Raw genomic sequence first — 92190 nt, 5'->3', positions numbered from 1 at the left:
AATGAACACTATAGATTGTAGTCCTAAAGGGCGCGAGAGGGCTTTATCACTCATTTTGCGAGATGAGCAAAATGGAGCTGAGGAAGGCCTTTGGCCAGGCTTTGAAACACATCCGAACCAGCCGCGGCCGGACGCAGGAGGATTTCTCCGAGGTGAGCAGCAGAACCTACCTGAGCACCTTGGAGAGAGGACTAAAAAGTCCAACGCTGGACAAGCTCGACGAGATCGCGAGAGAACTGGATATCCATCCAGTATCCTTACTGCTTCATACCTATGCTCTCCATCGCCCTGATCAGAGCATTGATCAGATTCTTTGCCGCGTTCGCAAGGAGCTTTCAGAGCTTTCGTGAGCCCAGCGCTGGATGCAGTCAACAGCTGTTGTAGAACCGCAGCTGTCCGCGTCGACCAGGAGCAGAGCACACGGTAACCGAGACCCAGTAATGCGGGACGCCGATTGTAGACGCTATCCGTGATACCGCCCCCGACGTTTACATAGTCACACCCGTTGGCCAGAAATGATTCATGGTTACCGGCGTTTCAGAACTGATCGAGCCCTCGAACCAGACCCACCGCGCTCGGCCCTTCACACACGATGACTTGCTTCGTCAGAAAGGCCTCAGGGCCAGCTCGCAGGGTGCTCTGGACGTCGTCACTGGTGCCAGCAACCAATATCAGGTGTCGGCCGGCAACTTTGCGCACGACATACAGCTGGTCTCCCGAGAGTTCGCGCAGGGCGACTGGGGAATGCGTGGTGATGAAAACCTGCAGAGGTTGCTTTGTATCCTTGGCGCCCATGGAGTCTAGGAATCGCAACAGGCGGTGAGGCTCAAGGCCGTACTCAATCTCACCCAGCAAGGCTATGGTCGCAGCGCCGGCGGCCATGCGCTGAAGACCCGCAACCAGCAAGCGTGACGAACCCGTGCCAAGAGATCGAAGCGTGATGCCTACACTGTCATGCAGCGCAATGGCGCCATCACCGATTGAAACCGCATGGGCATCCAGCAGAGTCTTCATGGCCTCTACGCCATGATCATGACGGGGTCGTCGGGTATGATCATGGCGTCAAGTTTTCGCTTTAAAGCAGTTAGTTGTCAGATGGCCTTATAGATGCCCTGAAAGCCTAGGCGCGATTAGAAAAATCAGTGAGGTTCTACAAGGGTGAAACGTTACACCACCATTACGGCGAGTTAATCGTTGCAGGCCGACTCCAGGGACAGGGTGTAAAGGCCAGCAAACACCGTAAAGAACTCGCGAATACGGGCCCGACGAACTGACCGCGCCATGGCTAGTCGGAAAGCCCACCATGTAGTAGCTTTAAGCTATCACGGTAGGTATACATTGTGCCATGTGTATCGCCCTCGCTTGCGCTCTCAACCTGCTGAGCCCCTTGGGATGCGTGTGCCGAAGCTGGGCAGGTAAGCCATCAATTTCATCCGATATGGATATCAAATGCCAAATTTGATTTTCGCTGTAGACGTTAACCGCTCTTTGATTGATCAGTTCTCCTCCGATGGTCTCGGGTTCCCTGACCAAACGATGTTGGATCCCGAGACCGGTGAGCCTGATTCGTCTGTGCTTGAGCATATGATTGGTATGACCCGTGCAGTCCGCCGGCGGGAACAGGCGAATGTGAAGCCTGGCTATCGAGTGATGGACTTCCAGAAGACGTCTATCGGGCGCTTGAAGCTGCTGCTCAAGGACATGTACAACGCTCAGCAGCGCTTGCTAAAGAAATCGAAGAGCATTGAGGGTTTCCGAAGCTGGGAAAGGCTGATCTTCAACAAAATCGATGAGACATGGCCCGATCCGAAGGGGCCAGTTGTTGATCGGTTCAACAGCCTGTCCCAAGAAGATCGGGAAGCCCTGGAAGGCATGCTTGAATCGCGCCTCACGTGGGTTGATAGCGCCAAAAAGTGGGACGCAGCTCTGCGTGAGTTTGTTCAAGGCCGCTCGTATATCAAGCAGTTCGGTGGTCTGGTCGGGCTGCTGCTTGACCAACTGGCGAACTGGAATGCCTTCAGCGAAGAGGAGCGAAGCGCACTTGCCGACGGTGCCTACGCGGTTGCGACGCCGTTCGGAAACGACTTGCTGGGCATCTTCATCACTCTTCAGCCCGAGTTGATGGAGCACTACTCAACGCTGCTCAAAGATGAAGCGAGAGCAAGGCAGATCGGCAAACAACATTTGCTGGATGAAGCGGAGGACGATCAGGCTATCGGCCCCCCCGAGGTTGACGCCCCGTTGAGTCTGTTTGGACTGTACAGCGAATTGTTCCAGCTGGCTCAGCAGGCGAAGACGGACTCAGGAAATCTCCACTACGCAGAGCAAATCGAGGCGCTCATCACCGCCAATCTTCCCCGCCTCAAGCACGAGTATGCGCTGAGCGAAGACGCGGTTCGTAGGATTCTCGCGGAATGCATTGATGTTTTGATCAGTATCGGCAGTGATCTCTCACTGCAGTATTTCCAAGACGAATCGTTCCTGAACGCCTTCAGAATGGCTTGGCTGGAATACTTCAACGAGCGGCTTCAGGGAGAGGTCGCTGATAGCTTCCTGGTCGACTTGACCGAGGAGCGAGAAACAGAATCGACCGGCATCAAGACCCGTCTGCAAGAGGCAGAAGCGGTTACTGCCCAAATCGAGAGCGACCTTTCAAATTTCAATGAAAAGCTCAAGGTGGCTAACTTTCGCGAAAAAAGTGAGCTGCGCAGCAATATTGCCGAAGCAGAAGAGTCTCGGGTCAAGATCAACAGGCAACTTCAGGAGGTTGAACAGGAAGGCTGCGACCTGCTGCTGCCACCAGGTTATCGTCTTGAAACACTGGATGTAGACGCCCGTGATGTCTTGCTCACACCGGGGATTTATCACCCGTCGGCCAAGGCAGCGATTGAGTCCTGGTCGAGTCAACAGCCCATCGCAGCGGCTATTGCTGAGCAATCTCGTCTAATCGGGATTGAGCCTGAGCAGCAACCTTACGAAGCCTTGACTTCGCCTACTTCTACGGAATGCACGCCAGATGTTGAGGCGATGCTCGACTTGCGACTCGGCGAGGCTGCACCGGAGGTAGAGGCGAAGTCGGTAATCGAGCCAGAACCAGAACCGATCTGTGACGGCGGTGATGAAGGCACTCAGCAGCCCGTCCCAATTCAACCAGCTCAAGTTGAAGCTGATGATGACCACACCTCTGAACCGGAAGTTGATACTGAATCACTTGCTGAGCCTGACGAACCTGTCTCGCCTGATCTGGCGGAAGATGAGGTAAATGTCTCGCGGTTTTTCAATAAGCCAACGGAAGCCATAGACCGACTAGAACATTGTCAGCAAACGATGGATGTTCTACCCGCGATCGCCGTTGAGAACATCGCGTTACTCTGGCTCAAGCGTGGTCACCTGCCGCTGGCTAGCAAGACATTGGAAATCGCAGGGCGAATGGGGCTTGCTGGTGACCTGCTGTCGCTGCCGCTCGTGCAAGCGGCTTATCATGGAATGCACGTCTGGCGAGGAGACTCGGCAACCGTCACTCGGGTTCAGCAGCAGCTGCACCAGCTGTCTTCAGAAATCATTGAGAGCTGGAGCTATCGGCGCCCTGGAGGCCGCGTAGTTCCCTACTTGGTCCTCGCCGCTACCCTGCAGCCCACGCTGTTCTGCGGGATGATGACTAATGCCTCGCGCTTGCTCGCCTCCGTTTCCGGTAGCTTTGATGGGCCTGTCGCCAAGCTGATTGATGAGGTCGTTAGCTTCTCCAGTCACAATATCCGCTTGGACGTCGACACCCTGCGGGAGCAGCCTGCCAGCAACGACAAGGACGTGCGTGAGAGGCTCGCTGCGCGCCTGGTTGAGTGGCAAGACCGCATCCAAAACAAACAGACAGGCTGGGCACCTGCTCGTAAAGCGATGAAAGAATGCCTGGCGCGTGACGATTTTGAGTCGACCTATCAAAGTATCGTCAGAGACGATGCATCGCGGCTGGATGAGGTGCGAGCTTTTGCTGACATATACCGCGACAAGGATGAGCAGTCGCGCCTAATGACGGCTGAAATCCATAGGATGATGAACGAAAGCACTGCCGCACCTCAGATCGAAGGCAATGCTCGAAACTGGTTCCTGCGTTCAATCGATGAGATCGTCAACGTCGCTGACCTGTGGGTCGAAAACCACAGCTTACTTGGACAACGCACCAGCGAAGTCACCAAATTCGCACCTCGCTTGCTCACTATGCTCACGGCAGCTTCAGCTCATTTGGAACAACGATTCCAGAGCACCGAAGACCCAGAGCACCAGGCCGGTTTGCTGCTCGCCATTACAGTGCTCCAACGCATCAGCAGAGTTGGAGAACGCCATGAGGAGATCATCTGGGAGGTCTCGCGAATCAATGGCTGGCTACAGTGGCCTACAGAGTGGCTGTCCACCAGCACTGACGACGACGCCCGTGTCCAACTAACGACGCTCATGGAGTTACTCGACCAGGGCTTGAATGAACTGGCGCTCGCCGACGAGGCGCTGAAACGCAAGAACTTCCGGCACGCCCTTCTTCTGACGCTCAACCACCAAGATGGTAATAAGGGTTCGAAGGCGGACAGCATTGAGGCGATCAAGCGCTTGTTCCTCGAAGAGGTTCATCGTTGCAACATACGAAGCGATCAGATGCGGGGGCTGCTGGACAACGCCAACATTGCATCCTTGATTGATGACGAACGCCACTACCAATTGTGCGGCGAATTGGAGCATCTGCAGGATCAGCTCAAAAGCCTGCGAGCGTTAGACGACCTCAGCGAAATTCACAGTAGCCTGGACGACCTCGAATCCGGCGTAGTGAATAAATTCACGGCCAAAAAAGAGCAGCTTGAAGCTGCATTGGAGGCCTTGGTTAACCAGGCTCTGGTTGACCGCGGCGTGGACTGGGTTCCCGCTACATGGCTGGAGCAGATCCGAGCGGCGCTCAATACTCACGATACGACCGTAGCGGAGGAGATGCTTGAGCATCTCAAGCACTCCTTGGACAAAGGAGAGCCGCTGCAGAGTGATACCGAGTCTGGAACAGAACTCCTCAAGCGCTTCCTCACGCTTGAGCCCCAGCTCCATAAGCTGTTGAGTGGGAATCACAATCCCCGAGAGGTTGTCCGTCAGCTTTCCGGAGCTACCGTAGAGGGTTTGTCTCTGGACAGCTTACCCAACCACTTCAAGCTAGCCCTTGAAGGTTTGATCGACTTGCGTCGCCGGGTCAAGACACTGGATAAAGCGGCCTACGACGAATTGGTGCACGTCCTAACCGCGCTGGGTTTAGAGGCTGTCAATCCAGTTTTCAGCAATGCTGTTGCTCAACGGGCAGGCTTTTCTGCACGCAGCCGCATCGCGCAACTTACCCTGAACGTGAAGCGCCACGACACGGGCCGCGGCATTGTGTTCTTCAGCGAACGATCCGATGAACAGCCCATCAACGTATTGCTTGGGAATGGCGAGTGGACGATGTCGGAACTTAAAGCACTGCTCACCGAGCAGACCCAGTTCCTTCACGACCGCACAGTGTTTATCTCAGCCAAAGAGCTGTCGAACGACGAGCGTAATGAGCTGGCCAAGTTCACCAAGCAGACGAAGCATGTGCTGCTGCATGTCGATCCTGTCTTGTTGACCATACTCGCAGGACTTGGCGTATCGGATCACCAGCGACTCAAGACGTTCCTGCAACTGAGCTTGCCCTGGACGTTCAGCAATCCGTACACCGGCAACCAGATGCAGCCAGCACCGCCCGAAATGCGGTACGGACGCCAGAATGACATCAAATCATTGACCACTATGCGCAACGGCGCAGCCATGATCTTTGGTGGTCGTCAGCTGGGTAAAACGACGTTGCTCAATGAGACGCAACGCCGCTTCAACAACCCTGATCAGCGTCATCATGCGTACCTCTATCAAATCGACGGCGATCTGGATCGGGCAAACCTGTCTGGCAATGAGCTGGACAAGCATCGTTATCGTGTTTGGCAGCTGATCTACCAATCTGCAGTTAGCAGCGGACTAGTGAAGAACTCCCACCCTTCCGATGCTGACGGCATGGTGGATGAACTGAGAGCGTACTTCTCCAGGGACAACGCCGACGCGCTCATGGTATGCCTCGATGAGATAGACCTGACTCTAGGGCTTGATGCGGCGAATGGCTTCCGCATTTTCCGGGAGCTCAGTGGCTTGGTAAACAATAGCAATGGCCGGTTCAAGATTGTCATTGCGGGGCTTGAAAACGTTCGTCGTTTCGCTGATGCGCCAAACTACCCCCTGCACCAACTGGGCAGTGCAATCCAGGTCTCGATCATGAGCCCGGCTGAGGCCCTGCAGCTCATTCGCGAACCGTTGGGCCATCTGGGTTATGAATTCGAGTCGCCTTTGCTGGTAAACCGAATTTTGGTGGAAACGAACCGCCACCCTGGCCTGATCCACATCTACTGCCATGAGCTGATCAAGACATTGAACGCTCGACATAACCGCCGGGTGGGCTCAGTCTCCATCAGCGCTGATGACGTTGAGCAGATCCGCAAGGATCCGGGCATTCGACAACTGATCTGCGACCGCTTCGACATTACGCTGAACCTGGATCTTCGCTACAAGCTGATCGCTTACAGCCTGATTTCTCAGAGCACCAACAGCTACTCAGCCAGCCGGGCGAAAGTGGTGGTACAGGAATGGGCACCGCATATCTTCGGGCCGATGACGGACGCACAGTTCGAAGCGTTCCTGGATGAGCTGTGTGGCCTTGGCGTACTCCAGTACATGCGACGCACCGAAGGTGGTAAGGAATACGCGCTGCGCAATGCCAATATTCTAAATCTCGTGGGTGGCCAGAAGGACATCGAGGATAAGTTGCTCGCCGCGGTGGACGCGATCAACGAGAACGACCCGTTGTCAGCACACGCATTCCCACTCAGCGCGACACGCCCTTCACCACTCACGCTGCGTGATGAGAAGCTGCTCATCAGTGAGGAGATTGGAGAGAAGCCTGCGCTGGGTGCCATTGAAGCGCGCTCCTCCAATTATTCTGTTGGCATCATCACGGGGTCTGAAGCACTGGGGCTCGACCCTCAGTGGATGGTCGAATCACTCCTGGCCATAGGCGAGGAGGAACCTCCGCTGAGCAGCAACCAGAAACCTGGACGCTACTCTCCGCTTCATCGACGTGATACCGAGCTCGGCTCGGCCAGTGAGTTCAAGAAACTCCTCGTAGACGTGATCCTAGAAGTTCAATCGCTGCGCAAAAACATCATGCTCTTCGTGGAGATCACAGGTACGCAACCCGTCAGTACGATGCTGGATCTGCTCGACATTGCTCACGAAGCGCGACTTAACACCAACGTCAAACGCCATCGCGTTCGCGTCATCTTCCTCATGTCGCCCCGCGCGCTGTGGCAGTGGGAGTCGAACCCACAGCTCACACAAGCTCGCGAAACGATGCAGCCCTTTATCGCCCTGGATATCTGGAAACGGACGGCGCTGGTTCACCTTCTGAACAAGCTCAACCTTGAGAATACGTCGACGTCCACCGACATCTTGGAAAATCACAGTCAAGGCTGGTACTTCTCCTTGGATAGGCTGCTCGCGGCGAAGACTAAGAAAAACGACGTGATGAAGGTAGATGGCTTCGGCCCAGCCTACACCCCCTTGCTTCAAGCCAAAGCCAAGAGCATGGAAGAGTTTCTCGGCAAGACAGGCCTGACCGCAGTTAACTGGGCACGCCCGGTGTTGAGCGCACTCTGTGGGCAAGAGCGTTTCGATGAAGAAGACTTTGCGATTAGCCTCTTGTGCCACCATGCGGACATTGACCCGCAGCAAGCCCTGCAGTGGCTGACCCGCTTGCGGCTCGTCATTCCTTGCCCAGGTGGGATGAAGCAAAACATCTATCGGCTACCTGAAAGCATCAAGGCGGCCCTGCTGATCAAGGCCCCCCAAGAAGCCAAGGCCTAATCATGACCCAGCATACAACTACTACATCTGGGTGGGTGCGGGCCATGCAGGGCGCTTGGGGCGCGGTACCAGCCAGCGAGCTGCTCCAGCCCGGCGCCGATGCCTGGTCACCACTCAAGTTATCGCCACCCGACGCAGCAGAATCGGCAAGTTTTGCGCTGGCGGGCCGCGCCCTGAAATACGGGAAGTCCGTGGCGATTGCACTGCCTTTGATGGGCGGTGAAGGACTCACGCGACTGATGGTGTACCTGCATCGCATCCGCTGGGATGCCTTGCAGGGTGGCATCCGCTCGCCCTGGCTCAATCCTGGCAACATGGAGACCTGCCCCGACATCGTGTTCATCTCCAGGCCTCGCGCCGGGTTCAATGATTTGTCGCGCGTCCCCGCTCTACGTGCCCGGGTGCTCCGGGCTTCCGACCAGAAGCGCAACATGAAATCCGCTTCAGAAACCTTGGTGGTTGATGGCTCGCTGGATGTGATGGAGCTGGTTGAGATGATCGGCAGAGCAAGCAAACCTTTCGTTCTTGTCGTCGACGGGACACGGGGGGGTAATGACAACGCTGCTGCCTTGGACAGCGCTCTGTCCGAGAGCTTCCCTGAGGTTCCTCGGATCACTCTGCTTTCACTGGGTGATAGTGAATCCTTGGACAAGATCCGATCCAATGGAACACTCAGCCATCTGTGGCTGATGCGGCTGGGTGACAAATCCTCACTCGCCCGAGATGCCAAGGCTGATACCCAGTTTCAGCTATTGGTCACTGAGGATCGTAGAGCCAATCATGAACTGGCACAGTTGGCAGATCGGTTTTTTGCCTTGCGACGAGATCTTGATCGTAAGGACGTCGTGTTCAAGGAGCGCCTGGCCATCATCGGAAAGGTGTTTCGAAGTCTGAATGAGCTTCCGGTGCCCTTGCCGTTTCTGGAAAGCTCGCTTCAGTCAGCGACCCGTCCAGGCCTCTATCCCGTTCGGTGCTTGGAGCGATGGCTTCAAATCGCCGGCAACGGCAGTTGCTTGTACGGTGAGTCGGATGTTGCTTCGCGCAATTTGATCAAGCAGCTCACCAATGTCCATGAGCTTTTCTCACAATCGGTCACGGGCAAAGCTGGATGGCTTCTGAAACATCTGAGGGCTTCCTTTAGCACGAAGCAGAACACCTTAGTTCTGTGTGGCAACCCGCATGAGGTTGCTGCGCTGGAAAGTTGGTTCGACAACGAGCTGGACGAAGGATGGAACGCGACCGTTCACATCACGGCGATGGACGGGGTGAAGGCTTATCGACAGTTTCGAGGTGCGGTAGACGAAGTCATCATCACCGGCATGCTGTGGCCGAGCCGCCAGCACTGGTTAGCGACGCCCTGCCGCCGAGTGGTCGTTCCTGCATACGATTACGAGAAGCCCTTTGTAGAACGAATGCTTCATCAATGGTGGTCAAAGCATGGAGTGCAGAGCTGTCCTGACGGTGACAAGCTTGCGCAATGGCAGCTCGCCTGGACTGATCGCAGGTACGAGGATTCTGTAACACAGACGCAAACGCTGGTTTTGGAAGCGGTCAACGTCGCTGACTGCTGCACCTATCCGGCCAAGGAGCGTCAGGTTTCCATTCCGCTTGCGATGGAATTCGATCATTGGCTGGAATTGCTGATGGAAGAGCCAGTGGAGCCTTCCACACCGTTGCACTGCGGCGACCCGCTACTGCCTGACTTGATTTGGGTGACCCTTGAAGGTACGCAGTCCGAGATTCCTTGGAGTAAAAACCGCCCCGTGCTTGTGCTGCGCGATGACGAAATTCACCCAACAGTTGCTGAGGAATTGACCGAAGGCGACCAGATCATCCTGCTGCGACATAACGATGAGCGTATAGCCACACAGGAGAAACTCTTCGATATGGTGGCGCTTTCCGAAGGCATGCAGCAGTTCCTGCGCGCAGCTGGGCGCTGGAAAACCATGGTCGACAGCGTCGCAACACGGCTGACGGTAAAGCAAGTGCAAGCGCAGCTTCGCAAGGAAAAAGTAGAGGTGTGTGACGCGACAGTTGGTAACTGGTACCGGCACAAGGTTTATGGGCCACGTGACCGAGCGGCAGTTGCAGTTTTCGCACGTCTTTCCGGTGCCAAAAACCCGGAGAGATCCGCTCTACTCATTGCCAATGCCATCGAACAAGTTCGAATCGCACATCAGCAGATTGGCAAGCAGCTTCGTAAAGCGATCCTGGAGCGCGGCAAGGGCGCAACCACCATTGAAATTGGGGAGTTGACTCTCGATGCCAAAACTTTCGACGACATGATCGAGATTGGCGTGGTGACGTCAATCAGGGTTACGGCCACTCATGTGATGGTTGAGAAAGAGGACGGACTCGTTGACATCGCGAATGAGGTTATTGGCGCTCACCCAGGGCGTATCTGCCTGACCAATCCTGCCATCAAGTCGTTGCGCGATTCGGTTTATCGTGATCATAGGAAATTCCGCTCTTGCCTCAAGCTCATGGCCACGAGGCTCTACGAGCACTACAACGACAAAGCTGAACGCTTGCATGACGTACTTAAGCATTTCAAGCAGGAGAGCATTGAGTTTGGGCCGAAGATGTCTCCCGTCACCATGGGGATGTATGCGGATAAACGCCAGTACAAAGGAAAACCTGCGGACATGAACAGACATTTCTGTCTTGGTCGGGCCCGAGATCCGTCACGCACATTGCGTATTCATTTCGATTGGGATGCCGAGGAAAAGCTGCTCGTCATCCACCACGCTGGCAAACACCTGGAAACTACACAATCCTAAGGACGAACCATGGCTCTCAACTACCGAGAAGAAATGGGCCTGACAGCTGCATTTCTAGAAGAGATGCGCCTGCGACTGAGTGACAAGGAAGTCGATGTACTCCCACCAGACGGCAAGCTATATGACGGAATAGAACCTGGCCGTGTCAGCTTGGTTGGTTGTCTCGGCCCAGCTCCTGATCCTAACTATACGGGCCCGCAACCGCCGAATTCGATCGGCATCGTCCTCTTGGTTTCGCCCGATGAAGAGGGTTGGATCGAATGCGAGCTTAGCGGCCAGTTCGACTTGGTACACCGTTACATTCCTGATCTTTGCAGCGTCGAAGCCAATCTGGTGCTCGATGGGGGCTCACCTAAGAGGGCACAAAACCTGCCGATCGCGTTCAAACGGTACACAGTGAGCTTCTCATCCATCAAGCTCGAACTTGATCCCAGCAAGCCCAATGAATGGGTATCTGGAAAGGCAGCGCTTACCGCGATACTGAATGCTGAGCAACAGCGTTGGATTGCTGATCCGCGCGTCATGCGCCGCTGCCATACCAATGCGAATGGGAACGCACGGTTCGGCTTCGACTGGAGCGAGACCGCACTTGCCGACCAGGCAAGCCTGAATCGTACCGTCCTTGAGCAGATCGCCAGCGACCGCAATGCGATCCTGAATTACGTCATCAACCTCAGAGCACGTCTACGCCCTACCCCGTCCGCCTTCGGCGCCAGCGCCGCTGGAAGTTTCCTCCTCGAAGTGTTCCTGGAAAACCAGACAACTACCGACGATGCTCGGACCTTCGGCGTCGACGCCCCATACCTGTTGGATGCCCGTCTGATCACCCGGCTCGTTGCGGGTGAAAGCTACAAGGTGCCTCATCGTCTCCAGCCGGAAGAGTATCGATACCGTGATGATGACGGCCTTCCCGGCTATGGCATTAGCTGCGCAGTAGTACAGGTCGAGAAGAAACTGTTCAAGACAGACGGTATGCCAACCTTCGCTCAGCCGCGGGTTGATGCGCCTACGCCGGCCGAAGTCGACATGGCCTTCGCGCCTAGCTACGAAATGCTTGCCCGCGACCCGCTCCTGGTGTGTGACAGCTTCCTGAAAACACAGGAGCGCTACCTTGATGAATGGGCAGTACGCATCAGCGCCCTGGAGTCCGCAGGGCTCATGGCGGATAGGGATGTTGCTATTGCAGACCGTAATGCCTTCCAGGAGGAAACCAGCCGCATACGAGACGGCGTGGAGCTCCTAAGAACACATCACGACCTTCGCCGCTGTTTCCAATGGATGAACGAAGCCATGGGCGAAGCCATCAAGATTCAAGGCAAAAGATTCACCGCATGGCATCTGTTCCAGCTCGGCTTCATTCTTACCCAGATTCGTTCGGTCTACGAGCGGCACGCGACCTCGGCAGAGCTAAGAGGCAGCATGGAGACGGCGGACGTACTCTGGTTTGCCACCGGCGGCGGTAAGACCGAGGCTTATCTGGGTATCATCAGCATGGCGCTGCTCTATGGCCGGATGAAGGGACGTGATTACGGCACGACTGCTTGGCTCCGGTTTCCCTTGCGGATGCTGTCTGTTCAGCAGTTCCAGCGGCTCTCCTACGTGCTGGCCCAGACCAACATGCTGCGCCAGCGCGAACGTCTTGGTGGGTGGCCCTTTACGATTGGCTACTACACTGGCGAAGGCACACCCAACCGCGTCAGCAGCACGTACGGCGAGGACGTGCAGAAAGGCTTCCTGCCTTCATTCAGCGACGAGCGCCTGAAGTCCTACCAGTTTATCTCAGACTGCCCTTACTGCGGCGTCGGCGGCTCTATCCGCATCGCAACCGACATGACACGTGCCCGCATCAAGCATGTCTGTGACAACCCAGAGTGCTGGTCGAACTGCGAGGCCGAACCAGGCGAGCACGGGCAAGGTATCCGGGGTGAGATCGGCATTTATGTTTCGGATGAAGAGTGCTACCGATACCTGCCCTCGGTACTGGTCGGAACAGTGGACAAGCTGGCCGTCATCGGTCACAACCAGCGTTTCGTGAACTTCTTCGGTGGGGCTCGATTCTTCTGTCCTGAGCACGGTTTCACCCAAAAATCCAAGTGCCAGCACCGCCGCATTGAGCAGCGTGGCGAAAAATGGGAAGCCATCGACTGCGGCAATAATACTCGTACCAGCGTGGTCAGGGTGGTGCCCACATCCCCGATGAAAGACCCTGGTTTTTCACTGTTGGTACAGGATGAGCTGCACCTGCTTCGCGAATCCTTGGGCAATTTCGATGCTCATTACGAAACCTTGCTCAGCACCTTGCAGATAAGCCACGGAGGTCGCGCACCCAAGGTGCTTTCTGCCACGGCCACCATCAAGGATTTCGACGACCATATCCATCACCTCTACCTGCGCAATGCTGTTCGATTCCCAGCGCCAGGGGTCAACCAAGGCGAGTCATTCTATGCCCGTAAGGCGAAAGATGATGAAACCGGCTCGCAACTGGTCCGCCGCTGGTTTGCCGGCATTCTCCCCATCGGTCGCGGACGCGTCGCCATGAAATCCGTGGCTGAAGCCAGCTCCCGCTTCCTTGATCAGGTCGATGATTGGCGAAGTAAACTGGCCGCCGGCGATGCTCGGTTGCTCAAGGCAATGGGGTTGGCCAGCGGGCAGGCTCAGGAAGCCCTGCGCTACATCGAGAAGAACCTGAACACCGATCTCGTTTACGCGAACAGCAAGCGCAGCATCACGGAAATCATGCGGTACATGGAAGAGGTCAACAGCAAGACTGGAGCTGAGCGCAAAGCTCGTTTGCTAGACGGCGAAACCCGGCTCGACATGATCCTCGATGCCATCCGCCACGTCGAAACCAAGGACGCAGATGACACCTGCCGGCACATCATCGCGACCAGCGTTGTGTCACACGGTGTGGACATCGCGGAGCTGAATTTTATGATCGTTGCCGGCTGGCCGAAGTCGACCGCCGAATACATCCAAGCTTCCGCTCGTAGTGGACGTGTGCACCCTGGCATCGTGCTTTGTGTTCTCTCCTCCCACCAGCTGTTCGAGTCGGGCGTTTTCATGAACTTTGGTGACTACCATATCTTCCTGGATCGCCTGGTCGACTCGGTGCCCATCAACCGATTTGCTCCCAACATCATTGACCGAACGCTGCCTGGCGTGATGTCCGCGGTGTTACTCAATTGGGCGCCGCAGCAGAGCTGGGGCGGCGATCTGAGCCATAGGGTCAACGACCTGGTCACGCTGCTTCGAAGCGACCCCGGTAAAGCCGCCGCCGCAGAGATCAAAAAAATCGTGGTCAATGCGCTGCGGATCCCCTCTGCGCTGAACAACACGTTCGACTCCCGCGTCATCGCCGGCTTTGACGCCGCCCTGATCTCGCGTGTCGACAACGCGCTCTTCGAATTGGAACGCTGGCCGGGCAGCAAGAACGACCAGACATTGAGCGAGGCTTTGGGTGACATTTTCGGATATGCCCCTTTCCGCTCGTTCCGCGATATTGAAAACCAGATCTTGATCAAGCCCGTCAACAGCTCGGCTGATGAAGTGCTCATGGCATTGGCTAGGTGAGGTAGGAAGAATGGACAAGGAATATGTGAGCCGTAGTCGTCTTTTCAGGGAAGCCTTTCTCCCCGGAGCCTTTACAAGGCTCCGGAACCAGGCCTACGGGCGTGTCATGGGTATCCTGAATAACAGCGGATCGGCGCTCGAGGGCGTTGACAAGGAACAGCTGCGTGAAGCCGTCCTGACGTTTGTGCATGACTGGGAAAGCGCAGGAGGTCAAGTCGATCCGACCTTTTTGACGGCTGCGGAAAAAAAGCGACTGGAGATTCAATCGCCTTCCGAGATATTCGTCTCGCCCGCGCCGCTGATCCTCTCGTGCAAGCGATGCCGTGTTCTGGATTTTTATGATTCGAAAGAGCCCGACGACCGGACACTGTCCAAGATGCAAGCTCGAATCCGGACGCACCATGGCCGCAGCTTCATCCCATGCAAACGCCCAAGTTGCTCAGGCGAGATGATCCAGCTGCCTTACGTTTCAGTGCACCGGTGCGGGTTCGTGAACCCGGTTCACATTCCACACGCTGCACGTCGCTCAACCAGTATCGGCTACCGCGATGCCGGCTCGTTCTTCCATTCATCCTTCATCGACGTTGAGTCGGGCGACAAGCTTTCCGGCACTCACCAGGATGATTGCCCCGCGTGCAGCGCCGCGTTCGGAGCCGAGATTCAAAAACGAGGGACGCCTCTGACCAGCGGTGAGTCCTTCTATGCCCAGAGCACGCAGTACATCGCCCTGAGTGAGGACAGGGGCAAGCTCACTGCTAGCCTGCTGCAGTGTCTGCAAGGTGCTGCAGAAGGCGCTGAGGGCATGGCTCAGGATATCGCCGAGGGCGTAGCACTGACATTGCTCAAAAGAATGTCGGGGCGTGAGCTGGAGCAAAAGCTTTCCCTGATGCTCGCAGCGAACATTGGTGACGCGGATGAGCAGGCAGCGCTGCGCACACTGTTGGAGAGGAAGAAACTCAGCATTGCGAAGCTCGAAGCGATGGCTGAAGACAACGAAGACCTGGCCGTCGTGCTCGATTCCGCCCGCAAGGAGGTCGCCCATATCGAGGGTCAGCTGGCAGCGGCTTCTGGCTGCTTCCGTGCAGTTCGCGACTTGGTTCCAGAGCTCACCACGCTGATTGAAATAGTCGGTAATCGGCGCACGCTGGAAGCCGTTTTTCTGCCTCACGATGTGCAAGGTAGGACGATCGAGCAGGAAATCCAGGAAACGATCGACATCGCTCAGAAAGATCTGCTCGCAGATCAATGGCAAAGCGTTCAGGAGCGTTACGGCATTGACTCAATCACGCACATACCTGACCTGCGGGTGGTATTGGCCACGCTTGGCTATTCCCGAGAAAGGAGCACCCCGTCGATCAATCCTGAAGCTCCTCCGGTAATGCTAAACGCCTTCGCCGACCGTGTCGACGAAGCGATGAAGGGTAAGACCTCCATCTATGCGATGTCCGCGAAGACCGAAGCGCTGTGGGTACGTCTGGATCCGCGCAAGGTGCTCCGCTGGTGTATCGACTCGGCGTTCCTTGAATCCCCCAGTGAAGCGGTGCTACAAGACAAAGCACGTAGCCATGCCTACCTGCTGAGCCACTACAACGTCCTGGCAATGCATCCTGGGAAGGCAGCACGGGAAATATCAGCGCGCACGCCCGAAGACGGTGCCCCCTTCAATCTTCTGCATTCGATCAGCCACTCGCTCATGTTGACCGCACGCCGCCACACCGGGTACGACTCCAAGAGCATTCAGGAATACCTGATCCCCATGGATCTATCGGTCGTCCTGTACGTGTCTTCTGTCCAGAACTACACCGCAGGCGGCTTGTTGACGCTGTTCCAGCACTACCTGCAGCCGTGGTTCGATGACGCGAGCATGTTCGCCTTCAACTGCGCGTTTGACCCAGTGTGCACCGACGTCGGTAATGCCTGCAGCGGCTGCGTTCAGATCGAGATTGGTTGCGAAACTTTCAACCAAGGGCTGTCCAGGGCCTATATTCATGGAGGGCCAGCTAACCGCGAAGGCTCGCTGATGATTCGCAAAGGTTACTGGGACAAGGTCTAAGCGATAATTATGATGGGCGCAGCAGCATGCGCCCCTTCCCACATCCCGAGGGCCTAGGCAAGGCTCTGATGGCCAATGTCATGGCTCGAATCCGGCCATCAACAGTTGCCGGATCAACTAAGCTGTCCGGGCGTAACCTAATCGCCATTAAACTTTCTCTGAAGCAATCTACGAGATGCGCTGCAATATGAAGCTTTACCTCATCGAGCCGGGTTCGGAGCAAGAATACTCTGTCCGTGAGATCCTGAACTTCCTCTTCAAAGTATTGGCGTATCCTGATCGTCCTTTCATGTTGGATAGCAGGTAGGTACTAACGCCCCGCAGACATTCCATGGCAGATTACACTGCCAGCGCACGCGTCCTTTCATTCATCGATACGAAAGGGATCACGGGATTGAGTTACTGGGGAGCTTTTTGAGCATTAACTATCTTGAAAAGTCGATTGCCTACGATCGTACCGATAAGTTCTTTGTAGCGTTCGTTAGCACCCGCAGCTTTGGCCTTCCTCAACCTTAGTCCGGCCACGCCGACAATATCGATCCGTTGCTTAGGCGTCAGAGACTCCTTATATTTCTCAATATTTGGATTTGCACGACAAGTGAACGTATCAACACGTCCAAAATGATCGGAATCGAAGGCTAGCCTCCGTACATTATCAACCGTCTCACCACTGTTTGTATTGTCATCAAAGACCAATAGCCAATTCTCCGACCTCAACTTCTTTCTCGCAAAATGTCCCAGCGTCGTATCATTGGCTATCGAAGCATATGGATAGTCTGACAGATCAAAGAATGAGCCTGTCGTTTTCAGGTCATAAATTGAATAAATGAGCGCACCAGTATTTACTGACAGTTGCCCTCCAGGTACCATTCGCGAAAATGTGTGCTTCGCATACATTCCGACCAACGCCCCCCCGTAGTTAATGCTCATTGCATGCAATACGTCTCGAGCTGGATCAAAGCCCTTTTGCACAATGACATTCATGGCCTGCTGGGCTGTGAGCACCATTGCTAGAGGATCATTTTCCTCACGATAAAGACGTATAAGTTTCGCCCTCGCATTCTTTTGCGCAACGTCATGAATATTGGACTTTCTAAATGGCTTTCCGCTGGCTTGACTCTTAGCTTGCTTCCCCTGCTGCTCAAGCTCAAAAGTTTTGTGATACAAACTGAGGAAGTTAAAAAACTTCCCCATTAAGGAGATTGAGTCATATAGAATCTTGGGGCACGCCCCATAAGGGCTGCTCTTTAAACTCCAGACCTCCGGCGAAAGCAAGCCTGCCAGCCTGACGTAGCTAGCATCATTATCGTTTACCAATACATCCATATATAGAGCGACTGTGTTTTCCAGCTCGGCCAAAAGACTTAAGTTCCCCTCCTTATTTCGAGCGCTTTCCTGTGCATCGCTGAATTCGCGGAATTCTCTAAAGCGCACACTTTTCATGTTCCTAACTGTATCTCTATTGAGAACGAGGCTTCCTTGTGATTCGGGATTTAAGAAGTCACGATTATAGAGGATTTGCGAAGCATTTTGATGGAAGGCAAGGATATTGATTTTTGAGTCCAGCAGCCCGAGAAGAAGTTTGCGAAAAGGCTTGCCCGGATCTAATTTTAGATGCCTATTCAAAACAGAGTCTACGTCCACCCCCAGCATTAACTTGGCATGTCGCAGCGTAGAATCCCCATGCGCAATAAATATTATTATCTGCTCTAAGCCTTCACCTGTCTTGCGATAACTGGCCACCATCTCGCGAAACTCTTCAAGATCATTAAGAATCTCCTCCAGCTGGAGCCCGTAAAATTGATCGGTTTCTTGATGCCCGAGAAGTCGATTGCTGTGGTTAGTTTTTTTTCGTATGGCTCTGAGTTTTTTTTGCGATAGCTTGCTCAACAACTCTCTGCATAGCACATCTCTAACTGACGATACCTTTGTAAGTATTTCATATTGTAAATTTCGGGTCGCAAAGTACAGAGATTGACTGACTTCGTTATAGTGCGCCAAGAGATTTCGAGCGAATTGATCGTAGTTTAGGCCGCGGACTTCGTAGTCATTTACTGATGTGAGCGGCCCCTTCATATCTACATCTACACCTTCAAACATGAAGTAGTAGTTCGGCCCCCTGAATACATAGTGACGACCTAGGCGGTAAGCACATAGTGACAAAATGCGCTCAATTCTCTCTCGCCCCTGCTGTTTGGTTAAATCTATCCCATAGGGCAGCGAAACTAAATGTGCCACTTCTTCTTCGCTGAGTTTTATAGCTCCATCTACATGAAATGTTTTTTTTAGAAGGTCAGAAACATCCGGATCTCTCAACAGCTCCTTAAAGTCATCCTTCCCTCTTAATAAATATTCAATTCGCTCCTGCACGCTAAGGCTTGAATCTTCTTGCAGAGTATTCAGCCACAACACCATTCCTTCTGTACGTATTGCTGACATACGAAAAAATGATTTTTCATCCAACCATCCGGGGCTGGGAGCCACACCGGGAGGCAGTATTTTTACACGCCTCTTTTTGGCAAGACGCATTAGTTCCTTCGCTATGACTTTAGCCAGATCTACGTCCAAGTTAACCTCATCGCTATAATCAAAATCGGTAGGCTTGTTAACTGAATTGAGACACAACCCCACTCCATACTAATAGCCTACCTTCTGGCCCGAGTAGGCCAGACGGAAAAGCTCATGTCAATGTGACATCGCTCATTTAGTATATAATCACTCCTTCGCCAAGGATCAAACATTCTTCTTCATTACAGCTCATTTCCCAAGGATACTCCTACCGCCATTCCCCGTTTCAGGCGCCCCGCTCCATCTCTAGTCTCCCCTGGTCGCTACCAACCAGCGACTCGGGCTTTGACAAGTCGCAACGGTTTTGGTCACGGCCCCAAGCTATCGGAACGTTTCAGCCGGAAGCGATTGGATACACATCGTCCAGACTCCAACTCATTCTTGGGACTGTTTACCCGTTTACCGCAGCGCCATCAGCATCTGAGTTGCCTCCAAGGGTCGGACTGTCTTGACAAGCGCGCGGCTTCGACCATGAACATTAATCGATGAACAAATGCATTCATCTTTAGCGTCCAGAGTCCATGAAACGGTGGGTGACGAACAGCTTATGAACATCTGACATCGCCCACTTGTTAAATTATGGTCTTTGATGAATCCGCCTTGTTTATTTGTCTTCGGGAATGTCCCCTGTGACTGGAGTACGCTGAAGTGAATCTTTGTACAAAAAGGTCTCTCCCTAGCGTTTACGCCCTAAATACGCGATGTCTAGCGATCACTTCAGCTGTCCGCTGCTCCCGCCTTTTCAGAAGGCTAAGACTCATCTTAAGTTCCAAAACGCTCATTAGCCCCCCTCATTGCTTGTGATAAAGCTTATGATCATCTTCAAACGGCCCGATGTAGATCTCGGCAGCTCAAATTATAGCCTCACCAGCTTGGGGTCGCATCAATCTATGCGCTGAACGATCTTTACTTCCCGGTCTCATACCAAGCCTAACCTTTACTTCACCTACGAACTCTTAGTGCTAATGATTACTTCAATTGATCGTTTCATAGCGTCAGGCTGGCTGCCCCGTCTTTGAGGTAAGGCGCCTCAGACCCTCTAATAGCGCAGTAAAATCCACGATCTGAATTTGACTTACAGTTCCCTTGTATCTCTCAAGGGCCGTCAGTGGAGCTTTGTTTTTTGGCAGAGTTCCCGCGATCACCACATATCTGGTCTTGCCTCCGCTAAACGCCCGTGAAAACTCCAGGGTTTCATTCACAGCGGACTGGAGCTGCTCGGGCTGGAAACCCCTAGCCAAGGGCTGGTGACCTTCGCCGGACAGCCCGTCAATCAGCTGCGCGGCGAACAGGCACGGGCCTTCCAGCGTACCGTGCAGTTGGTGTTCCAGGACGCGCCGGGCGCATTCAACCCGCAGCGCAGCATCGGCTGAAGTATCGCCAAGCCCCTGCGTCACCTGAGCGCCTTTAATGAGACAGCCCGCCACGCACGGGTAGTGGAGCTGCTGAAGCAGATGGGGCTGGGCGCCGAGCATGCCGCAACAGCTCAGCGGTGGTCAGTTGCAACGTGCCAACATCGCCCGAGCACTGGCGATCTCGCCAAAGCTGGTGGTACTCGACGAAGCGCTTTCGAATCTGGATCGTGTGCTGCAACTGCAACTGCAACTGCAACTGTTACAACGGCTCCAAGCGCTGCGTCGCGACAAGGGGACCGCCTTCGTGCTGATCAACCACGATCTGAGCCTGGTGCACTACTTCTGCCAGCGGGTTGTGGTGCTGGACGCAGGAAGCATTGTCGAGGACTGCACCGTGCGCGGCGATTTGTCGTTCGAGCATCCGGCCGGGAAGCAATTGCAAGCCGCTGTGCTGCCTGAACGCCCGACAAAGATCTGCGCTCGGGTCAGTACATCTCTCGCATGAACAATTGAGCGCACTAGCACTCATCACCAATGGGGCCAGGCTGTGTGCCCCCCGCTGCTTTTCGATGATCGCGCTGTATGTGAAATCTGGAAAGAGATGGCGGCTCAGCCAGACCCAGATTTTGCGTAGACGCGCGATTTCTAGGATGTTTTTGAACAGCCACATCGGTCCGGAGGTTTTCACACAGCCTGGGTCGATAGCTGCCATCGCTGCCCTTCACGATTGAATATCGTCATGCCGACCTCTTCGCTATATTAGGTCTGATAAGCACAGGTTATCCGAACCTAGTGCAGCGTTGAGCGAGATGAAATTGACAGAGCCGGTACAAATGCCCTCCTCCCAGCCGTTGGTGCTGGCGGATCTAGCCGACAGCACCCGCGCCGCGGCCGAGGCATTCATTGCGGCCGCCACCGCAGCCAACACCGTGCCCAGTTTCCAGACTGCCCTCACCTACTGGCCCGCGTGGCTGCAGTTGCGTTATCGTCGACTCCTCGGCGACGGCGCGCTACCGCCGAGGTTGCCGTGCAGTTTATTGTCGATCCCGTGCCAATTGCTGAGATGACTTCTTGATACTAGCCCCTGCCCTACCCGCCTTGCTCACGAGAGTAGATCGCCGACCTAGCTGAACACCAGCATGTGAGGTCATGGGGAACCTGATTTTCGATAGTGACAAGTTTAATAAGTCAAAAAAATAGGCTGTCACCCAGCTCGGCTGGTGCCCAGCCCGTGGCTTTTCACTTACCCTGAGATTTTTTTCACTTTGCCTAGACTCTCGCACCAAACTGCACCGCTCCCCGCTTCCAGCAGAATTCGAGAGAGAGGATGACGTGTCATCGGGAAACCACGTGTGCCCTGTTCCCCCAGTCTGGTATGGCATCCATTAGGCAGCCCCGTTCTAATGCCACAGGTCCGGTTCGTCTGGGCTTCTTCTTCGCTCTGGCGGGTCAGCAGAGCAATATGCCACTATAGTCCCTTGTTAAGCAGTTCATTTATCTCGCCTCGATAAGGATTCGAAAGTGATGCCTATGCCGGTATAGAGGCGTGATCCGAAGGTAGATCCGTGAAGTTCCGATTGACCATGCCCCGGGCAGGTCGCCCAGAAATCACACTGGTAACCTGGGTGTGATAGGCGCGATGGCTTTTCATTGCTTCCCGGTAGGCAGCGTTTGCGGATGTCTCAGGGCAGAGGATAAAGGCTGTGCCAAGCTGCGCACCGCAGGCGCCGAGCGCCATTGCAGCTTTGATCCCTGCCCCAGTGATCTACTGCGCCGCTGGCACCCATACCAGTCTGCACGCTCGAGCCAGGTAAGCAGGCCGACCTGCTGGTGCTCGACGGCCCCCCCCATGGCGGCATATGTCGTTCATGGTGAGATCCACCATTTGCAGGGCCGGGGCTAATCAGCACGCACCTGACTGGAACACGCGCTGTCAATTGGGCAAACCATTGAAAATGGGTGCTAACGAAGCTTCCGCCGCAGACACGCAGGTCATGCTACACGGCATGTACGTGAACAGCAGTGGTGCCATCCTTTCGACTCACGAAACGGGGGAAGGCCTGGGCAAGTATCCGCCTCTTGCAGATTCCAAGCTTTCTCCTGCTGACAGCAAAGTTGTGGATAGCCACTTGTCACTCTTGGAGGGCTTGCGCCTGGAGGGCATTTAATGCGTCTGTTCGAGGGCATATGATTGAGAGCGAGCCTACATGCCAGCCACATCGCCGCCACAGCGCCACCACGCCGAGTACGGCCAGCAGAACGGGAGGTATTACTTGAAATGCACAATTGATATGCCCGATAGCGTTCTCACGAAACTCACCTACCTGGTCAGGCAAAATGCAAAGCCCTATATACATACCGAGGCTTTGACCGGTGACAGTGAGGCTCACTACTTTGCCGAGCAGGAGGAGCGCGAAGTCAAGATACAAAACGGACGTCCGTTAGCCGACAGCCTTTCACTGGACAAGCAGGGGTTTGAACTCCACCGGCGAGAGACGGTGGTAGACGATCTCTACGACGATACCTCGGTAGTAAAGGTCTACTATGACGAGATAAAGGCCTTGATCAAGCAATTGACGGGCGCGAGCCGGGTCGTGATCTTCGACCACACCAGGCGCAGTGACGCCGAACGGCGGGATTTTCGCGGCCCAGCCAGCCGTGTGCACAATGACTACACCGAACACTCGGGGCCTGAGCGTATCCGGGAAGTACTGGGCGCGGAACAAGCCGCCGCAATGGCAGCGATGTCAGTCGCTCAGATCAACGTCTGGCGCCCGATAAGCGGCCCTGTCAAGCGCTCGCCGTTGGCGGTGCTGGACGCCTCGACGCTCGACCCCAATGATCTGCTGGCTACCGACTTGGTCTATCCGGATCGCATCGGGGAAATTTATCACCTCGCCTACAATACTCACCAGCGCTGGTACTATTTTCCGGAGATGCGCCGTGACGAAGTCTTGCTGATCAAGGGTTATGACTCGCGTCACGACGGCCGTGCCCGCTTCACCCCCCATGCCGCCTTCCAGCTCCCCCATACGCCGCCGGGAGCCCCGCCACGCGAAAGTATCGAAGTTCGTACCCTGGCCTTCTTTCACTAGGTATTGGTCACCGGGTGTGGCGGCGGCCATATCGCCGTCTCGCGCCCGGCGCGGTGACCGGATAGAAAGCTCGGGGCGTAGCATTCGTGCCCCGTGCCGCCTCACGTAGACAGGATGAAGTCAGGCAGAACGAACTGACCGAGCTCCTCGAGTACCTCGCCAGCGGGGCGTTGCCCGTACTTCAAGTTGATGATCACATGGTTGACGCCGATCTCCTGTAAGTGTTGCAGCAGTGAGATCAGATGATATCGCCCTAATTGATAGCCGAGGTGGATCGGTCGAGGGGGTATCTGCGAGTTGTCCGTCAGGTCGATGTATAGCGACTGGGTGAAGGGTTTGAACAGCTCACCACATTCGGTACGCACTGCAGTGCGCCAGTTCTCGACAATCAGTTGCTGAGTCTTCGGCGCACGCGGATAACTGATCCAGCCATGACTGCAGCGGGCAATCCAATCCAGCGTCTGGCGGCTATGACCGGTGACGAAGAATGGAATTTCCGCTGTGGTCGGCTTGGGAATCAGATCGCAGCCCTCAAGCGTGCCGCCGGACCAGGTCAAAGGCACGAAACTGCTGCGCTGAACCTGGCGAAATACCTCTAGGTATTCGCGGAACATTCTGTCACGCTGCTCCGGATCTACACCGAATGCGGGAAACTCTACAGGTCGGTCCCCGGAAGCCACGCCTAATAACAGGCGGCCACCACTGAGTTGATCTACACTGGTGGCCGCCTTCGCGGTGTGAAGAGGGTTGCGGATTGGCAGGATGACCGAGGCGGTACCCAGCGCAATCGAATGCGTGTGTGCCGCCATGAAACCCAGGTAGACCCAAGGATCGAAGACCTGACCGGTATCACCGAAACTAGGGTCACGTAACGGTACATCGCGAAACCAAAGGGCAGCGAAACCTAGCTTTTCGGCTCTTTGGGCCAGGCTCACCTGGCCAGCCATACTCGGCATATCACCGCTAAAGGCTTCGAGGGGGAGGAAAAGGCCCAGGCTCAACCGACCTTGACGGTAAGTGCGCTGAAAGCCCGGTTGTCGCTGATAGGGAATGGAACTCGGAGTGAACATGCGCCCTCCTACTTACATCAGAACCTGGATGAGGGTGCTGAAAGAAACCTGGGTTTGTCCTATGACAACGGACACCTTCGCCACTTCGTTAGGTATCGCGTATGCGCACCGCGTCGGTTTCGACCCCCAACGCGCCCAGCGTCAGCACGGCTTGACGGTCGAGCTACAGTGCGGATTAAAGGTTTCCCGCCCTAGGTAGTCGGCATCGTGTATGAACCGCTCAATGTGTCAGAGCGGTCACCATCACCGTGATGGACCTTGAGACCAGAGGGCTCCACGGTGCGAATCAGTTGCGGATTTACATCGATATTCTAAAGTTTAGCTCCCTGTGCGAGCGGCGCCTGACAAGCAATCCGACCTGTACGGCCAACAGCTATGATGAGTTCAGGGCCTTGAAGACCGAGCTTCGGTAAAGAGCACAAAAGCACTTTCGCCACTCCAGGCCCTGCCTCGCGCCTTCCCTCGCTTGATCAGTCGAATTGCGTGCCTTTTTGTATCAGCTCGACCTTGTACCCGTTGGGATCTTCAATGAACGCGATTATTGTGCGTCCATGTTTCATGACACCTGCTGGTCGAGGAACACGATATCCCATGATAGCAGCACGGCTGCACACAGCTTCTGCATCCTCAACCTCGATAGCTACATGCCCGTAAGCATCGCCAATCTCATAGCTATCTTGTCCCCAATTTCGCGTCAGCTCCAGAACAGCAGTTTCTGCCTCCAGGCCATATCCGAGGAAAGCAAGGGTGAATTTGCCCTCCGGATAGTCTTTGCGTCTCAAGAGGCTCATGCCGAGCACTTTAGTGTAGAAGTGAATGGTTTTATCCAGATCCACCACACGTAGCATGGTATGTAGTATGCGCATCGATTCTCCGCTGCAGCTTCAGCCCTTCGCAAGGCCAACATTTCCTAGAAGGCTTTCCCCGACGACGACGAAAGTTCGTGCATCCAGGCCCTACCACCGCAAGCCCATGAGGCCAGGCTGTCGAGGTGATTGGATGCGTTTGCCCAGGCAATGTTAAGCTGACACACACATCACTAAAAGTGATCAGATGTGAGCTATGCCATCACAAAAGGAGAGCATCTTGAAGCTTTCACAGCTTGGTTTTTTTTGCGCTGTCGTAGAGCACGGTACGATAGCCGCAGCAGCTGCACAGCTGCATTGCGTGCCCTCGAACATCACAGCAAGACTGCGAGAACTAGAAACTCAGCTCGGCGTCGTCTTGTTCAACCGCGAAAATAACCGGTTACTTGTCACCCCCGAAGGTAGGCTGGTCTACCGCAAAGCCAAACAGCTCCTCGACCTGGCAGCTGAAACACGCTCGCTGTTTTCAACCGATTCCATGCATGGCGTGCTTCGCGTTGGGGCGCTTGACGTAGCGCTTGCCAATCATCTCCCTCCGCTTCTGGTACGGTACCGCCTTGAGGCGCCTGGGGTAGAACTGCACATCCGTCCGGAGCACTCGCTACTCCTGGAGCGGCTGTTGATGGATGGCGAGCTTGATTTGATCCTCACTGATGGCCCCATCGAGCATCCTTTGCTTGAAAGCCGCTTAGCGTTCCGTGAGCGCTTGTTGAGAGTTGTACCGAAGGCCTTTTCCTCGCCCACCCCGGAAGACCTGGCTGGGCTCGAACTGTATGTATTCGGTCGCACGTGTCACTACAGGCAACAGGTCGATAACTGGCTAGAACGCAGCGGCATCCAGCCTCGGGCGATACTGGAAATCGAATCGTATCCCAGTATTTTTGCCTGCATCGCACAGGAAATTGGCTTTGCTTGCGTGCCAGAGAGTTATATCGACCGTTTCGCGAGCCAGGCAGATACCTTTCAGGCCGATCATGTGCCGCGCCTGGATTCAAGCGATATCTATTTCGTCTGGCGAAAAAATCAGCAGTCGCCGTTGATCAAGAATTTCATCGAGGCCATTGATAATCACCAGGGCAAGGGCAATGTTTAATGTGCAATCCCCGCATCCCATGAAGATTTAATCTGTCTCGCCATCCAGGAAACTACACATCGCCCACGAAGCGGCAGAAAATAACCGCCCGCAGTTGTGTGCGTGCCTGCGATAGCGTGAGTGTGCGTATTGCCGTCAGGTTTTCATGCTCAATGAGCATCCCGTGCTTCAGGCTTCGGCGGATCAATGCGCTCGATATTTCCCAGGACCAACGCTCGCCCGGCAAATAGACCCCCGGATGTTTCCAGGGCAAAACGTTCAGCATCGCGGGTGCGCACCTCGTCGGTCACCGCGTCGGCTTCGTGCGCTGAGGCCCCCAGGGTCAGCACGGCCTGGTGGCCAAGCAGCAAGGCGGATTCAAAGGTTTCCCGCACGATGTAGTCGGCGTCGTGCTTGACCAGCTCCAACGCATGCTCGCGGTCAAAGGCGCGCACCAGCACCTTTACCTGCGGGCAATAGTGCCGCGTGCTTTCGACGATGCGTGTCGCGGCCTTCTTGTCATTCACGCACACAATGATGGTACGGGCGTGATGGGCCCCGGCAGCATGCAACAGGTCGTGCCGGGCACCATCACCGTAATAGACCTTGAAACCATAAGGCTCGACGGCGCGGATCACCTCCGGGTCCATATCGATGATCGAAAGCTTGGCGCCATGAGCGAGTGGTGCCTGGCAAGCGATCTGGCCGACACGACCAAACCCTATGATCAGGATATGGCCTTGGAGATTCTGTGCCGGCTCCACACCGTCCATGGAAACCGCCCGGTGCCGCGCGAAGCGCTTGTACAACAGAAGGTTGACCGGCGTAACGGCCATGGACAACACCACGATAGCCGTCATGTTGGCGTTGATTTCGGGACTGACGACCTTGAGTTTCAGCGCTTCGGCAAACAGCACGAACGCAAATTCACCACCCTGCGCCATCAGCACGGCGCGGTCCAGCGCATCACCATGCTGGCTTTTCGCGAGGCGCGCGACCCCATAGATACACAGCGCCTTGACCATCATCAGCGCCAGCACGCCAGAGGTGATCAGCAGCCAGTTCGCGGCCACCACGTGCAGATCCAGCGCCATGCCGACGCCGAGGAAAAACAGTCCCAGCAACAACCCGCGAAACGGTTCTATGTCAGCCTCAAGCTGGTGGCGGAAGGTGGACTCCGACAGCAGCACACCGGCAACGAACGCGCCCATCGCCATTGACAGGCCGCCGATTTCCATCAGCAGCGCTGCTCCCAGCACCACCAGCAGCGCGGCAGCAGTCATCACCTCGCGCGCCCTGGCTTGGGCCAATACCCGAAACAGAGGGTTGAGCAACCACAACCCGATGACCACCAGTGCGCTCAGGGACAGCGCTGCGGTCGCCATGCGCTGCCACAGGGGGGAGCTGGGTTCGGGCACCGATGCAGTAGGTGCCAGAAATGCCACCGCCGCCAGCAACGGCACTATCAACAGGTCTTCAAACAGCAGAATGGAGACGATGCGTTGGCCCCTCGGCTCGGTCAAGTCACCCCGCTCTGAGAGAATCTGCATGACAATCGCCGTGGATGTGAGCACAAAACCGGCCGCGCAGACGAATGACACCTGCCAAGGGAAACCAAAGGCCTTGCCGACGACGGTGAGCAGAACGGCACAGATCACCACCTGCAGGCTGCCCAGCCCAAAGATCTGCCCGCGCAGGTCCCATAGATGCGAGGGTTTGAGCTCCAGGCCAATCACGAAAAGAAACATCACCACACCCAACTCGCCCACATCAATGATGGTGTGGGGGTCATTGATCAGTTGCAGCCCGAAGGGTCCGATCAGCATCCCTGCCAACAGGTAGCCCATCACTGAGCCGAACCCAATGCGCTTGAGCAGCGGCACGGCCACCACGGCGGCGGTGAGCAAAGTGATAACACCCAACAAAAGTCCTGCGTTGCCTTCAGCGGACATAGTCTCGACCTTCAGTCCTTGGCAGGACCGGTTTTGGGAAAAAATCCGGATGAGTTATCGCTGGGCGTCTCAGCTCGACAGAGAAGTGCAATGTCCATTGCAGGGGGGCGGCTACCGTTCTTCCCGTTGATCAACCGAAGAACTGGCCGCCCGCGAGGCTTTCGCGGGCAGGTAGTTCAGGTGACGAGGGTTGTACCTTGTCTGCGCAAAGAACATGCAGTGGTAGTATCAACCCGAGCGAACCTCGATGCGCCGGCCACGCGCACGCTCTTCCTTGGGCAGTTCGACACGCAGCACACCGTTACTGCATATGGCTCTGGCCTTCTCGGCAATGACCGGAGCGGGAAGCTGGAAGGCGCGGCGGAAACTGCCGAAGGTGCACTGCCGGACGCGATAACGCCCATTGCCCTGCTCCTGCTCGATGCGTTTTTCACCGCGAATGATCAAGGCATCGCCCCGCACTTCCAGATTCAGGTCCTCCTTCACCATTCCGGGCACCTCGAGGCGAATGACGACCTGGTCGCCATCCTCGTAAAGATCGCCGGCCAGCAATCCCCAGTTCGAGGCAAGTGCCGGTGCTGAAGTAGCATCCTCCGAGACGTTCCTGCTCCGGTTGACTGGCGTGAAGCGCGTCAGGGCCTCGCTGGTGCGATCGCGAAGTTGACGCCAGCCCTCGCCCAGCGAATGCCAGGTTTCCTCCAGGCCATGTTTGAGTTCAGCTAGTTTGTCCATGGGTCGTCCTCCACACGCTCAAGGCCCTACTCGCTTTTCACGACGATCTTGCGCGGCTGGGCATGTGCATGTTTGGGAACGCGCACGTTCAGCACGCCGTCCCGTAGCTCAGCGTCGATCCTGGTCGTGTCCAGCTCGGAGCTCAAGGTGAAGGCTCGCCTGAATCGCGACAGCTGGACCTCAGCGTAGACGGCCTCCAACTGTTCGCTCAACTGCGGCATGATCTCCCCTTCCAGCACAAGCGTGTCACCGTCCACATTGACCACGAGATGGTCCTTGGGCACGCCCGGTAGGTCCGCAAACAGTTGGATTCCGTTTTCGTCTTCAAATACATCGACACGCGGCAGCAGTGTTTGGGTTTCAGTTTCGCCGCGCACGACCGCTTGCTTGTCGTTCATGGTGATTCCTCCTTCAAACCGTTGCTGTTACTGAATGGCTATGCGCTTGGGCTGCAGCGCTTCGCGCCGCGGTAGCGAAATGCGCAGAACACCGTCGCAACAGTGAGCTTCGACCTTGTCGGTATCGACCTGATCATTGAGGCTCACGGTACGCTTGAACCGCCCGGAAAAACGCTCGTTGGCGTACACCGAGCAATTGCCCTCCTGTGCGCTGCGCGCCGGCCGGCGCTCACCGGAAATCGACAGTAACCCTCGGTGAATCTGCAGATCGAGGTCGCTCGGGTCGACGCCGGGAACGAAAGCATAGACCTCCAGGCTGGACGGCGTGCTCGCGACATTGATGGCAGGAAAAGCACCACTGGCCAAGGCACGAATACTGCCTGGGCGCCCCAGACCCGTTCCCAGCACATGTTGCAGTTCGCGCTGCAGCCTCTCGAACTCGGCAATGGGATCGCTCGACAGATTAAGAAGGGACTCGTACATGACAATCCTCCTTCAAGCTGACTGAAATGATCTCGAACAGGAGGCACGAAGCACTGGGCTCCGGCCCCTGACGACGAAATTATGTGAGCGATTTCGAGGTTTTCAAGCCCCGGTTTGAACGGATATGGAATTACACATCCGCGCTCTTTTTCTCGTTCTATCTTTGCCTTAGCGCCATTCACACAGAGCCTAGGCAGCTCGATCATCGCGCTCACGCAACAGCCAATAGGTCAGCCCCAGGGCCAGGGTGGCGCCAGCGAGCGCCGCGACTTTGGCCGGGCTGACATCGGGATCAAGGATCACGATCTTGCGGGACAGCGCGATCAACCCGATCAACAGGACCGTCTTGACCTGAATGATGCTGTCACGGCGCAAGACAACGCGCACGATGGAATGCTTGAATTCCATCGCGATCAGCAGCGTCATGACCATACCGAACACATGCTGGAAGATCCGGTGATCCAGCGGATTGAACGCTTCGATGATGAGCAGGCTGAAGACTATCTGGATCAGCTGCACCAGCGACACCACGATAACCACCGCGATCACCAGCGAAAGAATGTGGGCGACGATCTGCTCGAAACGCTCGTAAAACGTCAACACCGCCCACTCGCGACGCAGTCGCATGCGTGTGGTCTCGGGCTCATTGCTGTCCTTCATGCCTCACCTCTTCAGCGGCAAGATCATTGCAACGAGAAACCGCAGCCTTCGGCCAGCGCTTCACGCATTTTCATTGTCGGACTCTTTGGCCGGCGCGAGTTGCCGCCGGTCGAACCCGACCCGCTCCGCCTTGTCGTCCCAGTGCGCATGGGCGTGATCACCCTTGCCAATGCCGCCGCCGAGCATTTCACGTGCCAGTGCTGTCTCCAGCTCGCTGCGGATCAGTCTCTTGAGCTCGCGGGCACCGAATTCTGGTTTGTAGCCCTCTTGCGCAAAGTGATCGACCAGCGTCTCGTCGAACGTCAGCGTCACGCCCTGGCTCGCGGCATTGCGGGCCACGCGCTGGAGTTGCAGGCCGACGATGTGGCGGATCTCCTGCTTGCCCAGGGCATGGAAGACGATGATCTCGTCGATACGGTTGAGGAACTCGGGGCGGAAGTGTCCGCGCAGCACGTCCATCACCTCGGCCTTGGTCTTCTCGTACTCCTCACCCGCCGCTCCGGGCGCCTTCAGCTGCCGCTGAATGATGTCGGAGCCCAGGTTGGACGTGGCGATGATGATGGTGTTGGTGAAGTCCACCACACGCCCCTTGCCGTCGGTAAGTCGCCCGTCGTCGAACACCTGCAGCAGGATGTTGTAGACGTCGGGGTGGGCCTTCTCGATCTCGTCGAGCAGCAGTACGCTATAGGGCTTGCGACGGACCTTTTCGGTAAGCTGGCCACCCTCGTCATAACCGACGTAGCCGGGGGGCGCGCCCACCAGCCGAGCCACGGAATGGCGCTCGCCATACTCCGACATGTCGATGCGCAACAGGGCCCCCTCGTCGCCGTAGATGGATTCCGCCAGCGCCTTGGCGAGCTCAGTCTTGCCGACGCCAGTGGAACCCAGGAACAGAAACGTGGCCACGGGCTTACTGCCTTCGCGCAGACCCGCGCGCGACAGCCGCACCGCATCCGCCACAGCGCGTACCGCCTCGTCCTGCCCCACCAGGCGCTCATGCAGCCGCTGCTCCAGGTGCAGCAGTTTCTCGCGCTCCTCCACCGTCAGCTCATTCACCGGGATACCGGTCAGCCGCGAGACGATCTGCGCAACGTGCTCCGCCTTGACTTCGGCGCTGCCCGAACCGCGCTCGCGCTCCCAGTCCGCGACGCGCTCCTTGAGTTCGGCCTCCTTGGCTTCGATGCGCTTGCTGATCTGCGCCGCATTGTCATATTGCTTGCGGGAAGCCGCGTAGTTCTGCTCCCGGCGCAACTGGTGCAGTTCGGATTCCATTTCCTGCACCGCAACCGGGCGGGCCGTCGCCGATAGCTTCACGCGGGCGGCAGCCTGATCGAGCAAGTCGATGGCCTTGTCCGGCAGGAAGCGCGCGGTGACGTAGCGGTCGGACAGTTCGGCGGCAGCAATGATCGCGTCTTCGGTGATGCTGACCTTGTGGTGCGCTTCAAAGGTATCGCGCAGGCCGCGCAGGATCATGATGGTCTGCGCCACCGTTGGCTCGGGCACCATGACCGGCTGGAAGCGCCGCTCCAGCGCAGCGTCCTGCTCGATGTACTTCTGGTACTCGTTGAGCGTGGTCGCGCCGATCAGGTTCAGCTCGCCGCGCGCCATCATCGGTTTGAAGACGTTGGCGACGTCCAGACCGCCTTCTCCACCGCCTTGGCCTGCACCCACAATGGTGTGCACCTCGTCGATGAAGAGAATCAGCTCGCCTTGGTGCTCGGAGATTTCCTTGAGCACCTTGTGCACCCGTTCCTCAAACTCGCCCCGGTACTTCGCCCCGGCCACCATGGAATTGATGTTCAGCTCTACCAGGCGCTTGTCACGCAGCGTCTCGGGCACCTCGCCGGCCACCATACGCTGTGCCAATCCCTCGACGATGGCCGTCTTGCCCACGCCAGGCTCGCCGATCAATACGGGGTTGTTCTTCTTGCGCCGTGCCAGCACCTCGATGGTGGTTTCGATTTCCTGCGCGCGTCCGATTACCGGGTCCAGCTTGCCCTCGCGCGCCATCTTGGTGAGATCGCGCGAATACTTGTCGAGCTCCGGCGTATTCGTCGGCGCCTCGGCGCGGCCATCCTCCGCGCCTTTGCCAACCACCTTGTTTACCCGCTGGCGCAGGGCCTGCGGCGTGAGGCCATAGCGGCGCAGCAAGTTGGCGGCCAGCCCTTCGCCCTCTTCTGCTAGCCCGATCAGGAGGTGCTCGGGCCCGACGTAAGCGTGGCCTAATTCATTCGAGGCGACGAAGGCGCGACTGAGCGCATCCTTCACACGAGGCGACACGCCGATTTCTCCTTCAAACGGTTTGTCGCCGCGCTTGGCTTCGGCCTCGATCTGGCGTTTGAGGTCCTCGACGTTGATCTTGAACTGGCTGAGGATGGTCTTCACCACGTCGCTGTCGGCGAGGGCCAGCAGCAGGTGTTCGGTATCGACTTCGGACCGACCGAACTCCGTGGCACGCTTGGCCGCTTCCTGCAACAGGGCCTCAGAGTGTTCGCTGATGCGGCTGGCCAGTCCGCTGCCGCGACGCCGCGGCGTGCCACCCCCTGCGGGGGCAGGTTCGCCAGACGACGCTTCGGCCACATCATCGGCACCCGCGGCAACGGATACTGAGTCTTCTCCGTTGCGGAAGAAATCGCTGCCCATGAAATCTTCAAACAAACCGCTGCGCGAGCCGAAAAGGGCCTCCAGTGGGGAAAGGGTGCGCTTTTGCTGGCGCACCAATTGGCGATAGTGATCATCACACAACAGCATTGTGCTGTGGCGACCATTGACCTTGGCTTCCACCCGTGTCGTGGCGGGTTGGCCACAGACTTGGCACTGTTTGCTGGCCATGCGGGCGCTCCTTGAATCATTGAGGCGACGAAGTGGAGCCTGCCGCAGCTCCTCGTCTGCTGGTGGCCTTCGTGACGACGGCTATGGAATCTCCGAGTCAGCTTCAATTCGGAATCGAACGGCTGTGATTCAATGCACGCGTTTCGCGCTCGTCGAGGATGATCGTCAGCAGCCCATTGTCGAATGGGCGCTTGACCAAAATCTGATCGGCATCGTCAGGCCGGTTCAAGCGTCACGGGCAAAAGCCGTTGTAGCGTTTGGCACGAGGGAAGGCGCACTTCTGCTGCTCTCGTAGCAGTCGGGCGTGATCGGGATGTTCTTTCCTTGAGACCGGGCAATTCGAAGGAAAGCCAGCATTGCATCCGTGATGTCCAGCGCCGGCTTCAGCATGCCTGGCAAGTAAGCGCGGGAGGGCGAGCGCCGCAAACAAATGCGGCCAGCCCAGGGGAACTTTTGCAATACTCGCTAGAGTCTGCGCCTGGTAGCCCGGAAGTCAAGAAGTATCTGCGGTTTGCTCAGAGAATCAGCGGGCCGCGGTCAGGCCGCTGCAAGCCGAATTAAGCCGCATGCGCCCCATCTGATACGTTCTTTTATCGGTCACCTGAGTCTTTTTCGTGGCAGGCCCACTGCTTTATAAGATGTCGCTATAGGGGTGCGATCGGACTGCGCCCAGGCACTCACTTCTGCAGACGCTCAGGGAACCGGAAGGCCTCGCAAGTACTCAGGAATCCCCATGAATACCTTCTGCACGAGCTATCCCAGCATTGCGCTTCCCGAGTCTCAGCGCGACATACTCGGTATGATCGCGACCAATCATCAACTGCACGACATCCTCACCGCCATCTGCTTGATGATCGACGCCCAGGATCCCGGGACGTTGTGTTCGATACTGCTCACCGATGCGCAAGGCAAGCATTTGCTCAAAGGTGCCGCGCCTGGCCTGCCGCCGGCATACAGCGAGGCGGTCCATGGCATGCCCATCGGCCCTCAGGAAGGCACGTGTGGCACAGCGGCATACCGGCGCGAGCTGGTGGTGACGGCAGACATAGCCAGGGATCCGAGCTGGGAGCGTTTTCGCAGTCTGGCGCTAGGCTACAATCTGCGCTCTTGCTGGTCGTTGCCATTACTCTCCCATCAGGGCTCCGTTCTCGGGACATTTGCGCTGTACCAAGACCAGGCGATTGCGCCAAGCGAGATGCAGATCCAAAGGTTGACCTGCGCGGCGCAACTGGCTGCCATTGCGATCCGGAATGAGCGTGACGGCCAACGCCTGGAGGAAAGTGAACAACGGTTTCGCTCATTGTTTACCTATAACCCCAACCCGGTTTTTGCCCTCGACATGGCGGGCAACATCCAGAGTGTGAACCCGGCTGGCCTGAAGCTTAAAGCTGGCGCGGCAACTGATCTTGTCGGTCATCATTTCTCTCACCTCGTGTTCGAAGAAGACCTGCCGCGAGTGAATCAGCATTTTTCCGCAGCCCGCGCCGGTGAACCGCAGCGATTCGAGGCGAGGGTGCGCGACGAGAGCGACGACAAGCAGTTGATCATGGATATCGCCAACCTGCCAATCATGGTAAATGGCGAGATCGTCGGGGTATTTGGCATCGCCCGGGATATCAGCGAGCAGAAGCATTACGAGCGCCAGCTGAGTATCAGTGCCAGCCATGACGGGCTGACCGGTTTGCTTAACCGCCTGTCTCTGGAAGACCGGCTTGTCCTGGAGTGTCGCAGCAGCCGTCAACGTAAGCGTCAACTGGCGGTCATGTACATCGACCTGGATGGATTCAAATCCATCAACGACTCCATCGGGCACTGCTTCGGCGATCAGGTGCTGATCGAGGTGGCACAGCGCATGACCCAGCAGGTCCGTCCGGCTGATGCCGTCGTGCGCATGGGCGGCGATGAGTTTGTCGTTCTGCTGACGGACCTGCTTCGTGACGAAGACGTTGTGCCGGTGGCCGAGCGACTGCTGGCAAGCATTGGCAAACCCTACTGTATCCAGGGCATTGACCTGCACGTGAGTGCAAGTATCGGTATTACGCCAAGCGATGGTCACATCGAACAGCCGATGCAGCTGATCCAGCAGGCTGACATGGCCATGTACAAAGCCAAGCAACAAGGCAGAAACAACTTTCAGTGGTACACCAGCGATCTTAACCATCGAGTCTGCGAGCACAGAAGCCTACGCAATGACCTACAGAAGGCTATCGAAACTCAATCGTTCAGTCTGCATTATCAACCGCAAATAGAAGCCTGCACGAGTCGGGTTGTCGGGATCGAAGCGTTGTTGCGTTGGACACATCCGATCAAAGGATTCATTTCTCCAGCGGTGTTTGTACCGGTGGCAGAGGACAGTGGACAAATTATCCCTCTGAGCCTTTGGGTGCTTGATACGGCGTGCGCGCAGTTGCGCAACCTATGTGATCAGGGCTTCGACGGACTCTCGATGGCCGTAAATATTTCGCCGATGCATTTCCAGCGCGGTCAGTTCGTTGAATGTATCCAGGCAGTGCTGAGCAAGCACGAGCTTGGCGCAGGGCAATTGGAGTTGGAGATAACTGAGTCGCTCCTGCTGCATAACGTTGAACTCGCGATTGAAACCTTGCACCGCCTTAAAGACTTGGGTGTACGCATTGCGCTGGATGATTTCGGCACGGGTTTTTCCAGCCTCAGTTATCTCAAGTGCTTGCCCATCGAAAAAATCAAGATTGATCGCTCCTTCATCCAGGATATCTCGACGAACCCAAACGATGCAGCAATCACTCAAGGCATTATTTCCATGGCCCATCACCTCAGCCTGTCAGTGGTCGCGGAAGGCGTGGAAACTGCGGCTCAGGTGGACTTCCTGAAACGTGGTCGATGCGATATTTTCCAGGGATATCACTTTGCTAGACCCATGTCGCATGAGGCGCTCAGGGTTTTCTTGGCCGATCAGAGAACCTATAGTTAACAGATTTACTTAAAAACCAAAAGACCGACTCCACTCATACACCGTTTTCAGCCTTCGGCGACGAACGTCGAGCAGATCTGGTCTACCGGGCGACCAACAGCAAAAACCTGCTGAATCTGCGGTCAAGGACGTACCAGCACCAAGCGGCCGTCCATTCCATGCTGTCATTAGTCCACGGCCACGTCTGTTATAACGGTCAATACAGAATCCAGCGTGCCATCGAGCCGATAGCAAAATTGCACATGAACGGATCTTAACGGGCAACTGGGCTGCTGTTCCGCCAACCATTCATTCAGCGCCTCGACCAGAATACGGGCTTCGACGACGGAGTCTTCCGAACCGTCAAAAACCAACATTGCCATGGTTATTTCCTCAGCCCGCCGGGTTGATATCTTCGTGCTGCTTTGTGAGCGATGCCCATCATTGGCAGCACCATGGGGCCTCGGCTTCCTGTATCGAACACCACCGATTGCACGATGATTCACACCGGGCTTATTGCCACTACACCGCCGCCCTCCGTAGCAACCAGTCTGCAACTTTAGGTGGCTTCATTCGCAACAGGGTCCGATATGATCAGTTGGGTACATTAGGCGGGCAGAGCCGTCTGCCGAACCCCAGAATCAGGAACGACTCGCCTTTGGAAGCTCAATCAATCAGCTCGGACATGGTGGTGTTGGCGCGCTGGATATTGACGTTCGGTATGCCGAGAGTTTCAGCCTGGATAGGCTGAGTTAACCATTTCTTAGCGCCAGAGCCTGATCGCTTGGGTCCATGCCTGTGGATCAGGCGCAGACGGCACAGGACAAATGTCAGAAGTCTTGCGCAGTCGGACGCAGAACAATCTCGTTGATGTCGACATCTGCAGGTTGCTCGATCGCATAAGCGATGGCCCGTGCAACCGAGTCAGCCGGGATGGCCTTCTTGTAAAATTCGCCAACGACCTCGGCGCTCGGCTGGTGCCCGCTGCCGAACTTCAGTTCGGAATCCACTGCGCCCGGTTCGATAGTCGTCGTGCGAATATTCGCGCCGACTTCATGACGCAGGCCATCGGAAATGGCGCGCACCGCGTACTTGGTGCCGCTGTAAACCGATCCACCGGGGCTGAATACTTTGATGCCGGCGACCGAAGAAATGTTGATGAAGTGACCGCTTGCCTGTTGTTCGAAAAACGGCAATGCGGCCGCGATGCCATACAATACGCCCTTGATGTTGATATCGATCATACGATCCCACTCGTCGGTGCGCAGTTGCGAAATCGGAGAGATCGCCATCAACCCTGCGTTGTTGATCATTACATCGATGCGACCGAATACCTCGACTGCCTTGGCAACCAGCGCAGACAAGTCCTCCTTGCGTGTCACATCGGTCGGATGGGCAATCGCCTTGCCGCCTGCAGTGGCGATCTCCGCGACAATCGCGTCCAGACGGTCCTGGCGCCTGGCGCCAAGCACCACAAGGGCGCCGAGCGCCGCCAGATGACGCGCCGTTGCTTCGCCTAGACCGCTACTCGCACCCGTGATGACGACCACCTTATCCTGGATGTTCTTACTCATATTCAGCGCTCCTGTTGAGACCTGTCGGGATGGAGACTGCAGTCTGCGCTGGTTTTATTCGTCAGAGAATGGAAGTGTTAGGATTTGAGAATTCCATTTTCTGGAACGGGAGTTGAGGGCTATGCCTAATCGCATGGAACTGATTCGGATATTCACAGTGGCCGCACAATCGACCACGTTCCGCGATGCAGCCACCCGCCTCGGCACCTCACCGCAGACGGTGACACGTGCCATCAAGGAACTGGAGAGTACGCTGGGTGAGCTGTTGTTCCACCGCAGCACACGGCAGGTTCATGTCACCGCTTTTGGTGCCAAACTCGCCTTGCAGGCCCAGGAAACCTTGGACCGGGTGGATCAGTTGTTTATCACCCACAGCAAACAGGAGGCTAAAGGCGTTGTCGGCATCACGGCCCCACACGCCATTGGCAAGCTGTATCTGGTCGAATTTCTGAAACCGCTGATACGGGAAAACCCGGGCCTGAGCATCGACCTGAGCCTGGATGACCAACTCACCGACGCGGTGGCCAACAAGATCGACATCGGTATTCGTGTCGGCGCGGTGCGTGATAGGCGCTATATCGCTAGAACAGTGGCCCATGTCAGCCTGAAAATCGTTGCGGCCCCGTCACTCCTCGCCACCGTGCACCGCCCTGGCAGCATCGAAGAACTGAAACGCTTGCCGCTGTCCATGCTGATTGATCGAAAAAACGGTCGCCCCTGGCCGTGGGTGCTTGCCGAGGGGCGAACGTTTCTGCCTACCTCCCCTGCCTTCAGCTGCGATGACCCGGAAACCGAGCGAGAGATCGTTATGGCCGGAATCGCCTTTGGGCAAATGCCCGATTACTTGGCAGAACCCTACCTGTCTGAAGGGCGCCTGGTCGAGGTCATGCAACAGGAAGCGCCGCCGCCTTCCGAACTGATCATGTACCGTCCTCAATCAGGGCCAGTGGCACCGCGAGTGAGGCTGATATACGACCACCTGGTTAACTGTTTCTCTGATCCGCGTGCTTTTGCGCGGACCAATCGCTGAGTTCGAAGGGACGCTCGAGTTTGCACTACGCTTATATTTCGAAAATTATCGAATTTTCGAATTATAAGCCCTCGGAGAAAATTGACTGTCGACCGGACACGTCGTTTCAAGGATGGTGGATTGGACTTGCTCAGCGTCAGTTTCGGGCTCAACATCGTTGTATAGAAAGCCCTCAAGGCCTAGGTTTCACGACGCGAAGCTACCGATGGTATGGGTTGAATAGCCTCGGCTAGGGACCTACGCACGCTGAGCGTCAGCGAAGACGCGCTTAAGGACTGCAACCGGACCTGGAGATTATTGGCCGGGCATATCTCGGCAATCCTGATTGGTCCAATTTCGCCGCTCATGAGTTGGGGGCAGGGAGCGTGTGACCTGGACTTGCCCGATCTACTGGTTTTAACGCTACAAGTGCTCTCGCCGGGTGAGGACGCTCGCACGGCCTTCGAGATCAATATTGATTGTCAGGCCGTCACCTGGAGAGCAGTTTCGGGCCGCACGGCCTCTATTCAGACGTGTCGGTTAGCGAGGTCCCATTTTTTTTATGCATATCGGCCGGAGGTTTGATGAACACCCCTTTAACACTGATTGCCACTTTGGTCGCAAAGGCAGGCTTCGAAGCCGAGCTCGAGCAGACGCTGCGGGCCCTGCAGGGTTCAAGCCGGGGCGAAGTGGACTGTATCCAGTATGACTTGCACCGTGATGCCGAGCAGGCGCGCACTTTCCACATGATCGAGCAGTGGCGGGACGAGGCGGCGCTAACGGCTCACGAAGCGACAACACATTTTCGAGCAGCGCTCCCGCTCATCGAACGTGCTGCTGAAAAATTTTCGATCACGAAAATGCATCGCATGTCCTGAGGAGCTTCGAATGAAAGCCATTGCACACTTTAAATGTCTGCCTATTGAACATCCCGACGCCTTGGTGGAGATCGATATACCCGAGCCAGTGCCAGGGCCGCGCGACTTGCTAGTAGAGGTAAAGGCCGTGTCGGTCAATCCTGTCGATACCAAGGTACGGCAGGGCTATGTGCCGCATGCGGACGAAAGCCAGCCGCGGATCCTCGGCTGGGACGCTGCCGGGGTGGTCAAGTCGGTCGGCAGCGACGTGACGTTTTTTAAACCCGGTGACAGAGTCTGGTACGCGGGATCACTGATCCGCCCGGGGAGCAACAGTGAGCTGCAACTGGTGGATGAGCGTATCGTCGGTTCAATGCCACAGTCGCTGGAATTCGGCCAAGCTGCGGCATTGCCACTCACTTCCCTGACCGCTTGGGAATTACTCTTTGATCGCCTAGGTATTGCACGGGATCCCACCGACCGAGGAGAAACACTGCTGATCATTGGCGCTGCAGGCGGGGTAGGTTCAATTCTAATTCAACTGGCGCGTCAGCTAACAGGGTTGACGATCATTAGTACGGCTTCGCGCCCTGAAACCCAGGCCTGGGTTACCGAGCTTGGTGCGCATCATGTCATCGACCATACCAAGCCACTTAGTGAAGAACTAAAGCGCATCGGTATAGCGCAGGTCAGCCATGTCGCAAGCCTGACCCAGACCGATAGGCACTACGAACAAATCATCGAGTCACTGAAACCTCAAGGCAAGCTGGGCCTGATAGATGATCCGGCCACCCTTGACGCCGTGCCGCTGAAGCGCAAGAGCCTGTCGTTGCACTGGGAGCTTATGTACACCCGCTCGCTCTACGAAACAGAGGACATGCAGGAGCAGCGCAACATCCTTAACGAAGTTGCGCGGCGGATTGATGCGGGTAACTTGCGCACCACAGTTGGCGAAAACTATGGGCCCATCAGCGCAGAAAATCTTCGTCGTGCCCATGCTCTGCTGGAAAGCGGAAAGGCGAAGGGGAAAGTCGTGCTGGAAGGCTTTTGAGGGAGTTGATTAAAACAGCTTATACCCCTGTCCAGTTACCTTGAACTCGTCCCTCGAACCTCAGGCATCTGTACGATACCTACGCCTTGGACTGCGGCTCGGTTTAGGGCGTCTAGGTCAGCAGTGACAAAACGTGGAGAGTGAGGAACCTCCACTCGATCCCCAGAGGGACCGATAAAGGCCCAGCGGTGGTCGCGGTTGGCTGGAGCCAGGTCCATGCTCGGCAATCCGATTAGATCAACTGGGACTTCCAAATCAATGCCTTCGACCAATGAAGGCTTCGCCACAAGCTTCTGGTAGCTCTCGCCAAAAACTTTGAGGAACATAAGCGTCCGCCCAACTCACCTTGCGTGAGCTGGGCCGGAGTCCACTGACGGGGTATCAGCCCCTCCTTAGTGGCCTCTTTGTCAGCACCGGTACCCTAGCGAGACTGCGCTGCTTGTTGACCGGAATACGTTGCAGCACACTAAGCGTCCATCGTAAGGAGACGCCCCCACATGAAGGACACGCCTAGCATCCCCCTGATTATCCTCGATGTTCAGGATGCTATCGATCAGCCTGTTTGGAATGGTAAAAGCCACCCTGGCTATTTGTCCGTAATCCAGCGCCTTCTGCGGCACTGGCGATCAAATGGCTGGCCTGTCCTTCATGTGAAGCATGATGAATAGAATCCCACCTCCAGCTATCACGTTCAGCTGACTTTTGTTCGCCGTGTGCAGTTCGAAAAACTTGCGACGGGCATGAGCCATGCAGCCGATTTCAGTGATGCCTTGTTCAAAACCAGCTTTGTAGCCAGCGAAATCATCGCAAACCAGCTTGCCGTTCCAGTCGCCCAGGAAGTTACTTGCATGTTCGCCGGCACGGCTTGGGCTGAAGTCGTAAACCACCGCATTAAGCGCCGAAAACGGCGTCGTGCTGTAGGCCCAGACATAGGCCCGGTGGGTTTTCTTCTCGCCCGGCGCAAGCATTTGCACCGGTGTTTCATCGGCGTGGATTACGCCCTTGCTCAGCACCGCTTCACGCAGTGCATCGACCAGTGGCTGGAGTCGCACGCCAGTTTGCCCAACCCACTGGGCCAAGGTCGAGCGAGCGATGGCCAGTCCGGCGCGACCAAAGATTTTCTCCTGCCGGTACGCCCTCGCCTACCCGCGCTCCGTGCACGACATTAGGCCATCTCTCACCGTCCAGACTTCCTTCTGCAGGCATACTTTGTATCGTCGGCATAATAGCCCAGCGCGTGCAGTAACGAGGACCTCGAAAGCAGCCGACGTTTCTGCTGATCAAGGTGAGTAAACAAAACATCACCAGCGGTACCGACGTCCATCGTTTGGACTTAATGCATCATACAGTGAGTGAAGAACAGCAGTTGCTGTGGATGATCAATGCACTTGATTACCTTGACCAAAGACCTTCTCCGCGGAAGCAGCGAGGCATACAACCAACTTTCACCAACAGGAAGTGAGACAAGGCAACGTCAGCCAAACGGCGGCCATCTGATACCGTTTTTCATGTTGAAACTGAGCCTTTTTTTGATTCAGTGCTCTACAGAGTGCGCGTCCGCAGCACGGTTGGACAGTGATCGGCCGCCCACTATTGCTGACTCTCTGAAGAACGAACGATCTCGAGAGTCTTCAGGAATCACCTTGAATACCGGGCTGGGCAAAGTCAGGCCAGCAGCTTGCAGGCGCGATTCAGGTGTGTCGAGCATGATCATGGTGAGGTCCTTGTGCTGTTGTTATTGTCAAGCACGCGCAGGGCGCGCCTGGACGCTATACCGAGGAAAACTCAAGCAGGAGGCAGGTAGGCCGCAGATCCTTGTCGCACCAACGGTGGTCAATCCGGGCTGACGGTGTGAGGCGTTTCTATCTCAAGGTGCGACATGCTCTGGCCAACGATTCGACGACCCGGCACGTAGTCGAAGATCATCTCGATGGTTATGCCGTTAGGGTCCTCGAGAAACAGTTGGTGTTCGCCTATTTGTGGAATGACGCGTTCACGAAACGCAATACCCATGGATTGCAATCGTGACTGGACTTGCTCCAATCCATCGCAACGCAGCGACACATGATCGAGCGAACCCGATCCATATCCGCCTGGCTTGTCGCCGAGGTACATCTGCAGTTCCTTTGGGTCGCCCTGGACACTGGCGATGTGCAACAGCGGCTGGTCGCCGGCATACATCCAATACCCAGGGAAAAGAAACCCCGGTCGTGGACCCGGCGTCAGGCCGATGACGTGCTCGAAGAACGCTGCGGTTTCGACCCAGAGCGGGGTGCGGATGGTGAAATGGTCAAGTTTGTGGACGCCCATGAAGTCCTCCAGATAGGGGGTAATGCCAATAAGCGAGCCGTCGGAAAACGCGGCTCATCGCGCCAGAACATCGAGTTGTAAACCGACAAGGCGCTTATCGAGTCTGGCGTGCCCGGCGCCCGAGATTGATCGACCCTGGTCATGAATACTTCCATGGCCAGGGTGAAAATGAGCCGCCTCGTCGCCCCGGGCACCTTGGTTCAGCCGTTCACGTTATTGATATTCCGGATAGTCGCTGTAACCCACCTCGTCACCGCCGAACAGTCGGCTGCCCTCGAACTCGGCCAGGGGCCAGTCATGCTGGAGCCGCGCGGGAAAGTCCGGGTTGGCGACGAAGGGACGGCCGAAGGCAACCAGGTCCACCAGGCCGGCGTCGAGCAGCGCCTGGCCGCGCGCCAAGGTATAGCGCCCGGCCACGATGATCGCGCCGCTGAACTCACGGCGCAGTTGATACCGGAAGGGTTCGGGAATCTGCGGTGCATCGTCCCAATCCGCCTCGGCCAGGTGCAGATAGGCAACACCCAGGGCGTCGAGCGACTGGGCGGCCTGGAGGATGGTCGGGATCACGTCCGGGCAGTTCATGCCACGGGCGGTGATATAGGGGGCCAGGCGTACACCAGTGCGTTGCGCGCCGATCTCCCCCGCGACCGCGCGCGTGACGTCGATCAGGAATCGGATACGGTTTTCGCGGCTGCCGCCGTACTCGTCATCGCGCAGGTTCGAGGTGGTGCGCAGGAACTGGTCGATCAGGTAGCCGTTGCCTGCGTGGATCTCGACCCCATCGAACCCCGCTTCGCGCGCATACCGGGCGGCCAGGCGGTAATCCTCAATCACCGCCAGGATATCCTCCTTGCTCAGGACGCGTGGCTCGCTGACATCGACCATCCGCCCTACCCCATCTTCACCGACCACCCATACCTGCGCGTCGGCACGCAGCGCCGAAGGCGCCACCGGCTGGCGATCGGCGTGGAAGCTGGCGTGGGACATCCGGCCTACATGCCACAACTGCAGGAACATACGCCCACCCTTGGCATGCACGGCGTCGGTAACCTGCCGCCAGCCTGCCACTTGCTCGGCGCTGTAGATGCCCGGTGTGAAGCTATAGCCCTTGCCCTGAGGGCTGATCTGCGTCGCCTCGCTGATTATGAGCCCGGCGCTGGCGCGTTGGGCGTAATAATGCGCCATCATCGCATTGGCCACGTCTCCGGGCTGTGTGCTGCGTGAGCGGGTCATTGGTGCCATGACGATGCGGTTGGGCAGCGTGAGGGGGCCGAGTTCGTATGGAGTGAAGAGTTTCAGCGGGCTGGACATGGGTGGCTCCTGGTTAGACGGGGGCTTGACTGTTGTGCTGGTAGTCATGGGTAAAATCGATCGGGTCTTCACCGAGAGGGCAATCGAGTTCGAGGATGAACTCATCGGTCAGGCTGATGAATATCTGGCAGGTCCGCTGCTCGGGCATGATGGCGACCTGGTGAGGCAGCTCGCTGGCCTTGACCTGCTTCATCACCACCGCTGCCGGTTGACACGTGCTCAAGGCCAGGTGACTGAAGCGGGTCGCCTCGAGCCCGTCGCATTGCAGCAGGTGCGCCAGGGCATGGTCGTCCTGATACAGCCATTGGCCTGGAAACGGGAACGGTGGCCGCGGGCCGGATTGCACCCCAAGCAAGGTCTGCAGCGACGCGGGCAAGTGGTCATCGGCGCCGATGTTGAAGGCTATGTGGTCGAATTTGAAATCGAGAGACATGGGCGATACCTAGTCGTGCTCTATCAGTGCCTACATGATCATTTATTGGAAATGTGCGATAAATACCGCCGCTGGCACATGACTTATAAGGAAAACTTACAAATGCAGGGTCTGGCTGAGTTGAAAGTGCTGGTTAAAGCCGCCGAAGTTGGCAGCCTCTCGGCCGCAGCGCGTGAACTGGATATCAGCCCCGCGGCAGCCAGCCTCGCGCTCAAGCGCCTGGAGTCGCGCCTTGGGGTTCGCCTGTTCGCCCGCTCGACGCGACAGCAACGCCTGACGCCGGAGGGTGAGCGCTATCTGGAGGCGGCGAGGAATGCCCTGGCCGTATTGGACGAGGGTGAACGGGCGGTTCGCGGGGCCGGGCATGGACTGGCCGGCGTATTGCAGCTGGCGGCACCTTCGGACTTTGGCCGTAGTGTGCTGCTGGGTTGGCTGGATGAATTGCGTGCCTCGCACCCACACCTGCAATTGCATCTGTTGCTCAACGACCGCCCCAACAACCTGTTCGGCGAGCCGGTGGATGTCGCACTGCGCTTCGGCGTACCGGTCGATTCCACCCTGGTGGCTCTGCCGGTGCTGGAGGCGCATTATCGGGTCGCCTGCGCCAGCCCCGCCTACCTTGCCCGCCAGGGTGAACCAACCTCGCCCCAGGCACTGGCCGAGCACTCTGCAATTGTCTACCAGCGCCAGGGGCGTCCCTACGATAACTGGCGTTTCAGGCGTGGTGACGAGGTCTGCGAGGTCAAGGTCCGCGGTGACTATCGCAGCGACGACGGCGAAGTTGCCAGGCGCTGGGCGCTCGCCGGGCACGGGGTCGTGTACAAGGCATGGCTCGATGTCGCTACGGATGTGCGCGCCGGCCGGTTACGTGCCTTGTTCGCCGACTGGCAGGGAGAGCCTGCGCCGGTCTACCTGATGTGCCCGCACAGGGTTCAGGTCAGTGAGCGGGTCAGGGTCCTCCAGGTCTTTCTACGCGAACGCTGCGCGTCGTTGGCCGGTACGCAGGACATCCGCGTCATCTGAATGGTTGGCTGCATGTCGATCAAGTCTGAACAGGTGTCGTCACGATGCCCCACTAAGCCATACACCCTGCTGGCATTCGATGACGATCCGCAATCGCTGGTAATTCTGCCGAAGATCCTCACGGCCGAGTACGAGGTCCTTCTGGCCAAGAGCGTGGCCGATGTAACAGAGGTCGCTCAGCTGTTGCATGATGCGCAACGAATGCCGCGCGACTCATGAGATGGAAAATCTACGCTTTGCTTCTTCGCACGGGCTGCGCCACACCTAGCCACCTTTGATGCCATGCTTGCGGTGCTTGTCCTTGATCTGCCGTTCAGCTGTCCGAATTATTCAATGAGCGTTAGCCGACGCTCGGGTTTTCCAAAGCGAAAGCAACACGCCACCAATCAGCAGGCCGATTGTAACGCTCAACGATATTTCGGCTGGCACTTTACCCACAACGTCATGAAGGAAGATTTTTGCGCCAATAAAGACAAGCACCAGAGCCAGCGCATACTTAAGGTAAACAAAGCGACTGATCATGGCAGCCAGTGCAAAATAGAGCGCTCGCAAGCCGAGAATAGCAAAGATGTTCGACGTATAAACGATGAACGGATCCTGTGTAATGGCAAAAATCGCAGGCACGCTATCAACAGCAAACACCAAATCTGCACACTCAATCAAAATAAGTGCAAGGAAGAGCGGTGTCACCCATAGAATTCTTTTCCCTGACGCGTCAGGTACGCGAACCATAAAACGTTGACCGTGCAATTCTTTGGTGATGCGTAGGTGGGTGCGCAGGTAGTTGACGAAACGGTTGTTTTCCAAGTCAGGCGCATGATCGACACGAGCGAAGAGCATTTTTACCCCGGTGAACACCAGGAAAGCGCCGAAACAGTAAAGTATCCAACTAAACTGGGCGATGAGCGCAGCCCCAAGGCCGATCATGATAGCCCTCAAGACGATGACCCCCATGATCCCCCAAAACAACACTCGGTGCTGGAACTCCCGAGGAATGGCCAGGAAACTGAATATCAGGGCAATCACGAAAACGTTATCCATTGACAGGGATTTTTCAATCAAGAAACCCGTCACATAGTCCATGCTGGCATCGCTGCCTTTCTGGAAGTACACCCAGACCGCGAACAGAAGGCCCATACTGATGTAGCCCGCAGACAGCAACAAGCTCTCTTTGACTCCAATCTCCCGACTCCCACGATGCAGCACACCTAAGTCAAGCGCCAATAGTGTTAGCACAACAGCGAAAAAGGAAAGCCAAAGCCAGAGGTCAGTACCAAGAACGTCTTGGTAGAGATACGCACTAAGGGCAGACATGAGCCCCTCCTTTATAGTCGTAGTTGAACAACTATGACTCCGACATGGCGGTATAACCGTCAGAGGGGCCCGGCGTCACGAAGAAAGAATTTATCGGGCGCGAGTAGGCTGCAAGTAGAAAACATTTACAAATTTTGTCCATGACAAGCTAAAACGCTTGCATTGGAAAACTGACTTCGCACACCTGATTGCACCAGCCTCATGGGTGCCCCGCACGTTATCAACGCCTTCATTGGAGCAATGCGCCGCTCGCTCGCGTCGACCTGATGCAGCGCCTTCCGTCGGTCAGAAGGCACCCTCCCACGCACGCCAGGCCGAACATAAGGTGAACAATCCATGGGTACGGGTGATGGCGGTACTGACGACAATGGGACGGACAATACCGGAGGTGACGGTACCGACAGCGGCTCGGGAACCGGCAGTCATGGCTCTGGTAGTAGCGGCACAGACGCGGGTGGTGGCAGTGGCTCAGCCGGAAACGGATCACCCTTCCATCACCGGGTGCGTCAGTTCTGCCCTGGTCTTCAACCGTTCATGCCACCCACGCAGGAGGAAATACCATGCCACGCGGGGACAAAGACAAGTACACGGACAAGCAGAAACGCAAGGCCGAACACATCGAGCAATCTTACGAGGACAAGGGCGTGGGCAAGGATGAAGCCGAAGCACGCGCCTGGGCCACCGTCAACAAACAATCCGGTGGTGGTGAAAAACACGCAGGCTCGGGAAGCAGGACACCGTCGCACGTGAAGAAGACCGCACGCTCGGATTCGGCCAAGCGCGCCGCTGAAACTCGCCAGGGGCATTCGCGGACATCTCACGCGTCGCTGGAATCGCAGAGCAAAGAGAGCCTCATGAAAGAGGCACGCAGCAAAGACATCAAGGGCCGCTCGACCATGACCAAGGCCCAGTTGATTGAAGCCCTGCAAAAACACGGGTGACCGGCGGTATCGGCGTCGTCGGGGTGGCAGCCGCGGTGGCCAACGCGGTCTACCATGCCACGGGCAAGCGTGTGAGGGAGTTTCCGGTCACGCTCGACAAGGTGCTGTGACTGGGCGGGGGCAAGCCCCCACCCACATGCCAGGGACGCTGGAGTCGCGAGCGGCAGCACATCTCGGCGTGGCTGATAACAGCTGGGCTAGCGATTGGCCCCCTCAATCGTCGCGCATATGCCGCTCATTGCGTTCCTGGCGTTCTTTCGCCTCCACGCACAGGGTGGCGGTTGGCCTGAGCAGCAACCGCTTGAGACCAATCGGTTCGCCAGTTTCCTTGCACCAGCCATACTCGCCACGGGCAACGCGTTCCAGGGCCTCGTCGATCTTGTCCAGCAGTTTTTTCTCCCGCTCCAGCAGCCTCAATTGCCATTGACGATGCTCCTCCGCCGTGCCGATATCGGAGGGATCACTGGTGGGCTCGAAGTCGCGGATCGCTTCGAATTCTTCAGCGATGCGTTGCTGAAGCTCATTGCGCTGGGCAAGCAGCAGCTCACGGAAGAACCTTTGCTGGGCAGCGTCCATGTAGGCGTCTTCCGGTTGGGATAGTAGCTCTTGTTCGGTCATTGCAGGTGCGCTCAGGTCAATGAGAAGAAATGGCGGTCAACCGCGTCGTGCGTTGAACGCCAGCGGCAAGCCTTGGCAGCCCTCGACCAGCCGGCCTTCATGCCAGGCCAGTTGCCCGGAGACCAGTGTCGTGGCCACTCGGTGATGAAAACGATGGTGCACGAACGGCGTCCACTGACAGTGCGCCAGAACCGGATCGAGGCTGACAGCGCGGGGCTCGGGCAGACGCTCGATCAGCGTCATGTCCGCCCAGTAGCCCTCACGCAGGTAACCGCGTTCCAAAATGGCGAACAGATCCGCGACGGCGTGGCTGGTCTTGCGCACCAGCTGGGCAACTGTCAGCACGCCCTCCTCCACCAGTTCGAAGAGCGCCGGAAGTGCGTGCTGTACCAACGGCAAACCTGATGGCGCCGAGGCATAAGGGCGTTGTTTTTCCGCCAAGGTGTGGGGTGCGTGATCGGTACCGATGACGTCGATGCGGTCGCACAGCAGGGCCTGATGCAGCGCGTCCCGGTCTTCCCGGGTTTTGATGGCAGGGTTGCATTTGATCAGGTGGCCCAAGCTGGCATAGTCACGGTCATCGAACAGCAGATGGTGCGCGCACACTTCAGCGGTGATCTGCTTGCCCTGCACCGGCCCAGGCTGGAACAACTTCAGCTCTTGGGCGGTGGTCAGGTGCAGCACATGCAACCGTGTGCCGAACTGCTTGGCAAGCTTCACCGCCAGGCTCGAAGAGCGCAGGCAGGCATCGGCATCCCGAATGATCGGGTGCATGGCCGGCGGAATGAAATCGCCGTAGCGCTCACGTATGCGCGCTTCGTTGGCCAGGATCGACGGGGAATGCTCGCAGTGTGCCAGGAGGATGGTCGGCACGCTGGCGAACAGCCGTTCCAGCACCCTGGGGTCGTCCACCAGCATGTCGCCGGTGGAGGCACCCATGAACACTTTCACTCCCGCCACCTCACGTGGGTCGAGGGCCGCCACGGTATCGAGGTTGTCCTTGCTCACGCCAAAATGAAAACCGTAGTTGGCAACCGAGGTGGCGGCGGCGCGGGCTTTCTTGTCGTGCAGAGCGGCAAGATCCAGCGTGGCCGGGTTGGTGTTGGGCATGTCCATGAAGCTGGTGATACCGCCCGCCACTGCTGCGCGCGACTCACTGGCCATGGTGCCCTTGTGCGCAGCGCCAGGCTCACGAAAATGCACCTGGTCGTCGATCATGCCGGGGAGCAACCATTGGCCACGGGCGTCGATTTCGATCGGCGCATTGACGCCCGTGATGCTGCGGGCGATTTTTTCGATACGGCCATGGGCGATCAGGACATCGGCCTCCTGTAGGGTACCTTCGTTGACCAGGCGGGCATTGCGAATGATGATCCGGCTCATACGCCCACCTCGGCCGGATTACCCGTCACCACTACCTGATCACCCTGGATCGCGTTGTAGAAACAGCTGCGACGCCCCGTGTGACAGGCGGCCCCCTGCTGATCTACCAACACCAACAACGCGTCACCATCGCAGTCCAGCCGCACGTCATGGACATGCTGAACATGCCCTGAGGCTTCGCCTTTGCGCCACAAGCGCGCACGGCTACGCGACCAGTAGCAGGCCCGCCGGGTCTCGAGGGTTTCCAGCAACGCCTCTTCATTCATCCAGGCCAGCATCAGCACCTCGCCGCTGTCATGCTGCTGAGTGATGGCGGGGATCAGCCCCTGGGGGCTCCAGGGTATGTGGCGAAGCACATCGGTCAAGGCAAAGCGGCTATCCACTGCTGCCTGCTCAAGGGTAAGGAACATGATTTGCGATCTGCCATAATTGTTATGTTATAACACTGTTAACTTAGCAGATTACGCCCCTACTGTTCATCTTTTCGACTCGCGCAGGTACAACGCCATGACTGAAACACGCCCCGCCCCTTCCATCGAAACCTACGCCGACACCGAACTGGCATGCCTGGCAGGTGCCAAAGCAGCGCTCTACCATTGGGCCGCTACCGTGGCTACCCGTGATGTGGATCAGGTACTGGCGCTGTATGCGCCGGATGCGATCCTGGTACCGACCCTGTCCAACCAAGTGCGTGACTGCGATGACAGCCGTCGCAACTATTTCGAAAATTTCCTCGCCAACGACGGGCTGGTCTGTGACATCCAGTTGTTCAAAAAACGCGTCAGCCGCAAGCTGGGCACCGTGGTGGTCGGCGGCCAGTACACCTTTGTCTACCGCGAAGACGGCGAGCAACGGGTAGTGCCAGCGCGCTTTTTGTTCACCATCGAACGAATCGAGCAGCAGTGGCTGATCACCGGCCACCATTCCTCCATCGAAGCATGAAAGCCGTGGCCCACTTCCCGAACTCAACGGGCTCTTTCCCGGCCACGCGCCTGCGCCGTAACCGCGCTGACGAATGGACGCGGCGTCTGGTCGCTGAAAACAGCCTGTCTTGCGATGACCTGATCTGGCCGGTCTTTCTCAAGGAAGGCTCAGGTACACACGAGGCGATCACTGCCATGCCGGGCCAGGTACGGGTGAGCCTGAGCGAATTGCCGGATCACGTAGGTCGGGCGGTCGAGCTGGGCATTCCGGCCATTGCCCTGTTTCCCGCTACCCCGGCGCAGCGCAAGGACAGTGAGGGCAGCCATGCCCTCGACGCGGAAAACCTGATCTGCCGCGCCGCCAGGTTGCTCAAGGCCACATTCCCCAACCTTGGCTTGATCGGCGACGTCGCCCTGGACCCCTACACCGACCATGGTCACGACGGCGTGCTGCGCCAAGGCCGCGTGGCCAACGACGAAACCTTGCAAGTGCTGGCGGCCCAAGCCGTGGTCCAGGCCCAGGCCGGCATCGACACCTTGGCACCCTCGGACATGATGGACGGGCGCATCGGCGCGCTCAGGTCCGCACTGGACCTGGCCGGTTTCAACGAGGTGCGGCTGATGTCCTACGCCGCCAAGTACGCGTCCGGCTTCTACGGCCCGTTCCGCGACGCGCTGGGCTCGGCGGCCACGCTCAAAGGCGACAAGCGCACGTACCAGATGGACCCGGCCAACAGCGACGAAGCCCTGCGCGAAGTAGCGCTGGACCTGCAAGAAGGCGCCGACATGGTGATGGTCAAGCCCGGCATGCCCTACCTGGACATCATTCAAAGGGTCAAGGCAACCTTTGCCGTACCGACATTCGCCTACCAGGTCAGCGGTGAATACTCGATGCTCAAGGCAGCGATCAATCAGGGCTGGCTGGATCCGGACACGGTCATCCTGGAGGCATTGATGGCGTTCAAACGTGCGGGGTGCAACGGCATCCTGACTTACTTCGCTCTGGAGGCCGCCACGCGGCTGAAACGGGGTTGAGTGGCCTTGGCGGACGCATTCACGCCGATGGTGTGAATGCGTCCGCCCGTTCAGATTTTCATGTCAAAGGGGTGGGAGCCGGGCGCTCGGGTGCTGGTTTTGCAATCACGCGCCCGTCGCGGTCAAGGATCACCCCAGGCAAATCGTGGCTTAGGGTCTCGCGCTCCCGATAATGAATGACCGAGCGAATCGCTTCGCCGCGCTTGAGTAGATCGAACGCATGATTCAACGATTCGTGATCCATGTTATGAGTGATGTAGGGGTCGACATTGATTTCCCCACGCAACCACTCGTCCACCATCCCCGGCAACTCGGAACGCCCCAGCACCCCGCCGAACGCGCTGCCTTTCCAGACGCGACCGGTAACCAGCTGGAAAGGCCGCGTGGCGATCTCCTCCCCGCCCCCTGCCACGCCGATGATGATGCTTTCGCCCCACCCTTTGTGGCAGCACTCAAGGGCTGCACGCATCAATTCCACATTACCGACGCATTCGAACGAGAAATCCACACCGCCGTTGGTCATATCGATGATCACGTTCTGCAGCGGCTCGCGAAAATCCCTTGGGTTGACGCACTCGGTCGCCCCCAGGGAAAGGGCCAACGGAAACTTATTCGGGTTGACGTCGATCCCGATGATCCGCCCCGCCCCCTGTAACACCGCGCCCTGAATGACCGCCATGCCGACGGCGCCCAGGCCGAATACCGCGACCGTGTCACCGGGCCGCACCTTGGCGGTATTGCGCACCGCACCGATCCCGGTAGGAATCGCACAGCCCATGATCGAGGCCTTGGCCAGTGGTGCCGCAGGGTCGATCTTGGCCACGGCGATTTCCGGCAGGACCGTGTATTCGCTGAATGTGGAAGTGCCCATGTAATGAAAGATCGTGCGGCCCTTGTAGGAGAAACGGCTGGTGCCATCGGGCATCAGCCCTTCCCCCTGGGTTTTGCGGATGGTCTGGCAAAGGTTGGTCTTGCCGGACTTGATGAACGGGCAGTTCGGATCCTCCGGCGTATACAGCGGGATCACGTGATCGCCCGGCTTGACAGTGGTGACACCCCGCCCCACGTCCTCGACGATTCCGACGCCTTCATGCCCCAGAATGCACGGGAACTTCCCTTCCGGGTCCCGACCGGACAGGGTGAATACATCGGTGTGGCAAAGGCTCGTGGTGACGATGCGAACCAGCACCTCGCCCTCTTTCGGCCCCTGCAAGTCGATCTCTTCGAACTCAAGAGGTTGATTGGGCCCCCAGGCGATAGCTGCGCGTGTTTTCATGTGTCTCTCCATGCAATGTTATAACACTCAAGAACATTAACCTGCGCGATTCCGTGCGCCAGACCACGCGGCCGAAAGTGGCCTGATCCGTACGAAATCTGTCCGCAAGCGCCCAAGGAGTTCGATTGCGAATGTTTGACGAAGCCACTTCTGAACGCAGGGTGCACATAGTCATCTACCCCGGTTTCAAATCAATCGAGGCGGTAGGTGCACTCACCGTTTTCGACTACGCCAACAAACGTCAGGCGGCCGAAGGGTTGCCTCCGACCTACAGCCTGCATCTGGTGGCACCACAACCCGGCTTGGTAGGTTCGGACACCTTGATCTCCCTGGAAGCCGAAGATCTTCGTACGAGTCCACGCCCTCATACCGCGTTGATTGTCGGCGCGCGTGACATTGGCACGGCGATTGCCGAGCAGCGGCTGATCGTCGACTGGTGCAGGCAGGCCGCATCTCGCATCAATCGGCTGGTAGGTGTTTGCTCGGGGGCATTTTTTCTTGCCCAAGCAGGGGTCGTAGACGGCCTGGATGTCACCACCCACTGGAGCGTCGCCAGTAAGCTGGCCAATGATTACCCCGCGGTCAATGTCAATTCCGATGCCATCTTCATCGAGCAAGGGCGCATATGGACGTGTGCTGGCGTCTCAGCTGCCATCGACCTGAGCCTGGCCTTGGTCGAACAAGACCTCGGCCAGGAAGTGGCCCTGCAAATTGCCCGCGAGCTGGTGGTATTCCTGAAGCGCCCGGGTGGCCAGTCGCAGTTCAGCCAGCACCTGGACAGCCAGATGACCCCGCACTCCGCGATCAGGCGCCTACGCTTATGGATCCTGCAAAATCTTGATCGCCCGCTGAGCCTGGAGGTGCTCGCCGAACGCGCGAACATGAGCAGTCGGAACTTGCGCCGATTGTTCCACAAGGAATCGGGCTGCTCTCCCTTGGCATTCATCGAGCGCGCGCGGATGGAGAAGGCAAGGCGGTTACTGGTGGATGAGGACACTGCACTCAAGCGCATTGCCGACCAATGCGGTTTCGGCTCGGAAGAGCAGATGCGCCGGGTGTTCCAGCGCAACCTCAAGCTCACCCCACGGCGCTACCGGGAGCGATCCCGCGCACAATGATGCCTGTGCCATTGCAGGACACGCAGCGTGGATCACGCCTGCCCCCTGGCCGCGATCAGGCTGCCAGCCGGTGGTTTCTGGCGGAAGTAGCTGTCCAGCCCGGCGAATATCGCCTCCGCGACCTTGCGCTGATGACGGGCATCATGCAACCGCCGGCAATCTCCGGCATTGGAAATGAAACCGGTCTCGACCAGGATCGAGGGTACTGCCGCCGACTTAAGCACGGCGAAACCTGCCTGTTCCACCCGCGCTTGATGCAGGCCCGACACCTGCCCAAGCTGCGAGAGCACCTGATGCCCGAGATCCAGGCTTGTGGCGATCGTCGAGTTCATCGACATGTCCAGCAGCACGCCGGCGACCATGGGGTCGCGCTCGCGCAGCTTGATCGGCAATCCCCCGGCGACCCTGTCGGCATCGTTTTCCCGCTGCGCCATCCAGCGCGCCATCGACGACGTCGCGCCCCCTTGCGACAAGGCGAACACCGATGCCCCAGACGCCGTGAGTCGCGGTGCAGCATCGGCATGCACCGAAACGAACAAGTCCGCGTTCAGCCGCTGAGCGAGTTCGGCGCGCTTGCGCAGCGGAATGAAGACATCGTCACTGCGTACCAAGCGTGCCTTGTAGCCTTTCTGTGCATCGATGCGCTTGGCCAGCAACTTGGCGATCTGTAACGCAACGCGCTTTTCCTGCTCGCCCTTGGCCCCTACTGCACCGGGATCTTTGCCACCATGCCCGGCATCTACCACGATCAACAGGTCGCGCTGTCGCGCCAAGGGCTTGGCAGCTACCGGCGCAACGCCCACCGGTGGCCCAGTGAGTACCCACTCCAGGCCATGCCTCCCGGTGCTGAGCGAGCGGACTTCGCCGCGCACTGCCGAGTCGGCCAGGTCCAGCACGATACGCAAGTCACCGGACGCGGTGATGCCACTGCGCACGGCTGTGACGGCAGTGCCGTCCAGGGCGAGATCGTTCAGTGACGCCTGCAGGCTGGCCTGAGGAAGATCAAGAACCAACCGCGGTGGCGCCGCGAGGCTGAAATGCTTCGCCGCCACCGGCCCGGTCAGCTCCAGCGACACCTTGGTGACGCTGCCCGACCGGCTCACCCAAACCCGTTTAACCGCCTGCCCGGCTTGCGCCGCAAGAGGCAGCGGCAATGCCAGGCATGCAAGCAGTAATTTCAGCACTCGGCGACGATCCATATGCACTCCCATTGACCTGCGAACCAGCGAAGCTTCGGGCAATTTCGCTAGCCATTTTATTATTGTTACTTTATAACATCCCGCATCCAGAACAAAATGAAGACTGCCCGCCAACGGAAGGAGACCTGCATGCAACTGACCAGCAATCAGCAACGTGTCCTGACGGCGCTTCAGCAAGCCGACAAGCCGCTCAGTGCCTACGCCATTCTGGACAGCCTGCGCAATGAAGGTGTCAGGGCGCCGACGCAAATCTACCGCGCGCTGGGCCACCTGGCCGAGCAAGGGTTGATTCATCGGCTGGAGTCTTTGAACGCTTATGTCAGCTGCACCTGCCTAAGCCAGTGCGAAGCAGGTTTCAGAGCGTTCGCCATCTGCGACAGCTGCGGCCATGTCGATGAGTTCAACGTACCGCACCTGAACCAGGCCCTGGGGCACTGGATGAAACAGAACGTGTTTTCGCTGTGCAGCTCGGTCATCGAGCTGCACGGTAAATGCGCCGCCTGTACTCGCCGTGATGCAGGCGAGGACTGAGCAGAGCCGCACGCATGCGCACCACCCTTTATCATGAGGCCTCCCGATGAGCACCCCTGTCCCCCCTACCAACGAAGCCGCGCGGCTGCCCGTCACTGTACTTTCCGGCTTCCTCGGAGCGGGCAAGACTACCCTGCTCAACCATATTCTGAACAACCGCGAAGGCCGGCGAGTCGCGGTGCTCGTCAACGACATGAGCGACGTGAACATCGATGCCGCGCTGATACGCGAGGGTGGCGCCGAGCTGTGACGCACCGACGAACAGCTGGTGGAGATGAGTAATGGCTGCATTTGCTGCACCTTGCGCGAAGACCTCCTGCTCGGCTACAGGAAATGCGCGGCACCCACACACCCGAAACGGAAGATACGGCATCGCCAGCTTCGTCTACCGCGCACGCCGACCTTTCCAGCCTGACCGCTTCTATGCGCTAGTCGAAAGCGAATGGCCTGGGGTGGTGCGCTCCAAAGGTTACTACTGATTCATACGCCTTGCTGCCACGTGCAAGGCTCCCACCACTGGATATACATGATGAGCTCAGCATTACCCGATGTTTCCGTCACCGACCTGGCCCCCAGCCTCAGCCCACTGCAATGGGTCGGCATGCAGGGTATCGACCTGCCGGTAAGGATCCAGGAACCGACCTACCAGCGTGAACTGCACGCGCGGGCGGATGTCCAGGTCGACCTGCCGGCACCGCATGTCAAAGGCATTCACATGTCCAGGCTGTATCGCCTGCTGGACGCCTGGGGGCAGGCTGCGGCGGTGTCGCCGGCAAGCCTCTTTGCGCTGTTGCAGGAGATGATCGACAGCCATCAGGATTGCGAAAGCCGCAATGCCAGGTTGCGCCTGGATTTCGACTTGCTGGTTCGCCGCCCTGCACTGGTGACCGAGGGCCTCTCTGGATGGAAGTCGTACCCGGTTCACGTGTTCGCGACGAAGGTCGGCGGGGCGCTGAACCTGAGTATCGAGGTCAGGATAGGCTACTCCTCGACCTGCCCGTGCTCGGCCGCTCTCTCCCGGCAGTTGATTGAGGACGGCTTCCTGCGAACCTTCAAGGACCAGCCACTGCTGGAAGCCAGCGCCGTCGCGCAGTGGCTGCGCAGCAACGCGTCGCTGGCGACGCCGCATAGCCAGCGCAGCGAAGCTCGAGTGCGCGTCACGGTGCCTGCCGATGCTCCGGATCTCGGGTTGCTGGCCTTGATCGACCAAGTCGAAGGCGCTTTGCGCACGCCGGTTCAGACCGCCGTGAAACGGGCTGACGAACAGGCTTTCGCAGCGCTCAACGGGCAGAACCTGATGTTCGTCGAGGACGCTGCGCGGCGCATACAGGTATGCCTTAGCGCTTATCGCGACACCCAGGTGCACGTCCGCCACCTGGAAAGCCTGCATCCGCACGACGCCTCGGCCTGGTCTACCCCGCAGGCCCCTGGCTAAGCCGGTTTGTCGACGGTTTCGACGAAAACGCCCGCAGCAACCGTCGTCGCCTGCGAACGCTCCTCGGCAGCTACCATCGGGGCAGCAGGCATACGGTATTGGTTCTCCCACTTCGCCACAACCAGAGGCGCCAGTGCGTTGCCCAAGACATTCAGCGCCGTGATAGGCATGTCCATCAAGCGATAGACTCCGGCGATGAACGCAATACCTTCCACAGGCAGGCCGGCACTGGTCAGCGTAGCGGTCAAGATCACGAACATGGCCCCCGGAACGCCGGCTGCGCCCTTGGAGGTCAGCACCATGATGATGATCAGCATCGCCTGGTCAGCCAGGCTCAGGGGAATTTCATAGAGCTGCGCGATGAACAGCGTGCCGATGCCCACGAAAAGCGATGCGCCATCCAGATTGAAGGAATAACCCGTAGGGATAACCAACGTAGCAATCGAACGCGGCGCACCGTAGGCCTCGACCTTTTCAATCAGCTGGGGCATGACAGTCGCCGAGGCGGCAGTACTGAACGCCAGAATCAACTCATCCTTGATCGCCTTGATCAGGTCGAAGATGTTGATCCCTGCAACCTTCGCGATGCCGCCCAGCACGACCACGCCGAACAGAATGACCGCGATGTAGGTGACGGCAATCAGTTTTGCCAGAGGCAGCAATGCGGAAAGCCCGAAGTTGGCGACCGTCACGCCGATCAGGCCAAAAATCCCGATGGGTGAGTAATGCATCACGATATGCGTCACTTTGAACATCGTCGCGGAAATGGCATTGACTACCGCGATCAGCGGCATTTTTTTCTCTTTGTCCAGAGCACTTAGCCCAAAGCCGAACATGACCGAGAAGAACAGGACAGGCAGCAGCTTCCCTTGCGCCATTGCACCGACGATATTGTCCGGGATGATATTGAGGATGACTTGACCAAATCCTGTGTTCTCCGAGGTAGACGGAAGCAAGAGCGTTTGGGTGTTTGCAAGGGTCGTCAAGTTGGCCCCTACGCCCGGCTGTGCAAGGTTGCCAACCAACAGGCCACAAACAATTGCGATGCTGGTCACGACAAAGAAGTAGAACAGGGCTTTCACCCCTACCCGCCCTATCGCCTTGTTATCACCATTGCCTGCGATCGCGCCGACCATGCACGCGAATACGAGGGGTACGACAATCATCTTCATCATCTTGATGAAAATATCGCCGACGGGTTGCAAAAGGTTGCTGGTTATCCAGGCTTTGTACTCTGGAAAGAAATTGAGAAATGCCCCCACTACAACTCCGAGCACAAGACCTGCAATAATTCTAGTCACCAGACTAGTCTTCGCCATACGTCCTCCAGTTATTATAATTTGGACTGTACATTGGCCGGCAAAAATGCCAAACACATCGTTGGAACCTTTTATTTTTATTGAGTGGCCACTCACCGATACACGCCTCTTACCTCACGCAGACAAAGCGGGAGGCGCGTCCCGGACGTTTATGCCAATCAGGTGGCAAAAACACCTTCAAAGTCCTTGAACCCTTTGATCTCGATCGGGTTGCCACTGGGGTCCAGGAAAAACATCGTTCGCTGCTCCCCAGGTTGGCCAGGGAATCGTACAACCGGCGGTATGTCGAACTGCACACCATGAAACGCCAGGCGATCTGCCATCGCGAACCAGTCATCCAGATGCAGCACCAAGCCGATATGCGGCATCAGCACTTCATGGTCGCCGACTTTGCCGGTACGGGTAGTGGGAAAAGGCACACCTTTGTGAAGCGAAATCTGGTGACCGAAGAAATCGTAATCCACATAAGTTTCACTCGCGCGGCCTTCTTTGCAGCCGAGAATGTTACCGTAGAAGTTACGAGATGCTTCGAGATCTGTAACATGGTATGAAACATGAAATAACGATTTCATAACTAACCTCTTGGGTTTCTGATAGAACTTTTGGGGAGGTTAGCGTAGCCTCGCGCACGTGCTAAAGCGCATTTTTCCATCTCTCAGCGAAAGGAAATGTTTTGGACACTCGATTTCTCGAAAGCCTGATGGCAGTAATAGAAACTGGCTCGATTGCAGCGGCGGCTCGACGGGAAAACCTGACAGCACCTGCAGTCAGCCAACGTATACAAGCACTCGAGAAATCGCTGGCGTGCGAACTCCTGAACCGCAGCGCACATGCTGTCGAACCGACCGAGAAATGCCTGTCGTTGTTGCCGAAGATTCGAGATCTGATCCAGGGGGCAGCAGAGCTGAAAGAAGATCTGGACACCAGTTGCCTATCCGGTTATCTCAAGATCGGCGCGATTTCTACGGCGTTGACAGGCATATTGCCGGAGGCCATGAATCAGCTATCAAGCATTGCCCCGCAATTAAGGCTGCGCATCACGCCAGGGGACTCGCGCAGTCTTTACGAACACGTGGCTTCCGGAGCGCTTGATGCGGGAATCATGGTATGTCCGCCCTTCACTGTCCCTAAAACCTTGCGTATGCAGGTGCTTCGAGAAGAACCCCTGATGCTTTTGACCAAAGACCCCATTGACAAAAGCGACGTCCGCTCGACGATTCTTGGGCGAAACCTGATTCGATATGACTCAAATGCCTGGGGTGGGCAGATTGCACAGCAATACCTGGATGACAATAACCTGCAGCCCGACGTGCTGTGTAATCTGGATGCGCTAGATGCAATCCACATCATGGTCGCAAAAGGCATGGGGGCTTCTGTTGTCCCGTACTGGGCGGGATTGAAGACTGACGACGTACATGCAACACCCGTGTCGGAGGCTGACAGCTACATGCGCCAGGTCGTCCTGCTTTACAAGTCCACCCCCAGAAGGCCTAAAGCTGTGGAGGTATTGAAGGAACAGCTTATGAATAACTGCAACTTCCCATAAGGGCCTACACTCTCGGCAACAGGAGGTCTTCATGATAGCTCGCTGGCGTTGGTTGGCTACGAGAATTGCCAAGCGTCTCTGGTTCAGAGCAACGCTTTTCTCCCTGTTGGGGGTGGTTACAGCGTTGGTGGCCGTGGTGCTCAAGGATGCGGTCCCTGTCACCTTGCCTGCCCGTATCGGTGCAGATGCGGTTGACAAGATATTGGGCATCATCGCCTCGAGCATGCTTGCCGTCACGACGTTTTCGCTGAGTACAATGGTCTCGGCCTACAGTGCCGCCAGCAGTGGCGTAACCCCGCGCGCCACTTCGCTGGTCATGGAGGACGCCACGACCCAGAACGCTCTGGCCACTTTTATCGGGTCCTTTCTCTTCAGCCTCGTCGGTATCATTGCACTGAGCACCGGAGCCTACGGTACACAAGGTCGTGTAGTGCTTTTCACCGTGACGATTGCGGTTGTGGTTCTGATCATCTACACCTTGCTGCGCTGGATTGATCACCTCTCCAAACTAGGGCGCGTGGGCGAGACGATCGACCGTGTCGAAAAAGCTGTGATCAAAGCCATCGAGCAGCGTGTTGAACACCCTTGCCTGGGCGGTGCAGCCTACCCGCCTGACTTCAAGTTTCCTGGGGTAGCCCATGAAGTGAAAAGCAGCCAAACCGGCTATGTACAGCACATCGATGTCCTTACGCTAAACAGGATTGCGACGGACACCAAGATTCGAATTTATCTCGAAGTCCTGCCTGGCACCTTTGTCCATGAGGGTATGGTGGTGGCACGGGCCGTGGCCGTGAATGGCGAGCCGCTCGATGACAATGGCGCGCTGGACCTCGAGATTTTCGCTGCCGTGACCATCGGCCTCAGGAGAACGTTCGAGCATGACCCGCGCTTCGGGCTTTCGGTGTTGTCAGAGATCGCCTCGCGAGCGCTGTCCCCTGCGGTAAATGATCCCGGTACAGCCATCGACATCATTGGGCGCGGCATTCGCTGCCTGACGTGTTGGGGGAAACTGCATCCCGTAGCGCAAAGCACGGATAACGAATGCCCGCAGGTCTATGTTCATGCACTGCTGGCGGATGACCTGTTTGACGATTTTTTTGCACCGATCAGCCGGGACGGCGCGGCTTTACAGGAGGTCAATCTGCGCTTGATCAAAGCCCTTGTCAGCCTGGCGCACATCAACCCCCGTGCATTTCAACCCGCCTGCAGCCGGCATGCCGCGCGATTGCTTGCGCACGCGGGCAATGGGCTTGTGCTGCAACAGGACAAGGACGAACTCCGCGCTCTCGCTGCCGAACTCATAGGTGTTCAATAAGTCTCGTGCGCCTGTACCCGATTGAATATTCGCGCTTGAAAAGTCCCCCTGTTCAGATGCTTCAGAAGATGTAGAATCCGTCGCCAACTCCAAACCTGATCATTCCGTTGTCACGCCGAGTCCCGTCATGAAGCTGGCCCACCACACACGATCACAGGTCGCCTGGGTGCTGTATTTCAGCATCCTGTTCGGCTCGTTGTTGTGCGCCATGGGCCATGGGCAAATGGCCGGGTTGCGCCTGGCTGGCATGGATGATGCCGCTTGGTGCACGGCTGACAGCAGCGGCATGTACCAAGGTGAGCAAGACTTAAGCGATCCGGCCCTGCCTGCTGGCGGTGACTGCGTGATCGCCAGCCTGTTCAGCGCCACGCTGCTGGCCGTATTTTTCGGCCTGCTGACCCTGCTCGCCGGCGAGCCGGGCAGCCCCTTACCCAACCAACCTCCGCCACGCCTGCCCAAGCAGCGTTGGCCACTGGTCAATCCCCGCGCCTCTCCTGCTTCGCTTCTCGCGTTCTGACATCGCCACGTCCCCGTGCCGCCTGATCGGCAGCGGACGTGTGCTCACCGATTTCAGCCAGGAAGCCTTGCATGTTCCGCATGACCACTTTGGCGCTGCTCGTTGGCAGCGCAACCTGTGCCTGGGCGCAGGATGACACCCTGACCCTGCCGGCCAGCAATGTCACGGCCACAGCCAATCAACCCAAGGAGGCAACCAGCCTTGACCTTGATCGCCCCATCGAAAGCGGCTCACGGCTGAACCTCAGCGCCAGGGAGAACCCCGCTTCCATCAGCGTTGCCGACCGCAAGACCATGGAGCGCATCGGCGCACGTAACTTCCAGGACGCCGCCAATGCACTGCCCGGGGTTAACGCCTCGGCTCCGCCCGGCTGGGGCGGATATGTGTCGTACCGAGGGTTCAACGGTGCCCAGATCAGCCAGTTGTTCAATGGCATCAATTTGCAGTATGGCGGCGCGGCGCGCCCGGTGGGCGCCTGGATCTACGACCGCGTCGAATTGCTCGGCGGGCCATCCTCCTTCCTCAACGGCAGCGGCGCTGTCGGTGGCAGCCTCAATTTCATCACCCGGCTGGCAAGCCGTGACGAAGACACCTTCGAAGGGCGCGTCAGTTATGCACGCTACGACACCATGGAAACGTCGGTCGCCTTCAACAAGGCGCTTAACACGGGCGACGGCCCGCGCCACTATGCCCGCCTCGACTACAGCCGCACCAGTACCAACGGCTATATCGATCGCCAGGAGAATGGGGCCGGCAACCTGGCTTTCTCGCTGCTTAGCGACATCAACGATCAGCTCTCGCACACGCTGGCCATCGAATACCTGGAAGAGCAAGAGGACAGCCCCTACTGGGGCACACCGGTATTGCAGCCACTGGTCGGTACCTTGCACATCGACAAGCACAACCGTTTCAACAACTACAATGTCGAAGACGGTCGCTACGAGCAGCGCACCCGGTGGCTGCGCTCGATCACCGACTACCGCTTCGACGACAACACCCAACTGCGTAATACCTTCTACCACTACAACGGCCAGCGCGATTACCGCAATCTCGAGGTGTATCGCTACAACGCCGACAACAGCGCCATCGCTCGCTCAGGCGGCTATCGCCAGCGGCCCGGCCAGGAGGTCAACGGCGACAGGCTCGAGCTGACCCATCAGGGCCAGTTATTCGGCCTGGCCAGCGACTGGGCGATCGGCATGGACTACAGCACCAACCAGCAAACCAACTACCCGCTGTCCAAGGGGGCGTTCGACACGGTTGACCCGAACGGCTTCGAACCCGGGCACTTCCTCGATATCCCCGGTATGGACGCGCCCATGACCAAGGGCAGAACCACCACCACCGACACCACCTCGGCCTTCGTCGAGAACCGTACCCGCCTGACCGATCAACTGTCGTTGATCACCGCGTTGCGCTACGACCATATCGACTTCGACGTGGTCGACCATGTGGCGCGAGCCAGGCTAGACCGACGCTGGGACGCCATCACCGGTCGCCTGGGCCTGGTCTATGACCTGACCTCCAACGTCAGCCTGTACACCCAATACAGCACCTCGGCAGAACCGCCAGGCGGTACCCTGACCAGCGCCTCGATCAGCCAGGTCGGCGACTTCGACCTGAGCACCGGCCGTCAGGTCGAGGTAGGCAGCAAGTTCGACTTCCTCGACGGCCGCGGCTCGGCCACGGCAGCGGCGTATCGCATCGTGCGCAAGGATATCTCCGTGCCCTCCTCGACCGTGCCCAACACCACCGAGCAGGCGGGCCAGCAGACCTCCACCGGCATCGAGCTGACAGCCTCGTTCAAGGTCACGCCCAAGCTGCTGGCGGCAGGCAACTTCAGTTGGGTGAATGCCGAATACGATGAATTCAACGAGACCATCGGCGGCGTGGTGTACTCGCGCAAGGGCAAGAACCCGGTCAACATCCCCGACCGCGTGGCCAACCTCTGGTTGACCTACGACCTGGCGCCCGGCTGGCAGGTCGGGGCCGATGCCCGCTATGTCTCATCGGTGTACGCCAACACCGCCAACACCGCATGGGTACCGTCGTACACCGTCTACGGGCTGTCCATGACCCACGACCTGGACAAGCACGTGCAAGTCAGCGCGCGGCTGCGCAACCTCACCGACGAGGTGTATGCCCGCTTCATCCACCAGACCAACACCCAGTACTACCTGGGTGAACCGCGCAGCCTCGAAGTCGTTGTGCAGTGGCGCTACTGATGACACCGACCGGGCGCCTTTCGTGTTTGGCTGCGACCGAAGCGATTGCCGCTGTTCTCTGAAAAACAAAAGCCGGGACGGTAATACGCCCCGGCTTTTGTTTGGCCCGATGAGAACCCTGCCAAGCATAAAACACCGGAAGGGATAGCCACTCTCTTGGACTCTGCATTCCAATAAAAAACCTGAGCCGAACGTTCATGATGGCCGCCTGCATGCGCAGTCGTTGAGCCCTCAGCGTGGTACGCCCGCGACAAAATGGCGCACCACGGAACTTGTACAGCCCGCAACGGATGCGGCTTAATGCGCGCCACGTTCGTTCGGGTGACTCATGCTTTCACGTGCTCGCGCACATCTTTGTCTGTTCGCCTGCTTCGCCCTGCTGTTCAACCTGCTGGCGATGCCGCTCGACCGTGCCTTGCAATCACCTCGCCTCGACAGCCAGTCGTTGATTCTCGGCAGTTTCTGCAGCCTGCACGGTGCCCAGAGCCTGCCCAAGTCACTGTTGGACCAGCTCAAGGCAGACCTGCCGCAACTCGACCATTCCCCTGAACCCAAGCACCAGAGTGGTGACTGCTGTTGTGGCCATGCCGGCCATGCCTTGGCAGGCGGTGATTACTACCGCCATCTTTTCCCCCGCTACTGGCCGGCCGACCTTCTACTGGGAGACCGTCATGCCTTGCCGCTGCCGCGAGAACAGTGGCCTCGGCTGAATCCCCGCGCCTCACCCCTGGCCTGAACCGTCGCTGCTGTCTTGTGGTCATGGCGTGCGCTGCACGACGCCTGACCTTGCCCGACCGTTTTTGCCAGGAAACCACACATGCCTGCGTTCCGTTGTACCGCACGCGCCGTACTGCCCGTGCTCGCCTTGTTCGGCCTCAACCCGCTGTCACTTGCCATCGCTGAAACACTGCCTGCCGAAAACTCGGTACTCACCCTCGGCGCGGTCAATGTGACCGGCACCAATAGCGGCCCCTTGGCGACGACCAGCGTGCTCAGTTCGGTGGATATTCTGGGCGGTGACATCCTCGAGGAGATGCCGGTTGCCTACAGCTGGGAGCTGTTCCGCCGGGCACCGGGGGTGATGCTCACCGAGTTCAACCAAGGCACCACCTCCGGCAAGCTTTCGTTCCGCGGCTTCAATGGCGAAGGCGAAGTGAACGCGGTCAAGTTGCTGATCGATGGCATCCCCAGCAACACCAACGACGGCAACATGCCCTTCATCGACTCGGTGTTCCCCATGGACATCGACAGCATCGAAGTGGTGCGCGGCACCAGCGACCCGCGCTATGGCCTGAACAACATCGCCGGCAACGTCAACATCAACACGCGCACCGGCGGCAACTACAACAAGGCGCGCCTGCGCTACGGCAGCTTCAACACCCGCGAGGTGCAACTGGCCAAGGGCATCGAGACCAGCAACTGGACGCAGAACTACTTCTTCGCCCGCCAGCAGGTCGACGGTTACCGCGACCATGCCGACACCGAACGCTACAGTTTCGGCGGCAAGTGGTTCTATACCCCTGACGATGGCAGCTACCGCCTTGGCCTGATCGCCCGCCACTACGAGTCCGAAGCCCAGGAGGCCGGCTACCTGACCGAGGATGACGCCCGCCACCACCCGCGCATGAGCAATGACTACAACGCCACGGACAAAGGCACGCGGCGAATGAACCAGGTCAGCGTGCACTTCGACACCGACCTGGCCGAGACCCTGTCCTGGTCGGCCAAGACCTACCTCAACACCTATGACGACCGTCGCTGGACGCAGTACTGGCGCACCAGTTCACAGCAGGAACGCGACACCTACGAAGATCAGTACGGCGCCATCACCTCGCTGACCTGGCGGCCACAGGTGGACTGGCTGCACGCCTTCGCGCTGGAGGGTGGCAGCGATGTGCAGAAGCAACAGAACCGTAGCGAGCGCTACCGCACCGTGGAGCGTGTACGCCAGGCGCAGACACGCGACCAGGACTTCGACTTCAACACGGTCGGTGCCTATGTACAGGCGGAGATCGAGCCGTTCGAATCGCTGAAGATCGTTCCGGCCTATCGGGTGGACAAGATCAGTGGCGACTTCACCAACAAGATGACCGGGCAGGACTACGACATCAACGACTACGGGTTGATCAAGCAGCCCAAGCTCAGCATTGTCTATTCGCCGTGGAAGTTCGCCAGCGTTTACGCCAACTGGGGCCGCACCTTCCAGGTCGGGACGGGCGCCGCAGCCTACAAGGTGCCGCCGCGCAACGAGGACCTGGCCCCGTCGATCAACGAAGGCTGGGAAACCGGCGTCAAGTTCACCCCGGCCAGCTGGGTCGATGGCCGCGTGGCCTATTGGCGTCAGGACGCCTCTGGCGAAGTGAGCCGTCGCCTGAACGACCCGAGCGGCGAGTCGGACAACGTCGGCGAAACACGCCGCTGGGGCTATGACCTGCAGGTCAACCTGCACCCGGACGAACGCACCGAGGTGTGGATGTCCTACTCCTGGCAATACTCCAAGATCCTTGAGCCCAGCAGCGCGTTACCAGGCAGCAAAGGCCAGGAAATCGATCACGTGCCACATCACCTGTGGAACACCGGCATCAGCTACCAGGCCACCCCTGCCCTGCAATTGACGGCCTGGATGAATGGCCAGACCAACTACTACCTGGAACGCGAGAATACCCGGGGCCGGTATGGCGGTTACGTGCTCACGAACCTTGGCGCGACCTACAAGGTCAACGAAACGGTGAGTGTCGACCTGCGGTTGAAGAACCTCACCAACCGCTACTACGAGTACGTGTGGTACGACCCGGACGGTGCGGATGCTTCCCTGCACTCCCCGGGTGACGGTCGTGCACTGTATGCCGGCGTGACGTTCGATTTCTGAAAGCCTGCACGTTGGTCGGCGCCAGTGGTTCGGGCAACGCCCTAAGCTGCCTTGGCTTGCTCGACCACTTGTTGGCCGTCGCGATCGATTGGCTTTCGAATTGCCGGAAAACAGGCTATGTTCGTGATACGGAACTTGCGAGGGAAACCTGGCCTTCGGCCAAGGAAGGGATCCGCGCAACGACATGAAATGCGGAAAACGTCGCAGGTGCCGTAGCCGTGGTGATAGCCAGTTCTGCACTGCCACTACCTACCGCAACGCTTTCTGAATCCAGCAATCAAACATGGCGAAGGGCATCACATGTGAACGCCAGGAGGCTTTTCCAAGGCGCCATCAAAGTGCAGGTATCCGCTACCGGTCACGAGTGGCGTCACCAGCCATGACAAACCTTGATCCCCGCGATGAAATAGCGCACTCCGTACGGACGGATCGGCTCGAGCAACTGTTCGTCCAGTCAGCGCCTGCGGTGCTTGGCAGCTTCCTGGCCGCCGTAATGCTGTGCTGGTTGGGCTGGGAGCGTTTCGACCAGCAAAGGGTCATCGTCTGGATGACGTTGTTGGGCCTGTCGACCGGCGTGCGTGCCGCCATGTTCTTCGCCTATCTGCGAGCACCGGCCAACCAGCGCACAGCCGAACGCTGGGAGTGGCGTTACTGGGTCACGCTGATGCTGTCGGCGGCCATCTGGGGCTGGGGCGCCTTTGCCGTAATGCCCGCCGACGACGCGCTGGGGCAGACGCTGATCATGCTGTTTGCCGTGGGCATGTCTGTCAGCGCGGTGTCGTGCTACTCCTCCTACCGCAACATGACCCTGGTGTCGATGGGCCTGGTCCTGCTGCCTTCTACGGGCTGGCTACTGTTGCAACCTTCCACGCTGCAACAAGGGATAGCCTTGGCGGTATTGGTGTTTGCCTGGTTCGTGGTCAGCGCGACGCGAAGCCTGTCCTCGGCATTGACGACGGCCTGGCGCCTGAAACACGAAATGCAACGCGCGCATCGGCTGGCCATGGTGGCCTCGTGCACGGACGAACTGACTGGCCTGAACAACCGACGTGCTTTTTTCGACAACGCGTCGACGCAGCACGCCCGGTGCAAGGACGCAGGTGCATTCATGGCCGTGTTGATGCTGGACGTCGACTATTTCAAACAGATCAACGACACGTTCGGGCATGCCGCAGGCGACCAGGTGCTGCAGCGCATCGGTGCAGCGATCAGTGCCAGCCTGCGTGACAACGACATTGCCGGCAGGCTGGGCGGCGAGGAGTTCGCCATCCTGCTGCCCAATACGCCGCCAGACACGGCGATTGAGGTTGCCGAGCGCCTGCGGGCCCTGATAGCCAAACTGCGTGTAAATGAGCAACACCCGGTCACCGCAAGCATAGGTTTAGCGTTCGCGAAGGCCCCTGCCACCGAGCTCAGCGCCTTGCTCAGCAGCGCAGACAGCGCCATGTACCTTTCCAAGGTATCGGGCCGTAACCGGGTCACGGTCGCCGAACCGGAGCAGGAGGCATTGCGCAAGCAGCACTAGCCCATCCAGGGAGTTGCTATGCAGGGTCCTGGGCCGCAGTCTCACCCGCCTCCGGGCTTTGCGTGCGGGCTCGGTGTTTCAGCAGCGCACGTGCCGCCAACGCCGCGAGCACCAGGCCCGGAGCCGCGGCCATCAGCAGCCCCCCCGCACCTGCGCCTGCTGCAAGGATCTGCCCGGCCGCCAGAGGGCCGGCCATGGAACCCAGGCGCCCCACCGCCACCGAGGCGCCCAAGCCCGTCGCGCGCACCTGGGTCGTATACAGCGTCGGCGCCAGCGCGTACAGCACCAACTGGCCACCAATGGCGCAATACCCCGCAGTGAACCCGGCCAGCAACATCAGACCGAAACTGCTCGACAGCCCCAGCCCTGCCAACGACGCCAGCATGCCGGCGTAGGCGATCAATACCGCCCGCCCGGCAAAACCGCGGTCCATCATCCGGCCGGTCAGGAACGAACCCGCCGCCCCACCCAGGTTGAACAGGATCTGCACGGCGCCCGCCTGCGGCCGGCTGAAGCCTTGGCCGATCAACAGCGACGGCAGCCAGTTGAGCAACATGTACAACACCGTCAAGGTGAAGAAACATGCCACCCACAGCAACAGCGTGCGGCTTGCCTGCTGCGGCCCGAACAATTGGGCAAGCACACCCTCACTGCCCGCCTTGGCAACGCCTTGGGTACGGAATGCCTGGGACTCTTTCAGCCAGATCATCAACACAAAGGCGATCACGATCGGTGCGATGCCGCCGACGTAGAACACCGTACGCCAGCCGTCGCCCACGCCGGCCATGCCGATCAGCGACGCAACCGCCCCGCCTAGCGGCACACCACAGTAAGTCAGGCTGACCGCTGTGCTGCGCAGACGCTCGGGCGCCGCCTCGCTGGCCAGGGCGATCAGGATTGGCAACGCCGCCCCCAGCCCGAGCCCTGTCATCAGCCGCGCGATCAACAGCGAATCGTAGCTTTGGGCATGGGCGGTCCCTAGCGAGAAGCCGCCAAACAACAGCACCGCCACGATCAGGATCGCTTTGCGGCCCAAGCGGTCTGCCAGCCAACCGCCGATCAGCGCGCCGGGCAGCAACCCCAGCAACCCGGCACTGAATACCCAACCGAGCATGGCCGGGGTCAGGTTGAATGCCTTGGCCATGTGCGGCGCGGCGATGCCGGTGGCCTGCAGGTCCAGCCCTTCCAGCAAGGCAACGAGAAAACACAAGCCGATGGTGAGTACGGCCTTGCCCGATGATGCAGATGAATGATGCATGTGTGGCCCTCTGTTGTTGTTGTCGGTCGGGTGTTCAAAGGCGGAACGTGGCACGTACGGTGACGAACGACGAGTTTTCGCCGCCGGCATCCTTGATCGCCGAGCCAACGTCGTAATACTTCAGGTCAAGGTCCAGCGTCAGGTTGGGAGTGGCAAGCCAGCGTGTGCTGGCGCGGTAGATGGTACCGACATGGCGCCCCGTGCCACGGGTGTTGGCCAGCATGCTCATGCCGGGCATGTACACGCCGTCTTCCTCACGCTGTTTCCACACTTGGAAGATGCCCGGCTCGATGCGCAGCGTGCGCCAGGGCGAGAAGCCGAAGGTCGGCCCCACCACGATGATGTTGCTCAGGGTGGTGAGGCTGGCTTCGCCATAGACACCATTGCGTGGGTAAAGCGGGTCGAAAGTGCCGACTTTTCCGTCGCCCAGGTCACTGTCGCCACTCGCGGCATCGATGCGCATGCCCAGGCGCGGTTGCCAGGGATGGATGAAGGTGAAGCCGCTGTCGCTCGACAACGCCCAGGCGCGGATCGACGCGTTACCCAGATGGCCGGTCTGCCCGACGAGGTTCCAGCTCCAGTCCAGTGCCTGATGGCGGCCGAACAGCCGCGTGCCGAAGGTATAGCGCTGCTCGTCACCCGACTCGCCGGCCAGGCTACGGTCGTCGGTTTCCAGGCCAAAGGCCAACAGGTCCATGTTCCAGGACGCCGACAGCGGCAAGGTACCGTAGAGCCCGTAGAATTTGATGTTGTTGTTGCTGCCGTCGTCCCAACTGTCTTCACCGATTTTCAGCGGGCGCATAGCGAATGCATCCAGCTTGCGTCCGTCCTTGAGGTTGAGGCTGGCGCGCACGCCGTCGAAGCTCAGGCGGATGTTCGGCGAATCGCGGTAGGTGACCAGCATCTGGTCGCCAAAGCCCATCTCCTGGCGACCTACGCGTGTGGTATGGCGCCCTGCGGCGAAGTCGTAGTTGAAATCGACGAAGGCCTGTCGTACTTCATTACGGCTTTCATCATTGGGCGAGTACAAGTCCTTGCCGAAGGCGCGGGTATTCTCGACCTGGACGAAGGTACGCACGGCATCGTCGAACAGGTGCAAGTCGGCATGGGCCTGCAGCCGTTGCAGCAGATAGGAATCGTCGTTCAGCCCGCGCAGGCCAAAGAAGGGTTTGTCCGAAGCATCGGCCCGGTAGCGGGCCTCAGCCCCGAGTTGCAGCCAGGCCGACTCTGACAGCCGATGGTAGCGCAGGCCATCGAAGGGGGCCGTGGCCTTGGCGGGGTCGTCGAGAAAGCGGTAGTCCTCGATCCAGCGAGGGGCCCCTGGCCTCCCCGGCCGGCTCTCTTCGAGCGGGCTGGCCGCGTGGGCGGACTGGCACAGCGAAAGCACTATGAGGGGCAGGCATACCCCGTTCAACGGCTTGATCATCAGAATTTCCCTTCACTTGTTTTTATAATTGTTCTTACAAACTGGATAACTCTGTTAACGATTATTTTTGTTAACCATATGCGCCGTCAATAGCGTTCTTCACGTGTACGAGGAATGATCAACATCAAGCGTTCGCTAATCGCACACTTCTGCAGCGCACGGCTGCGGCATTCATTCATCCGTCGCTAGAATCCAGGGCGCACGGTCTATTCATAGGCCATGCGCTACTTTGAGCCCATTACAAAAACAAGAGTCCCCCCATGAATTGCCTCCGCCCCCTTGCCGCCCTCGGCGTGCTCATGCTCGGTGCCAGCCACGCCATGGCCGCACCAACCGTTAAACAACCAAACATTTTGTTGGTGGTCGCTGATGACCTCGGCTTTTCCGATTTGTCGGCCCTGGGCAGCGAAATCCAGACGCCCAACCTGGACAAACTGCTGGCTGACGGCCGCCTGATGCTCGACTTCCACGCGGCGCCCAGTTGCTCGCCGACCCGCGCGATGCTGATGTCCGGCAACGACCCGCACCTGGTCGGGCTGGGCATGATGTCGGAGACGCGCAAGCGCCTGCCGGCCGGTGCAGAGGTTCGCGCCGGCTACGAAGGCGTGCTCGGTGCCAATGTCGCGACCCTCGCCGAACTGCTGCATGACGCCGGCTACCGCACCTACATCGCCGGCAAGTGGCACCTGGGCATGCAACCGGCCCAGCAGCCACACAACCGCGGCTTCGACCAGGCCTATGTGCTGCTCGAAGGCGGCGCGGCGCACTTCAAGCAGGCCAATATGGACCTGCAGTCGAACTACAGCGCCACCTATCGCCACAATGGCGAGCCGATCGCGCTGCCCGACGACTTCTATTCCACCACCTGGTACACCGACCGCCTGATCGACGCGATCGACCAAGGCAAGGCCAGCAACAAACCGTTCTTCGCCTTTGCCGCCTATACCGCGCCGCACTGGCCGCTGCAGGCGCCGGATGCGTACCTGGCGCAGTACCGAGGCCGTTACGACCAAGGCTACGAAGTCATCGCCCACGAACGCCTGAAGCGCCAGCGTGAAGCCGGCCTGGTGCCCGCCGACTTCCCCCTGCAAGCACAATTGGAAGGCGTGCCGAGCTGGGCATCGCTGAGCGATGAACAAAAACGCCAGTCCGCACGCACCATGGAGGTATACGCCGCCATGGTCACAGCGCTGGACACCGAGGTGGGGCGCCTGGTGGAACACCTGCGCAAGACCGGCGAGCTGGAAAACACGATGATCCTGTTCATGTCCGACAACGGTCCGGAGAACGCCACCCGTGTCGATCCCGAGTGGATCAAGGCAAACTTCGATAACCGTCTGGACAACTATGGCCGCCGCGATTCGTTCCTGATGATCGGCTCGGCCTGGGCCCAGGTCAGTGCCCTGCCCAGCCGTCGCTACAAGATGACCACCTACCAGGGGGGCATCCGCGTACCGGCCTTTGTCTACTACCCGGCCACCATCAAGGCCGGCCGCAGCGAAGAGCTGGCCAGCGTCCGCGACATCATGCCGACCCTGCTGCAACTGGCCGGTGCGCCGATGCCCGGCGTCAACTACCGCAACCGCGATATCGTGCCGCCGCAAGGCACATCGGCGCTGAACTACCTGCAAGGCAAGGACAGCCAGATCCACGCCCATGACGAAGCCCTGGGCTGGGAAATCAACGGCAGCGCCTCGTTGCGCAAGGGCCCACTGAAGCTGGTGTGGGATGCCACCGACAGCAAGCCGAGCTGGCACTTGTATGACCTGCACAAGGACCCTGGCGAGCACCACGACATCGGCGCAGGGCACCCCGAGCAGGTGGCGCTGATGCTGCGCGACTGGAAGGCTTATGCCCAGCGCGGCAACATCGCGATCGATGCCGACGGCCGTCCGGCCAGCCCGATCCTGGTCAAGCAGCAATGATCGCCCGGGCAGCCGGCTGCGCAGCACTCGCCGCCGGCCTGCTCGCCGCCGCCTATGCCGTGTGGCCGCAAGCCCCGGCGCCGGCGCTGCTGTGCACGGGCTACAGCGGCCTGCCCGCGCAGCGCCAAGGCCCTTGGCGGGACGGCATGGTGCACGTGCCTGGCGGCGAGTTCAGCTTTGGTTCAAGCCGCTTTTACGACGAAGAAGGCCCGCCTCACCCTGCCAAGGTGTCCGGCTTCTGGATTGACGTGCATCCGGTCACCAACGCCCAGTTCGCGCGCTTCGTCAAGGCCACCGGGTATGTCACCCATGCCGAGCGCGGTACCCGAATCGAGGACGACCCTACCCTGCCCGACGCGCTGCGGGTTCCGGGTGCGATGGTGTTTCATCAGGGTGCGGACGTGCTCAGCCCCGGCTGGCAGTTCGTGCCCGGCGCCAACTGGCGACACCCGCAAGGGCCGGGCAGCAGCCTGGTCGGGCTGGACAATCATCCGGTGGTGCAGGTCGCCCTGGAAGATGCCCAGGCCTATGCCCGCTGGGCAGGCCGCGAACTGCCCAGCGAGGCGCAGCTGGAGTACGCCATGCGCGGTGGCCTGACCGATGCCGACTTCAGCTGGGGTAGCACCGAGCAGCCCAAGGGCAAGCTCATGGCCAATACCTGGCAGGGCCAGTTCCCCTATCGCAATGCGGCAAAGGATGGCTTTACCGGTACATCGCCCGTGGGTTGCTTCCCGGCCAATGGCTTTGGCCTGTTCGATGCCGGCGGCAATGTCTGGGAGCTGACTCGCACGGGCTATCGGCCAGGCCATGACGCACAGCGCGACGCCTGGCTCGACCCCTCAGGCCCGGCCCTGAGTGACAGCTTCGACCCGGCAGACCCCGGCGTGCCGGTGGCGGTGATCAAAGGCGGCTCGCACCTGTGTTCGGCGGACCGCTGCATGCGCTACCGCCCCTCGGCACGCCAGCCGCAGCCGGTGTTCATGACGACCTCGCACGTGGGTTTCAGAACGATTCGGCAATGAATGGCAACGGCGTGGCGGCCGCGTCGATGGCCGCCACCTGCCGGTCGAGGTCGGGCAGCAGGTAGCTGAGAAAGAACCCAACGCTTTCCTGCTTTTCCCGGCGCTGCGCCGACCCCTCTGGCAACACCTGGATGCAACGGGCGCTGCGGGCCCAGGCGAAGGCCTGCAGCGCCGTTGCGCACAACTGCAGGAAGTCGCCTGCGGCGCGGAACGGAAATTCGGGATCGCCCGCGGTCATCGACAGCACCTTGGCCAGCGCTGCCTCCAGCGTATCGCACGCACTGCCCAACGCGGTGGCAGCTGCGCCAGCGTCCGCAGCGGCCTCGGTACGCAACTCACACAACAGCAGGGCGAAACCGTCCCCCCCATCGCCCAATACCTTGCGCAGCATCAGGTCATTGGCCTGTATCTCGTTGGTGCCTTCGTAGATCATCGCGATGCGGCTGTCGCGCAAGGTCTGCTCGATGGCAAACTCCTGGGTGTAGCCATAGCCACCGAACACCTGCAGGGCCTGGCTTGCCAGGCTGAACCCCTGCTCGGTGAAGGCCGCCTTGATGATGGGCGTCAGCAGCGCCGCCAATGTCGCGGCCTTCGCCCGTTGTGCAGGCTCGACGGCGGCTTCGGCGATATCCAGCCACTGGGCCGTCCAGTAGGCCAGCGCGCGCATCCCCTCGGTACGCACCCGCAACTCCAGCAGGACCCGCCGCATGGCCGGGTGCAGGTGGATCGGGTCGGCGCCTTGGGCGCCTCCCTTGGCCCGCCCCGGGGCAGTCATCTGACGCCGCTCCAGGGCATAGTCGCGGGCCTGTTGCCAGGCTGCCTCGGCATGCCCCAACCCTTGCAAGCCAACATGCAGCCGCGCGGAATTCATCATCACGAACATCGCCGCCAGGCCACCATGGGGCTGACCCACCAGCCAGCCGCGGGCGCCCTCCAGGCGTAGTGCGCAGGTGGCGCTGCCACGGATGCCCAGCTTGTGTTCCAGGCCGTCGCAGTACAGCGAATTGCGCTGGCCATCCTCCAGCCATTTGGGCACCAGCAACAGCGAAAGCCCGCGGCTGCCGGACGGCGCATCCGGCAACCGGGCCAACACCAGGTGGAGTATGTCGCGGGTCAGGTCGTGTTCGCCGCCAGAGATGAACAGCTTGTTGCCACTGACCGCGTAGCTACCGTCGCCCAAGGGCACGGCGCGGCAGCGCAACAGGCTGAGATCGCTGCCGGCCTGGGGTTCGGTCAGGCACATGGTAGGCAAGGTGCCACCGCTGACGATGCCCGGCAGATAGCGCGCCTGCAGCGCGGCGGATGCATGGGTTTTCAGGCACAGGTAGGCGCCGTGAGCAATACCGGTGTACATGGCCCAGCCATGGTTGCTGCCGAACAGCATCTCTTGCAAGGCCGCCTCCAGCACTAGCGGCAGCCCTTGGCCGCCAAGCGCCGGGGCGCATGCCAGGGACGGCCAGCCACCGTCGACATAGGCGCGATAAGCCGCCGGAAATCCGTCCGGGGTGCGTACCTCCCCGCCCGCCATCTGGCAGCCCTGACGATCGCCCGAACTGTTCAAAGGGGCCAGCACCTGCTCGCAGAAACGGGCCGCCTCTTCCAGTACCTGGGCCGCCAGGTCGAGGTCGACGTCGGCGTACGCCGGTAATTGCGCCCAGGCCTGATCGGCCCGCAGCCAGTGTTGCAAGACGAACTGCATGTCGCGCAGGGGCGCCTTCCAGGTCATCGGATACCTCCGGGTCAGGCAATGAAATGGGGGTTTTCGATCAGCAGCGCCATGCCTTGGCCACCGCCGATGCACGCCGCCGCGATGCCATAGCGCAAGTTGCCGTCGCGCAATTGACGGGCCAAGGTGTGGACCAGGCGCAGGCCTGTAGCGGCCAGTGGGTGGCCGAGGGCGATAGCGCCGCCATGGACATTGAGCTTGTCTACATCGAGTTCAAGCGCCTGGGCCACCGCCAGCACTTGGGCGGCCTGCGCCTCGTTGATTTCCAGGCGGTCGATCTGCTCCAGGCGCAGGCCGCTGCGTTCGAGCAGCAAGGTGATGGCCGGCGCCGGCCCGATGCCCATGAGGCTGGGCGGTACGCCAACGGCCGTGGCCATCAGCAAACGCGCCAAAGGCGGATGAGTGCAATCGGAGTAGCGCGTGACCAAGGCTGCTGCCGCACCATCGACCACCGCGCAACTGTTGCCTGCCGTCTGTACGCCACCGGCGTGCACCGGGCGCAGCCTAGACAGTGCGGCCGCATCGGTAGGCCGTGGGTGGCTGTCCTGGCTGACCTCACTCACGCCACGCGGCAATGCGATGCCGCGTGGCTGGCAGCCTTCTGCCTCTAATGCCTGCGCGGTGACGCTGACGATTTCCTCGTCGAACCAGCCCTGCGCCTGGGCTTGCAGGGCCCGCTGATGGCTGCGCAGGGCCCATGCGTCCACCGTTTCACGCGCCAGGCCATGGGCACGGGCCAGGTTTTCCGCAGTACCGATCATGTCCACACCGGCAGCCGGGTCGTACAGGGCTTCCCAGAGAAAGTCCTTGAACCCGACCGGCGCACCCAGGCGAAAACCGCCCCGGTGTTCATAGGCCGCGATCGGATTGCGCGACATCGACTCCGCGCCCACGCACAGCACCTGGCGGGCGCCACTGCGCAGCTGCTCACCGGCCTGACGCAACAGTTCAAGGCCCGTGCCGCAGATACGCTGCACCGCCAGTGCCGGTACCGCCTGCGGCACGCCACAGTAGAGGCCGACATGGCGTGGCAGCATATAGGCATCGAAGCTGGCCTGGGCCATGCTGCCAGCGAGCACGCTGTCTACCGCCTGAGGGTTGGCAGCTGCACGTGCCAGCACCGCACGGCCGGCCTGAATGCCCAGGTCGATGGGCGAGATCGCGGCCAATGCGCCACCCAGGTCGATCCAGGGCGTACGCACCATCTGGACGATGGCCGTGTCCTCGAAGACGGTGCACAGCCCGGCCGCACTCAAGGCCGCACCTTGGCGTGCAATGCGTCGGGGTCTTCGCCACGGTACAGCGCCTCGACCTGAGCGGCGCGCCGCTGCAGCACGGCGCGCTGATTGATCGAGCCCTTGTCGGTGATTTCACCGGCGTCGATCGACGGCGGCTCGGCCAGCAGCGACAGCCATTCGATACGGCTGGCGTTGCCCTGGGCATCGCGGTTCAAGCGCTCCAGCCAGTCAGCGAACCAACTGCGCACGGTGTCGTTGGCCAGCACCTGCGCATCGCTGGCATCCTCTGCCAGCCCGGCCAGGCGCCGACACTCGGGCAGACGCGGGAACACCAGCAGGCCCAGGCATTCGCGGTCCGGCGCGGTGACCACGATGTCCTGTACGTAAGGCGAGCCCTCCAGCACTGCGCGGTTGCGCAGCGGCCCGACACTGACGAATACCCCGGACGAAAGTTTGAAGTCCTCAGCGATACGGCCATCGAACATCAGGCCAAGCTCGGGCTGCCTGGCATCGGCCAGCTTCAACGCGTCACCCGAACAGTAGAACCCCTCCTCGTCGAACGCCTCGGCGGTCTGCTGCGGCGAGCGCCAGTAGCCTGGCATGATATGCGGGCCACGGAAGCGCGCCTCGAGCTTGTCACCCACCGGCACCAGCTTCACTTCGCAGCCAGGTGCCGGCAGCCCGACATAGCCGGCCATCGACAAAGGCCCGGTGGTGAAGGTGCACGATGGCGAAGCTTCGGTCATGCCAAGGCCGGCCATCATGCGGATGCGTTCGCCGCAGTGTTGCTCGGCAATGCGGTCCAACCGGTCCCAGACGCTTTGCGACAGGCCTGCGGCGGCAAAGAAGAACAGCTTGATGCGGGCAAAGAACACCTCGCGCAGCGCGGGGTCCTGCTCCAGTGCCTTGACCAGCTCCTCCCAGCCCTTGGGTACGGTGAGGTAGGCCGTGGGGGAAATCTCGCGCAGATTGCGCAGGGTCTCGGCGAAGCCTTGTGGGGTTGGCTTGCCGGCGTCGAGGTAGAAGCTGCCACCGTTGTACAGCACGATGCCGAGGTTGTGGCTACCGCCGAACGTGTGGTTCCACGGCAGCCAGTCCACCAGCACCGGCGGCTCCTCGGCGAACGTCGGAAAAGTCTGCAGAAGCATCTGCTGATTGGCGCACAGCATGCGCTGGGTGGTGATCACCGCCTTGGGCAGCTTGGTCGAGCCCGAGGTGAAGAGGAATTTGGCGATGGTGTCCGGCCCGGTGGCGGCGAAAGCCGCATCGGCCGCCGCCAGGTCACCCGGTTGCAACAGGCTGTCGAAGCTTATATGGGGGCGACCTGCGACCTGGCCACGCACGCTGATCACGCCGACCGAATCGTTCAGCACCGCCTCGAAGGCGCGCTGGAACGGCTGGCTGTCGCTGACGAAGACCACTCCGGGGGTGAGCACCTCGCAGACATGGCGCAACTTGGCGAAGTCTTGCGACAACAGCGCGTAGGCCGGCGACACCGGGCAATAGGCAATACCGGCATACATGGCGCCGAGGGCGATTTGCAGGTGTTCGATGTCGTTGCCGGAAAGCAGCGCCAGCGGGCGCTCGGCACTGAGGCCCAGTCCTAGCAAGTTGGCGGCGATGGTGCGCACATCGGCGAGCATCTGCACGTAGCTGATCGAACGCCAGGCACCGTCTGCCTGACGTGCCGCGATGAAGGTGGTGTCCGGACGCACCTGGGCCCAGTGCACCAGGCGTTCGAGCAGACGCGCCGGCAGCGGCGCCAGTGGCTCGACAGGGTGCATGCGCAGCACGTCGTCGACGTGGCTGACCTGCACCCGGGGATGCCCGATGGCCACCTGGCGGTAGCGCGGACGTTGGCCAGGGTCGGTCGACCCTGAGCGGGCTTCGTTATTCACGCAGGTTGCTCCTCGTTCTTGTTGTACATCCTGCCGCCGCCCGGTATTACGGGCGGCGGTCATCTTGCCGGTGGCCTGGGCCTGCAGCGGCTAGATGGGATAGTGACGCGGGCCGTGCTGGAGGGTGACCCAGCGCAACTGGGTGAACTGATCGATGGCCGTGCGGCTGCCGAAGCTGCCGTAGCCGCTGGACTTGACCCCACCAAACGGCATCTGTGCTTCGTCGTGAACGGTCGGGCCGTTGATATGGCAGATACCTGACTCCACCCGTTGGGCCAAGGCCAGGGCGCGGCTGGTGTCGCGGCTGAAAATGGCCGATGACAGACCAAACTCCGAGTCGTTGGCCAACTGCAGCAAGGCTTCGTCGCCTTCGGCGCGCAGCACCACCGCCACCGGGCCGAAGGACTCCTCGCGGTACAAGCGCATGCTGGCATCGACGTTGTCGAGCAAGGTCGGTTGCAGGATGCTGCCCTCCAGCTGGCCGCCACAAACCAAGCGCGCGCCCTTGGCCACGGCATCGTCGATCAGTGCCTTGATGCGCTCGCCGGCCGCTGCGCTGACCAGCGAGCCGAGCACTGACGTGCTGGCCTGCGGATCACCTGCAGGCAGCCCGGCGATCTTCACCGCCAGCTTGTCGACGAAGGCGTCGGCAATACGGCTGTCCACCACAAGGCGCTCGGTGGACATGCAGATCTGCCCCTGGTTGAAGTAGGCACCGAAGGCCGCCGCTTCGACCGTGGCGTCCAGGTCGGCATCGTCGAGCACCAACAGAGGCGCCTTGCCGCCCAGTTCGAGCAGCGCTGGCTTGAGGTGGCGGGCCGCCAGTTCGCCGACAATGCGCCCGACGTGCGTCGAGCCGGTGAAGTTGACCCGGCGGACCGCAGGGTTGGCGATCAGCCGCTCGACGATGGCCGGTGCATCCTGCGGCGCATTGCTGATGACATTGACCACGCCGTCGCCGATGCCTGCATCGTGCAGCACCTGGCCGATCAGCCGATGGACCGCCGGGCTCAGCTCCGAAGCCTTGAGCACCACGGTGTTGCCGCAGGCCAGCGGCATGGCAATGGCACGCGTGGCCAGTATCACCGGAGCGTTCCACGGCGCGATGCCCAACACCACGCCGCAAGGCGCGCGCAGGGCCATCGCAAAGCTGCCCGGGACGTCCGAGGGGATCACTTCACCGGTGATCTGCGTGGTCATGGCTGCTGCCTCGCGCAGCATGTTGGCGGCCAACTTCACGTTGAAGCCATACCAGTTGGCCATGGCCCCGGTTTCACCGGCAGCGGCGATGAACTCGCCAGCCCTCGCCTGCAACAGATCAGCACCTGCCAGCAAGCGGCTGCGCCGCTCGCCCGGCGCCAGGGCGGCCCAGGCCGGAAACGCCGCGCTGGCAGCAGCCACGGCGGCATCAGCATCAGCCAGTGTGGCGGCAGCAGCTTGCGACACCACCTCGCCGGTCACCGGGTTACAGCGCTCGAAGGTTCGTCCATCACTGGCGGGGCGCGACTGCCCGCCAATCAGCAAAGGCACCTGCAACATGCTCATTCCTCTTGTTGTCGTTATAGAGAAATACCTGCGGGCTTTGGCGCGGCACACCGCCGCCCGCGGTGCGACTCAGCGCTTGTAGGCCTGCAGGCCTGGCTTGATGCTCTTGTCGTCGAGGAACTGCTTCATGCCCTGCTCGCGGCCACCTGTCGTGTCCAGCAGGCGAGACTGGTCGAGCTTGGCGTAGAGGTAGTCTTCGTTCTGTTCCCAGGTCAGCTCGCGGCAGCGCTTGAAGCCATTCTTCGCGGCGCGCAGCACCACCGGGTTCTTTTCCAGCAGGTTCAGCGCCAACTCGCGGGTGGTCTCACGCAGCTCGGACAGCGGCACGCTGTCGTTCACCAGGCCCATCTCGGCAGCCTTGCGGCCATCGAAGGTCTTGCCGGTCATGATGTAGTACAGCGACTGACGATGGCCAACGGTATCGGCCATGGCCTTGCTGACCAGGTTGCCAGGCGGGATGCCCCAGTTGATTTCCGACAGGCCGAAGGTCGCTTCATTGGCGCAGATCGCCAGGTCGCATGCCACCAGTGGGCTGAAGCCACCGCCGAAGCACCAGCCGTTGACCATGGCGATGGTCGGTTTGGCATACAGACGCAGCAACTTCCATTGCCATTGCGAGGCTTCGCGACGGATTTTTTCCTGGAGGATCTCCGGACCGGCGTCCACCTCGCGGAAGTACTCCTTCAGGTCCATGCCGGCGGTCCAGGACTCGCCAGCACCGGTCAGTACCAGCACGCCAGCGTCGGCGTCCTGCTCGAGGGTTTCCAGCACGTCGACCATTTCCCGGTTCAGCGTGGGGCTCATGGCATTGCGTTTTTCCGGGCGATTGAGGGTCACCCAGGCGATGCCCGATTCCAGTTCGACCTTCACGGTGGTCCAGCGGCCTTCGTATTTGCTCATGGTTCTGCACTCTTGTTGTTCGGGGTGATGGGCTCACGCTAACGGGTCAAATTAGTTATGTCAATTAACCATTAACAAAATTATCTTTGTGCAGAGGTTGGCGCGCTGCCTTTTTGCCAGACCTGCTCTAGCCGGATCGCAGAAGGACAGGCAAAATAGGTAACTTTCTTACCCATGACCGAGGAGCATGAACCCTGATGGCTAGGTCTGCCCGTACTACCGACGACGCTTGCGTGGCTGCTCCTGTGGGAGAAGGGGTGCTTGAAGACTTGATCGGCTACGCCTTGCGACGCGCGCAATTGAAGCTGTTTCAGAACCTTATCGCCCGGCTCTCGGCCCATGACCTGCGCCCGGCACAATTTTCCGCCCTGGCGATCATCGACCAGAATCCCGGGCTGATGCAGGCCGACCTGGCGCGTGCGCTGGCTATCGAACCGCCGCAAGTCGTGCCAATGCTGAACAAACTGGAAGAGCGCGCGCTGGCCGTGCGCGTGCGGTGCAAACCGGACAAACGCTCGTACGGGATTTTCCTGAGCAAATCGGGCGAAGCCCTGTTGAAGGAGTTGAAGCACATCGCCGCTGACAGCGATCATCAGGCGACATCCAACCTGTCGGATGACGAGAGGACTGAACTGTTGCGGTTATTGAAAAAAATCTACAGAGACTGACTCCGTCTGCCCAGCGTGGTGAAATCCGATCGACCTGTAGCGCCTCTTTGACGTCCCAAGAAAGCACCTTGGCAAATCAACCCAGAGGCGAGGTACTCATGAACGACCGCATCATCGCGTTTTTCAGCGACACCACCGTATTTGGCATCTCCATTCTCAATCTGCTGGTGGCGCTGACAGTCGCCATCGTGACCTTCCTGGTCGCCCGTGCCGCAATCAGCTTCCTGATACGCCGGATACGGCGGTGGTCCGAACACGAAGGCCCATTGAGCCAGGTAATGGCCAAGGTGCTTTCCGGCACCAGCAACTTTCTGTTGTTGCTGGCCTCATTGCTGGTGGGTCTGAGCATGCTCGACCTGCCCGAGCGCTGGCTAAGCAGGGTCAGCAGCCTGTGGTTCGTGGTCGCGGCCCTGCAGATTGGCCTGTGGGCCAACCGCGCCATCGGCCTGGGCCTGAGCCGCTACTTCGCCCGCCACCGCACCGACGGCCTGAACCAGGGCAGCGCGCTGGCTACCCTTTCGGCCTGGGGCGCGCGAGTACTGCTGTGGTCTGTGGTGGTGCTGGCGATGCTGTCGAACCTGGGGGTGAACATCACCGCCTTCGTCGCCAGCCTTGGCGTGGGCGGCATCGCAGTGGCGCTGGCTGTGCAGAATATCCTTGGCGACCTGTTCGCTTCGTTGTCGATCGCCGTGGACAAGCCGTTCGAGATCGGTGACTTCATCGTCATCGGGCCCCTGGCGGGTACCGTTGAACACGTCGGCCTGAAGACTACACGCATCCGTAGCCTCGGCGGCGAACAGATCGTCATGGCCAACGCCAGCATGATCAGCAGCACCATCCAGAATTACAAGCGCCTGCAGGAACGTCGCATCGTGTTTGAGTTCGGGCTTTCCTACGACACGCCCACCGAGGCTGTGAAGAAAGCGCCAGGCATCGTAGAAGACGCCATCAAGACCCAGGAGCAGGCGCGTTTCGATCGCGCTCACCTGCGCGGCTTCGGCAAAGAGGCGCTGGAGTTCGAGTGTGTCTACATCGTCCAGGACCCAGGCTACAACCTGTACATGGACATTCAGCAGGCGATCAACTTCAGGCTGCTGGAGCGGTTTTCGAAAATCGGCGCAAGGTTCGCCGTACCGGTGCGTGCGATCAAGGTCACGGCATTGCCAGAAGCATCCGGCATGCATGGCCAGGCTCGCGAAGGCCTGGGCATCAGAGGGGCTTGAATCTGGCAACTTGCCCAGAGCGCCAGACAGGCGCGACGCAGGGCGTGCTCATGGACACGCCCTGCTCGCCCTGAAACGCTATTTCACTGCCGCGATGAAGCTGTCTTTCAGCACCTCGAGAAGAAAGTCCGCATTGGCCCGGCTGAAAATCATCGAGGGCCGCATTTTCAGCACGTTGTCATGCGGGCCTTCGGTGCCGATCAATACGCCGCGCTCCCGGGCGCCATCCGCCACTTTTCTGGCCAGGGCCGTGGCTGGCGCCTTCGACTGGCGGTCGGTGACCAGCACGACGCCGAGAAACAGGCCCAATCCGCGCACATCACCAATCACGTCGAATTGCTGCTGAAGCTTGCGAAAACCATCGAGCAGGTAATGGCCGACATTCAAGGCGTTGTCTTTCAACCGGTCGCGCTCGATTGCATTGAGCACCGCCAGGCCTACCGCACATGACACCGGGTTACCGGCGAAGGTGTTGAAATACTCCATGCCGTTGTTGAAAGCATCGGCAACCTCGCGCGTGGTCACTACCGCCGACATCGGGTGGCCGTTACCAATGGGTTTGCCCATGCTGACGGCATCCGGGACCACGCCCTGGGTCTCGAATGCCCACCAGTGGCTGCCGACCCGGCCAAACCCGACCTGAACCTCATCGGCCAGGCACAGCCCACCTTCGGCTCGCACCATGGCGTACACCTCCTTGAGGTAGTGTTCGGGCAAAAACACCTGCCCCGCCACGCTCGGGATCGACTCGGCAATGAAAAAACCGGGGCGCTTGCCTGCCTTGCGCATGGCGTCCAGCTGCTCTGCCACCGACTCGGCAAAGCGCTTGCCGTGCGCTTCCACGGGCCAGTGCTCGGGGGCGTAGTAGCTGTCCGGGACTACGGCCTCGTAAACATGCGCCGCCCTGCCCTTGCCCGCCTTGCGCTTGTACTTGTAAGGGCTCAGATCGATCAGTTCCTGCGTGGTGCCGTGGTAGGCCCAGTCCAGCACGATCGCCTGATCACTGCCTGTGTAGTTGCGCGCCATACGCAGCATCAGGCTGTTGGCCTCACTCCCCGAGCAGCCAAAGGACGCTACGCAAAGGCCCTTTGGCAAAGTGCCGGTCAGGCGTTCGGCGTATTCGACGATGTTGTCGTGCAGGTAGCGGGTATTGGTGTTGAGCAGCGCAGCCTGGCGGGTCAAGGCTTCGACCACGTCGGGATGACCATGGCCCAGGTGGCAGACGTTGTTGAAGCAGTCCAGGTAGGCCCGCCCGAAGTTGTCGATCAGCCATACGCCATCCCCGCGCACGAACTTGATCGGATCGGTGTACGAAATGGACAGGTTAGGGAGCAGCAGTTCCTTGCGCCTGGCAATGATCTGGGCCTTGGTCATCCCCTGCTGGCTGTAGGTCTCTGGCGGGATACCGGCCAGGGCCGAAGCATCGGGGAACAGGTCGGCCCACGTGTCGCGGTACGCTGGCTCACCCACGCCAATGACCTCGCACGCGCTCAGCCGGGTATCGGTGACCACCTGCAGATGCAGGTGGGGAATCCAGCCGCCGTTCTCGTGATCGCTGCCCATGTAGCCGACCAGGTCGCCGGCTTCGAGCTTGTCACCGGCCTGCAAACGGCTGAGCGCCTCGTGGGCCATGTGCCCCCAGAGTGTCAGAAAGGGCGGGCAACCGGGTGGGGTATGCTCAAGCATCACCAGGCCGCCATACCCCAGCGGGCCTGGCTCGACCTCGACGCTTCTGACGGTGCCGCCGATCGGTGCGTACAACGGGGTACCCGCTGGCATCACCAGGTCTACCCCGATATGCAGGGTACGGTGCTGCCCCTTGATGAAGCGAGACTCGAAGGCGCTGTCGGTATAGATGGCACGTATCTCGCCCCATGGTCCGATGGCCAGCGGCACCTTGTGCGCGGCAGAGAATTCATTCCACCACCGCGTCGCATCTGCCGGGCGCTGCTGGGCCGAGGCGATGGTCATCTCGTGGCTGGCATCGCCAAACGGCGCGATCACCTTGTCGAGAATGGCGGCTGACGGGCGCACCAGGTCGGCAAACGACTTGTGGTTGTCGGCAATCCAGCGGCGGACCTCCCCCGCACCTTCGATGGCATCGAAACCACAGGCCTTGCGCAGAATGCCGGTGGCCAATCGTGGGTTCATCGAATCAAGCTGCTCCAGTAGGCGCCAGGCAGGCGCTTCACTGATCGCCAGGTAAGGGTTGTCGTCGGTCTGGTCCTGCCGGGAAGCGGAGAACGTGACGCTGATGACCAAGCGCATGGCTATCAGGTTGAACAACACATCAAGCTCTTGCGCTTGCAACGGGTACTTCTCATGGAAGCCGGCCACCAGCGCAGCCGCAGCGCCGATCGGGTCGTCCATGTCGAGAATGGCGTAGGCGCTGGCGATCGCGACCTCGGCAATCAGAACGGTGTGCACGGCATCGCCAAAATCGATGAAGCCAGTCACGTTACCGGCCGTTTCGGCATCGACCAGGATGTTCCAGTCGTTGGCGTCGTTGTGGATCACCTGGGCCCGAAGGGACGCCAGCTTCGGCTGTACAGCCTGTTCGAACCGGACGATGAAGCGCTCGGCAATGGCCCGGCGATCAGGGTCCTTGATGCAGTGCAGCCGCGAGCGGGAACGCGCAGCGTGGCGTAAGTCCCAGTCCAGGTCGCGGACTGCGCCCGGGTGCATGAAGCCCTGCAGGGCACGGTCAAGTTCACCGAGTGCCTGGCCGAAGTTTCTCATCAGCGCCATGGAACGACTGGCCTTGGCAAGTGGCGTGCCGGCCAGCCAGCTGACCAGGCGCACGGCGTGCTTTTCCCCGGTGCTGCTGGCCACAGACGGCAGGTAGTCGCCAGTCACGCTGGCCCGCAGGTGCGGCACGCCCAAATGCGCGCCATGCACGGCCAGGTGATCGAGTAGCGCGGTTTGAAACTCGCTTTCTACCCTGGGCTCGCTGGCATTGACGATTTTCAGTATCCAGCCTGCATCTACGCCAGTCTCCAGCCGGTAATTGCGATCACGTTCCCCATCCAGGGGCGTTGCAGTGCCGGTGACATTGAAGAAATCTTTTGCAAGGCCCTCTGCATCGCTTGCCGAAAACCGAGGTGCCGGGTGGGAAAGGTCTGTCATATCATCAGGTTCCGAGCGCGCGAATTGTTTTTGCAATAGCTTGTCATGCACCGCCGAAACGGACACCCTGCATACGGTCGGGCGCAACAGGCATTATGCCGGTACCGGCCGGCATAATGACGGCAAGCTTATCAAGGGGGTGGAATGCGTGACCTGGACGCTAAAGATCGTGAGATTCTTGAGGTACTGTCAAAGGACGCGCGTATTGCGCTCAAGGCATTAGCCGGCCGCATAGGCCTTTCCAGAAGCGCCACCACCGAGCGGGTAGCCAACCTTGAACGCAGCGGGATCATTCGCGGTTATCGCGCTGACATCGGCGAAATAGACGCCAACGTCATACGCGCCATCTTGCTGGTGACGTTGCAGCGCACGCCTGCCATGGGGTTGCTCGACCAGTTGGCAACGGACGCGCGCGTGCGACGGGTTTCATCGGTGAGCGGTCAGCTTGACCTGGTGGTTGAAGTGGAGACCCGGACGATCGACGACCTCAACCAAGTACGCGACAACGTGGCACGTCACGAATCGGTGGATGACATCACCACGTCGGTAGTCCTGCGCCGTGACATCGACCGGCAGGGCGCCTGATACCTGCAAAGGCAGTATTCACACCTGCCTCAGAGGTGTCGAAGCACGCCCTGAATCTCGCGAACGACCTGCCGCGTTGCCTCGTCGACAGTCCCTTCATTGCGGCACAGCACCCAGCCTTGCTCTGCAACTGCACGCTCGAACGCCTCGGTACAGGCAATTTGTTCATCCAGGTTATGGATCACCGTACTGCCCAGCCCACGTGTGCGCGCCGCGGCCCTTGCCCATGAGGTTTCAGGCGTTGTGACCACCCCGACATGCAGATCGGGTACTTGCACGTTCCGTTCGAGGTTCAGGCGCAGGATCTTGTCAAACGGCACTGTGCGGCGAAACGCGGCGTCAGAGGGGTACCAGCGATCAATCAGGATGATGCTGTCAGCGGGCTGCCTGGGCAGTACATGCCGGGAAATCCAGGCGCGGCTTTCAGCGAAGCGCTCGCAAACCTTGAACTCAAGGTCCTGGCAAGGGCTTCTGGAAAGCTGGTTGACCAAGGCCATGGTCTCGCCCCGGTGAGGGTCATTCTTTCTTTCGCAGAGGCGGATCACCTTGTTCCCGTCCAGCCGCAACGCTTGAGTGACGGCCTCCAGCAGCGTGGTCTTGCCGGTACCCTTGGGCCCATCGATGGAAATAAACAGTGGGCGGTTCATCTTGCAATACCAGTTGGCTCAAGCGCGGGATGAGACCATTGATCACAGCTGCCTTCAAGCGATTCTCGACAAGAGCACATCTGTACTCCAAAGCTGACTGATCAGCAGCAGCGCACCGCCCTGGGAATGGAGCGGCCCACCATCCCCAAGGCGTTCAATGCCTGCTAGGCTGACGGACGATGGCGGACCTGCTGCCCGCCTCCCCTTACCCACAGGCACGGGCCGATGACCTACAACCCCCAAGTTAACCTGACCAACTGCGACCGGGAGCCCATCCAGATTCCCGGGAGCATCCAGCCCCATGGCTGCCTGCTGGCCTGTGATGCCTCGGCGACCGTGGTGCTGCGCCATTCGGTCAACGCCCCACAAGTGCTGGGTGTAACAAACGATATCAATGGTCAGAAACTGCACGCGGTGCTGGGCGACGAGGTCGCGCATACGCTTCGCAACGCACTCGCCCGTACCCGGGATGCCTCGCGGCCCGCGCTCAGTTTTGGCGTGACGCTGCCCAACGGCGAGGCCGTCGACATCGCCGCCCACTTGTACAAAGGCACGGCAATCCTCGAATTCGAACCCGCCGGCGCGAGCATCGCCGAGCCGATCGAGCTGGCCCGCACGCTGATTGCCCAACTGCGCGAAATCGACCAGACCAGCAAGCTGTTCCGCGACGCCGCCCGTTTTGTCCGGGCGGTGCTCGGTTACGACCGGGTGATGATCTACCAGCTGGGAGCAGACGGTGCCGGCAAGGTGGTTGCCGAGGCCAAGCGTGGCGACCTCGAAAGCTTCATGGGCCAGTATTTTCCTGCCTCCGATATCCCCCAGCAGGCCCGCGCGCTCTACCTGCGCAACCCGATCCGGGTAATCTCCGACGCCCAGTTCAAAACGGTCGCCATCAACCCGGTGCTCGACCCCTCGGGCGAACCACTCGACCTGTCCTACGCGCACCTGCGCAGCGTCTCGCCGATCCATTGCGAATACCTGTGCAACATGGGCGTAGGCGCCTCGATGTCGATTTCCGTCATCGTCAACGGCGAGCTGTGGGGAATGATTGCCTGCCATCACTACGCACCACGCACGCTGTCCATGGGACAACGTGTGGCCGCCGAGATGTTCGGTGAGTTCTTCTCCCTGCATATAGAGACCCTGCGTAGCCGGCAAAAACTCGAAGCCGCCGTGCGCATCCACAAAGCGCTGGACAGCCTGCTGCGCGACGCCAATCAGACGGCGGACATTGATGGGTTCTTCCATGCACGCCTGCCCCGGTTGATGTCGCTAATTCCCTGCGACGGCATCGGCATGTCGCTGCTAGGCCGCTGGTCGTGCGCAGGGCTGGCGCCGCCCCAAACGGCCGTGCCTGATCTGCTGCGCCTGGCAGACATGGTCAGCGAAGGCCGAATCTGGGCGTCCAATCGCCTGTCGACAGTGCTCCCGTCGGCCCAGGCGTATTTTAATGATGTGTCGGGTGTGCTGATCATCCCGATGTCGCAACACCCAAGGGATTACTTGATCTTCTTCCGCAAGGAGGTGGTCGAGACACTCGACTGGGCCGGGGACCCGAACAAGACCTATGACAGCGGCGCGTTGGGCGACCGCCTGACGCCCCGCAAAAGCTTCGCCATCTGGAAAGAAACCGTTCACCAGCAGTCGCTACCCTGGACCGAGCAGGACCGCCAGTTTGGCGATGCCATCCGTACCGCTATCGTAGAAGTGGTGCTGCACAACAGCGAGCTGCTCGCCAGTGAACGCGCCAAGGCTGAAGTACGGCAGCGCATGCTCAACGAAGAGCTCAACCACAGGGTCAAGAACATCCTGTCGCTGATTGGTGCGCTGGTTGCCCATCCGACCCCGGAGAGCCAGACCCTGCAGGACTATGTGGCAACGCTGAAAGGGCGTATCCAGGCATTGTCGTTGGCCCACGACCAGGTGGTGCGCGGTGACGGTGGCGGGCGCCTGACGAACCTGCTGGAGGCCGAGCTTTCGCCCTATCGCACGGCTGCCAGCGTGATCGAATTGCAGGGCCCGAACGTCATCCTCGATGCGCGCGCGTACTCGGTCATGGCGCTGGTGCTGCACGAACTGGCCACCAACGCGGCCAAGTATGGTGCGCTATCGCGGGCCGGCGGCAAGCTTTCGGTGAGCTGGGCAATCGACGCCACCCACGCCTGTGCCATCAGTTGGCGTGAAAGTGGTGGGCCAACGGTACGCCCGCCCAGCCGCAGCGGCTTCGGCACGGTGCTGATCGACCGCAGCATCCCGTTCGATCTGGGTGGCACCAGCACGGTGGAATATCACCCCGAAGGCCTGCAAGGCTTTTTCAGAATCCCGGCCAAGCACCTTTCCGTAGCCGAAGCGGCAGAAACCGCTCTCCCGGCCACGCCCTTGGCGCGTGAACGCGGCGCCTTTGCAGCACGCTCGGGCTTGCGTGTGCTGATACTCGAGGATCAACTGGTGATTGCAGTAGGCTTGGAGCAAATCCTCAATGATGCGCAAATCACGGACGTGATCACCGCCAGCTCCGAGGACCAAGCCATGCAACTGCTTGGCAGCCACACACCGGACGCGGCAATACTGGATGTCAACCTGGGCACCGGAACCTCCATTTCCGTAGCGGATGAGCTGGTTCGCCGGCAGGTTCCGTTCCTCTTTGCCACCGGCTACGGCGAAGGCATCAGCATTCCCGAGCACTTGCAGCATGTGCCCGTCGCGCGCAAGCCTTATGACGCCAATGCCATTCTGGCCAGCCTGCAAGGCCTGCTTGATCTGGGGTGAGTGGGATTCAGAGGCAGTCTTGTGTCATGAAAAGGCCCGTAACGCCGACATATCACTGTCAGCTATACGGGCCTTTTCGCAGCGCAATGCCGCCCCTGAAAAAGGACGGCGCCGGCCTGTCAGGGCTTACACCGCCAGGGCGCGCTCACGCAGCTCGCTGTTGAGGATGCGGTCGTTCTCGCTGTAATCGACCGGGCAGTCGATCACGTGCACACCCGGGGTCTTGATGCAGTGCTCCAGCAGCGGCAGCAGGCCTTCGGCGCTTTCCACGCGGTGGCCGTTGGCGCCGTAGGCTTCGGCATATTTGACGAAGTCCGGGTTGCCGTAGTCCAGGCCGAAGTCGGTGAAGCCCATGTTGGCCTGCTTCCAGCGGATCATGCCGTAGCCGTCGTCACGCAGAATCACCACGGTGATGTGCATGCCCAGACGTACTGCAGTTTCCAGTTCCTGGCTGTTCATCATGAAGCCGCCGTCGCCGCACACCGAGATTACCGGGCGGTCCGGGTGCACCAGGTGCGCAGCCATTGCCGATGGCAGGCCGGCGCCCATGGTCGCCAGGGCGTTGTCCAGCAGCACGGTGTTCGGCTTGTGCGCCTTGTAGTTGCGAGCGAACCAGATCTTGTAGATGCCGTTGTCCAGAGCGACGATGCCTTCGGACGGCAGTACACGACGGATGTCAGCAACCATGCGCTGTGGGTAGACCGGGAAGCGGTCGTCGTCGGCGCCTTCGGCGATCTGTGCTTCGTTGGCTTCACGGATGGCCATCAGGCGGGTGAAGTCCCAGTGCGAAGTGTCATTCAGCGCTTCGCTGATCTGCCACACGGCGTTGGCGATGTCGCCGATCACTTCTACTTGCGGGAAGTACACGGCATCGACTTCGGCAGAGCGAAAGTTGATGTGGATGACTTCGGTGCCGCCACGGACCATGAAGAATGGCGGCTTCTCGATCACATCGTGGCCGATGTTGATGATCAGGTCGGCGGCTTCTACGGCGCGGTGAACGAAGTCGCCCGACGACAGTGCAGCATTGCCGAGGAAGCGCGGGTGACGCTCGTCGACCACACCTTTACCCATCTGGGTGGTGATGAACGGGATGCCGGTCTTGTCGATCAGTTGCTTGAGGACCTTGGCGGTCATCTTGCGGTTGGCACCGGCACCGATCACCAGGATCGGGTTACGCGCGTTCTGCAGTTTCTCGACGGCTGCTTCGAT

Annotated in this window: 67 protein-coding genes and 6 pseudogenes; 37 read left to right on the top strand and 36 right to left on the bottom strand. The window is 59.2% G+C overall.

Translation table 11 applies throughout. The features are described 5' to 3' along the window. Positions 1 to 62 precede the first annotated feature (62 nt). A complete protein-coding gene (locus ACF8RA_RS01920; RefSeq protein WP_392518727.1) occupies positions 63 to 350 on the top strand; it encodes a helix-turn-helix domain-containing protein in 288 nt (95 codons plus the stop codon). Between the two features lie 187 nt (positions 351 to 537). On the opposite strand, the gene ACF8RA_RS01915 is transcribed toward ACF8RA_RS01920, so the two are convergent. Continuing rightward, on the bottom strand, positions 538 to 1014 hold the full coding sequence (locus tag ACF8RA_RS01915; RefSeq protein ID WP_392518726.1) for an ATP-dependent endonuclease: 477 nt from the start codon (positions 1012 to 1014) through the stop codon (positions 538 to 540). A gap of 666 nt (positions 1015 to 1680) precedes the next feature. Here ACF8RA_RS01915 and ACF8RA_RS01910 point away from each other — a divergent pair. The 4 genes from ACF8RA_RS01910 to ACF8RA_RS01895 are packed head-to-tail and all read left to right on the top strand — an operon-like array spanning position 1681 to position 16353. Beyond that, positions 1681 to 7950, top strand: coding sequence for a hypothetical protein (locus ACF8RA_RS01910; RefSeq protein WP_392518728.1), 6270 nt, complete (start codon positions 1681 to 1683; stop codon positions 7948 to 7950). 2 nt (positions 7951 to 7952) lie between these two features. Continuing rightward, positions 7953 to 10730 (top strand): hypothetical protein, encoded by a 2778-nt coding sequence (locus ACF8RA_RS01905; RefSeq protein ID WP_392518725.1) that lies wholly within the window; start codon positions 7953 to 7955, stop codon positions 10728 to 10730. Positions 10731 to 10739: 9 nt separating this feature from the next. After that, on the top strand, positions 10740 to 14300 hold the full coding sequence (locus ACF8RA_RS01900) for a helicase-related protein (protein WP_392518724.1): 3561 nt from the start codon (positions 10740 to 10742) through the stop codon (positions 14298 to 14300). A 10-nt stretch (positions 14301 to 14310) separates the two neighbouring features. Beyond that, on the top strand, positions 14311 to 16353 hold the full coding sequence (locus ACF8RA_RS01895; protein ID WP_392518723.1) for a hypothetical protein: 2043 nt from the start codon (positions 14311 to 14313) through the stop codon (positions 16351 to 16353). A gap of 399 nt (positions 16354 to 16752) precedes the next feature. On the opposite strand, the gene ACF8RA_RS01890 is transcribed toward ACF8RA_RS01895, so the two are convergent. Then, on the bottom strand, positions 16753 to 18921 hold the full coding sequence (locus ACF8RA_RS01890; RefSeq protein WP_392518721.1) for a hypothetical protein: 2169 nt from the start codon (positions 18919 to 18921) through the stop codon (positions 16753 to 16755). 1214 nt (positions 18922 to 20135) lie between these two features. Between ACF8RA_RS01890 and ACF8RA_RS01885 the strand changes: the two are divergent. Further along, a pseudogene (locus tag ACF8RA_RS01885) lies at positions 20136 to 20781 on the top strand (ATP-binding cassette domain-containing protein); the annotation flags it as partial. 1029 nt (positions 20782 to 21810) lie between these two features. Here the strand turns inward: ACF8RA_RS01885 and ACF8RA_RS01880 are convergent. Further along, positions 21811 to 22035: pseudogene (locus tag ACF8RA_RS01880) on the bottom strand (nitronate monooxygenase); the annotation flags it as partial. 514 nt (positions 22036 to 22549) lie between these two features. Here ACF8RA_RS01880 and ACF8RA_RS01875 point away from each other — a divergent pair. Further along, entirely contained in the window at positions 22550 to 23371 is an 822-nt protein-coding gene (locus ACF8RA_RS01875) for a CmcJ/NvfI family oxidoreductase (RefSeq protein ID WP_241804392.1), read from the top strand. A 101-nt stretch (positions 23372 to 23472) separates the two neighbouring features. Here ACF8RA_RS01875 and ACF8RA_RS01870 read toward each other — a convergent pair whose 3' ends face one another. Next, entirely contained in the window at positions 23473 to 24441 is a 969-nt protein-coding gene (locus ACF8RA_RS01870) for an LLM class oxidoreductase (protein WP_274138617.1), read from the bottom strand. Positions 24442 to 24911: 470 nt separating this feature from the next. After that, positions 24912 to 25307: a lactoylglutathione lyase gene (gene gloA / locus ACF8RA_RS01865; protein ID WP_119687225.1), complete on the bottom strand. Its 396-nt coding sequence runs from the start codon at positions 25305 to 25307 to the stop codon at positions 24912 to 24914. Positions 25308 to 25527: 220 nt separating this feature from the next. Here gloA and ACF8RA_RS01860 point away from each other — a divergent pair, with 220 nt between their 5' ends. Further along, positions 25528 to 26400: a LysR family transcriptional regulator gene (locus ACF8RA_RS01860; protein WP_274138620.1), complete on the top strand. Its 873-nt coding sequence runs from the start codon at positions 25528 to 25530 to the stop codon at positions 26398 to 26400. 149 nt (positions 26401 to 26549) lie between these two features. On the opposite strand, the gene ACF8RA_RS01855 is transcribed toward ACF8RA_RS01860, so the two are convergent. The 6 genes from ACF8RA_RS01855 to clpK form a co-directional block, all read right to left on the bottom strand. After that, positions 26550 to 28331 carry a monovalent cation:proton antiporter-2 (CPA2) family protein gene (locus tag ACF8RA_RS01855; protein WP_274138622.1) on the bottom strand — a complete coding sequence of 594 codons (1782 nt, stop codon included), beginning with the start codon at positions 28329 to 28331 and terminating at the stop codon, positions 26550 to 26552. A gap of 228 nt (positions 28332 to 28559) precedes the next feature. Next, positions 28560 to 29063, bottom strand: coding sequence for an Hsp20/alpha crystallin family protein (locus ACF8RA_RS01850; protein ID WP_103444534.1), 504 nt, complete (start codon positions 29061 to 29063; stop codon positions 28560 to 28562). Between the two features lie 26 nt (positions 29064 to 29089). Further along, positions 29090 to 29461, bottom strand: coding sequence for an Hsp20/alpha crystallin family protein (locus ACF8RA_RS01845; protein WP_021782315.1), 372 nt, complete (start codon positions 29459 to 29461; stop codon positions 29090 to 29092). Between the two features lie 27 nt (positions 29462 to 29488). Then, positions 29489 to 29944: an Hsp20/alpha crystallin family protein gene (locus ACF8RA_RS01840; protein WP_021782314.1), complete on the bottom strand. Its 456-nt coding sequence runs from the start codon at positions 29942 to 29944 to the stop codon at positions 29489 to 29491. 189 nt (positions 29945 to 30133) lie between these two features. Then, a complete protein-coding gene (locus tag ACF8RA_RS01835; protein ID WP_119687229.1) occupies positions 30134 to 30604 on the bottom strand; it encodes a phosphate-starvation-inducible PsiE family protein in 471 nt (156 codons plus the stop codon). Positions 30605 to 30664: 60 nt separating this feature from the next. Further along, a complete protein-coding gene (gene clpK / locus ACF8RA_RS01830; protein ID WP_392460694.1) occupies positions 30665 to 33436 on the bottom strand; it encodes a heat shock survival AAA family ATPase ClpK in 2772 nt (923 codons plus the stop codon). A 733-nt stretch (positions 33437 to 34169) separates the two neighbouring features. Between clpK and ACF8RA_RS01825 the strand changes: the two genes are divergently transcribed. Then, positions 34170 to 36386 carry a putative bifunctional diguanylate cyclase/phosphodiesterase gene (locus ACF8RA_RS01825; RefSeq protein ID WP_392460693.1) on the top strand — a complete coding sequence of 739 codons (2217 nt, stop codon included), beginning with the start codon at positions 34170 to 34172 and terminating at the stop codon, positions 36384 to 36386. Positions 36387 to 36553: 167 nt separating this feature from the next. Here ACF8RA_RS01825 and ACF8RA_RS01820 read toward each other — a convergent pair whose 3' ends face one another. Further along, complete coding sequence (locus tag ACF8RA_RS01820) at positions 36554 to 36748, bottom strand: hypothetical protein (protein ID WP_119687232.1); 195 nt, start codon at positions 36746 to 36748, stop codon at positions 36554 to 36556. Positions 36749 to 37195: 447 nt separating this feature from the next. Then, positions 37196 to 37939, bottom strand: coding sequence for an SDR family oxidoreductase (locus tag ACF8RA_RS01815; protein ID WP_284384097.1), 744 nt, complete (start codon positions 37937 to 37939; stop codon positions 37196 to 37198). Between the two features lie 121 nt (positions 37940 to 38060). On the opposite strand from ACF8RA_RS01815, the gene ACF8RA_RS01810 reads away from it, so the two are divergent. From ACF8RA_RS01810 to ACF8RA_RS01795, 4 genes and pseudogenes are all read left to right on the top strand, one after another. Next, a complete protein-coding gene (locus ACF8RA_RS01810) occupies positions 38061 to 38969 on the top strand; it encodes a LysR family transcriptional regulator (protein WP_392460692.1) in 909 nt (302 codons plus the stop codon). A gap of 563 nt (positions 38970 to 39532) precedes the next feature. After that, positions 39533 to 39826: a putative quinol monooxygenase gene (locus tag ACF8RA_RS01805; RefSeq protein WP_021782307.1), complete on the top strand. Its 294-nt coding sequence runs from the start codon at positions 39533 to 39535 to the stop codon at positions 39824 to 39826. Positions 39827 to 39836: 10 nt separating this feature from the next. After that, positions 39837 to 40856: a zinc-binding alcohol dehydrogenase family protein gene (locus ACF8RA_RS01800; protein WP_021782306.1), complete on the top strand. Its 1020-nt coding sequence runs from the start codon at positions 39837 to 39839 to the stop codon at positions 40854 to 40856. A 497-nt stretch (positions 40857 to 41353) separates the two neighbouring features. Next, positions 41354 to 41521: pseudogene (locus tag ACF8RA_RS01795) on the top strand (cysteine hydrolase); the annotation flags it as partial. A 27-nt stretch (positions 41522 to 41548) separates the two neighbouring features. Here the strand turns inward: ACF8RA_RS01795 and ACF8RA_RS01790 are convergent. The 5 genes and pseudogenes from ACF8RA_RS01790 to ACF8RA_RS01770 all read right to left on the bottom strand — a co-directional run. Beyond that, positions 41549 to 41989 (bottom strand): annotated as a pseudogene (locus ACF8RA_RS01790) (IS66 family transposase); the annotation flags it as partial. 401 nt (positions 41990 to 42390) lie between these two features. Then, positions 42391 to 42570: a hypothetical protein gene (locus ACF8RA_RS01785; RefSeq protein ID WP_392460691.1), complete on the bottom strand. Its 180-nt coding sequence runs from the start codon at positions 42568 to 42570 to the stop codon at positions 42391 to 42393. 119 nt (positions 42571 to 42689) lie between these two features. After that, the gene (locus tag ACF8RA_RS01780; protein ID WP_176684196.1) at positions 42690 to 43166 is read right to left on the bottom strand and encodes a VOC family protein; all 477 of its coding nucleotides are present in this window, start codon (positions 43164 to 43166) and stop codon (positions 42690 to 42692) included. 213 nt (positions 43167 to 43379) lie between these two features. Continuing rightward, positions 43380 to 44477 (bottom strand): alkene reductase, encoded by a 1098-nt coding sequence (locus ACF8RA_RS01775; protein ID WP_392488600.1) that lies wholly within the window; start codon positions 44475 to 44477, stop codon positions 43380 to 43382. 13 nt (positions 44478 to 44490) lie between these two features. Beyond that, positions 44491 to 44910: a hypothetical protein gene (locus ACF8RA_RS01770; RefSeq protein WP_176684195.1), complete on the bottom strand. Its 420-nt coding sequence runs from the start codon at positions 44908 to 44910 to the stop codon at positions 44491 to 44493. 102 nt (positions 44911 to 45012) lie between these two features. On the opposite strand from ACF8RA_RS01770, the gene ACF8RA_RS01765 reads away from it, so the two are divergent. Further along, on the top strand, positions 45013 to 45933 hold the full coding sequence (locus ACF8RA_RS01765; RefSeq protein ID WP_392518719.1) for a LysR family transcriptional regulator: 921 nt from the start codon (positions 45013 to 45015) through the stop codon (positions 45931 to 45933). Positions 45934 to 45945: 12 nt separating this feature from the next. Next, a complete protein-coding gene (locus tag ACF8RA_RS01760) occupies positions 45946 to 46152 on the top strand; it encodes a hypothetical protein (RefSeq protein ID WP_176684162.1) in 207 nt (68 codons plus the stop codon). Between the two features lie 111 nt (positions 46153 to 46263). Here ACF8RA_RS01760 and ACF8RA_RS01755 read toward each other — a convergent pair whose 3' ends face one another. Then, on the bottom strand, positions 46264 to 47247 hold the full coding sequence (locus tag ACF8RA_RS01755; protein WP_392518718.1) for a TerC family protein: 984 nt from the start codon (positions 47245 to 47247) through the stop codon (positions 46264 to 46266). A 560-nt stretch (positions 47248 to 47807) separates the two neighbouring features. Here ACF8RA_RS01755 and ACF8RA_RS01750 point away from each other — a divergent pair. Both ACF8RA_RS01750 and ACF8RA_RS01745 read left to right on the top strand, forming a co-directional pair. Continuing rightward, a complete protein-coding gene (locus tag ACF8RA_RS01750; RefSeq protein WP_339533469.1) occupies positions 47808 to 48188 on the top strand; it encodes a termination factor Rho in 381 nt (126 codons plus the stop codon). Between the two features lie 2 nt (positions 48189 to 48190). Beyond that, positions 48191 to 48298 (top strand): annotated as a pseudogene (locus ACF8RA_RS01745) (hypothetical protein); the annotation flags it as partial. Between the two features lie 103 nt (positions 48299 to 48401). On the opposite strand, the gene dksA reads toward ACF8RA_RS01745, so the two are convergent. From dksA to hisI, 3 genes are read right to left on the bottom strand one after another with little or no spacing between them, the layout of a single operon-like run. Beyond that, positions 48402 to 48806 carry an RNA polymerase-binding protein DksA gene (dksA, locus tag ACF8RA_RS01740; RefSeq protein WP_064493495.1) on the bottom strand — a complete coding sequence of 135 codons (405 nt, stop codon included), beginning with the start codon at positions 48804 to 48806 and terminating at the stop codon, positions 48402 to 48404. A 36-nt stretch (positions 48807 to 48842) separates the two neighbouring features. Then, complete coding sequence (locus ACF8RA_RS01735; protein ID WP_392518717.1) at positions 48843 to 50189, bottom strand: dihydroorotase; 1347 nt, start codon at positions 50187 to 50189, stop codon at positions 48843 to 48845. Then, positions 50186 to 50599, bottom strand: a complete 414-nt coding sequence (hisI, locus tag ACF8RA_RS01730) for a phosphoribosyl-AMP cyclohydrolase (protein WP_392518716.1) — start codon at positions 50597 to 50599, stop codon at positions 50186 to 50188. The genes ACF8RA_RS01735 and hisI overlap by 4 nt, the downstream gene beginning before the upstream one ends. Before the next feature lie 97 nt (positions 50600 to 50696). On the opposite strand from hisI, the gene ACF8RA_RS01725 reads away from it, so the two are divergent. After that, positions 50697 to 51131 carry a DUF4440 domain-containing protein gene (locus tag ACF8RA_RS01725; protein WP_392518715.1) on the top strand — a complete coding sequence of 145 codons (435 nt, stop codon included), beginning with the start codon at positions 50697 to 50699 and terminating at the stop codon, positions 51129 to 51131. Then, positions 51128 to 52147 (top strand): porphobilinogen synthase, encoded by a 1020-nt coding sequence (gene hemB, locus ACF8RA_RS01720; protein ID WP_392488604.1) that lies wholly within the window; start codon positions 51128 to 51130, stop codon positions 52145 to 52147. Before ACF8RA_RS01725 ends, hemB begins: the two co-directional genes overlap by 4 nt. A 58-nt stretch (positions 52148 to 52205) precedes the next feature. Here hemB and ACF8RA_RS01715 read toward each other — a convergent pair whose 3' ends face one another. Continuing rightward, positions 52206 to 53423 (bottom strand): S-(hydroxymethyl)glutathione dehydrogenase/class III alcohol dehydrogenase, encoded by a 1218-nt coding sequence (locus tag ACF8RA_RS01715; RefSeq protein ID WP_176684187.1) that lies wholly within the window; start codon positions 53421 to 53423, stop codon positions 52206 to 52208. A 131-nt stretch (positions 53424 to 53554) separates the two neighbouring features. On the opposite strand from ACF8RA_RS01715, the gene ACF8RA_RS01710 reads away from it, so the two are divergent. Then, complete coding sequence (locus ACF8RA_RS01710; RefSeq protein WP_176684186.1) at positions 53555 to 54541, top strand: GlxA family transcriptional regulator; 987 nt, start codon at positions 53555 to 53557, stop codon at positions 54539 to 54541. A 32-nt stretch (positions 54542 to 54573) separates the two neighbouring features. On the opposite strand, the gene ACF8RA_RS01705 is transcribed toward ACF8RA_RS01710, so the two are convergent. Then, positions 54574 to 55740 carry an N-acetylmuramoyl-L-alanine amidase gene (locus ACF8RA_RS01705; protein ID WP_176684185.1) on the bottom strand — a complete coding sequence of 389 codons (1167 nt, stop codon included), beginning with the start codon at positions 55738 to 55740 and terminating at the stop codon, positions 54574 to 54576. Between the two features lie 129 nt (positions 55741 to 55869). Between ACF8RA_RS01705 and ACF8RA_RS01700 the strand changes: the two genes are divergently transcribed. The 4 genes and pseudogenes from ACF8RA_RS01700 (at position 55870) to folE2 (ending at position 57706) form a co-directional block, all read left to right on the top strand. Next, positions 55870 to 56271, top strand: a complete 402-nt coding sequence (locus ACF8RA_RS01700; RefSeq protein ID WP_176684184.1) for a Fur family transcriptional regulator — start codon at positions 55870 to 55872, stop codon at positions 56269 to 56271. 46 nt (positions 56272 to 56317) lie between these two features. Next, positions 56318 to 56590 (top strand): annotated as a pseudogene (locus tag ACF8RA_RS01695) (GTP-binding protein); the annotation flags it as partial. Next, positions 56553 to 56750: a GTP-binding protein gene (locus ACF8RA_RS01690; protein ID WP_256122356.1), complete on the top strand. Its 198-nt coding sequence runs from the start codon at positions 56553 to 56555 to the stop codon at positions 56748 to 56750. The pseudogene ACF8RA_RS01695 and the gene ACF8RA_RS01690, both read left to right, overlap by 38 nt. A gap of 50 nt (positions 56751 to 56800) precedes the next feature. Then, positions 56801 to 57706: a GTP cyclohydrolase FolE2 gene (folE2, locus tag ACF8RA_RS01685; protein ID WP_392460683.1), complete on the top strand. Its 906-nt coding sequence runs from the start codon at positions 56801 to 56803 to the stop codon at positions 57704 to 57706. Here the strand turns inward: folE2 and ACF8RA_RS01680 are convergent. Continuing rightward, positions 57703 to 59025: a cation:dicarboxylate symporter family transporter gene (locus ACF8RA_RS01680; RefSeq protein ID WP_176684182.1), complete on the bottom strand. Its 1323-nt coding sequence runs from the start codon at positions 59023 to 59025 to the stop codon at positions 57703 to 57705. The genes folE2 and ACF8RA_RS01680 overlap by 4 nt on opposite strands. A gap of 158 nt (positions 59026 to 59183) precedes the next feature. Beyond that, a complete protein-coding gene (locus tag ACF8RA_RS01675) occupies positions 59184 to 59597 on the bottom strand; it encodes a VOC family protein (protein ID WP_021784645.1) in 414 nt (137 codons plus the stop codon). Positions 59598 to 59698: 101 nt separating this feature from the next. On the opposite strand from ACF8RA_RS01675, the gene ACF8RA_RS01670 reads away from it, so the two are divergent. The 7 genes from ACF8RA_RS01670 to ACF8RA_RS01640 all read left to right on the top strand — a co-directional run bounded on the left by ACF8RA_RS01670 (position 59699) and on the right by ACF8RA_RS01640 (position 69022). After that, positions 59699 to 60571, top strand: a complete 873-nt coding sequence (locus ACF8RA_RS01670; protein WP_176684181.1) for a LysR family transcriptional regulator — start codon at positions 59699 to 59701, stop codon at positions 60569 to 60571. 31 nt (positions 60572 to 60602) lie between these two features. Further along, positions 60603 to 61886, top strand: coding sequence for a DUF2254 domain-containing protein (locus ACF8RA_RS01665; RefSeq protein ID WP_176684180.1), 1284 nt, complete (start codon positions 60603 to 60605; stop codon positions 61884 to 61886). 127 nt (positions 61887 to 62013) lie between these two features. Further along, on the top strand, positions 62014 to 62403 hold the full coding sequence (locus ACF8RA_RS01660) for a DUF2946 family protein (protein ID WP_176684179.1): 390 nt from the start codon (positions 62014 to 62016) through the stop codon (positions 62401 to 62403). A 71-nt stretch (positions 62404 to 62474) separates the two neighbouring features. Continuing rightward, positions 62475 to 64628, top strand: coding sequence for a TonB-dependent receptor (locus tag ACF8RA_RS01655; RefSeq protein ID WP_392518714.1), 2154 nt, complete (start codon positions 62475 to 62477; stop codon positions 64626 to 64628). Positions 64629 to 64956: 328 nt separating this feature from the next. Beyond that, positions 64957 to 65364, top strand: a complete 408-nt coding sequence (locus tag ACF8RA_RS01650) for a DUF2946 family protein (RefSeq protein WP_392488610.1) — start codon at positions 64957 to 64959, stop codon at positions 65362 to 65364. Between the two features lie 81 nt (positions 65365 to 65445). Beyond that, on the top strand, positions 65446 to 67497 hold the full coding sequence (locus ACF8RA_RS01645) for a TonB-dependent receptor (RefSeq protein WP_392518713.1): 2052 nt from the start codon (positions 65446 to 65448) through the stop codon (positions 67495 to 67497). A 466-nt stretch (positions 67498 to 67963) separates the two neighbouring features. Continuing rightward, positions 67964 to 69022 (top strand): GGDEF domain-containing protein, encoded by a 1059-nt coding sequence (locus tag ACF8RA_RS01640; protein ID WP_176684315.1) that lies wholly within the window; start codon positions 67964 to 67966, stop codon positions 69020 to 69022. 16 nt (positions 69023 to 69038) lie between these two features. On the opposite strand, the gene mhpT is transcribed toward ACF8RA_RS01640, so the two are convergent. Together mhpT and ACF8RA_RS01630 are read right to left on the bottom strand one after the other, a co-directional pair. Next, the gene (gene mhpT / locus ACF8RA_RS01635) at positions 69039 to 70280 is read right to left on the bottom strand and encodes a 3-(3-hydroxy-phenyl)propionate transporter MhpT (RefSeq protein WP_176684175.1); all 1242 of its coding nucleotides are present in this window, start codon (positions 70278 to 70280) and stop codon (positions 69039 to 69041) included. A 34-nt stretch (positions 70281 to 70314) separates the two neighbouring features. Beyond that, positions 70315 to 71706, bottom strand: a complete 1392-nt coding sequence (locus tag ACF8RA_RS01630; protein WP_176684174.1) for an alginate export family protein — start codon at positions 71704 to 71706, stop codon at positions 70315 to 70317. A 260-nt stretch (positions 71707 to 71966) separates the two neighbouring features. On the opposite strand from ACF8RA_RS01630, the gene ACF8RA_RS01625 reads away from it, so the two are divergent. Next, the gene (locus tag ACF8RA_RS01625; RefSeq protein WP_392460679.1) at positions 71967 to 73631 is read left to right on the top strand and encodes an arylsulfatase; all 1665 of its coding nucleotides are present in this window, start codon (positions 71967 to 71969) and stop codon (positions 73629 to 73631) included. Further along, positions 73628 to 74653 carry a formylglycine-generating enzyme family protein gene (locus ACF8RA_RS01620; protein WP_392488613.1) on the top strand — a complete coding sequence of 342 codons (1026 nt, stop codon included), beginning with the start codon at positions 73628 to 73630 and terminating at the stop codon, positions 74651 to 74653. The genes ACF8RA_RS01625 and ACF8RA_RS01620 overlap by 4 nt, the downstream gene beginning before the upstream one ends. Here ACF8RA_RS01620 and ACF8RA_RS01615 read toward each other — a convergent pair. From ACF8RA_RS01615 to ACF8RA_RS01595, 5 genes are all read right to left on the bottom strand, one after another. Further along, positions 74634 to 76379, bottom strand: a complete 1746-nt coding sequence (locus tag ACF8RA_RS01615) for an acyl-CoA dehydrogenase family protein (protein WP_392460678.1) — start codon at positions 76377 to 76379, stop codon at positions 74634 to 74636. The two genes, ACF8RA_RS01620 and ACF8RA_RS01615, sit on opposite strands and share 20 nt — an antisense overlap. A gap of 14 nt (positions 76380 to 76393) precedes the next feature. Then, complete coding sequence (locus ACF8RA_RS01610; protein ID WP_392518712.1) at positions 76394 to 77635, bottom strand: thiolase family protein; 1242 nt, start codon at positions 77633 to 77635, stop codon at positions 76394 to 76396. After that, positions 77632 to 79515 (bottom strand): feruloyl-CoA synthase, encoded by a 1884-nt coding sequence (locus ACF8RA_RS01605; RefSeq protein ID WP_392518711.1) that lies wholly within the window; start codon positions 79513 to 79515, stop codon positions 77632 to 77634. Before ACF8RA_RS01605 ends, ACF8RA_RS01610 begins: the two co-directional genes overlap by 4 nt. Positions 79516 to 79605: 90 nt before the next feature. Next, on the bottom strand, positions 79606 to 81054 hold the full coding sequence (locus tag ACF8RA_RS01600) for an aldehyde dehydrogenase (protein WP_103444432.1): 1449 nt from the start codon (positions 81052 to 81054) through the stop codon (positions 79606 to 79608). Positions 81055 to 81129: 75 nt separating this feature from the next. Beyond that, the gene (locus ACF8RA_RS01595; protein ID WP_209965673.1) at positions 81130 to 81960 is read right to left on the bottom strand and encodes a p-hydroxycinnamoyl CoA hydratase/lyase; all 831 of its coding nucleotides are present in this window, start codon (positions 81958 to 81960) and stop codon (positions 81130 to 81132) included. 197 nt (positions 81961 to 82157) lie between these two features. Between ACF8RA_RS01595 and ACF8RA_RS01590 the strand changes: the two genes are divergently transcribed. Together ACF8RA_RS01590 and ACF8RA_RS01585 are read left to right on the top strand one after the other, a co-directional pair. Further along, positions 82158 to 82628 (top strand): MarR family winged helix-turn-helix transcriptional regulator, encoded by a 471-nt coding sequence (locus ACF8RA_RS01590; RefSeq protein ID WP_103444434.1) that lies wholly within the window; start codon positions 82158 to 82160, stop codon positions 82626 to 82628. A 98-nt stretch (positions 82629 to 82726) separates the two neighbouring features. Further along, on the top strand, positions 82727 to 83851 hold the full coding sequence (locus ACF8RA_RS01585; RefSeq protein ID WP_392518709.1) for a mechanosensitive ion channel family protein: 1125 nt from the start codon (positions 82727 to 82729) through the stop codon (positions 83849 to 83851). Between the two features lie 78 nt (positions 83852 to 83929). On the opposite strand, the gene ACF8RA_RS01580 is transcribed toward ACF8RA_RS01585, so the two are convergent. After that, positions 83930 to 86977 (bottom strand): aminotransferase class III-fold pyridoxal phosphate-dependent enzyme, encoded by a 3048-nt coding sequence (locus tag ACF8RA_RS01580; RefSeq protein ID WP_392518708.1) that lies wholly within the window; start codon positions 86975 to 86977, stop codon positions 83930 to 83932. Positions 86978 to 87121: 144 nt separating this feature from the next. Between ACF8RA_RS01580 and ACF8RA_RS01575 the strand changes: the two genes are divergently transcribed. Then, entirely contained in the window at positions 87122 to 87562 is a 441-nt protein-coding gene (locus ACF8RA_RS01575) for an Lrp/AsnC family transcriptional regulator (protein WP_021784634.1), read from the top strand. Positions 87563 to 87591: 29 nt separating this feature from the next. Here the strand turns inward: ACF8RA_RS01575 and ACF8RA_RS01570 are convergent, their stop codons facing one another. Continuing rightward, positions 87592 to 88209, bottom strand: coding sequence for a dTMP kinase (locus ACF8RA_RS01570; protein ID WP_176684165.1), 618 nt, complete (start codon positions 88207 to 88209; stop codon positions 87592 to 87594). A 225-nt stretch (positions 88210 to 88434) separates the two neighbouring features. Between ACF8RA_RS01570 and ACF8RA_RS01565 the strand changes: the two genes are divergently transcribed. Then, a complete protein-coding gene (locus ACF8RA_RS01565) occupies positions 88435 to 90978 on the top strand; it encodes an HWE histidine kinase domain-containing protein (RefSeq protein ID WP_392518707.1) in 2544 nt (847 codons plus the stop codon). A 126-nt stretch (positions 90979 to 91104) separates the two neighbouring features. Here the strand turns inward: ACF8RA_RS01565 and ACF8RA_RS01560 are convergent. Further along, the coding region (locus ACF8RA_RS01560; protein ID WP_392488621.1) for an acetolactate synthase large subunit at positions 91105 to 92190 on the bottom strand (1086 nt) is incomplete at its 5' end.

The sequence above is a fragment of the Pseudomonas sp. FYR_5 genome (assembly GCF_043106315.1).
In the GTDB taxonomy this organism is placed as follows: domain Bacteria; phylum Pseudomonadota; class Gammaproteobacteria; order Pseudomonadales; family Pseudomonadaceae; genus Aquipseudomonas; species Aquipseudomonas putida_Y.
Note: the sequence above shows the minus strand (reverse complement) of the source record. Positions and strands in the feature narration are given on the sequence as shown.

Bases quoted from the DNA above. Each gene is read 5' to 3' on its own strand.
- ACF8RA_RS01755 (WP_392518718.1), bottom strand. From the start codon at position 47,247: ATGTCTGCCCTTAGTGCGTATCTCTACCAAGACGTTCTTGGTACTGAC.
- ACF8RA_RS01785 (WP_392460691.1), bottom strand. From the start codon at position 42,570: ATGATCATGCTCGACACACCTGAATCGCGCCTGCAAGCTGCTGGCCTG.
- ACF8RA_RS01690 (WP_256122356.1), top strand. From the start codon at position 56,553: ATGGCTGCATTTGCTGCACCTTGCGCGAAGACCTCCTGCTCGGCTACA.
- ACF8RA_RS01585 (WP_392518709.1), top strand. From the start codon at position 82,727: ATGAACGACCGCATCATCGCGTTTTTCAGCGACACCACCGTATTTGGC.
- hisI (WP_392518716.1), bottom strand. From the start codon at position 50,599: ATGTTCCTTACCCTTGAGCAGGCAGCAGTGGATAGCCGCTTTGCCTTG.
- ACF8RA_RS01800 (WP_021782306.1), top strand. From the start codon at position 39,837: ATGAAAGCCATTGCACACTTTAAATGTCTGCCTATTGAACATCCCGAC.
- ACF8RA_RS01735 (WP_392518717.1), bottom strand. From the start codon at position 50,189: ATGAGCCGGATCATCATTCGCAATGCCCGCCTGGTCAACGAAGGTACC.
- ACF8RA_RS01705 (WP_176684185.1), bottom strand. From the start codon at position 55,740: ATGGATCGTCGCCGAGTGCTGAAATTACTGCTTGCATGCCTGGCATTG.
- dksA (WP_064493495.1), bottom strand. From the start codon at position 48,806: ATGACCGAACAAGAGCTACTATCCCAACCGGAAGACGCCTACATGGAC.
- ACF8RA_RS01855 (WP_274138622.1), bottom strand. From the start codon at position 28,331: ATGTCCGCTGAAGGCAACGCAGGACTTTTGTTGGGTGTTATCACTTTG.
- ACF8RA_RS01810 (WP_392460692.1), top strand. From the start codon at position 38,061: ATGCCTAATCGCATGGAACTGATTCGGATATTCACAGTGGCCGCACAA.
- ACF8RA_RS01580 (WP_392518708.1), bottom strand. From the start codon at position 86,977: ATGACAGACCTTTCCCACCCGGCACCTCGGTTTTCGGCAAGCGATGCA.
- ACF8RA_RS01845 (WP_021782315.1), bottom strand. From the start codon at position 29,461: ATGAACGACAAGCAAGCGGTCGTGCGCGGCGAAACTGAAACCCAAACA.
- ACF8RA_RS01760 (WP_176684162.1), top strand. From the start codon at position 45,946: ATGTCGATCAAGTCTGAACAGGTGTCGTCACGATGCCCCACTAAGCCA.
- ACF8RA_RS01665 (WP_176684180.1), top strand. From the start codon at position 60,603: ATGATAGCTCGCTGGCGTTGGTTGGCTACGAGAATTGCCAAGCGTCTC.
- ACF8RA_RS01835 (WP_119687229.1), bottom strand. From the start codon at position 30,604: ATGAAGGACAGCAATGAGCCCGAGACCACACGCATGCGACTGCGTCGC.
- ACF8RA_RS01895 (WP_392518723.1), top strand. From the start codon at position 14,311: ATGGACAAGGAATATGTGAGCCGTAGTCGTCTTTTCAGGGAAGCCTTT.
- clpK (WP_392460694.1), bottom strand. From the start codon at position 33,436: ATGGCCAGCAAACAGTGCCAAGTCTGTGGCCAACCCGCCACGACACGG.
- ACF8RA_RS01600 (WP_103444432.1), bottom strand. From the start codon at position 81,054: ATGTTGCAGGTGCCTTTGCTGATTGGCGGGCAGTCGCGCCCCGCCAGT.
- ACF8RA_RS01815 (WP_284384097.1), bottom strand. From the start codon at position 37,939: ATGAGTAAGAACATCCAGGATAAGGTGGTCGTCATCACGGGTGCGAGT.
- ACF8RA_RS01870 (WP_274138617.1), bottom strand. From the start codon at position 24,441: ATGTTCACTCCGAGTTCCATTCCCTATCAGCGACAACCGGGCTTTCAG.
- ACF8RA_RS01770 (WP_176684195.1), bottom strand. From the start codon at position 44,910: ATGTCTCTCGATTTCAAATTCGACCACATAGCCTTCAACATCGGCGCC.
- ACF8RA_RS01620 (WP_392488613.1), top strand. From the start codon at position 73,628: ATGATCGCCCGGGCAGCCGGCTGCGCAGCACTCGCCGCCGGCCTGCTC.
- ACF8RA_RS01710 (WP_176684186.1), top strand. From the start codon at position 53,555: ATGTTTGACGAAGCCACTTCTGAACGCAGGGTGCACATAGTCATCTAC.
- ACF8RA_RS01905 (WP_392518725.1), top strand. From the start codon at position 7,953: ATGACCCAGCATACAACTACTACATCTGGGTGGGTGCGGGCCATGCAG.
- ACF8RA_RS01575 (WP_021784634.1), top strand. From the start codon at position 87,122: ATGCGTGACCTGGACGCTAAAGATCGTGAGATTCTTGAGGTACTGTCA.
- gloA (WP_119687225.1), bottom strand. From the start codon at position 25,307: ATGCGCATACTACATACCATGCTACGTGTGGTGGATCTGGATAAAACC.
- hemB (WP_392488604.1), top strand. From the start codon at position 51,128: ATGAAAGCCGTGGCCCACTTCCCGAACTCAACGGGCTCTTTCCCGGCC.
- ACF8RA_RS01650 (WP_392488610.1), top strand. From the start codon at position 64,957: ATGCTTTCACGTGCTCGCGCACATCTTTGTCTGTTCGCCTGCTTCGCC.
- ACF8RA_RS01700 (WP_176684184.1), top strand. From the start codon at position 55,870: ATGCAACTGACCAGCAATCAGCAACGTGTCCTGACGGCGCTTCAGCAA.
- ACF8RA_RS01660 (WP_176684179.1), top strand. From the start codon at position 62,014: ATGAAGCTGGCCCACCACACACGATCACAGGTCGCCTGGGTGCTGTAT.
- ACF8RA_RS01900 (WP_392518724.1), top strand. From the start codon at position 10,740: ATGGCTCTCAACTACCGAGAAGAAATGGGCCTGACAGCTGCATTTCTA.
- ACF8RA_RS01765 (WP_392518719.1), top strand. From the start codon at position 45,013: ATGCAGGGTCTGGCTGAGTTGAAAGTGCTGGTTAAAGCCGCCGAAGTT.
- ACF8RA_RS01775 (WP_392488600.1), bottom strand. From the start codon at position 44,477: ATGTCCAGCCCGCTGAAACTCTTCACTCCATACGAACTCGGCCCCCTC.
- ACF8RA_RS01590 (WP_103444434.1), top strand. From the start codon at position 82,158: ATGGCTAGGTCTGCCCGTACTACCGACGACGCTTGCGTGGCTGCTCCT.
- ACF8RA_RS01675 (WP_021784645.1), bottom strand. From the start codon at position 59,597: ATGAAATCGTTATTTCATGTTTCATACCATGTTACAGATCTCGAAGCA.
- ACF8RA_RS01565 (WP_392518707.1), top strand. From the start codon at position 88,435: ATGACCTACAACCCCCAAGTTAACCTGACCAACTGCGACCGGGAGCCC.
- ACF8RA_RS01780 (WP_176684196.1), bottom strand. From the start codon at position 43,166: ATGGGCGTCCACAAACTTGACCATTTCACCATCCGCACCCCGCTCTGG.
- ACF8RA_RS01820 (WP_119687232.1), bottom strand. From the start codon at position 36,748: ATGGCAATGTTGGTTTTTGACGGTTCGGAAGACTCCGTCGTCGAAGCC.
- ACF8RA_RS01920 (WP_392518727.1), top strand. From the start codon at position 63: ATGAGCAAAATGGAGCTGAGGAAGGCCTTTGGCCAGGCTTTGAAACAC.
- ACF8RA_RS01825 (WP_392460693.1), top strand. From the start codon at position 34,170: ATGAATACCTTCTGCACGAGCTATCCCAGCATTGCGCTTCCCGAGTCT.
- ACF8RA_RS01655 (WP_392518714.1), top strand. From the start codon at position 62,475: ATGTTCCGCATGACCACTTTGGCGCTGCTCGTTGGCAGCGCAACCTGT.
- ACF8RA_RS01840 (WP_021782314.1), bottom strand. From the start codon at position 29,944: ATGTACGAGTCCCTTCTTAATCTGTCGAGCGATCCCATTGCCGAGTTC.
- ACF8RA_RS01850 (WP_103444534.1), bottom strand. From the start codon at position 29,063: ATGGACAAACTAGCTGAACTCAAACATGGCCTGGAGGAAACCTGGCAT.
- ACF8RA_RS01595 (WP_209965673.1), bottom strand. From the start codon at position 81,960: ATGAGCAAATACGAAGGCCGCTGGACCACCGTGAAGGTCGAACTGGAA.
- ACF8RA_RS01680 (WP_176684182.1), bottom strand. From the start codon at position 59,025: ATGGCGAAGACTAGTCTGGTGACTAGAATTATTGCAGGTCTTGTGCTC.
- ACF8RA_RS01715 (WP_176684187.1), bottom strand. From the start codon at position 53,423: ATGAAAACACGCGCAGCTATCGCCTGGGGGCCCAATCAACCTCTTGAG.
- ACF8RA_RS01915 (WP_392518726.1), bottom strand. From the start codon at position 1,014: ATGAAGACTCTGCTGGATGCCCATGCGGTTTCAATCGGTGATGGCGCC.
- ACF8RA_RS01805 (WP_021782307.1), top strand. From the start codon at position 39,533: ATGAACACCCCTTTAACACTGATTGCCACTTTGGTCGCAAAGGCAGGC.
- folE2 (WP_392460683.1), top strand. From the start codon at position 56,801: ATGAGCTCAGCATTACCCGATGTTTCCGTCACCGACCTGGCCCCCAGC.
- ACF8RA_RS01645 (WP_392518713.1), top strand. From the start codon at position 65,446: ATGCCTGCGTTCCGTTGTACCGCACGCGCCGTACTGCCCGTGCTCGCC.
- ACF8RA_RS01625 (WP_392460679.1), top strand. From the start codon at position 71,967: ATGAATTGCCTCCGCCCCCTTGCCGCCCTCGGCGTGCTCATGCTCGGT.
- ACF8RA_RS01615 (WP_392460678.1), bottom strand. From the start codon at position 76,379: ATGACCTGGAAGGCGCCCCTGCGCGACATGCAGTTCGTCTTGCAACAC.
- ACF8RA_RS01630 (WP_176684174.1), bottom strand. From the start codon at position 71,706: ATGATCAAGCCGTTGAACGGGGTATGCCTGCCCCTCATAGTGCTTTCG.
- ACF8RA_RS01725 (WP_392518715.1), top strand. From the start codon at position 50,697: ATGACTGAAACACGCCCCGCCCCTTCCATCGAAACCTACGCCGACACC.
- mhpT (WP_176684175.1), bottom strand. From the start codon at position 70,280: ATGCATCATTCATCTGCATCATCGGGCAAGGCCGTACTCACCATCGGC.
- ACF8RA_RS01750 (WP_339533469.1), top strand. From the start codon at position 47,808: ATGCCACGCGGGGACAAAGACAAGTACACGGACAAGCAGAAACGCAAG.
- ACF8RA_RS01570 (WP_176684165.1), bottom strand. From the start codon at position 88,209: ATGAACCGCCCACTGTTTATTTCCATCGATGGGCCCAAGGGTACCGGC.